The organism is Sunxiuqinia rutila, from assembly GCF_050589705.1.
GTDB classification, from domain to species: Bacteria; Bacteroidota; Bacteroidia; order Bacteroidales; family Prolixibacteraceae; genus Sunxiuqinia; species Sunxiuqinia rutila.
The window spans coordinates 57,672-173,014 of the sequence record NZ_JBNGOT010000008.1 but is presented as its reverse complement, the minus strand read 5'-3'; the positions used below and the strand labels follow the sequence as shown (position 1 = coordinate 173,014).

The 115,343-nt window shown below is 44.8% G+C and carries 92 protein-coding genes and 1 riboswitch (2 of these 93 cut by a window edge); of the genes, 42 read left to right on the top strand and 50 right to left on the bottom strand.

Annotated features, from left to right (window positions below; all coding sequences use genetic code 11):
* The 3 genes in view from ACRD6K_RS12065 to ACRD6K_RS12055 are tightly spaced (at most 58 nt apart) and all read right to left on the bottom strand, a layout consistent with a single transcriptional unit that may run on beyond the window.
* A protein-coding gene (locus ACRD6K_RS12065; protein WP_430973455.1) for a DUF4249 family protein crosses the window boundary here: on the bottom strand, positions 1-429 show its 5' portion. It extends 456 nt beyond the left edge of the window; 429 of the gene's 885 nt are visible here — the first part of the coding sequence; it begins with the start codon at positions 427-429; the stop codon falls past the left edge of the window.
* A gap of 31 nt (positions 430-460) precedes the next feature.
* Complete coding sequence (locus ACRD6K_RS12060) at positions 461-1,309, bottom strand: DUF4249 domain-containing protein (protein WP_430973454.1); 849 nt, start codon at positions 1,307-1,309, stop codon at positions 461-463.
* A gap of 58 nt (positions 1,310-1,367) precedes the next feature.
* Entirely contained in the window at positions 1,368-2,453 is a 1,086-nt protein-coding gene (locus tag ACRD6K_RS12055; protein WP_430973453.1) for a DUF4848 domain-containing protein, read from the bottom strand.
* Between the two features lie 841 nt (positions 2,454-3,294).
* On the opposite strand from ACRD6K_RS12055, the gene ACRD6K_RS12050 reads away from it, so the two are divergent.
* On the top strand, positions 3,295-3,714 hold the full coding sequence (locus ACRD6K_RS12050) for a hypothetical protein (protein ID WP_430973452.1): 420 nt from the start codon (positions 3,295-3,297) through the stop codon (positions 3,712-3,714).
* On the opposite strand, the gene ACRD6K_RS12045 is transcribed toward ACRD6K_RS12050, so the two are convergent.
* The 3 genes from ACRD6K_RS12045 to ACRD6K_RS12035 form a co-directional block, all read right to left on the bottom strand.
* Positions 3,666-4,307 (bottom strand): hypothetical protein, encoded by a 642-nt coding sequence (locus tag ACRD6K_RS12045; RefSeq protein WP_430973451.1) that lies wholly within the window; start codon positions 4,305-4,307, stop codon positions 3,666-3,668. The genes ACRD6K_RS12050 and ACRD6K_RS12045 overlap by 49 nt on opposite strands.
* Positions 4,308-4,590: 283 nt before the next feature.
* Entirely contained in the window at positions 4,591-5,529 is a 939-nt protein-coding gene (locus ACRD6K_RS12040) for a LamG-like jellyroll fold domain-containing protein (RefSeq protein ID WP_430973450.1), read from the bottom strand.
* Positions 5,469-5,978, bottom strand: a complete 510-nt coding sequence (locus ACRD6K_RS12035; RefSeq protein WP_430973449.1) for a hypothetical protein — start codon at positions 5,976-5,978, stop codon at positions 5,469-5,471. The genes ACRD6K_RS12040 and ACRD6K_RS12035 overlap by 61 nt, the downstream gene beginning before the upstream one ends.
* A 223-nt stretch (positions 5,979-6,201) precedes the next feature.
* Between ACRD6K_RS12035 and ACRD6K_RS12030 the strand changes: the two genes are divergently transcribed.
* The gene (locus ACRD6K_RS12030) at positions 6,202-6,519 is read left to right on the top strand and encodes a potassium channel family protein (protein ID WP_430973448.1); all 318 of its coding nucleotides are present in this window, start codon (positions 6,202-6,204) and stop codon (positions 6,517-6,519) included.
* Positions 6,520-6,644: 125 nt separating this feature from the next.
* On the opposite strand, the gene ACRD6K_RS12025 is transcribed toward ACRD6K_RS12030, so the two are convergent.
* The 3 genes from ACRD6K_RS12025 to argH form a co-directional block, all read right to left on the bottom strand.
* Positions 6,645-8,063 carry a glutamate synthase subunit beta gene (locus tag ACRD6K_RS12025; RefSeq protein WP_430973447.1) on the bottom strand — a complete coding sequence of 473 codons (1,419 nt, stop codon included), beginning with the start codon at positions 8,061-8,063 and terminating at the stop codon, positions 6,645-6,647.
* Between the two features lie 46 nt (positions 8,064-8,109).
* Positions 8,110-12,630, bottom strand: coding sequence for a glutamate synthase large subunit (gene gltB, locus ACRD6K_RS12020; RefSeq protein WP_430973446.1), 4,521 nt, complete (start codon positions 12,628-12,630; stop codon positions 8,110-8,112).
* A 329-nt stretch (positions 12,631-12,959) separates the two neighbouring features.
* The gene (gene argH / locus ACRD6K_RS12015; protein WP_430973445.1) at positions 12,960-14,291 is read right to left on the bottom strand and encodes an argininosuccinate lyase; all 1,332 of its coding nucleotides are present in this window, start codon (positions 14,289-14,291) and stop codon (positions 12,960-12,962) included.
* A 739-nt stretch (positions 14,292-15,030) separates the two neighbouring features.
* Here argH and ACRD6K_RS12010 point away from each other — a divergent pair.
* From ACRD6K_RS12010 to ACRD6K_RS11995, 4 genes are all read left to right on the top strand, one after another.
* Positions 15,031-15,681 carry a TorF family putative porin gene (locus ACRD6K_RS12010; RefSeq protein WP_430973444.1) on the top strand — a complete coding sequence of 217 codons (651 nt, stop codon included), beginning with the start codon at positions 15,031-15,033 and terminating at the stop codon, positions 15,679-15,681.
* A 17-nt stretch (positions 15,682-15,698) separates the two neighbouring features.
* Positions 15,699-16,055 carry a P-II family nitrogen regulator gene (locus ACRD6K_RS12005; protein ID WP_299579520.1) on the top strand — a complete coding sequence of 119 codons (357 nt, stop codon included), beginning with the start codon at positions 15,699-15,701 and terminating at the stop codon, positions 16,053-16,055.
* Between the two features lie 21 nt (positions 16,056-16,076).
* The gene (locus ACRD6K_RS12000; protein ID WP_430973443.1) at positions 16,077-17,309 is read left to right on the top strand and encodes an ammonium transporter; all 1,233 of its coding nucleotides are present in this window, start codon (positions 16,077-16,079) and stop codon (positions 17,307-17,309) included.
* Between the two features lie 136 nt (positions 17,310-17,445).
* Positions 17,446-17,889: a GNAT family N-acetyltransferase gene (locus ACRD6K_RS11995; protein ID WP_430973442.1), complete on the top strand. Its 444-nt coding sequence runs from the start codon at positions 17,446-17,448 to the stop codon at positions 17,887-17,889.
* Positions 17,890-18,133: 244 nt separating this feature from the next.
* Here ACRD6K_RS11995 and uvrB read toward each other — a convergent pair whose 3' ends face one another.
* The 5 genes from uvrB to rsgA all read right to left on the bottom strand — a co-directional run bounded on the left by uvrB (position 18,134) and on the right by rsgA (position 23,369).
* On the bottom strand, positions 18,134-20,152 hold the full coding sequence (gene uvrB, locus ACRD6K_RS11990) for an excinuclease ABC subunit UvrB (protein ID WP_299579511.1): 2,019 nt from the start codon (positions 20,150-20,152) through the stop codon (positions 18,134-18,136).
* Between the two features lie 97 nt (positions 20,153-20,249).
* Complete coding sequence (locus ACRD6K_RS11985) at positions 20,250-21,248, bottom strand: endonuclease/exonuclease/phosphatase family protein (RefSeq protein WP_430973441.1); 999 nt, start codon at positions 21,246-21,248, stop codon at positions 20,250-20,252.
* 24 nt (positions 21,249-21,272) lie between these two features.
* Entirely contained in the window at positions 21,273-21,488 is a 216-nt protein-coding gene (locus ACRD6K_RS11980; RefSeq protein WP_430973440.1) for a hypothetical protein, read from the bottom strand.
* Positions 21,489-21,523: 35 nt separating this feature from the next.
* On the bottom strand, positions 21,524-22,132 hold the full coding sequence (locus ACRD6K_RS11975; protein ID WP_430973439.1) for an HAD family hydrolase: 609 nt from the start codon (positions 22,130-22,132) through the stop codon (positions 21,524-21,526).
* A 133-nt stretch (positions 22,133-22,265) separates the two neighbouring features.
* Entirely contained in the window at positions 22,266-23,369 is a 1,104-nt protein-coding gene (gene rsgA / locus ACRD6K_RS11970; RefSeq protein WP_430973438.1) for a ribosome small subunit-dependent GTPase A, read from the bottom strand.
* 568 nt (positions 23,370-23,937) lie between these two features.
* On the opposite strand from rsgA, the gene ACRD6K_RS11965 reads away from it, so the two are divergent.
* On the top strand, positions 23,938-24,252 hold the full coding sequence (locus ACRD6K_RS11965; protein ID WP_299579496.1) for a DUF3303 domain-containing protein: 315 nt from the start codon (positions 23,938-23,940) through the stop codon (positions 24,250-24,252).
* A 200-nt stretch (positions 24,253-24,452) separates the two neighbouring features.
* On the opposite strand, the gene ACRD6K_RS11960 is transcribed toward ACRD6K_RS11965, so the two are convergent.
* The 7 genes from ACRD6K_RS11960 to ACRD6K_RS11930 all read right to left on the bottom strand — a co-directional run bounded on the left by ACRD6K_RS11960 (position 24,453) and on the right by ACRD6K_RS11930 (position 32,509).
* On the bottom strand, positions 24,453-25,604 hold the full coding sequence (locus ACRD6K_RS11960) for an iron-containing alcohol dehydrogenase (RefSeq protein ID WP_430973437.1): 1,152 nt from the start codon (positions 25,602-25,604) through the stop codon (positions 24,453-24,455).
* A gap of 110 nt (positions 25,605-25,714) precedes the next feature.
* Positions 25,715-26,590, bottom strand: a complete 876-nt coding sequence (locus ACRD6K_RS11955) for an AraC family transcriptional regulator (protein WP_430973436.1) — start codon at positions 26,588-26,590, stop codon at positions 25,715-25,717.
* 213 nt (positions 26,591-26,803) lie between these two features.
* On the bottom strand, positions 26,804-29,104 hold the full coding sequence (locus tag ACRD6K_RS11950) for a family 20 glycosylhydrolase (RefSeq protein ID WP_430973435.1): 2,301 nt from the start codon (positions 29,102-29,104) through the stop codon (positions 26,804-26,806).
* Positions 29,105-29,537: 433 nt separating this feature from the next.
* On the bottom strand, positions 29,538-30,101 hold the full coding sequence (locus ACRD6K_RS11945; protein WP_430973434.1) for an L-threonylcarbamoyladenylate synthase: 564 nt from the start codon (positions 30,099-30,101) through the stop codon (positions 29,538-29,540).
* The gene (locus ACRD6K_RS11940) at positions 30,094-31,218 is read right to left on the bottom strand and encodes a glycosyltransferase family 4 protein (RefSeq protein ID WP_430973433.1); all 1,125 of its coding nucleotides are present in this window, start codon (positions 31,216-31,218) and stop codon (positions 30,094-30,096) included. The genes ACRD6K_RS11945 and ACRD6K_RS11940 overlap by 8 nt, the downstream gene beginning before the upstream one ends.
* Positions 31,219-31,342: 124 nt before the next feature.
* Entirely contained in the window at positions 31,343-31,885 is a 543-nt protein-coding gene (locus tag ACRD6K_RS11935) for an isochorismatase family protein (protein ID WP_299579479.1), read from the bottom strand.
* Positions 31,886-31,888: 3 nt separating this feature from the next.
* On the bottom strand, positions 31,889-32,509 hold the full coding sequence (locus ACRD6K_RS11930) for an SIS domain-containing protein (protein ID WP_430973432.1): 621 nt from the start codon (positions 32,507-32,509) through the stop codon (positions 31,889-31,891).
* A gap of 449 nt (positions 32,510-32,958) precedes the next feature.
* On the opposite strand from ACRD6K_RS11930, the gene sucC reads away from it, so the two are divergent.
* The 6 genes from sucC to ACRD6K_RS11900 all read left to right on the top strand — a co-directional run bounded on the left by sucC (position 32,959) and on the right by ACRD6K_RS11900 (position 42,161).
* On the top strand, positions 32,959-34,101 hold the full coding sequence (sucC, locus tag ACRD6K_RS11925) for an ADP-forming succinate--CoA ligase subunit beta (protein ID WP_430973431.1): 1,143 nt from the start codon (positions 32,959-32,961) through the stop codon (positions 34,099-34,101).
* Positions 34,102-34,113: 12 nt separating this feature from the next.
* Positions 34,114-34,995, top strand: a complete 882-nt coding sequence (gene sucD, locus ACRD6K_RS11920) for a succinate--CoA ligase subunit alpha (protein ID WP_430973430.1) — start codon at positions 34,114-34,116, stop codon at positions 34,993-34,995.
* 293 nt (positions 34,996-35,288) lie between these two features.
* Entirely contained in the window at positions 35,289-39,065 is a 3,777-nt protein-coding gene (locus ACRD6K_RS11915) for a GAF domain-containing hybrid sensor histidine kinase/response regulator (RefSeq protein ID WP_430973429.1), read from the top strand.
* A gap of 73 nt (positions 39,066-39,138) precedes the next feature.
* A complete protein-coding gene (locus ACRD6K_RS11910) occupies positions 39,139-40,758 on the top strand; it encodes a response regulator (RefSeq protein WP_430973428.1) in 1,620 nt (539 codons plus the stop codon).
* Positions 40,745-41,590 (top strand): CheR family methyltransferase, encoded by an 846-nt coding sequence (locus tag ACRD6K_RS11905; protein ID WP_299579457.1) that lies wholly within the window; start codon positions 40,745-40,747, stop codon positions 41,588-41,590. Before ACRD6K_RS11910 ends, ACRD6K_RS11905 begins: the two co-directional genes overlap by 14 nt.
* Positions 41,583-42,161, top strand: coding sequence for a chemotaxis protein CheB (locus tag ACRD6K_RS11900; protein WP_430973427.1), 579 nt, complete (start codon positions 41,583-41,585; stop codon positions 42,159-42,161). The genes ACRD6K_RS11905 and ACRD6K_RS11900 overlap by 8 nt, the downstream gene beginning before the upstream one ends.
* 98 nt (positions 42,162-42,259) lie before the next feature.
* Here ACRD6K_RS11900 and ACRD6K_RS11895 read toward each other — a convergent pair whose 3' ends face one another.
* Entirely contained in the window at positions 42,260-42,508 is a 249-nt protein-coding gene (locus ACRD6K_RS11895; RefSeq protein WP_299579451.1) for a hypothetical protein, read from the bottom strand.
* Positions 42,509-42,960: 452 nt separating this feature from the next.
* On the opposite strand from ACRD6K_RS11895, the gene ACRD6K_RS11890 reads away from it, so the two are divergent.
* On the top strand, positions 42,961-44,685 hold the full coding sequence (locus ACRD6K_RS11890; protein ID WP_299579448.1) for a DEAD/DEAH box helicase: 1,725 nt from the start codon (positions 42,961-42,963) through the stop codon (positions 44,683-44,685).
* Positions 44,686-44,743: 58 nt separating this feature from the next.
* On the opposite strand, the gene thiD is transcribed toward ACRD6K_RS11890, so the two are convergent.
* The 7 genes from thiD to ACRD6K_RS11855 all read right to left on the bottom strand — a co-directional run bounded on the left by thiD (position 44,744) and on the right by ACRD6K_RS11855 (position 52,019).
* The gene (gene thiD / locus ACRD6K_RS11885) at positions 44,744-45,568 is read right to left on the bottom strand and encodes a bifunctional hydroxymethylpyrimidine kinase/phosphomethylpyrimidine kinase (RefSeq protein WP_430973426.1); all 825 of its coding nucleotides are present in this window, start codon (positions 45,566-45,568) and stop codon (positions 44,744-44,746) included.
* Positions 45,569-45,584: 16 nt separating this feature from the next.
* On the bottom strand, positions 45,585-46,586 hold the full coding sequence (gene thiL, locus ACRD6K_RS11880; RefSeq protein ID WP_430973425.1) for a thiamine-phosphate kinase: 1,002 nt from the start codon (positions 46,584-46,586) through the stop codon (positions 45,585-45,587).
* 53 nt (positions 46,587-46,639) lie between these two features.
* The gene (locus ACRD6K_RS11875; protein WP_430973424.1) at positions 46,640-47,287 is read right to left on the bottom strand and encodes a TenA family protein; all 648 of its coding nucleotides are present in this window, start codon (positions 47,285-47,287) and stop codon (positions 46,640-46,642) included.
* A gap of 4 nt (positions 47,288-47,291) precedes the next feature.
* Positions 47,292-47,921, bottom strand: coding sequence for a thiamine phosphate synthase (gene thiE, locus ACRD6K_RS11870; protein ID WP_430973423.1), 630 nt, complete (start codon positions 47,919-47,921; stop codon positions 47,292-47,294).
* Positions 47,922-47,923: 2 nt separating this feature from the next.
* On the bottom strand, positions 47,924-48,718 hold the full coding sequence (thiM, locus tag ACRD6K_RS11865) for a hydroxyethylthiazole kinase (protein WP_430973422.1): 795 nt from the start codon (positions 48,716-48,718) through the stop codon (positions 47,924-47,926).
* Positions 48,719-48,830: 112 nt separating this feature from the next.
* Positions 48,831-48,927, bottom strand: a riboswitch (TPP riboswitch).
* A gap of 73 nt (positions 48,928-49,000) precedes the next feature.
* Positions 49,001-50,674 carry a sensor histidine kinase gene (locus ACRD6K_RS11860; protein WP_430973421.1) on the bottom strand — a complete coding sequence of 558 codons (1,674 nt, stop codon included), beginning with the start codon at positions 50,672-50,674 and terminating at the stop codon, positions 49,001-49,003.
* Between the two features lie 91 nt (positions 50,675-50,765).
* Positions 50,766-52,019 carry a response regulator gene (locus tag ACRD6K_RS11855; RefSeq protein WP_430973420.1) on the bottom strand — a complete coding sequence of 418 codons (1,254 nt, stop codon included), beginning with the start codon at positions 52,017-52,019 and terminating at the stop codon, positions 50,766-50,768.
* 603 nt (positions 52,020-52,622) lie between these two features.
* On the opposite strand from ACRD6K_RS11855, the gene ACRD6K_RS11850 reads away from it, so the two are divergent.
* Both ACRD6K_RS11850 and ACRD6K_RS11845 read left to right on the top strand, forming a co-directional pair.
* On the top strand, positions 52,623-53,123 hold the full coding sequence (locus ACRD6K_RS11850) for a porin family protein (protein WP_299579423.1): 501 nt from the start codon (positions 52,623-52,625) through the stop codon (positions 53,121-53,123).
* An 87-nt stretch (positions 53,124-53,210) separates the two neighbouring features.
* A complete protein-coding gene (locus tag ACRD6K_RS11845; RefSeq protein WP_430973419.1) occupies positions 53,211-54,518 on the top strand; it encodes an OmpA family protein in 1,308 nt (435 codons plus the stop codon).
* A gap of 162 nt (positions 54,519-54,680) precedes the next feature.
* On the opposite strand, the gene ACRD6K_RS11840 is transcribed toward ACRD6K_RS11845, so the two are convergent.
* The 3 genes from ACRD6K_RS11840 to ACRD6K_RS11830 all read right to left on the bottom strand — a co-directional run bounded on the left by ACRD6K_RS11840 (position 54,681) and on the right by ACRD6K_RS11830 (position 59,073).
* On the bottom strand, positions 54,681-55,472 hold the full coding sequence (locus ACRD6K_RS11840; RefSeq protein ID WP_430973418.1) for a 3-keto-disaccharide hydrolase: 792 nt from the start codon (positions 55,470-55,472) through the stop codon (positions 54,681-54,683).
* A gap of 78 nt (positions 55,473-55,550) precedes the next feature.
* The gene (locus ACRD6K_RS11835; protein WP_053186667.1) at positions 55,551-55,805 is read right to left on the bottom strand and encodes a DNA-binding protein; all 255 of its coding nucleotides are present in this window, start codon (positions 55,803-55,805) and stop codon (positions 55,551-55,553) included.
* A 322-nt stretch (positions 55,806-56,127) separates the two neighbouring features.
* Positions 56,128-59,073, bottom strand: coding sequence for a serine hydrolase domain-containing protein (locus ACRD6K_RS11830; RefSeq protein ID WP_430973417.1), 2,946 nt, complete (start codon positions 59,071-59,073; stop codon positions 56,128-56,130).
* A gap of 110 nt (positions 59,074-59,183) precedes the next feature.
* Here ACRD6K_RS11830 and ACRD6K_RS11825 point away from each other — a divergent pair, with 110 nt between their 5' ends.
* The 4 genes from ACRD6K_RS11825 (at position 59,184) to ACRD6K_RS11810 (ending at position 64,361) form a co-directional block, all read left to right on the top strand.
* Positions 59,184-60,338 (top strand): exo-beta-N-acetylmuramidase NamZ family protein, encoded by a 1,155-nt coding sequence (locus ACRD6K_RS11825; RefSeq protein ID WP_430973416.1) that lies wholly within the window; start codon positions 59,184-59,186, stop codon positions 60,336-60,338.
* Positions 60,339-60,343: 5 nt separating this feature from the next.
* The gene (locus ACRD6K_RS11820; RefSeq protein WP_430973415.1) at positions 60,344-61,786 is read left to right on the top strand and encodes a sodium:solute symporter; all 1,443 of its coding nucleotides are present in this window, start codon (positions 60,344-60,346) and stop codon (positions 61,784-61,786) included.
* A gap of 97 nt (positions 61,787-61,883) precedes the next feature.
* Positions 61,884-63,329, top strand: a complete 1,446-nt coding sequence (locus ACRD6K_RS11815; protein WP_430973414.1) for a hypothetical protein — start codon at positions 61,884-61,886, stop codon at positions 63,327-63,329.
* Positions 63,330-63,338: 9 nt separating this feature from the next.
* Entirely contained in the window at positions 63,339-64,361 is a 1,023-nt protein-coding gene (locus ACRD6K_RS11810) for an endonuclease/exonuclease/phosphatase family protein (RefSeq protein ID WP_430973413.1), read from the top strand.
* A 142-nt stretch (positions 64,362-64,503) separates the two neighbouring features.
* Here ACRD6K_RS11810 and ACRD6K_RS11805 read toward each other — a convergent pair whose 3' ends face one another.
* On the bottom strand, positions 64,504-65,916 hold the full coding sequence (locus ACRD6K_RS11805) for a CCA tRNA nucleotidyltransferase (RefSeq protein ID WP_299579393.1): 1,413 nt from the start codon (positions 65,914-65,916) through the stop codon (positions 64,504-64,506).
* 186 nt (positions 65,917-66,102) lie between these two features.
* Between ACRD6K_RS11805 and trxA the strand changes: the two genes are divergently transcribed.
* Positions 66,103-66,471 carry a thioredoxin gene (gene trxA, locus ACRD6K_RS11800; RefSeq protein WP_299579389.1) on the top strand — a complete coding sequence of 123 codons (369 nt, stop codon included), beginning with the start codon at positions 66,103-66,105 and terminating at the stop codon, positions 66,469-66,471.
* A 29-nt stretch (positions 66,472-66,500) separates the two neighbouring features.
* On the opposite strand, the gene ACRD6K_RS11795 is transcribed toward trxA, so the two are convergent.
* Together ACRD6K_RS11795 and ACRD6K_RS11790 are read right to left on the bottom strand one after the other, a co-directional pair.
* Positions 66,501-67,799, bottom strand: coding sequence for a UDP-N-acetylmuramoyl-tripeptide--D-alanyl-D-alanine ligase (locus ACRD6K_RS11795; protein WP_430973412.1), 1,299 nt, complete (start codon positions 67,797-67,799; stop codon positions 66,501-66,503).
* A 64-nt stretch (positions 67,800-67,863) separates the two neighbouring features.
* Positions 67,864-69,315: an SUMF1/EgtB/PvdO family nonheme iron enzyme gene (locus ACRD6K_RS11790; protein WP_299579383.1), complete on the bottom strand. Its 1,452-nt coding sequence runs from the start codon at positions 69,313-69,315 to the stop codon at positions 67,864-67,866.
* Between the two features lie 220 nt (positions 69,316-69,535).
* Here ACRD6K_RS11790 and porU point away from each other — a divergent pair, with 220 nt between their 5' ends.
* From porU to ACRD6K_RS11760, 6 genes are all read left to right on the top strand, one after another.
* Positions 69,536-73,249, top strand: a complete 3,714-nt coding sequence (porU, locus tag ACRD6K_RS11785) for a type IX secretion system sortase PorU (protein WP_430973411.1) — start codon at positions 69,536-69,538, stop codon at positions 73,247-73,249.
* Between the two features lie 116 nt (positions 73,250-73,365).
* Positions 73,366-74,532, top strand: coding sequence for a type IX secretion system outer membrane channel protein PorV (porV, locus tag ACRD6K_RS11780; protein WP_430973410.1), 1,167 nt, complete (start codon positions 73,366-73,368; stop codon positions 74,530-74,532).
* On the top strand, positions 74,529-75,017 hold the full coding sequence (gene ispF, locus ACRD6K_RS11775; RefSeq protein WP_430973409.1) for a 2-C-methyl-D-erythritol 2,4-cyclodiphosphate synthase: 489 nt from the start codon (positions 74,529-74,531) through the stop codon (positions 75,015-75,017). Before porV ends, ispF begins: the two co-directional genes overlap by 4 nt.
* Complete coding sequence (locus ACRD6K_RS11770; protein ID WP_430973408.1) at positions 75,014-75,376, top strand: CoA-binding protein; 363 nt, start codon at positions 75,014-75,016, stop codon at positions 75,374-75,376. The genes ispF and ACRD6K_RS11770 overlap by 4 nt, the downstream gene beginning before the upstream one ends.
* 1 nt (position 75,377) lies before the next feature.
* The gene (locus tag ACRD6K_RS11765) at positions 75,378-75,710 is read left to right on the top strand and encodes a thioredoxin family protein (protein ID WP_430973407.1); all 333 of its coding nucleotides are present in this window, start codon (positions 75,378-75,380) and stop codon (positions 75,708-75,710) included.
* A 60-nt stretch (positions 75,711-75,770) separates the two neighbouring features.
* Entirely contained in the window at positions 75,771-77,945 is a 2,175-nt protein-coding gene (locus ACRD6K_RS11760; protein WP_430973406.1) for a sensor histidine kinase, read from the top strand.
* Here the strand turns inward: ACRD6K_RS11760 and hutU are convergent.
* Positions 77,942-79,942, bottom strand: coding sequence for a urocanate hydratase (gene hutU, locus ACRD6K_RS11755; protein ID WP_430973405.1), 2,001 nt, complete (start codon positions 79,940-79,942; stop codon positions 77,942-77,944). The genes ACRD6K_RS11760 and hutU overlap by 4 nt on opposite strands.
* Positions 79,943-80,311: 369 nt before the next feature.
* Here hutU and ACRD6K_RS11750 point away from each other — a divergent pair, with 369 nt between their 5' ends.
* The 7 genes from ACRD6K_RS11750 to ACRD6K_RS11720 all read left to right on the top strand — a co-directional run bounded on the left by ACRD6K_RS11750 (position 80,312) and on the right by ACRD6K_RS11720 (position 86,252).
* Positions 80,312-80,905 carry a LemA family protein gene (locus tag ACRD6K_RS11750; RefSeq protein WP_299579360.1) on the top strand — a complete coding sequence of 198 codons (594 nt, stop codon included), beginning with the start codon at positions 80,312-80,314 and terminating at the stop codon, positions 80,903-80,905.
* Positions 80,906-80,916: 11 nt separating this feature from the next.
* Positions 80,917-81,357 (top strand): TPM domain-containing protein, encoded by a 441-nt coding sequence (locus ACRD6K_RS11745; RefSeq protein ID WP_299579357.1) that lies wholly within the window; start codon positions 80,917-80,919, stop codon positions 81,355-81,357.
* A 6-nt stretch (positions 81,358-81,363) separates the two neighbouring features.
* The gene (locus ACRD6K_RS11740; protein WP_430973404.1) at positions 81,364-82,167 is read left to right on the top strand and encodes a TPM domain-containing protein; all 804 of its coding nucleotides are present in this window, start codon (positions 81,364-81,366) and stop codon (positions 82,165-82,167) included.
* Positions 82,168-82,326: 159 nt separating this feature from the next.
* Complete coding sequence (locus ACRD6K_RS11735) at positions 82,327-83,298, top strand: hypothetical protein (RefSeq protein ID WP_430973403.1); 972 nt, start codon at positions 82,327-82,329, stop codon at positions 83,296-83,298.
* Between the two features lie 457 nt (positions 83,299-83,755).
* Positions 83,756-84,187, top strand: a complete 432-nt coding sequence (locus ACRD6K_RS11730; protein WP_430973402.1) for a hypothetical protein — start codon at positions 83,756-83,758, stop codon at positions 84,185-84,187.
* Between the two features lie 121 nt (positions 84,188-84,308).
* Complete coding sequence (locus ACRD6K_RS11725) at positions 84,309-84,914, top strand: hypothetical protein (RefSeq protein WP_430973401.1); 606 nt, start codon at positions 84,309-84,311, stop codon at positions 84,912-84,914.
* Positions 84,915-85,535: 621 nt separating this feature from the next.
* On the top strand, positions 85,536-86,252 hold the full coding sequence (locus tag ACRD6K_RS11720) for a DUF6261 family protein (protein WP_430973400.1): 717 nt from the start codon (positions 85,536-85,538) through the stop codon (positions 86,250-86,252).
* A 98-nt stretch (positions 86,253-86,350) separates the two neighbouring features.
* Here ACRD6K_RS11720 and ACRD6K_RS11715 read toward each other — a convergent pair whose 3' ends face one another.
* Genes ACRD6K_RS11715 through ACRD6K_RS11700 form a run of 4 tightly spaced genes read right to left on the bottom strand, consistent with a single transcriptional unit; the run spans position 86,351 to position 89,601 of the window.
* Positions 86,351-87,121 carry a zinc ribbon domain-containing protein gene (locus ACRD6K_RS11715; protein WP_299579339.1) on the bottom strand — a complete coding sequence of 257 codons (771 nt, stop codon included), beginning with the start codon at positions 87,119-87,121 and terminating at the stop codon, positions 86,351-86,353.
* Between the two features lie 25 nt (positions 87,122-87,146).
* Positions 87,147-88,241 (bottom strand): Nif3-like dinuclear metal center hexameric protein, encoded by a 1,095-nt coding sequence (locus tag ACRD6K_RS11710; protein WP_430973399.1) that lies wholly within the window; start codon positions 88,239-88,241, stop codon positions 87,147-87,149.
* Between the two features lie 31 nt (positions 88,242-88,272).
* Complete coding sequence (locus tag ACRD6K_RS11705) at positions 88,273-88,617, bottom strand: MerR family transcriptional regulator (RefSeq protein ID WP_299579331.1); 345 nt, start codon at positions 88,615-88,617, stop codon at positions 88,273-88,275.
* 12 nt (positions 88,618-88,629) lie between these two features.
* Positions 88,630-89,601 (bottom strand): M23 family metallopeptidase, encoded by a 972-nt coding sequence (locus tag ACRD6K_RS11700; RefSeq protein ID WP_299579328.1) that lies wholly within the window; start codon positions 89,599-89,601, stop codon positions 88,630-88,632.
* Positions 89,602-89,902: 301 nt separating this feature from the next.
* On the opposite strand from ACRD6K_RS11700, the gene alaS reads away from it, so the two are divergent.
* Entirely contained in the window at positions 89,903-92,521 is a 2,619-nt protein-coding gene (gene alaS / locus ACRD6K_RS11695) for an alanine--tRNA ligase (protein ID WP_430973398.1), read from the top strand.
* Between the two features lie 214 nt (positions 92,522-92,735).
* On the opposite strand, the gene ACRD6K_RS11690 is transcribed toward alaS, so the two are convergent.
* Both ACRD6K_RS11690 and ACRD6K_RS11685 read right to left on the bottom strand, forming a co-directional pair.
* Positions 92,736-92,978, bottom strand: coding sequence for a putative signal transducing protein (locus ACRD6K_RS11690; RefSeq protein WP_299579322.1), 243 nt, complete (start codon positions 92,976-92,978; stop codon positions 92,736-92,738).
* A 22-nt stretch (positions 92,979-93,000) separates the two neighbouring features.
* Positions 93,001-93,213, bottom strand: a complete 213-nt coding sequence (locus ACRD6K_RS11685; protein ID WP_299579319.1) for a YgaP family membrane protein — start codon at positions 93,211-93,213, stop codon at positions 93,001-93,003.
* 225 nt (positions 93,214-93,438) lie between these two features.
* On the opposite strand from ACRD6K_RS11685, the gene ccsB reads away from it, so the two are divergent.
* Together ccsB and ACRD6K_RS11675 are read left to right on the top strand one after the other, a co-directional pair.
* Positions 93,439-96,489, top strand: a complete 3,051-nt coding sequence (gene ccsB / locus ACRD6K_RS11680; protein WP_430973397.1) for a c-type cytochrome biogenesis protein CcsB — start codon at positions 93,439-93,441, stop codon at positions 96,487-96,489.
* Between the two features lie 190 nt (positions 96,490-96,679).
* Positions 96,680-98,542 (top strand): AMP-dependent synthetase/ligase, encoded by a 1,863-nt coding sequence (locus ACRD6K_RS11675; protein ID WP_430973396.1) that lies wholly within the window; start codon positions 96,680-96,682, stop codon positions 98,540-98,542.
* A gap of 74 nt (positions 98,543-98,616) precedes the next feature.
* Here ACRD6K_RS11675 and ACRD6K_RS11670 read toward each other — a convergent pair whose 3' ends face one another.
* The 4 genes from ACRD6K_RS11670 to ACRD6K_RS11655 all read right to left on the bottom strand — a co-directional run bounded on the left by ACRD6K_RS11670 (position 98,617) and on the right by ACRD6K_RS11655 (position 104,106).
* Positions 98,617-99,057: a hypothetical protein gene (locus ACRD6K_RS11670; RefSeq protein WP_430973395.1), complete on the bottom strand. Its 441-nt coding sequence runs from the start codon at positions 99,055-99,057 to the stop codon at positions 98,617-98,619.
* A gap of 118 nt (positions 99,058-99,175) precedes the next feature.
* The gene (locus ACRD6K_RS11665; RefSeq protein ID WP_430973394.1) at positions 99,176-99,964 is read right to left on the bottom strand and encodes an FkbM family methyltransferase; all 789 of its coding nucleotides are present in this window, start codon (positions 99,962-99,964) and stop codon (positions 99,176-99,178) included.
* A gap of 137 nt (positions 99,965-100,101) precedes the next feature.
* Positions 100,102-102,015, bottom strand: a complete 1,914-nt coding sequence (locus tag ACRD6K_RS11660; protein WP_430973393.1) for a DUF3857 domain-containing protein — start codon at positions 102,013-102,015, stop codon at positions 100,102-100,104.
* Between the two features lie 51 nt (positions 102,016-102,066).
* Positions 102,067-104,106: a DUF3857 domain-containing protein gene (locus tag ACRD6K_RS11655; RefSeq protein WP_430973392.1), complete on the bottom strand. Its 2,040-nt coding sequence runs from the start codon at positions 104,104-104,106 to the stop codon at positions 102,067-102,069.
* A gap of 456 nt (positions 104,107-104,562) precedes the next feature.
* Here ACRD6K_RS11655 and ACRD6K_RS11650 point away from each other — a divergent pair, with 456 nt between their 5' ends.
* Genes ACRD6K_RS11650 through ACRD6K_RS11630 form a run of 5 tightly spaced genes read left to right on the top strand, consistent with a single transcriptional unit; the run spans position 104,563 to position 110,681 of the window.
* Positions 104,563-105,273, top strand: a complete 711-nt coding sequence (locus tag ACRD6K_RS11650; protein ID WP_430973391.1) for an ATP-binding protein — start codon at positions 104,563-104,565, stop codon at positions 105,271-105,273.
* Position 105,274: 1 nt separating this feature from the next.
* Positions 105,275-106,450, top strand: coding sequence for a radical SAM protein (locus tag ACRD6K_RS11645; protein WP_430973390.1), 1,176 nt, complete (start codon positions 105,275-105,277; stop codon positions 106,448-106,450).
* 5 nt (positions 106,451-106,455) lie between these two features.
* Entirely contained in the window at positions 106,456-108,024 is a 1,569-nt protein-coding gene (locus tag ACRD6K_RS11640) for a polyprenyl synthetase family protein (RefSeq protein ID WP_430973389.1), read from the top strand.
* 11 nt (positions 108,025-108,035) lie between these two features.
* Positions 108,036-108,866 carry a hypothetical protein gene (locus ACRD6K_RS11635; RefSeq protein WP_430973388.1) on the top strand — a complete coding sequence of 277 codons (831 nt, stop codon included), beginning with the start codon at positions 108,036-108,038 and terminating at the stop codon, positions 108,864-108,866.
* Between the two features lie 21 nt (positions 108,867-108,887).
* Positions 108,888-110,681, top strand: coding sequence for a prenyltransferase/squalene oxidase repeat-containing protein (locus tag ACRD6K_RS11630; RefSeq protein WP_430973387.1), 1,794 nt, complete (start codon positions 108,888-108,890; stop codon positions 110,679-110,681).
* On the opposite strand, the gene ACRD6K_RS11625 is transcribed toward ACRD6K_RS11630, so the two are convergent.
* The 4 genes from ACRD6K_RS11625 to ACRD6K_RS11610 all read right to left on the bottom strand — a co-directional run.
* Positions 110,678-111,781, bottom strand: coding sequence for an alanine racemase (locus ACRD6K_RS11625; protein ID WP_430973386.1), 1,104 nt, complete (start codon positions 111,779-111,781; stop codon positions 110,678-110,680). The two genes, ACRD6K_RS11630 and ACRD6K_RS11625, sit on opposite strands and share 4 nt — an antisense overlap.
* Positions 111,782-112,134: 353 nt before the next feature.
* Positions 112,135-113,412, bottom strand: coding sequence for an adenylosuccinate synthase (locus ACRD6K_RS11620; protein ID WP_430973385.1), 1,278 nt, complete (start codon positions 113,410-113,412; stop codon positions 112,135-112,137).
* A 186-nt stretch (positions 113,413-113,598) separates the two neighbouring features.
* Positions 113,599-114,039 carry a Fur family transcriptional regulator gene (locus ACRD6K_RS11615; protein WP_299579284.1) on the bottom strand — a complete coding sequence of 147 codons (441 nt, stop codon included), beginning with the start codon at positions 114,037-114,039 and terminating at the stop codon, positions 113,599-113,601.
* A 67-nt stretch (positions 114,040-114,106) separates the two neighbouring features.
* Positions 114,107-115,343, bottom strand: partial view of a RelA/SpoT family protein gene (locus tag ACRD6K_RS11610; protein ID WP_430973384.1) — the 3' portion only. The gene runs 1,016 nt beyond the window's last position; the window shows 1,237 of its 2,253 coding nt (coding positions 1,017-2,253); the start codon falls outside the window, past its right edge; its stop codon occupies positions 114,107-114,109.

The window sequence follows — 115,343 nt, the reverse complement described above, 5'->3', positions numbered from 1 at the left end:
GGTTGATTTATCCATTTCACGCCATCCTTCATATCTTTCTTTGGATTGAACAACGTAGCTCACGTTGGGCTTCTCCTGTACGGTTGTTCTGCCCGTTAGAGGTAGGTTTCCCGGCGTGTTGCATTTAACCGCATAAGTTTTTCCAGGCAGGGGTTTTTTATCGAGGATGTAGTTCCCTTTTGAAACGTGGTTAGCCGTGCCCCAAGGCTCGCCGTCTTCGAAAAACTCAATGGTTGCCTCGCTAACCGGCTCAAACTCGCCTGTTTCATCCAGCGTTCGGGTATAATACAAATCAAGGCTAACAGTAGAATCGGGATTGAGCACACAATTCAGGCAAATTTTCTGCTCCGTCTGGTAATCAAAGTCCACGACTTGTTCGCAGGAGAGGAAAACAGAACAACAACTTAGGATTGTAAAGCAAGTTTTCATATCGATCTATTTTTTGGAAGTAGTCAGAAGCTTATTCATTTCTAAAATTGAGGTAAGTAAATGAGGCCGAACCAAAGATGCCGGTTCCGTTTTCGATATTGGAATAAATTTGCACCGGTTCTTTAAACGGCAAGTCCTCCCATTCCTCAATCAGCCATGATTGAATAGATGATTTCATATACTTGTCGTAATGCTCATCGGTATTAAAAAAAACATCAATCATCCGGGTATTTAGGCGTTTTTTGAATCTCATCGTCTCCCCATCAACTCCGTCATCGGTTTGACGGACATAAAAATGGTAGTAAAAGCCAAATTGTGCTTCTGTGTCAATTTCCCGGTTAAAATTATCAGCATAAGGACTCATGCAGGATATTTGATGAAAAAATCCGTTCCAGTAGTAGTTTTTCCCAGGCTGGTCATCAATCCGGTATTCAACCTCCAGAAAATAAAATTGAGTGTTTGGATCATGATCATTCCAAAATCTGTATGGGGTTTTAGATACAATCGTTGTGTCGACATCCGGTCTTTCAGGGACTATTGTTATGGCGCTTAAAGACAGGTGCTCAGCAATGTCAGCTATAAGCCGGTATGTTTTCCCTATAGTGGGGTAGTTGTCCAACCGATAGGTTCCATTCTGTTCGTAAGTTGCTGTGCCCCATTCCTGCCCATCTTCATAAAACACCACTCGGGCATCTTCAACCGGAACAAAAGCAGTATTTTCATCCAGGGCGCGGGTATAATGCAGGCTTAGCTGCACCAATGAATCGGGGTTAAGCACACAAACTAAACTGATTTTCTGCTCCGGCTGGTAATCAAAGTCCACGACTTGTTCGCAGGAGAGTAGGATTATACAGGTAAATAGTAATAGGTAATGCTTCATGTTCCATTTTTTTGAGTGATAGCTCCTCCTGCAATCACGGAGGAGCTATTACTTTTAATCAATCATAGTCGTAGTTTGTCCATACTGTTGTGCCTGGAAAACCGCTGTAAACATTATGATCCAGCGGGTCCATGACACCATCAAAACCTCGGAAAGTCGTATTGCATTTCATACTCACTGTTGGTAAACTTAAGTATGGCGGTGTTGTATTAGGGGCAACCGTTACTTCATCACCATAGGAGACAAGCGTGACTTTAGCACTAGGCCTTACCTCGGCACTTGTATCTCCACTTCCGTATCGTGATTGTTCAGACCCAATTCTAAAATACATTTCTGAAAATTGATAAACGGTTCTATAGTCATTCCAACCAAAAGTTCCCTTTTTTTGTCCTCGCTGTTCAAAATAAACTTTCACTTGGCGATACCAGACGTAATCGTGATGCCAGGTATTTATCCGTTCAATTTTCAGTTCATTTAGCAGCCTCCTTTTCCCCTTAGTCCACCATCTATTGCCTGAACGGTCTGGATTATTATCACCAAAATCATCGAGAAGCGTTGTTTGTGAACCGGTCGACTTTAGATTGGTGGTAATATCGACCATATCATCATTGATGTACTGGTCGAGGTTGGCAAGCTTATTCAGGTCGCCATCATAAACGGATATCCGGTTGGTTTTGGTGTATTGATAAACACTTTTACCAATTTTCATCATTCCATCCTGGTTTAAAACCGGCGTGAAGGCCGTAGAGATAAACGGATAATCAATGGAATTATCCGTAGGGTCGGCATCGTTAAAAGTAAGCCGGTTTTGGTATTTTTTCTTAAAGGCCAAAAACTCCTCTTGAGAGCCTAGCTTTTCATACTCATCAAAGAGTCTCTCAAAATCAGCATAGGCTGATTTGAATCCCATCCGAGCATCCCATGCTTCCCGTTCATCTCGGGTCATTGCATTCAGAACTGTCATAACACTATCGACAGTATTCAGATTTTTAAATGCCAGATACCCATTTTCAACATATACATCGGGTTTTTCTTCGCCTAAGGCAACAGATTGCAGTTGCTCATCTATAAGCTCATCCTTTTGGCAAGCACTAAAAATTGTTACAACAATAGCCAGCATGGCTAACAAATAAAACTTTTTCATATTTTTACAATGTTTATGGGAAAGCAGCAGCAACTGCTTTCCCGGTTAACTAATAAATGAATGCAAGCCGGATAACAGAATCTTTTTTGTTGCCCGGCTTGATTTTTAGTAAATATAATAACTTTACTAGTACTTTATTCCTTTCTTAAGCAGAAGGTAACCCCTCAATGATTTTTGAAGTTCCAACTGAAATTGCTGAAAATGATCGTTCATAGGTTCGGGGGTGGGGTTTGCACCCCTAAAACGATGCGCTCATGAGTTTTATCGATTCGGGGAGTTTGTGTAAAATAGATTTGTTCTAAATAATAGCTAGCTGTTTAAAGAGAGTTATTTATGTCTAATTAATGTTTTTTGCTTAATAAATTACTCAGCGGGTGACTCGAAGTCACCCGCTGAGTAGCGGCTTGTCACCCAATTCTTTTGCTTGATTTTTTTTATCCGTTTTCCCTGGCTATACTGATCGGCAGCAAGAGTTACTTCGCTTTTATGGATTTTAAATCCATCGTTTACACGGATCGGATTTCAAATCCGATCCAGCTTGTGCTTAATTAAGTGAGGGCTTCACTCAAAGTGAAGCCCTCACTTAATGCCGGGGACAGATCAGCCCGGCTGGTCGGGATTTTCAATTCTGACCCTGCTAAATCCGGATTTTTAATCCGATTCCCCGTCTCTCTCTTGTTTGAACGAATTGGTAAGCAGGGGCTAGCTGTTTGGAGTTCGTAACTCATTTACCCCCGACCAAAGATTTTCTTTTTCCAGTCGACAGGGGAATGGCTCTTTTCTTGACTCCCTGCCCGGTATCCCAATTCGGGTCGTTTCCCCTGTTTCCCGCGTCCTGCAGATGTTCTGGCGCCTCGCCGAGTGCGTCTGGAGGGTTGGCGACACCGTCTGGCGCTCCACCAACATCGTCTGGAAGGGCGGCGACATCGTCTGGCTCCCGGCCGGCTTGTTCTGGCTGTTCGGCGACATCGTCTGGCGAGTCGCGGAGTTGGTCTGGCTAGTTGGCATCATCGTCTGGCGAGTCGCTGAGTTCGTCTGGCAGCCGGGCATCATCGTCTGGCAGGTAGCCGGGTTGGTCTGGCTAGTTGGCTTCATCGTCTGGCTATCGGGCATGCTGTTCTGGCTGTTTGGCGGCATGCTTAAAGCAACCGGCCACCAGGTTTCCCCGGCTGCCGGTTTAAGATTGCAAGAAGTAAACGTCAATACCCCGGTTCAGTCAACAATGACCCGGGCCCGGGTATATTCTTCGAAAAAAGGCTGATCGGTAAATTCGAAACGGATCATCAGCTTATCCATCTTTTGCTTTAGCAGGGCATCCACCTGGTCCAACATTTCTTCGAGCATGCTCATCGCCGAAAAGGCCTGGTTGCGGATGGTGCGCGGCTGCCCGATCAGGGCTTTAAAGCTGTCGAGGCTGGTTTCGGTTTCTACCAACATGGCTTCGGTGAGCATAAAATCGGCCAGCTCGGTAAGCAGGTTGCGGGCCAGGGTTAAAACCGGGCGAATTGCTGCTTCCACATCGGTTTCGCGGCAGGTTAACAAGTCCGATTTAATGAGCTTCGCCTGCCCGGCCAGCACCTTGTCGTTGTTAAATGCCGCGTAAGCCTGCAAAATGCCGGAGATACTTACCGCCTTTTCGGCCACCCCTCGGCGAACGGTCTCTTTCTGTTCGGTCGTGCCTTTGCTGTTGGCATCGGTCTCTTCATTTTTTTCTTGAATACGCTGGATCAGTTCATCCAGCTCGTTTTTTACGGTCACCATTACCGGAATGGTGTTCCAGCGCGGGGTGTGGTTGTCCAGCGCTGTCTGCGTTGCGAGGTACATACGCATGTGTTTGTTCTGATCTTGATTCATTTTTGTTCGTTTTTTAATGATTAATCCTGAACGTATTTTCTCTTACCACACCTTAAGCAGAATAAAATAAAGCAATTTATTATTTACATCAAATATGTTAATGAGCATATAGTGGCTGAAATTCAGCAAGAAATAGGGATTGCAGTTCTGGTAATTGCTTGTTTGGATTGAATACAAATAAGAGGCGAGGTTTAGTGAGGGCTTTTAGTAAGGGTTTCACTTTGAGTGAAACCCTTACTGGTGAAAGATCCAGAGTTTGGTGATGGAGGAAAGGGCGATGGAATTATTTTACCATGGCACTTTCAGCATACTCAAGCTGTTTGCACAAGGCATCAAAAGCCACTTTAGCACATTTAATTTTCAGAGGTTCTAAATTAGCCGGCTCAGCATTTACTGCCCACAAACTGTTGTAGGCCATGTAATCGTGGTGCACATTCAGTAAAAACGAAAAAGCATTCTCCGTATCCTTATCCAGAACGAGGATATGAATGCCAAAAACATTGACTGCCTCAGACTGCCGGGGAGGAAACAGGATTTCCAAAACCACGTAGTAGTCGGCATTTGTTCCTTCTTCCTGAATGGCACTGGCCAGCCGTTTCATGTCGTTATTGAAGAAGTTCAGCTGCCCCTGACCTTCCAGTTGTCCCGGGTTGAGTATTGTTTCGTTGAATTCGGCATTTAAATTCAGATCGTTTATCAGCAAGTCGGCAAAAGCTTTGGCCGAGCCTGGCGAAAAAGCGGTTGAATCAGGGGTGCGAATAACGGTGGGGTAAACCACAAACTTGCCGGGCTTATACGATTGCAGAAAGTCTGCGGACAAGTCGCTTTCGGGTTTAAATCCCGGATTGACCAGGACATTGGAGAGGAGTTCTTTGATTTCCGCAGGTAAGTCTTTTAGGCCAGCCTGGTATTTTTTAGCCGAAGCGGCAATGGTGGCTGCATCCAGAATGCCTTCGTAAATGTTGAAACGGTCGATGGTACCGAACCAGGTGGGGTCTTGCATATAGCCCGATTTGCACAGGTAGGCGAACTGGTTGCTGAGGTTGGCAATTGAATTGTTGGGAAATTCATCAATGGTGTTTTGTCCAACTAACACACCATCCACATAAAATTTCATTTCATGGTTGTCGAAGGTGCTCACCACATGGTGGTATTTGGCATCTACGAGTGGCGTGGCAAATACATTGGTGCAGGTAGCCAGGGGGTCTGGTCGTTCTTGCACGATATGGCGGTTGCGCTGTGTCCGCCGTTGGCCAGCGATTGAAACAGGTAGCTTGTTCCGAGAGGTCCCACTGAATTTCCAAAGTAGGAGAACATGGTGAAATAGGCATTCAGATGCCCGGCACCCAGGTAAGCTTCCAGGCTCAACGCGGGATAGCTGTTGAGCGCAATCTTATTGGCCGGCAGAACGATGAACTGCCCTTGCGAAAACGAAACATACTCCCCGTTGATGATTTTTCCGCCATTAATGGTGCCATGTGCCTCGCCAACTATGTCATTGGCCGTTCCATCATCAAAGGTATACGCGTGTTTCAACAGGGCATCCTGTGCCCGGATGGTAGTTGAAGAGAGTGCCAGTAAGCAAAAAACAACAAGCAAACAAGGGAGGTATTGTTTTAAGATCGACCGGGTAGCTTGAGGGGTGAATCGGGTTTGTGCTGATTCTTTCATAACGTACGATCTTTGGTTTGTAACTGATGTTACGGATTTTATGGCCTTTTGATGCTGTATCCGACTGGTAATTGGGTTTGTTTGTTAGTGAGGTCTTCACTCGAAGTGAAGACCTCACTGGCAAAGGGGGTGAGGTTGAGAGCCAGGATGATGGGGTGTTGCAGTTTTGAAATATGTCGTACTTTTGCGTTAGAAAATCAAGCACGTAGTAAAAATTTCATGCATGGGGATGTTTAAGACAATCATACTTTTTCTTAAGGAAAAAACGTATCGTAACCTGGTAATTTCAACTTTAGTAACACTGTTTAACGGAACGTTTGTCTACCATTTTGTAGAAGGGTGGAGATGGGTTGATGCTTTTTATTTTTCGGTTATTACTTTAACAACGGTTGGCTATGGTGATTTTAGCCCTCAAACTGATTTTGGGAAAATATTCACAACGATTTATATCCTGACAGGCATTGGTATTATGCTGGGATTCGTGAATGCGATTTATGCGACGGAAGAAAAGCACCGACGAAAGTTTGGGGCTACGAAATAAGGTGTTGACGGCGGATTGGAATTTGCGATTTCTGCTTTGAGTTTCTCCGGCTTGCAGAGGCTGCCAAAACAAAAGCCCCGCAAAATGTTGCGAGGCCTTTGGAGGGTATTACGAGTTAAGTAATTCTAGCTTAAAAATTCATCGATGGCTGCTGCAGCCTCTTTGCCGCACTGAATGGCGTGTACCACCAGGCTGGCGCCCCGCTCCACATCGCCGGCTGCAAAAACTTTGTCCACGGAGCTTTGCTTTTTCTGGTTGACTTTCACGTTGCCGCGGTTGTCGTATTCTACGCCCAGGTCTTCCAGCAAGCCCTTGTGAACCGGTTGGGTGAATCCCATGGAAAGCAAGACCAGGTCCGCTTTCAGGATTTGTTCCGTTCCCGGAATCTCTGACATCAGCCAGCGTCCGTCTTTATCTTTATCCCAGGCTACTTCAATTACCTCAGCTTCTTTTACCTGCTCGTTTTCGCCAATCAGCCGTTTGGTTGAAAGTGCCCATTTGCGGTCGCAGCCTTCCAGGTGCGAGCTGGAGGTACGCAGCGTGGTGGGCCAATAGGGCCAGGGGTTGTTTTCGGCTCTTGTTTCTGAGGGCTTGGGCATAATCTCAATCTGAGTTACGCTGGCCGCTTTTTGGCGGATAGATGTTCCTACGCAGTCGGAGCCGGTATCGCCACCACCAATCACAAGTACATGTTTGCCTTCGGCCGACAGGCGCGCTTTCGTGCTTACCTTTTTGCCGGCCACCACTTTGTTTTGCTGAGTCAGGAAATCCATGGCAAAATGAACGCCATTCAATTCCCGTCCTTCGGTAACCAGGTCGCGGGGTTGTTCGGCCCCCATCGCCAGCAAAACGGCATCGTAATCATTCAGCAGTTCTTTTTGCGAAATGTCTTTCCCCACGTAAACATTCGTTTTGAAGATGATTCCTTCTTCTTCGAAGATGGACAAACGGCGATCAATGATTCCTTTATTCAGTTTGAAGTCGGGAATACCATAGCGCAGCAGTCCGCCAATGGCATCGTTCTTTTCAAAAACGGTTACTTCATGTCCGGCCCGGTTCAACAGGTCGGCAGCCGATAAACCAGCCGGTCCGGAGCCAATAATGGCCACTTTCTTTCCGGTACGGGTTTGGGGCGGATTGGCTTTAATCAGGCCCAGGTCGAAGGCTTTCTCTACCGTTGAGGATTCGTTCTCGCGGATGGTCACCGACTCGTTGTGGATAGCCAGCACGCAGGATTTCTCGCAGGGTGCCGGGCATACCCGTCCGGTCATTTCCGGAAAACTATTGGTGGAGTGCAGAATATCATAAGCCGCTGCATAGTTCTTGTGGTAAATGGCATCCTGCCATTCCGGAATCTTGCTGCCAACCGGACATCCCCAGTGGCAAAACGGTACGCCACAGTCCATGCAACGCGATGCCTGTAATCTTCTGTCTTCTTCGTTCAGGGTTTGCTCCACTTCCCCGTAGTCGTATATTCTTTCGTTTAAAGGTCGGTAGCCGCTTTCTTTCCGCGCTACTTTCATAAAACCTCTTGGATCTCCCATAATGCTATAATCTTTTCTTTTTGTTTTACAATTCGTTCTTTACTTCTTATTCGTGACGGGATGGATCGTCTTCCGTCAGTTGTAATTTGCGTTCCAGTTCCTTCAACTTCAGTTCCTCAAGCACTTTCTTGTACTCGAACGGAATTACTTTTACGAATCGAGGCAGGTACTCTTCCCAGTTGGTCAGAATTTTTGCCGCTAAAGAACTTTGCGTGTATAAAAGATGTTTGCTGATCATTTCCTGTAATTCATCAATGTCGGTGCGGTCCTCCACTGCCGAAAGTTCAACCAGCCCTTTGTTGCAGTAGTAATCGAAATCACCGTCCACATCCAGCACGTAAGCAATACCGCCACTCATTCCGGCAGCGAAGTTACGTCCGGTTTTGCCCAGCACCACAACGCGGCCGCCGGTCATGTACTCGCAGCAGTGGTCGCCGGTACCTTCAACAACGGTTTTGGCGCCTGAGTTTCGTACGCAGAAACGCTCGCCGGCCACTCCGCGGATGTAACCTTCACCTTTGGTAGCTCCATAGAAGGTGGTGTTGCCGATGATGATGTTTTCTTCCGGCTTGAAGGTTGACCCGGCTGGTGGAACCACCACAATCTTACCGCCGGAAAGCCCTTTGCCGATGTAGTCGTTGGCGTCTCCTTCCAGTCGGAAGTTAATCCCTTTGACCAGGAAGGCACCAAAACTTTGGCCGGCAGTTCCGTGGAAGGTGCAGCTGATGGTATCCTCCGGCAATCCTTCTTCGCCATAGCGCTTGGATATTTCACCGGACAGCATGGCTCCGATGGTCCGGTCGGTGTTGATGATCGGATGTGAAATCCATACTTTCTCCTTGCCTTTAATTGCTTTGTTGGCATCCAGAATCAGTTTGTGATCCAGGTGATCCTCGATGGACTTCAGGTTCGGATGCGTGTTGCGGATGTCGTATTTTTTGGCTTCTTCCGGCATGTGCAATACCTGAGAGAAGTCGATGTTTTTCATTTTCCAGTTGGTGGCTTTTTCATCTACTTCCAGCAGGTCAGCGCGTCCAACAATGTCTTCGAACTTGGAGAAGCCCATTTCGGCCAGGTGTTCGCGTACTTCTTCGGCTATGAAACGGAAGAAATTAATCACAAACTCGGCTTTTCCGATGAAGCGTTTTCGCAGTTCTTTATCCTGAGTGGCAATACCCGCCGGACAAGTGTTCAAGTGGCATTTGCGCATCATGATGCATCCCATGGTAATCAGGGCTGAGGTGGAAAAACCAAACTCTTCGCCTCCCAGACAGGCCATGGAAACCACGTCTTTACCGGTTTTCAGCTGACCGTCTACTTGAAGCTTTACGCGTCCACGCAGGTTGTTCATCACCAGCGTTTGCTGTGCTTCAGCAATCCCCATTTCAGCAGGCAGTCCGGCATGTTTGATTGAGCTGGCCGGGCTGGCTCCGGTTCCACCTTCTCCACCAGAGATGATGATCAGGTCGGAGAAGGCTTTGGCTACCCCTGCGGCAACGGTTCCAACGCCATTTTCGGCTACCAGTTTCACGGAGACTTTGGCTTTGGGATTGGTCACTTTCAGGTCGTAGATTAACTGTGCCAGGTCCTCAATGGAGTAGATGTCATGGTGGGGTGGTGGCGAAATCAAAGTAATTCCGGGGGTTGAGTTCCGAAGTTTAGCAATGATCTTGTTCACCTTAAAGCCCGGAAGCTGACCTCCTTCACCCGGCTTTGCTCCTTGGCAAACTTTAATTTGAAGTTCATGGGCGTTGGTCAAATAGTTGTTGGTCACTCCAAAACGTCCGGAAGCAATTTGCTTGATCGAGCTTTGTTTGATGGTGCCAAAACGGTCTGAGCTTTCGCCCCCTTCACCAGTGTTGCTTCTTCCGCCAACGGTATTCATGGCAATGGCCAGCGCTTCGTGTGCTTCCTTGCTGATGGATCCGTACGACATGGCGCCTGTAACAAAGCGTTTCATGATGTTTTCAACAGGCTCCACCTGGTCCAATGGAATTGGGTTTTGCTTGAATTTGAAGCATCCTCGAATGAAGCCCGGCTTTTTGTTGTCCTGGTCAATCAGGGCGCTGTATTCTTTGTATTTGTTGTAGTCGTTGGTGCGGGTTGCCCACTGTAGCAGGCCAATGGCTTCCGGGTTCCAGGCATGGTGCTCGCCGTATTTCCGCCAGGCGTAAACCCCTGAATTTTCGAAACGGAACCTTTCGGAAGTTTTGGCAATTTTATAGGCTGCTTGATGGAAGCGGCTGTATTCTTCAGCGATTTCCTCCAGACCAATACCGCTTAAGCGTGAGGCTGTGCCGGTAAAGTACTGGTCGATCAACTCGCGACTGACGCCCATGGCTTCAAACATTTGAGCGCCGTGGTAGGAGCGGAGTGTGGAGATTCCCATTTTAGATAAAATCTTCAGCAAACCTTTATCGACTGCTTTGATGTAGTTTTTGCGGGCATCTTTGTATTCCAGTTCAACCTCCCCTTCTTTAACCAGGCGGTCGATTGCCGCAAAGGCCATGTAGGGGTTGATCACGCTGGCTCCGTAGCCCAGCAATAAGGCAAAGTGGTTGATTTCGCGTGCTTCGGCTGTCTCTACAATGATACCAACCTGCATCCGTTTCTTTTTGGAGATCAGATGGTGGTGAACAGCAGCAACGGCCAGTAGTGAAGGAATTGGTGCGTGTTCCGAGTCAACTTTACGGTCCGACAAAATGATGAAATTCTTTTTATCGTCAACGGCTTTTTCGGCCATCTCCAGCATGTTATCAAATGCGTCCTTGAATGCTTGGTAGCCACCTTTTACCGGGAAAACCATGGGGATCGTTTTGTGGGTAAACATTTCGTCCTTCAGGTCTTTAATTTTGCCAAGGTCGGTATTGGTAATCAGTGGTCCGTCAAATTTAATCAGCTTGCAGTGTTCCGGCGTTTCTCCCAAAATGTTGGAGCTTAGGGAGCCGATATAATTGGTTAGTGCCATCACCAGCCCTTCCCGAATGGGGTCGATGGCCGGGTTGGTAACCTGGGCAAACATTTGCTTAAAATAGGTAAAGAAAAGCTGGGGCTTGTCAGAGAAAATAGCCAGCGGGGTGTCATTTCCCATGGAGCTGGTTGGTTCGGCAGCGCCCACAGCCATCGGCTGAATGAGGTCGTGCAGGTCTTCTTTGGAGTAATTAAACACCTGTGCCAGGGTCTCAAAATCTGCTACTTCAGAAGGAACCCGTTTCTTGACTTTAATATCTTTCATACGCATGCGGTTTTGTTTTAACCACATCTCGTAAGGATTGCGTTTGCTTAACTGGTCTTTGACCTCCTTGTCGGGAATGATAATGCCGAGTTTGGTGTCCACCAATAGAATTTTTCCGGGGCGAAGACGACCTTTTTCAATGATTTCTTCGGGTTGGAAATGCTGAACACCAACTTCCGATCCCATCACAATGAGGTCGTTTTTAGTAATGACGTAGCGCGAAGGACGCAGGCCATTGCGGTCGAGTGTTCCTCCAATGTATCGTCCGTCAGAAAAAACCATGGAGGCTGGTCCGTCCCACGGTTCCATGATGGTGGAGTGGTATTCGTAAAACGCTTTGAGCGATTCCGGAATGGGGTTCTTTTCGTTGAACGATTCCGGGATCATCATACACAAGGCATGATGCAGCGAGCGTCCGGTGAGGTGCAAAAATTCCAGCACATTGTCGAAGGACGCGGAGTCGGATTTATTGTCTTCAATGACGGGCAGAAGCTTTTGCAGGTCTTCGCCAAAGATTTCCGATTTCAGCAAGGCTTCCCGGGCTTCCATCCATTTGCGGTTTCCTTTAACCGTATTGATTTCGCCGTTGTGGGCAATCATGCGGAAAGGCTGGGCCAAGTCCCAGGTTGGGAAGGTGTTGGTGCTAAAGCGCGAGTGCACCAAGGCAATGGCTGATTTAAAACGTTCGTGTTGCAGGTCTTTGTAATAATCTGACAGCTGGTGTGGGGTTAACATCCCTTTGTAAACAATGGTTCTGGCTGACAAACTGGGTTGATAAAATGCTTCCTTGTGTGTCAGGTTGGAGTTCGCAATGGCATGTTCCGTTAGCTTGCGGATGATGTAAAGTTTACGCTCCATCGCTTCGGGCTCCAGCTTTCCTTTAATAAATACCTGCTTGATGGCCGGCTCGGTTTGCTTGGCGATCTCTCCCGGTGCAGAAGTGTCAACAGGAACATCGCGATAGCAAATGAGTTCCAGGCCTTCCTCGTTGATGTGTTTTGTCAGAATGTCCAGACAAATATCTGCTTCGCTTTCTTTTTGCGGCAGAAATATTAATCCGGTGCCATATTGACCAGGCTCAGGAACAGCGATCTTCAGAACCGACTGAATGTATTCGTGAGGAATTTGCATGAGTATTCCTGCGCCATCTCCTGTGGCATTATCGGCACTGGTTGCTCCCCGGTGATCCAGGTTTTCTAATACCCGAAGGCCTCTGGTGATAATGTCATGAGAGGCCTGGCCCTTGATGTGCGCCACAAACCCGATCCCACAATTGTCATGTTCGTTGGCAGAGCTGTAAAGCCCTTGTTCTTTTGGAAATCTTAACTGCATTCTATATCCTTTTTTAAGTTTTTATCACACCTTGTCTTGCCTTTTCACAGCAGGACACAACACGAGTAGATTGAAGCCATTTACAGCTACTTAAAAACTCTAAGCAAAACCCACAAAATACTTATGAAGTGATAGCGAAAATAGCTATTAATTGAATGATATCCAATTGCTAGCTTTGTTTTGCATGTTTGATAACATGAACAAATTCCTTTGTTCTTTTAAAGTTTGTGATATAAAAACGTGGAATTCACCGTGTTTACGCGTGAAGGTCGAATGTCATTTTGTAATTAAAAGGATTTTAGAAATAACGTTTAGTTAACAGTTGACCCCTATTTTAATAGCTTTTTGATTGCCAAATCCATCTTTTTAAAGTTAAATGAATTTATGATCTGTTCCATTTTTTGTTGAATCTCGGGAAGGCACAGGTTTCCGATGCTTCCGGCATGGGTGTGAGCCACCTGTCTGGTGGGGGTGTATTCGCCCTGCTGAATCTGCTTGCCAATCTGAATGTAGGCATCGCGGAAGGGAGTTCCTTCCTGAACCAGTCGGTTAACATCTTCAACACTAAACAGGTATTGGTAGCGATCATCTTCCAGAATGTTTTCCTTGATCGTCATTTCACTAATGGCAAAGTTGGCAATTTTAATGCAGCTCATGAGTTCCTGAAAAGCGGGCAGGAAGACTTCCTTGATAATCTGCAGGTCGCGGAAATAGCCGCTGGGCAGGTTGTTGGTCATTAAGGTAATTTGGTTTGGAAGTGCTTGCAGCTTGTTGCAGTGCGAACGAATCAACTCAAAAACATCCGGGTTTTTCTTGTGAGGCATAATGCTTGAGCCGGTCGTCAGTTCATCGGGCAGACCGATAAAGCCAAAGTTTTGGCTCATGAACAGGCAGGTGTCAAAGGCCAGTTTCGAAAGTGTGGCCGCAATGGATGAAATGGCAAAGGCGACTGTTTTTTCCATTTTACCCCGTCCCATTTGGGCATAAACCACATTGTAGTTCATCGAGTCGAAGCCCAGTAGCTCTGTGGTGAGCTCGCGGTTGAGCGGGAATGAAGAACCATAACCGGCTGCTGAGCCCAGTGGGTTTTGGTTGGTAATTTTAAAGGCTGCCTGCAACAGGGTGAGGTCGTCAACCAGGCTTTCGGCATAAGCGCTGAACCAAAGACCAAACGACGAAGGCATGGCTACCTGAAGGTGGGTGTAGCCTGGCATTAGTTGCTCTTTGTGCTTGTCGGCCTTGGCGATCAGGGTGGAAAACAATTCCTGGCTGGCCTCTACCAGCTGGCGGATTTCGTCGCGCGCATAAAGTTTCAGGTCAAGTAACACCTGATCGTTCCGGGAACGGCCACTGTGTATTTTCTTTCCAACATCCCCCAGTTTTTGAGTCAGGAGGGCTTCTACCTGAGAGTGTACATCTTCAACTCCTTCTTCGATGGTGAACTCGCCATTTTCGGCTAATTGGTAAATCGCTTTCATTTCCTGAAGCAGCTGGTCCAGTTCATCCTGCTCTAGTAAGCCGATTGATTGCAGCATTTTGGTGTGGGCCATGGAGCCCAGGATGTCAAACTTAGCCAGGTAAAGATCCAGTTCGCGATCTTGGCCTACGGTGAATTCTTCGATGAGTTTATTTACAGATATACCTTTGTCCCAGAGTTTCATACAATAAAAAATTAGCGAGTTACTTGGTGCTGGTCATCACTGGACAAGCACGAATCAATTTATTCTGTGAAAGAAAGAAACTACAAATTAATTACTTTTTTCCCAATAGTCCTATTCTGGCTTCCTTGAAAAATAGTCTTTCCCCTCAGGCTTGGCCTGGCTTTAAGTTGAAGGATGACGAGCGCGAAGGGTATACATTAATATATAGTATACGAGTTTGCTTGTTAGGTTTCTGCCTGATGGGGTTTCTTCGGAATTGCTTTTAGTGCCATCATAAAGCGGGTGAATTGGAGTGGTTTTTAGCAAATGGGTGGTTTCTATTTGTCTTTTGTGTCATTTTGAATGCTCGAGCAAGGCATGGATGTCTTGGTGTTGTCATTGTGAGTTGAAAAGTGTTAAAATGTCATTTTTCTTGTTGCTTGTTGTCCATTGTGTCTAAAAAACGATATTTTTTCTGTCTACCCCTCCATAATCTGACATATTTCCATAAAAACAATGATTTTTCAAGATTAACCCCCTCCGAAATAGGGGGTTGTGATGTTAATTGAGCATTAAATATGAGGTCAACCCTGTCTGGATTTGGGGTGTGTTCTCGAAATAGGCATACTTTTGAATGAGAGACCACAAAAAATAGGGGGTCATGTTCAAAAAAAGAGACTTTTTCAGAATTACACGCCATAGCAAGTACACACCAAAGTAGATCAAATGAAAAATTGTAAAACCATTAAATTTTAGAATCATGAAAAAATTACGATTACTTCCCGTTTTTGTATTGGCAATAACACTGGCTGGAAATTTACAAGCTCAGGACTGGGATACCGGGGCAGACTTTGTTTCAAGCTATGTGTGGCGTGGAACGAAATTCGGAACAGGTCCGGCTATTCAACCTTGGGCGGAGTATAGTACCGGCGGTTTTGCGCTTGGGGCCTGGGGCTCATACGGGTTTACCGATGATGAAGCGGCGGAGGCTGACTTATATGTCAGTTACGGGTTTGATTTGAGTGAGGGAGCGGCTTTGTCTTTTACGGTTACGGACTATTACTTCCCGGGAACGGATTATTTCAATGGTGATTCCCACTTTTTTGAGACAATGGTTGGACTGGAATTGGGTGACTTCTCTTTCCTGGCGGCTTACATGATTGGCTCGGATGCCACAGATGTGAGCGATGTTTACCTGGAGGCCGGTCTGAACGTTGGAAAACTGGCTTTAACCTTGGGGGCAGGTGACGGGGCTTATACGACAAATGGCAATTTCAATGTTTGTAATATTGGTGTAGGCACTTCGAAAGAAATCAAAATTACAGACTCCTTCTCACTTCCTGTTACCGGAACAGCCATTTTGAATCCTTCTTCTGAGCAGTTTCACATTGTTGTAGGCATTTCATTATAAAACAAAATTCGATAGAGATGAAAAAGATTGAAGCAATTATTAGAAAAACCAAGTTTGATGAAGTGACTGAAGCGCTTCATGAAGCAGGCATTGAGTTCTTCTCTTTCTGGGATGTCCGTGGCGTTGGACAAACCCGGCAAGAGCGCGCTTATCGGGGTGTTGTTTACGATACCAGCACGATTGAGCGGACGATCCTCTCCATTATTGTACGCGATAAAAATGTGGAAAAAACGGTGTTGGCCATTATGCAAGCCGGACGAACCGGCGAGATTGGCGATGGTAAGATATTCATTTCAAACATTGAAGAGTCGTACCGCATACGCACCGGAGAGTTTGGTGATGAGTCCTTATTCATCAAAGGCAAAGAAGAGTAATAACCCTAAAACAAAACAATCATGGATGAAACTTTACAAGGCCTACAAATAGGCATCGACAATATGTGGTTACTGATTGCAGGGTTTATGGTGATGTTTATGCAGCCTGGTTTTGCAATGGTGGAGGCTGGTTTTACCCGCTCGAAGAATACTGCGAACATTTTGATGAAGAACTTGATGGACTTTTCCATTGGCTCCTTGCTCTATTGGTTTATTGGATTTACCCTGATGTATGGAGACTCGCTTGGAGGTTTGATTGGGACACCCGACTTATTCTTTATGAGTGAAGGATTTGGCGAGAACTATTCGGACTATACTGACCTGTTTTTTCAAACTGTTTTTGCCGCAACGGCCGCAACGATTGTGTCGGGGGCCGTGGCTGAACGGACTGAATTTAAGGCTTACCTGATTTTTAGCGTTGTGATTACGATTTTTGTTTACCCGATCTCAGGGCACTGGACTTGGGGTGGTGGCTGGTTGAGCCAGCTGGGGTTTCACGATTTTGCCGGCTCGTCTATTGTGCACTCGGTGGGGGCCTGGTTGGGATTGGCTGGTGCTGCCATCATTGGTCCGCGTATTGGCAAATACGGGAAAGATGGCAAGGCTAAAGCTATTCCGGGACATAACCTGGCCTTAGGCGCTTTAGGGGTTTTTATCCTGTGGTTTGGCTGGTTTGGCTTTAACCCGGGCTCGCAGCTGGCAGCCGCCGGAACCGAAAATGCCGTGGCACTTGGGCACATTGCTGTAACAACCAACCTGGCCGCAGCGGCGGGTGCAGTGGTGGCTATGTTGGTTTCCTGGTTTCGCTACAAGCGGCCGGCGCTTTCCATTTCGTTGAACGGCGCTCTTGCCGGTCTGGTAGCCATTACTGCCGGTTGTGATGCCGTTGATCCGGTGGGGGCCGTTTTGATTGGTACCATGGCTGGAGTGGTGTTGCCTTTTGCGGTTGAGTTTTTTGATAAAGTTCTGAAGATTGACGACCCGGTTGGAGCGATCTCGGTGCATGGTATTAGTGGTGCACTGGGAACCCTGGCCGTTGGCTTGTTTTCAACTTCAGAAGGCTTGTTTTACGGGCATGGCGCCGGCTTGCTGGGAATTCAGGCTATTGGCGTACTTGCCTTCTTTGTTTGGGCGTTCGGATGTGGTTTGGTTTTATTCTATATCCTGAAAAAAGCCAAAATCCTCCGGGTGTCTAAACGCATCGAGGAAGAAGGCCTTGATGTTTATGAACATGGAGAAAGTGCCTACAATTAATAGTTTCTTCAGCCTTCAAAGTCTGTAGCTTTCTCAAGGGTCTGCCTGTCTGGCAGGCCCTTTTCTTTGGCTGTCAATTTTATTCAACTTTTTGCTGAAGTAGCCGTTGGTGTAGTTGAATGATTAAAACCAAACCATGATTGAATTGAAATTTTTTACGGAAACCAATCAGCCAAGCCGGGAAGAAAAGAGCCGGGTGCTGGATTTTTTATACCATCATCTGGAGAATTTTGGAGATCCGAAGAACGACATTGAAAAAGCCATGGATTATGCTTTGAAGGTGTATCCATCGTTTGGCGGTTTTGTACTTGGGGCTTATGATGCCGGGCAGCTAGTTGGGGCAGTGGTGATTAATCAAACCGGGATGAAGGATTATATTCCGGAGAATATTCTGGTGTATATTGCCACGCATAACGAACACCGTGGGCAGGGTCTTGGCCGGCAGTTGATGGAGGCGGCCATTCAGCAGGCGGAAGGAAACATTGCTTTGCATGTGGAGCCGGATAATCCGGCACGTCGCCTGTATGAAAAGCTGGGCTTCAGCTCGAAATATCTCGAAATGCGCTTGCAGAAGAAGTAATTGCTGGTGGGCGGAGTACAGTATCTGGAGTTCAATATTCTGAAAATCCAGAAATCCGAATATCTGACAATCCTTCCTCCGGTTTCCTGTCTCCATTCTTCTCTTGGCCTAATGCGCTTCGCTCTTGGCTCTTTGTGTTTGGTTTTCAGAAATCTGAAAGTCTGAATATCCGACAATCCTTCCTCCGGCTTCCTGTTTCCATTCTCCTCTTCGCCCCATGCCCTTTGCTCTTGGCTCTCTGCCCTTACTTTTTCTTCTCTTTCAAAATTTCCTGCAGGCGATACATCTCATCGCGCAGGCGGGCAGCCTCAATAAAGTCAAGTTCTTTCGCAGCAGCCTGCATTTCTTTTTTCGTTTTTTCAATGGTTTTTTCCAGGGCCTCCGGGCTCATATACTGAACAACCGGGTCGGCTGCAACATCCGGATGACTTGCTCCGCCTGCATATTCTTTCTGCTTGCTGTTGCGGTACTCGTAGCCGATGATTTCGCGTGTGGGTTTAACGATGGCTTTGGGCGTAATGCCATGCTCCTCGTTGTAGCGTATTTGCTTGGTGCGTCGGTAATTGGTGGAGTCGATGGTTTTTTGCATCGAGTCGGTAATCTTGTCGGCATACATAATGACCATGCCGTTGAGGTTTCGGGCCGCACGCCCCGCTGTTTGGGTGAGTGAGCGTTCCGAACGCAGGAAGCCTTCCTTGTCGGCATCGATAATGGCGACAAGCGAAACCTCCGGCAGGTCGAGCCCTTCCCGAAGCAGGTTGATGCCGACCAGCACATGAAAGCCGCCATTGCGCAGTTCTTCCAGAATCTCAATGCGCTCCATCGTGTCGATGTCGGAGTGGATGTAGCGCGTTTTAATCCCCATGTTGATCAGGTATTTGCTGAGCTCTTCAGCCATACGTTTGGTAAGTGTGGTTACCAGTATGCGCTCGTTCTTTTCAATGCGCAGGTTGATTTCATGAATCAGGTCATCAATCTGGTTGGCCGAAGGACGTACGTCAATGATTGGGTCAAGCAGTCCGGTGGGGCGAATGATCTGCTCAACAACCACCCCTTCCGATTTTTCCAGTTCGTAGTCGGCTGGCGTGGCGCTAACATAAAGTGTTTGGTTGACCAGGTCCTCAAATTCTTCAAATTTCAGCGGGCGGTTGTCGATGGCTGCCGGAAGCCGGAACCCGTATTCCACCAGATTGATTTTGCGCGAATGGTCACCCCCATACATGGCGCGGATTTGGGGAATCGTCACATGGCTTTCATCCAGGATGGTCAGGAAATCGTCCGGGAAATAATCCAGCAGGCAGAAGGGGCGTGTGCCTGCCGCTCGTCCATCGAAATAGCGCGAGTAGTTTTCAACACCGGGGCAGTAGCCCAGTTCGCGCATCATTTCCATGTCGTATTCCACCCGTTCTAAAATACGTTTGGCTTCCAATGGCTTTCCGATTTCCTTGAAAAAATCGACTTGCTTAAGAAGATCATCCTGAATTTGGTGGATGGCCGACTTCATGCGTTCCTTGGTGGTGACAAAAATATTGGCCGGGTAGATGATGGCTGTTTCCAGCTCATCAATGGTGGTTCCGTCTGTTGGATCGAAGCTGTAGATTTCCTCAATTTCATCTCCCCAAAAAACCACGCGGATCGCTTTATCATCATAGGCCAGGAAAATATCAATAGTGTCGCCTTTCACCCGGAAGTTCCCCCGCTTGAAGTCGGCTTCATTGCGGGAGTAAAGCGCATCAACCAGCTTATGTAGAAACTGGTTGCGGTTGAGTGTTTCGCCAACGCTGACGCTGGTTACGTTAGCATGGAAATCTTCGGGGTTTCCAATACCGTAGAGGCAGGAAACCGATGAAACCACCACTACATCACGCCTTCCGGACAGCAGGGCAGAGGTGGTACTGAGTCGCAGCTTCTCAATATCCTCGTTGATGGAAAGGTCTTTTTCAATGTACGTATCGGTGGTGGGCAGGTAAGCTTCGGGCTGGTAATAGTCGTAATAAGATACAAAGTATTCCACCGCATTGTCGGGGAAAAACTGCTTCATCTCGCTGTACAGCTGGGCGGCCAGCGTTTTGTTGTGGCTCAGGATGAGGGTAGGGCGCTGCACCTCCTCAATCACTTTAGCCATGGTGAATGTTTTTCCTGATCCGGTTACCCCTAAAAGAGTCTGGTTGCGTTCTCCCTGACGGATGCCGGCTGCCAGTTGTTTAATTGCTTCGGGTTGATCCCCGGTTGGTTCATAGGGTGAAACTACTTTTAAATCCATCTTCTGTCTGTCCTAAATGCTACGTTTCTGAATTGCTGAAAAATGCTCAATTCCTGTTTTAATGCTTCCGTCCTCCGGTTTCCTTTCTCCGTTTTGGCTATTGCCAGTTCAGTTGAAGATAAACCGGAAAGTGGTCGGAAATGCCGCCGTAATAGTTGGGGCCACCGTAGGTCCGGTTGGGCGATACCTGTCCGTTCTTGTTCCGGTATTCCATCCATTCCTGCTGAAAAACTTGTCCCAGCTGGTCGGTAACAATAAATCCTTTTCCGCGAAGTACCGAAGCTGAAACAACCAGGTTGTCCAACATGTTCCAGTTGCCGCGGTAGAAATAACTCCCTTTTTGCTGTTCATCCAGTGGAATCATCAGGTTATAGAGTTCGGCCTGAGTGTTGGGCGCCCGGGCATTCAGCACTTCGGCCAGGCTTTTGTTGTCTGGCTCGTCATTCATATCGCCCATAATGATAATCTTGGCTTCGGGGTCAGCAGCCAACAGCTCGTCCACTTTGGTTTTGAGCGTTTGCGCAGCGACCAGCCGGTTGGGCTGCGATTTTTTTAGTCCACCCCAGCGCGAAGGCCAGTGATTGACAAACAGGTGTATTTTATCCTTTCCCAGCTTGCCATATACGTGAAGGATGTCCCGGGTTTCGAAGCCCGGATCAACGGGCAGGGCTTCGTGATGAATCAGTTTAAATGCACCTCTTCTGAAAAGCAGGGCCACATCAATGCCGCGCTTGTCGGGACTGTCGATATGAACTGTTTGGTATTTGCCCTCAGCCAGCGGAACTGTTGCCGCCAAATCTTCAACCACCTGACGATTTTCAACTTCGCACAGACCAATAATTTCAGGAAGTTCTTCGGGGTTAACCGCCCCAAGCACCCGGCTTAGGTCTTCCAGTTTTTTCGTGTATCGTTCGCTATTCCACTTTTTCTCCGCATCCGGCAAAAACTCTTCATCGTTAATGCCCGGATCATTGATGGTGTCAAACAGGTTTTCAACATTGTAGAAAACAAGGGTTGCCCTTTTGGTCAGCGGGTTAGGTTGACAGGCACTAATGACAAGGACGACAAGAGCAAGTAGAATAAGTTTTGATTTCATCGTTGGCGTTGTTTGAATGTCTGGTTATTGATAAACGGATTTGCCCCTAAAGTTAATCAATCTGCCTGGAGTTGAGTTCCTGTCTTCAAAAGTTCCTGAGTTGGCATCGTTCTCTGCTCCCTGCTCTTTGCACTCTTTACTGGTGATCGGTGAACGGTGAACGGTGATCAGTGAACAGTGGTTGGAACGTTCGTCTTCAATCTTAACGCTTTGCTCCATGCACTCTGCCCTCTGCTCCATGCTTTTTGCCCCACGCTCTTCTTCCTCCCAATCAACTACTCCTGTCCAATGGTTACCTGGTAGTATTGGGTGACGTCCACTACGTGCATGCCGGCGGTTTGGGCGGCTTGAATTCCCAGTACGCCATCTTCAAATACGAGGCAGTCTTTGGGATCAATACCAATCAGCTCGGCACATTTCAAAAAGGTTTCCGGGTGGGGTTTGTGGTGAGTAACATCGTCGGCCGAAACCAGTTTATTGATGTATTGATCGACACCCACCAGGCGCATGGCTTTTTGCGAAATTTGGCGGCCACCACCGGTTCCAACAGCCATGGGCAATTGGCCATGATAGCGACGGATTACTTCCATTACCGGTTCTACCGGACGCGCTTGGTGCATGTTGTCTTCGTATTCCTGTTCTTTGGCATCGCCCATTTCCCGGGGATCGATGTTTTTGTTGAAGAGCTCATTCAGCTTTTCAACAGTTGGGTAGAGCGGAATGCCGGCCAGCTGCTCAAACAGCTCGGTGGTAAAATCGATGCCGTAGCGGGCTGCCGCATTTCTCCAAGCGATGTAATGAATTGGCATGGTATCGGAGATGGTACCATCCAGGTCAAAAATCAGTCCTTTAATCTCCGGGCTTACTTCTATTTTTGCTGTCATGTTAATGTGCTTTCTAAAATGAGCAGCAAAAGTAGCCAAATTCTAATGAACGCCCTTAAGTCCAGCATTACCAAAAAATTAAGAGTTCGGGCCGGGAGGAATGCACGGATGTTGCCTGGGGTGAACGTGTGCGCTATTTTTTGGTGGGTTCGTGGTGTTTGGCGCTTAACTTTTGCATGTCGGTTTTAACGTTCTTAATCATTTTTCCAAAGGCTTTATCCTTTTTGCGTTTTTCGGAAACCGAAAGGTCAAAATGCGCTTGCTCCCGTTCCATCTTCAGGAAATTTTCATAGGCCTGTTCATCCAGTTTTCCTTGTTTGACGGCTTCGGTAACGGCGCAGCCTTTTTCTGAAGTGTGGGTGCAATCGCCGAATTTGCATTGCTGCGCAAGATGCACAATCTCGTCGAAGGTCGCTTCCAAAGCTTGGGCAGCGTCGGTGATTCCGATTTCCCGCATGCCTGGGTTGTCAATAAGGATTCCTCCGCCGGGGAGAATAATCAGTTCGCGGTGGGTAGTAACATGCCGCCCTTTATGGGTACTTGTGCTGATGGAGCTGGTCTTCATGAGGGGCCTGCCCGACAGCTTGTTCATCAGTGTGGACTTGCCAACGCCCGAAGAACCCAGCAAACAATAGGTTTTTCCTTTTTCCAAAATTCCCGTTAGTGAGTCATAACCCGCCATGGTTTCGTTGCTGATGGCCAGGATGGGGCTGTTTTTAATCCGGCGTTTTACGCTTCCCTCAATTTCCTGTAGCCTTGGCGGGGCGATTAAATCGGTTTTGGTCAGCACGATGATTGGGCTGACATTTGACGAGTGGCAGATGGTCAGGTAGCGCTCCAGCCGGTTGATGTTGAAATCGCGGTCGACGGCCTGCACCAAAAAAGCAAAGTCGATGTTGGTGGCAATGAGCTGTTTTTCGCCAAACTTCCCAACGGCTTGCCTGGCAAGTACCGATTGGCGGGGCAGGATGCTGTGAATAAAGGCCAGATTGGTATCGTAGTTGATTAAGGCCACCCAGTCGCCAACGGCAGGAAAGTCCTCCCGACCCTGGGCCGAAAACCGTAAGTTGCCGGTCACCTCGGCTTCGAAATCGCACGTTGCGGTTTTCACCAGGTAGCGTTCCTTGTGTTCGGCAATCACCCGTCCGATTTCAAAATCCTCCAACTGATTGGCTTTCCGTAATTCTTCGATGCTTGCCTTATAGCCCAAGTCTTCCAGGCTGATGTTCGTTGTCATGGGATCGTTGTTTCCCCTAAAAATAGTTGTTTTTGTGCAATAAAGCATAGGTCTGGCAGTCTATTTAGGATTCTGATTTATCATAATAGTCAATAAATCCAAGTAAGTTAGCAAAACAAAACGATAAGTTGGATTATGTTTTTTATGCTGTAGAGCGTGTTGGGGCCCTGTGGAATATTTAGCCGTCCTGTAGCTTTTCTGGTTGTCCTGTAGGTTTTTTTCTGATCCTGTGCCCTTTTTTGTTGTCCTGCACGCTTTTTATGCAATCCTGCAGGGTTTTTTCGGGCCCTGCAGTCAGATTTCGTAATCCTGCGTAGCAGGGAAGGGGGCAAGGGCGCAGGGAGGCATAAATGACAACAGGTCGCCCTGGATGCTTACAGGACGCCTCAAGGGCTTACAGGGAAGGGCTGTTGGGTGAAAGCAGCTTGCCGGCATGTAACTTTTTCGGAAAGGGAGGGTAAGCTTTCAAGAGGTGGTTCTACTTGCTTTTCCGAATCCTGTTCGTTGCAGAAGTGTGCTGCCTGAGTATTCAATACCAGTAATTTCCCAAAAAAGAAAGGAGCAATTTATGAAGTATGTCATGCGCGTGAAGTGGCCCACAGCCGCGAGTAGCAACGACCTGTTGAAAGACCCTAAGTTCGGCGAAAAGATGAAAGCGCTTTTGGCCGAAGTGAAAGCGGAAGCTGCTTATTTTACAACCCTTTGCGGAAGCCGGGGCTGTTTTGTGGTGGTGAATATGGATGATGCTTCGCAAATGCCTGCAGTGGCTGAGCCGTTTTTTATGTGGCTTCATGCGGAGATTGATTTTTACCCGGTAATGACTCCGGAAGACTTGGGCAAGGCCGGTGCGGCCATTGAAAATGCGATTAAAAAATGGGGATGATGCCGGGGGCTGCATAGCTAAATACCGGGTTTTGGATCGGGGCTAAGCAAGTTGCTGTGCTTCCCTTGGTGAAAAAGGACAACTGGATGAGAGGTTGCCCTTTTTTTTTGGCCGGATGTTTAGGATCACCAATGAAAAAGGCCGCCCGTGGGGGCAGCCTTTTCCGAAAAAACGGAAGAATCCGTTTTTTCTTTTAATGCTTAAAAGTTGATTGCTGTTCCTTCGAAACAAGCCTGGTAAATGGCTTTGATTTCTTCAGCCTTGGGTACCCGCGGATTAAACAAGGTACAGGGATCTTTCAGGGCATTTTCGGTTAGCTGATCCAAGTGTGCGGCCCACGCTTGTTCGTCAATGCCATACTCCTTGATGGATGAAATGGTACCTACCTTGCTGCGCAGGGCGGCAATTTCCTGAGCCAACTCTTCAGCATTTGTTTTGCCCAATACGGCAGCCAAGTCGTTGTACTTGTCGGTTACCTGGCTGTTGAAGCGAATAACGTTCGGCATCAGAATCGCATTGGCACACCCGTGAGGAATGCCAAAGGTGCCGCCCAGTTGGTGCGACATGGCGTGGACAATGCCCAGCCAAACGTTGGTGAAGGCCATGCCTGCCATACAGGATGCGTCGTGCATAGCTTGGCGGGCTTCCTCATTTTGGGGCTCGTTAACGGCCGTTGGCAGGTAGTTGAAGATCAGGTCGGTGGCGTTTTTAGCCAAGGCGTCGTTGTAGCGGTCAGCAATGTTCGACACATACGCTTCCACGGCATGGCTCAGCGCGTCCAAACCGGTGTTGGCGGTTACATGCGCTGGCATCGACTTGCAAAGCTCTCCGTCAACAATGGCAACATCAGGCGTCAACTCGTGCGATACAATGGGGTGTTTGGTGCCTTTTTCGGTGTTGGTAATCACTGCCAGCCCGGTAATTTCGGTACCGGTTCCACTGGTTGTTGGAATGGCGACAAAGATTGCTTTGTTGCGCAGGGGCTTTACGGCAAACGGCTGAGCCAGCTCTTCCAGTTTCGAGTCCGGGTACTCGTAATACACCCACATGGTCTTCGCGGCATCAATGGCCGAGCAACCTCCCAGCCCGATGATTACATCCGGTTGTTCCTGGCTGAAAAACTGAGCACCTTTCAATACGGTTTCAATGGAGGGGTCAGCTTCAACACCTTCAAACACAACCGAGCTGATGTTGGCTTCGGCTAAATAGGCCTGAGTGCGCTGCAGGGCCCCATTCTTTTTTACTGAGCTTCCGCCGATCACAATCACGGCTTTTTTACCTTTTAATTCTTTTACATTTTCGAGACTTCCAATTCCATGGTAAATCTCCTTGGGAACAATAAATTTTGCCATCTTACTTTCTACTTTAATCTATTCGTTTGGGGAATTTCCGATTGAGGAAGAGTTCCCTTGTTTTTTCGAATACAAAAGTAGTCTGACTGTCAGTGACTGGCGATATACATTTAGGGCTGTTTGATATAAATTTGGGTGAGGCGTTTCTGCAAGTCTGAGGGACTGCATCCGGCTTTCTTCTGAATAAACTTGTTCAGGGCCGAGGGGGAGTCAAACTTGAGCTGGTAGGCAATTTCCTTGTGGGTCAATCCGGAGAAGGCCAGCAGGTGTTTGGCTTCCTGAAAAATGCGTTCGTGAATGACCTGCAAGGCCGTGATTCCGCCATAGGTTTTGGATAGGGCGTTTAATTTTTTGGGGGTTACGTCCAGCAGGTCGGCAAATTCGCTCACCAACCTTTTCTCTTTAAAGTGAAGGTCGACCAGATTGGAGAAGGCATAATACAAGTCTGACTCGGAGGTTTCCTGTTGCGACAGTTCTTTGGTCTTGCTGTAGTCCATCAGTTTCAGCAAAATCACCTTGATTAAATGCCTGATTTGTTCTTTGCCCAGCACATTCAAATCGTTGAAAAGCGATTGGATGAGCTGGAAAAGGAGTTGGATTTCGGTAAACTGACTTTCGCTTAGCTTCAGGAAGTTGAGCCTGTTTTTTAAGTCCACACAATAGGCCCGTAGCTCTTTGCGAAGCATTTCGGAACAAAACAATTCTTCGTTAAACATGATGACATGCCCTTGTGCGTCGGCACTTCTGTTGAATTGGTGGGTCTGATGGGGAAACACGACCGACACACAGCCGGGATGGTAGTTGTAGCTTGTAAAGTCGATGGTGTGTGTGCCTTGCCCTTGTTGATACAGGTATATTTCGTAGTAGGCGTGCCGGTGAGCCGAGCGATTGTCGTAGGGAGGGGTGTGGTTGAGTTCCTCCATATTGAATAGTAAGCAAGGCATACCGTCTTTAAAATAAGTGTCGAGTGTGTAAGTTGTATCCATTGTCAGTTGTGTTAAGAGCCCGGTGCTTCGGTTAGTCATCCATTAAAACGAGTACGGTCAGGCAATTGTTGCACCCGGAAGAGGTTGGGAAGAGATGGTTTGTTGGGCAGTCCTCCTTCAGGACTTGAGAATGATGGGATGGCGAAGAGCTGCCCAAAATAAACGAGGGCTTAACCTTGCGGTAAGCCCTCGATGCTTGTAATTGAAAATGAGTTATTTGCTGGTTTCTTTTTCAGAAAGCTTGCAGTTGAAAACCTTTAGTTCATCAATCTGGAAGGTTTCTTTGTTCGTTTCAGAGCCTAAGTGTCGGAGTGGGAATACCAGCGTTTGGATGCAGGCCATTTTGTCTTTCCCTTCGTTGAATTCCTGCATTTTTCCTTCCAAGCGCTCCAGTTGTTGGTCATTCACAAAAAGAGAGGTCCCTTTGTGGTCGCCTTCAATGACTATGTTGGTCCATTCGTTTTCCGGAACCGTGTAGTCAAAGTTGAAGGTGTACCCATCGCGTGAGAAGGCCAGCTTGCCGGTTTCAGCATCACTCAACCAAAGTTTGGCGTTGGGTGATTCAAAAAGCACGGTTCCGGGCAGGGCCTGATCTCGTTTGATGGTCATGCTTACCGTGTAGTTGTAGCCAATTTCATCAATGGGCAGTTGAACCACCGATCCTTTGGACAGCTGCAGTGCCTGGCTGTTTGTGCTGGGAACCGTTTTGGATTGTTTGCCGGCACGGGCATGATAGGCATTGGCCGACCGGTCCTGAATTTTTTTGTTGTTGAAGGTATAGTGTAGCACCAGCTCGCTTTTCGAGGCTACTTGTCCTGCCAGGTTAACCCCGGGTGCTTCGCTCAGCTTGGTCGCTTTCGACTGGAACTGGTCGAAGCTTAGTGCGGTGCTGTTGCCCATCCACATTTTTTGCGACAAGACTTTCATGGAATTCAGTGCGCGATGATGCACATCTTTTTCCGAAATACCATTGCCAACATGGTCGTTCCAAACGGCAAACTTTCCACCTAAAATCTGCGGGTGTCCAAACGGAAATACTGCCTTCCCGATCTGAACCGGTTCCCAGTTCTCATAAAGGTATTGGTCGTTGAGGTAGTCGTAGTAATAGCCGGCAGCCGGAACAATGTAAACCAGTCCGTCCGGAATGCTTACCAGGTCGTAGCCCAGTTCAATCATGTCGGCCGGGTTGGCGTAACCGTTGTACCAGGCATCCATAATGACATTCTCCGATTTAACCGGCGTGCTTCCTTTGGCGTGTGTTAAAGCTCCCCAAACACGGGCTCTTTTCCCGAACGACTCCACATACCGAATGTACCGATCGGTAAAGGCACGGAACTTTTCAGCTACTTTATTGGAGTACTCATCGGTTCCGATATGGACCTCGTTTCCAATGAAAACCGGATTTGGTCCCTCCAGGTATTCCTTGAAAAGAGCATCCATGAACTCATAGGTTTTGGGATTGTCAAGATCAAGGTGGTCGCGGCCAAATTCCTCGCTTCCCAACTCCTGGTTGTAGTGGTAAAAGGCCAGGGTGTGTGCCGGAGCATCAATCTCAGGGACAATGTTCACGCCGTATTGCTGAGCCAGTAATTGCAGATCGATAAATTCTTTTTTACTGTAATGACCGTCTTTGGCGGTAAGGCCGGGGAATGTGGTGCTTTCAAGGCGGAAAGCCGAATAGGTGCTGTCCCAGTCGTGGTTGAAGAACTGTTTAAATCCGTTGTCGTTCAGGTGAATCTGAAACTCATTCATTTTATAATACGACATGAATTTGACGTAATCGCGAAGAAAATCGGTGGTGAAAAATTTGCGGGCTACATCGAGCATAAAGCCCCGGCGTTCGTATTTTGGGTAGTCGCGGGCAAGGCCTTTGGGAATACGGTCCGATTGTTCCAACAGCTGCAGCAGTGTTCTGGTTCCCCAGAAACAGCCTTGGCTGGTGTTGGCTTTTAGGCTTATCCAGTCCTTAATCTCCAGTACATAGCCTTCATCGCCTATGGTTTTTTCTTCGTTGTTGAGGGAAAGGAAGATGTTGCCTTTCTTAGGAAGCTTGTAGCGGATCTTCATTTTTTTACCGAAGAGTTCCGCGTAATCGCCGGCCAGTGTTTCGGCTACCTCCTGCAGTTCCGACTTGTATTGTGGATCTACGGCAAGCTCCATTTTGTCGGAAATAAGAAATTCTCCTTCGTGTCCCAGCCATTCGCGAAGTGCGGGAACCACAAAGGGTTTCGGATTTGATTGATCCGTGTTTTGGTAGCGTCCCGGAATAAGTACCGGAATGGAAGGCACATCGGTTTTATTGCCTTGTTGGTCGCTTAATACATAGTAAAGATGAACTTTGGTATCGACCAGTGGCGAAACAATTGAACCATCAGCTGCAACTACCGGAAGACAATCGGAACTAACCAGTTTTAGGTTTAGATCGGAAGGTACTTTCGGGTTGTTAATCGATTGGTCGCCTTTGGCAGGCGAGCTTAGCTGAATGGTTGAGGCGACTTCTTTTAGTCGGGCCATTGAAGTTGAATCAGCGCTTGACGCTGTGTTTGCATGGGCGGCTGAAAATAAAATACAACCAAGTGCAAAGAGTGTAATTTGTTTGAGCATGATTTGAAATAATTATTGGGGTAAAATTTCATAAGCGTGCAAAGATAATTATTCTGTTGAGCTCTCAAGATTCGGCCTGTTGGGGAGAGCAGAGGGCGGAGAGGAAAGAGGAGAAGGGAAACGGGAGAAAGGTTGCCGGATACAAGGATATTCAGACTCTGGATTTTTCAATGCTAGATACAAAATAGCAAATAGCAGAGAGCATAGCGGAAAGCGCAAAGAGGAGAGTGGAGGCAGGAGCCAGGAATCGGGAGAAAGGAATTTTGGATGTTCAGGTTTTCGGAAGTTGAAAGTCGACCAAGGCTTCCATCTTTTGTGAAGGGATGGAAGCCTTGGGGACAGCTTATTTCCTTAAAATATCTATTTCGCCACCAACTCCAAGTCTTATAATGCTTGACGGGCTTTTCGGAGTGGTGTCATCCTGTCGGTATTCTACCACATAGTCAACTGCATCGATAATCTCCGGGCTAATTTCATCAAAAAAGGCGGGCGAAACCTCGCCGCTGATATTGGCCGAAGTAGAAACCAGCGGTTTTTTGAAACGCTGAATCAGCTGGCGGGTAAAATCCTCGGAAGTCAAGCGTATGCCAATGCTTCCATCGGCGGCCACCAGGTTTTTAGCCAGGTTTTTGGCTCCCGGATAAATGATGGTCAGTGGCTTGTCGCTCACTTCAATCAGGTCATAAGCGATTTCAGGGACTTCTTCCACATAGCGGCTCAAAAAATTAATGTTCTCCATGAGCACCAGCATGCTTTTGGAGTCTTCCCGTTTTTTGAGCTGGTAAATACGCGACACCGCTTCTTCGTTGGTGGCATCGCAGCCAATTCCCCAAATGGTATCGGTAGGGTACAGAATAATTCCCCCGTTTTGCAGCACTTCCAGTGCTTTTTTAAGATCGTTATGCATGGTCTAATTCTTTATAAAGGGTCATCAATTGTTGGGCATAAGCCTTACCGGTAAAACGTTCGGCATTTAACTGGCCTTTAAAAATCAGCACATCACGATAGGCTTTATCCTTACTGATCTGCTGGATGGCCTCGCTGATTTCCTTGTATTTTTTCGGATGAATGTAGTGCGCGCCATCACCTCCTGCTTCGGGCATACTGCTGATGTTGGAGGTAATCACCGGGCAGCCACAGGCCTGTGCCTCGGCAATGGGGAGGCCAAATCCTTCAAAAACCGAAGGGTAAATCATTAGTTCAGCCAGCTGGTAAAGCCGGCTCAGGTCGGTATCATTGACTTCCTGCAAGAAAATAAGCTGATCGCCCAGCTTCTGAACCAAAGGTTTTAAGTGGTTCAGGTAATTGGTTTTTTTACCAATAACGACCAGTGGCGTTCGGGCGTTTAGCTTGTTGAGGGCTTTCAGAATGGAAGCCAGGTTTTTCCGGGCTTCAAGGGTGCCAACCGTAAGCATGAAATGCGGAGGAAGCGCCAGTTTCTTTTGAGTTTCCAGCAGTTCCTGTTTGCTGGACTTGGTGAAATAGATGGGCTTGATGGCCTGGTAAATCACCTTGATTTTGGCTGGATCAGCTCCGATAAACTGAATCAGGTCATTTTTGGTTTGCTGACTGATAGCGATGATTTTATCGGCTGCCTGGCAAGCGTGCTGCACCTTCCGAAGATAGATCTTTCGGTCAGCCATGTTGTAGAACTCCGGGAATCGCATAAAGATGAGATCGTGCATGGTGACCACACATTTGATTCCGGTTTGTTCAATCCCCCGGGGAAGCTCGTGGCTGAGGCCATGGTAAATGTCGAGTCCGGCAGCTTCTGCTAGTCCGGCAATTTTATAAGTGCGCCATAACGATTTGAGGATGGACCACCAGGCTTGTGGGTAAATGATGGTGGCTCTTTCCGGTGCCTGAAATCGTTCAATATCAACATCGGGTGTGAAAAGAAAATAGTTGTTTTTCGGGTAGAAATCCGATAGCGAAAGAATGGTGTTCCGGCTGAAATGGCCCAGTCCGGCATCATTCAGAAACGCCCTTTTCGCGTCAAACCCAATGTTTAGTTTATTATCCATGAGGCTAAAAATACAAATTCAGACTCGACCTGAAGGTTAATTAGCTATTAAAAAAAAGCCGGAAACAGGCATGCTTCCGGCTTATGTATTCGTGCTCTGTTATTTAGAGACCTTTTTTGTGAGCTTACTTAACCAGTTTTGAAATTGTCCGGAACTCAGCTGCAGCTGCAGAACGGGTCAATTCAAATAAAATGGATTCGTAAGAAGTCATCATAATACCCTCGTGGCGGAAGCGTTCCGCAGCAAGGTCAACGTTATCCAGCGAGCGGGATGAAACACAATCCATCACCACCACCGGGTTGTAACCCGACTCTTTCAGGTCAATGGCAGTTTGCAACACGCACACATGGCTTTCAATGCCACAGATGATAACATTTTTGGCTTCCAGTGTTTGGAGCTGTTCGCTCACCGCTGTTTCGTCACAGCAGCTGAAATCACGCTTTTCAATCGGTTTAAAGTCGGTAATGAGCGCGCTGATCTCCGGAATGGTTTCTCCCAGTCCTTTGGTGTACTGCTGGGTCACAAGCAAGGGAATCTGAAGGGTTTGTAACCCTTCAATCAAAATTTTACAATGGGCGGTCAGTGTTTCGTTTTCAGCCATGGCTGGCACCAGTCGTTCCTGAATGTCGATCACTAATCCTACGGTATTTTCTCTTGTAATGCGCATGGTCTATTTTTTATTTTGAAGAAGCCGTGCCTGTGTGCGGGATTTGTCCCCCAGGTAGCCACCGTGGTGACGCTTGGCGTAATCTTCGTTTGTAAATCCAATTTTTTTCATCAACAGCACCACCAAAATATCACCAATAACGGTCATGGTTGTGGTGGATGTGCTGGGCGTTAAACCCAAGGCACAAACTTCATCCGGGTTGCCGGTGAAAAGAACGGCATCGGCCAGTTGAGCCAGTTCGCTGTCAGGGTTTCCGGTAATTACCACAATCGGAATATTCTCATACAGGTTGTCGGCCAGGTTGACCAGTTCCACAATCTCCCGGGTTTTTCCGGAATTGGAAATTAACAACAACACATCGTTGGGCTGAACAACTCCCAAGTCGCCATGCTGCGCATCGCTCGGGTGCAGAAATACGGCCGGCGTACCGGTTGAGCTAAACGTAGTGGCAATGTTTAAAGCAATTTGTCCGGCTTTCCCCATTCCGCTGGCTACCAGCTTACCTTGTTTTTGGTGAACACATTTTTCAATAATCCGAATAGCTTCTTCATATTGGTCGGTAACAGGAATGTTGGCAATGGCATCGGCTTCCTGCTTAATCAGTTTGATAACTTCCTCTTTCATTTTTTCTATGTTGTGCTTTGGCGTTTTTTTATCATGAAGTGCTCATGAAACAGAACACTTGAAATTTGTGCGCCCAAAATTACAGTTATTTTTAGCTTTTGCCAATGAGCCTGACACTTTTAAGGAGCCTTACGGCATTTCAATAGGCATCTTTCTCTTGGAGGCAGCACTGCTGTTGGCTTAACACCCCTTTCTTTTATGGGCTGCCACTCCTTATTGACGGCTTATTGCCCTGCCTGGCAGATGGCTTCTGATGAAAAATACTACCGAAATAATGCTCCGGGTCGCGATGTTTTGTCTTGGAACTTTTGTACAAACAATTCAGTAATGCGGGTGTTTATATGTTTTAAAATAGCTAGTGACTATGAGTGATGTACTTCCATGCCACTGGATATTTTGATACATTTAAACCAAGCAAGAATTTTCTAACCTTTTTTAATAAATACTTTATGAAGATACACGAATATCAAGCCCGGGAAATCTTCAAGAAATACGGCCTTCCGGTACCGAACGATGTGCTTTGCCATTCGGTAGAGGAAGTAGAAAAAGCAATGGCAAAGAAAGACGACATGGTTGTTGTAAAAGCTCAGGTGCTTGTTGGCGGACGCGGAAAAGCCGGCGGAGTAAAACTGGCTAAAACCAAGCAGGAAGCCGTAGATGCAGCTCGCCAAATTCTGGGGATGGACATCAAAGGCTTTACGGTAGAGAAGGTTTTGCTGGCTGATGCTGTCGACATTAAAAAGGAATTTTATGTTGGTCTGATCAATGACCGGAATACCAAGTCGGTCACCCTGATGGCCAGTGCCGAAGGGGGAGTGGAAATTGAAGAAGTGGCTAAGAATACGCCGGAGCTGATCCATAAATTCCCCATTGATCCCTTGACGGGCTTACTCGATTTTCAGGCCCGTGCCATTGGAATGAAGCTGTTTGGCGACGTCAAACTGGCCCGCAAGGCAGCCGACATTATGCAAAAGCTATACACCCTGTTTGTAGAAACCGATGCGACTATTGCAGAAGTCAACCCTTTGGTGCTAACCCCCGATCAGAAGATTTGGGCCATTGATGGCAAGATGAATTTTGATGATAATGCCTTGTATCGTCAACCGGAAATTGAAGCCATGCGCGAAGCCGATGAAGATGAGCTGAAAGAGATTGATGCTCACGAAAAAGGCTTGTCTTATGTGAAGCTTGATGGCAACATTGGCTGTATGGTAAATGGGGCAGGACTGGCGATGGCTACCATGGATATGATTAAGCTTTATGGTGGCGAACCAGCCAACTTCCTGGATATTGGCGGAAGTTCCAACCCGCAAAAAGTGGTGGATGCCATGAATATCCTGACTTCGGACAAGAATGTGAAGGCAGTGATGATTAATATTTTTGGCGGAATTACCCGTTGCGATGACGTGGCGCGTGGCTTGATCGAAGCGCTGGACACCATTGGATCCAAGATGCCTATTGTGGTGCGTTTGTCGGGAACCAATGCCGAAGAAGGTTTGGCTTTGCTGAAAGAAAAAGGATTGCCGACTGTGCAAACCATGAGTGAAGCGGCCAAAAAAGCGATTGAGTTAAGTCGAATTCAGGAATCTTAAAAAATCGAAACCATGAGTATTCTCGTAAATAAAGATACAAAACTGCTGGTGCAGGGAATAACCGGCCGTGACGGACAATTTCACGCCGGCCGTATGAAAGCATATGGAACCAATATTGTAGCCGGAACATCGCCCGGGAAAGGCGGTCAGGTCGTTGATGGCATTCCGGTTTTTGATACAGTCGCTGAGGCTGTCCAGGCAACAGGTGCCAATACATCAATCATTTTTGTGCCGGCCCCCTTTGCTGCCGATGCCATTCTGGAAGCTTCTTACGCAGGCATTGAGTTGGTGGTGGCGATCTCCGAAGGAGTTCCTATTCAGGATATGATTCGGGTAACCTCAGTCATTGAGCGCAACGGAACCAAGTTAATTGGCCCCAACTGCCCCGGACTAATTACGCCCGATGAGGCGCTGATTGGGATTTTGCCGGGCATGATCTTCAAAAAAGGAAACATCGGGTTGATGTCGCGCAGTGGCACCTTGACCTATGAGGTGGTCAATATGTTGACAAAAAATGATATGGGGCAGAGCACGGTTGTTGGAATCGGGGGAGACCCGGTAGCCGGCTTGTACTATATTGATTTGCTGGAGATGTATGAAAATGATCCTGAAACCGAAGCCGTGGTGTTGATTGGCGAGATTGGTGGCGATGCCGAAGAGCAGGCTGCTGAGTACATTGCCAAACACATGACCAAGCCGGTGGTATCGTTTATTGCCGGACAAACCGCACCACCCGGAAAACGAATGGGACATGCCGGAGCTATTATTTCAAGTGGCTCAGGAACGGCCGAAGAAAAAATCAAGGCTTTTGCCAAGGCCAACGTGCCGGTAGCCAAAGAGCCTTCCGAGATTCCCGGATTGTTAAAAGAAAAGTTGGCTAAGGTCAACGCCTAAACAAAAATCCCGCTGGAAGGCGGGATTTTTTGTTTCTTAAAAGGAATCTTATTGAGGTCGCTTTTGATTTTCACGTTCAAAATCTCTATACCTGCATTTGTTTGGATAATCCTAAAAGGGGAATCAGTTATTCTGATGAAGAAGAATGATCTGCTTGAAATGGATTGTTCTTTTTTTATTTGTCTATATGATTGCGATTGGAGTTGACTGCGTGCGTAAAATTGTGCAAACAATTTCAAAAAGTATGGGTCCGCTAAGTAATCATTTTCTATTTTTGGCCAAAATAATCCAAAATGACCATGGCTAACTTCAATGGACTGAAGCTTCGGAATAAACTCCGGCTTCTGAGTCTTTTTTCTATTCTAAGTTTAATTGCTTTAGGCTTTGTATCCGACTATTTTTACAACACAGGGAAGGCTCTCAATTTGATTATTAACCTGGAGCGGGTTCATAACAATACCTTTCATGAAGGTATTGAGGATTTTTATCGCTACCAGCTTTCACAGGACGAGGAGTGGTTGGATGAGGCAGTTAGAAAAATGGAATTGGCGAACCAAATGTCCCATAACTTCAGTCGTATCGATGAATTGGCTCTTTTACCCAATAGCCAGTTTGTTGATAGTATCTATCAGAATTTTCAGGAAGCTTATATGGGCGACCGGGCAAATGCTGAACTAATGGCAAGCCGGGTTAAATTGCTATTGGCACTTGATTCAGATAAGTTGGATGAAGCTCAGCAAATCACTCGAAGAGGCTATGAACTGGGAGAGCAAATTCAAAAGGAAGTGTTGGCCTACCGATTTAACACGGACCAAGCAACGAAAGCTGAAATTACGGACGACTTGGCACAAATGAGGGGCTTTTATGGTGATTTTGCCCAAGCTATTTCTTCTTTAAATACCATGGCAAATAACTTGTTGTTGGCTGGTATTTTGCTGATCGTGCTAGTGCTGGTTGTTATCGTATTTGCGGCATCCGAGTGGATTAGTCGCTCTATAACCAAGCCAGTGCAAGAAATGGTTGAAAAATTTGGAGAGATTGCCAAGGGTGATCTCACAGCCGAGCTGGCGATCCAAGCCAATAATGAGATTGGTGAGCTGGCCAACTCATTCAGGGAGATTCAAAACGGATTTCGTGAGGTGATCAACTACACCAAAAACGTGGCGAATGGCAATTACAGCACTCAGATTGTTCCTCGGTCTTCCAAAGATGAATTAAGCCAAGCGCTGAATAAGATGGTGGACGAACTGCGGGAAGCGCAGGAAAGGACAGCCAAGGATTCGTGGTTTAATGCCGGAATTAATTCAATCAATGAAAAACTCCGGGGCAACCAGCAACCGGATGAAATTTCATCCAAAGCACTTACCTTTCTGATGGAGTTCCTGCATTCTCAGTTGGGGAGCATTCATATGTACGATCCGGATTACAAGTTTTTGACCTTGCTCAGCTCCTCAGGATTCGATCCGCAGAAACTGAAAAGCAAAATCAAACTGAACGAAGGAATTATTGGTCAGGTGGCTGCATCGGGAGAACGTGTTATTCTGAATGATATCCCGGATGAATCTTACCTCACTTACTCGTCTTCGGGACAGTTTAAGCCCAGCCAGGTGGTGGTGATTCCGCTGCTTTTCAACGAAATACTTATCGGAACACTGGAGTTGTCTTCGCTCACCGCTTATACGTCATTGGAACTGGATTTTCTGCAACAGGCATCTAAAATTCTGGCCATCTACCTCAATTTGTCTGAGAATGTGTTAAAAACCAACGAACTACTGCAGAAGACACAGGATCAGGCTAGTGAGCTGCAAGTACAGCAGGAAGAGTTGCGGGTGGCCAATGAGGAGCTGCTGGAACATACCAAGGTGTTGACCGATAATGAGAAAAAGCTGCAGGTACAGCAGGAAGAACTTCGGGTGGCCAACGAGGAATTGGAAGAGCGAACCCGCCAGTTGGAACTTCAGAAAGAAGATATTAGTTTAAAAAATAATGAGTTGATAGAAACTCATGATCAGCTGGAGGCCAAAGCCAAAGAGCTTCAGCTAGCCAGCCAGTATAAGTCCGAGTTTTTAGCCAACATGTCGCATGAGCTGCGGACACCGTTGAACAGCCTGCTGATTTTATCGAGTCTGTTGTCGGCCAATAAAAAAGGCAACCTGACGGAAGATCAGGTTCAGTCGGCCAAAATTATTCACAAAAGTGGAGCCGATTTGCTGCACTTGATCAACGAGGTTCTGGACTTGTCGAAAATTGAGGCTGGCAAGATGACTGTTGACATGGATTTCGTTCAAACGATTGATTTGAAGGAAGAAGTGTTGATGAGTTTCAAGGCCACAGCCGAAGATAAAAAACTGGCTTTTGAGGTGCTGATTGAGGCGGGCTTTCCCAACGAAATCAGGACTGACAGGCATCGCTTAATGCAAGTGTTGAAAAACCTGCTTTCCAATGCGTTCAAGTTTACCAGCCAGGGGCAAGTTGCGGTTTATTTTATGGGGAGTTGTCCGCAAACACAGTTCCGGTCAGCCGAACTTCAGCCAGAAAACACTTGCTGCATTCAGGTCTCAGACAGTGGGGTAGGGATTCCGGCAGAGAAGCTGGAGGCCATCTTCGAAGCGTTTCAGCAGGCTGACGGAAGTATTTCCCGCAAATTTGGAGGAACGGGGCTGGGCTTGTCCATTTCGCGCGAACTTATACGCATGCTTGGTGGCGAAATTCAGTTGGAAAGCCAGGTTGGCAAAGGCTCTGTGTTTTACGTCTATTTGCCTGTTCATGCCGGAATGGACGCCATTTCGGAGCCGGTGAAATTTGCTCAGCCGAAAGTGGCCAATATTCAGGAAGCATCAGAAACAATTCCGGTAAGTCACCCAATTTCGGATCCGATACTTACGCCTTTTATTGACGATGACCGAAATGATTCCCTGAACGGGCAGACCGTTCTGGTCATTCACCCATCCAAAGCGCAAGCCGAGAAGTTTTTACAGCAAGCCCGGGCAAAAGATTTTCGTGTGATTGCCGCAGCTAATATTCCGGATGGAATTATTCTGGCGGAGAAATTTCACCCCAAAGCCATTATGTTGGCGGTAGAGTTTGCCAACACCGCCGATGCTGATTATCAAAAACTGAAAAAACACCGGCTGTTAGGGAAACTGCCGGTTCATGTAATTACGCCTATTGACTACAACGAGTCGGAAGAACAAGGCGAGCTGAAAACCCTTGAGACCATAGAATTCGCTGACGCATTAAAGTCGCTTGACAGCCATTTTGCGTCTCCGCTAAAACGAATGCTGATTGTGGAAGATAATGCTGTGACGCGCAGTGTGATTAAAACCATGCTGTTTGATCTTGACCTGGAAATCAGTGAGGTGGAAATGGCGCACGAAGCATTCGATCTATTGAGCCGCGAGACCTTCGACTGTGTGATTCTGGACTTGGGCTTGCCCGATTACTCCGGCAAGGCGTTGCTCGAAAAACTGAAAGAGCACAAAATTGCCATACCGAAAGTGATTGTGTACACCGGCAAAGAAATGTCGCAGGAGGAAGTGCGTGAGTTGAATGCCTATACTGACACCATTATTTTGAAAGGTATTAAATCCGATGAACGGTTGATGGACGAAGTAACCTTGTTTTTGCATCAGGTTTCCAGACAGATTCCGGGAAAGAAAACGAAGCCGGCCATCACCAATGAGGAAGCCCTTTTTAAAGGGAAAAAGATTATGGTTGTTGACGATGATATTCGCAATGTGTTTGCGTTGGGGCAAATTCTTGAAGAGCGGGAAATTGAAGTGGTTGATGCCGAAAACGGGCAAGTGGCCATCGACTTGCTGCAAGAGGATCCTCAGGTCGACTTGATTTTGATGGATGTGATGATGCCTGTTATGGATGGGTATCAGGCCATGCACATTATTCGCAACACGCCCAAAATAAAAGATATTCCAATCATCTGTCTAACGGCTAAAGCCATGAAAGAAGATCATGAGAATGCCTTGAAAAACGGAGCCAATGATTATTTGTCTAAGCCATTGGATGAAGGAAAATTATTTTCCATGCTTAAAATTTGGCTTTACAGAAATTAAAGATTTTTAGACTGCTGGCGAGGCATGGCTTTCGAATAACTGGCGGGCTTATTGAAGATAAATTGTAAATTACATGAAACCAAAAATTCTGATTGTCGACGATCTGGTTGAGAATCTCATTAGCCTGGAGGCTGTTTTAGAGGATTTTGATAGTGATATTTTTCGGGCGTATTCAGGAGAAGAAGCACTGAAATTAAGTTTGAAAGAGGAATTTGCGCTTGTAATCCTGGATGTTCAGATGCCCGGGATGAATGGATATGAAACCCTGGAGATGATGCGCCAACGTAAGAAGACCAGGTACCTGCCTGTTATTTTTGTTTCTGCCATTCATCAAAGTGATTTGCACATTATCAAGGGCATCGAAACCGGTGCAGTCGATTTTATCCCCAAACCCATTATTCCTGATATTTTGAAGGGGAAAGTCCAAGTTTTTCTCGACCTGTACTTGCAGCGAGCCAAGCTGGATTACCTGCTCGGAGAAATGGAAAAGGCCAATCTGAATCTGAAAATAGCCAAAGACAAAGCTGAGGAGGCTACACGAACCAAGTCCATGTTTCTGGCCAATATGTCGCATGAAATACGTACGCCACTCAACGGTGTGCTTGGGGTTTCCAAGTTGTTGCAAAAAACGGATTTAAACGATGATCAGAAAGAACTGCTCAATATTGTGACCAATTCGGGTGAGAATTTGATGTTGATTATCAACGATATTTTGGACTTCTCAAAAATTGAATCCGGGCAGATTCAGCTTGAAATGATTGACTTCAATTTAAAAGAACTGGTTGAGAATGTCTTTCAGCTGATGAAGTTTAAAGCCATTGAAAAAGGCATTCAATTTAAGTACGCTATTGGCGATGATGTGCCGGAAAGGCTTTGCGGAGATCCTTTACGGATTAACCAGATTTTGATGAACTTGGTCAATAATGCCATTAAGTTTACCCACCAAGGGAAAGTCGAAATTTGTATTGAATTAGTGGATTGGCACGAATCCATGGCACGAATTTTATTCCGGGTTATTGATACGGGAATTGGTATTTCGGAGGAAGGCAAGCTGTTGTTGTTTAAAGAGTTTTCTCAATCGGAAACATCCATCACGCGAAAATATGGCGGCACAGGATTGGGGTTGGCCATTTCACAAAACTTGGTGTGCCTGATGAATGGCGAAATAAATGTGAACAGTGAACTGGGGCAGGGAGCTGAGTTCTGGTTTCGTCTTCCGTTAAAAAAAGCGGCTTGCCCGGGGTTAGAGTTGGAAAGGCAGGATGTACAGCATCAAGCTGATTTTCGCATTTTGCTGGCAGAAGACAACGCCATTAATCAGCGGGTTTGTGAGCTTAGTTTAAAACAACTGGGCTACAAATGCGACATTGCCAACAATGGGCAGGAGGCTGTCGATATGCACCAGCAGTTGCCCTACGACTTGATTTTGATGGATATGCAAATGCCGGTTCTGAATGGTATTCAGGCTACCAAAGCGATAAGGAAAATGGAACGGGAGGCCTTGGTAAAACATCCGGTTTATATTACTGCCGTAACGGCCAATTCTTTGGTTGAAGAGAAAAAAGATTGCATGCTGGCCGGAATGAATAACTTTTTAAGTAAACCTTTTTCTGAAAAAGAACTTTTATTGGTATTGCAGGAAGTTAGTCGAACGAAAACAACAAAGAATCAGACTGAACATGAGTGCCTATAGTGATGCCAATGCCGACTTGTTGACCATCGAATTGCAGCTGCTTTTGGAAGGGATTTTCCAGAAATACGGCTATGATTTCAGAAATTACAGCAAAGCCCATATTCGCAGGCGGGTTTTAAACCGGCTGAGTTTGTGCCGGCTGGAAACCGTGTCGGAATTACAAAATAAGGTTTTGCGTGACCCGGATTTTTTTCGGGACTTTCTGGAAGATCTTTCCATTAATGTCACCGAGATGTTTCGTGATCCGGATTTTTACCGCTCGTTTCGCGAGAACATTGTTCCCAAACTCAAAACTTACACCTATTTTAAGGTGTGGCATGCCGGCTGTGCCACGGGAGAGGAAGTATATTCGCTGGCTATTTTGCTGCAGGAAGAAGGCTTGCTGGAGCGTTGCCAGTTTTATGCCACCGACTTTAACCGAAAGGTGCTGGAAATTGCAAAAGAAGGGGTTTATCAGAAAGCCGACATGGAGCTGTATGAGCGCAATTACCAGCTATCAGGCGGAAAGGGAAAGTTATCGGATTATTACAATTCAATGTATGGATCGGTCATGTTTAAAAAGGAGCTTTCCAAACGGATTGTTTTTGCCGACCATAATTTGGTTACCGATGGTGTTTTTGCTGAAGTGAACCTGGTTATGTGCCGGAATGTGTTGATCTATTTTGATAAGATGCTTCAGGATAAAGTGCTGAATTTGTTGACAGAAAGTTTGGTGCCTGCCGGCTATTTGTGCCTGGGAAGTAAAGAAAGCCTGAAATTTTCGACGGTTGAAAATCGGTTTGTCGCTCTGGATGATAAGCAGAAAATTTTTAAAAAGAAGTTGAATGTATAAAGCAATAGTTGTTGGTACCTCCTATGGCGGCTTGGAAGCACTGAAGCTTATACTGCCTCAGCTGCCCGAAGATTTTCCGTTGCCCGTCATTGTCGTTTTGCACATTGGCGAGCATAAGAATGATACGTTTATACGGCTTTTAAATGAGCTTTGTACTTTGCAGGTAAAAGAAGCCGAAAGTAAGGAGCCTGTTTTACCCGGACACATTTATTTTGCACCGCCAAACTACCATTTGTTGGTTGAAGATGACCGGACCTTTTCCTTGTCGACGGATGAAAAACTGAATTATTCGCGCCCCTCTATCGACATCCTTTTTGAGTCGGCTGCCTGGGCCTATCAACACGAGCTTATTGGCCTGATACTTACCGGCGCCAATTCTGATGGTGCTGAAGGCCTGAAGACTATCAAAAGCTTTGGAGGGAAAACAATCGTTCAGGACCCTTGTCATGCTATTGCCCCGATTATGCCGCGCTTTGCCTTAAAAATAGCTCAGCCCGAAATCAGGCTCAGTCTTGAAGCTATTCCCGCCAAGCTTGTAGAATTGGCCAGTTCAAAAAAGACAGTTGAGTAAGATGAACCAGCCTTTTGGGGTTCGGGTAATTCGGGTTTGGTATGTCGAAAAATGACTGGCCTTGTGGGTAGCAACAGGCAATAAAACGTACTGCTAACTTAGTTTTTTGATCGTGGGGCAAAGCAGAGTCTTCCAGTCAGTTGGCCGGCAAAAAATGCACCGACAAGAATCGGATAGGTGTAAAAAGCAAAGCCAATATCGCTGTATATGCGGAGCAATATGACAAAGGGAACCGGAATGTGAATATAAAGCCACCACATCAGGCTGAACTTTTTGTGCTTGGAGCGAAGGTAGCCAAAAGGGATATTCAAAATAAAAACACAAAGGGCAACGAGTACAATGGTCATTTCAACTTCTTTAGATCAAAACTAAGGATATAAACTTAATTCCAAAGCATTTGGTTTGCTGAATTATTTCAGCATAGATTTTTGTCTGTCTTTTTTGTTGACGGTTGGTTCAAAGTTTTTCAATTTGAATCGGGTTACTGACTTTCTGAGGGCTTCCAAACCTTCCATAAAATGCAATAATTGATGATTTAGCAGTCTGGTCGTTGTTTGTTGGTTATTGTTTTGCTTGCTGTAATGTGTTCTGCTGTAGTTGTTTGGTGTGGTTTGTGTTTGTGTGCCTTAACAGGAAATTTACATGAGGAAGCCGCAGGAGTCAGGTCTGGAAAATTAACCTATCTTTGCAGCTCAATTTTTGGCATCGGTGGCATAGGGGTGTATTGAAAAGTAAATTTTATTGTCATCAGTGCTTATTGGGTTCGGAAAGCGTGTTGCTTTTCGGTTAAATAAATACAATGATGACATTTGAACAGACGGGTCTCAAACCCGAACTGCTTAGCGCCATTTCAGAAATGGGCTTTGAGCAACCTACTCCTATTCAGGAGAAAACAATTCCACATCTTATCAATAACAAAAACGACTTGATTGCTTTAGCGCAAACAGGTACGGGAAAAACAGCTGCTTTTGGGTTGCCTGTTCTTCACAATTGTGATGTGACTAAAAAAGATATTCAGGCTTTGATTTTGTGCCCAACGCGCGAGCTGTGTTTGCAGATTAGTCGCGATTTGGATGCTTTTTCCAAGAACCTACGTGGGTTTAAAAACATTGCCGTTTATGGTGGTGCCGATATCAGTAAGCAAATTCGTGAGTTGCGCAGTGGCGGCCAGGTGGTTGTAGGAACCCCCGGGCGTGTACATGACTTGATTCGCCGTAAGGTGTTAAACGTTAGTCAGATTCGATGGATGGTATTGGATGAGGCGGATGAAATGCTAAACATGGGTTTTAAGGAAGAGTTGGATGCAATCTTAGCAGAGACACCGGCCATCAAGCAAACCTTGCTTTTTTCGGCGACTATGCCTCGTGAGATTTCCAACATGACCAACAAATATTTACATTCTCCTGAGGAAATTTCAGTAGGACGTAAAAATGAAGGTGCAGCAAATGTGGAGCATCATTATTACGTGGTTCAGGCCAAAGATAAATATGCTACTTTGAAACGAGTGGCTGACAACTACCCCAACTGTTATGCTATTGTTTTCTGTCGTACTCGTATGGAAACACGTGATGTGGCAGAAAAGCTGATGGAAGATGGTTATAATGCGGATGCTTTGCATGGCGACTTGTCGCAGGCACAGCGCGATTATGTGATGAACCGTTTTCGTACGGGGCAATTGCAGATGTTGGTAGCAACCGACGTGGCAGCACGTGGGCTTGATGTGAATAGCCTGAGCCATGTTATTAACTACAGCTTGCCCGATGATCCGGAAGCATACATTCACCGTAGTGGACGTACCGGTAGAGCTGGGAAAAGTGGAATCTCAGTTTCTATTTTACACATGCGTGAAACCGGAAAACTGAGACATATTGAGAAAATCTTCAATAAGCGCTTCGAGCGGAAAGACGTTCCGGGAGGAGAAGAAATCTGTGAAGTTCAGTTGATGCACCTGGCAGAAAAAGTAGCGCAGGTTGAAGTGAATGACTCTAAAATTGATCCTTACATGCCGGCCATTATGGCGAAGTTTGAAGGATTGAACAGCGAGGAAATACTCAAGCGATTTGTTTCGGCTGAATTTAACCGCTTCTTAGCATACTATAAAAATGCACCGGACCTGAACGTTCGCGGACAGGAACGCAAGGGTGGAGATAAGCGTGGCCGGCGTGGTGATCGTGGAAATGACTACAACGACAATGGAATGAACTTTAGCCGCCTGTTTATCAATGCGGGTAAAAAGCAAAACCTGAATGCTTCACGCCTGTTAGGCTTGATTAATGAGCACTCGAAACGGAAAAATGTTGAAATTGGCAAAATCGATATTCAACGTAAATTCTCCTTCTTCGAGATCGATAGTCGTTTTGAAAAGGAATTGATTCAATCGATGAACCAGTCTTCATTGGATGGCCATTCTTTGGAGGTTGACCGAGTGACGGGCGAAGAGCGCGTGTCGGTTCCGAAAATTAAGAAGAAAAAGAAAACCGCCATGGACCAGCCAAGGGCCAAACGCAAGCGGACAAAAAGATAAAGCAAAAGCGGAGTGAATGGATTTTCACTCCGCTTTTTTTTTGCCTTTGGGCATGGTGTCAAACCAATTGTGGTTCTTCTTTCCAAAGGTTGTGGAAATGATGAACAGGCCCGTTGCCTTTGCCGATTTGGTAGGCAGCTCCTTTTTCAATGGCTTGATTGATGTACTGTTTTGCATGAGTCACTGCATCGTTCAGCGATTCTTGTTTAGCCAGGAAAGCGGCCAATGCCGAAGAAAAGGTGCAGCCTGTTCCGTGCGTGTTCCGGGTATTGATCCGTTTTGATGAAAGCTCCAGAAACTCATCCGTTTCAGCATTGTAAAACACGTCGATAAGCTCATTATCCGTTAAGTGTCCTGCTTTGAGCAAAACGGAAACGGTTTGCTGGCAGGATAAGGCCTTGGCAACTTTTTTCAAATCAGCTTGCTGGTTGATTTTTAGGCCGGACAAGATTTCTGCTTCCGGAATATTGGGGGTGATTACCCGCACCATTGGAATCAGCTCTTGTTGTAAGGTTGCAATGGCTTCGTCTTGTAGAAGTTTGTCGCCAGAGGTGGCTACCATAACCGGATCCAGAACAATATTGTTGACCTGATGTGGCAGGATGGCCTCTTTAACTGCACGGATGAGTTCCGAAGAGTGCAACATCCCAATTTTTATGGCATCAGTTCCAACATCTTCCAAAACTGATTTGATCTGTCCTTTTACAAAATCGATTGGGACAGGGTGGACGCCATAAACCCCAACCGTGTTTTCATCAACAATGGCGGTGATAGCCGTTGTTGCAAAACAGCCACAAGCTGAAATTGCCTTTAGGTCGGCCTGAATGCCGGCGCCACCACTGGGATCACTTCCGGCAATGCTTAAAACTCGTTTATAGTTCATTATTACGATTTAGAAATTATTGAAAATGATTAAAACCGGTTTTCCCAAATTGAGCTTCTTTTCCATCTTTGAACCAGTGAATCTCCGGTTTTCCTTCCTCAATGACCCCGATTGGGAAAACGGTTTGGCCAAACTGTTCTTGAAATAGCCTTTGTAATGGTTCAAGCTGACTGGATTCGAGGGTAAACAGCAATTCGTAGTCTTCGCCACCACCAACTGCCAATTCTTCCAGTTGCCAGTTTTGTTCCTGGCTCACCCGCTTCAGTTGTGGTGAGGTCGGCAGCTTGTTCAAATCAACTCTGGCTCTTTTCCTGGAAGCTTTCAGGATATGTTTTAGGTCGGAAGCAATTCCATCTGAAATGTCCATCATACTATGAACCCCGTTGAGATTGACCAGAGCTTCTCCTTGTTCAATCCTGGGTTCTGGCTGGTGGTGCTTTTTCAAAAGGTAATCCGTATCCTCGTTTGATTCCAGCTGGTTGAGCAGAACCTGCAGCCCACCTGCCGAATCCCCCAATGAGCCGGTAACACAAACCACATCGCCTGCTTGTGCGCCAGAACGTAATTTGGCCTGTCCTTTGGGGCACTTCCCAATGGCACAAACATTAATGGCCAAATGTTTAACGGATTTGGTGGTGTCACCTCCTAAAAGCGGAGTTTGGTAGCGATCCGAAATGGCGTGGTAGCCTTTCATCAGTTTATCCAGGTATTCAACATCGACTCCCGGAGGAATGGCGATGGACAGAAAAGTCCCAATTGGCGTTGCTCCCATAGCAGCTAAATCACTCAGGTTAACAGCAACCGATTTGTAGCCCAGTTGCCAAGGGGTGATTTTTTCACGCAAAAAGTGAATATCCTCAATCAGCATATCGGTGGTAACCAGCAGATCTTCGGTGTCATTCATTGGTAGAATGGCGCAATCATCACCAATGCCAAAGACGTTTTTGGTCAGCAGCGATTTAAACTCGGGTGAAAAACGTTCGATAAAACCGAACTCTCCTATTTCTTTTAATTCCATGGTTTTTCTTTTATCCTCAGTTTTGATGCCTCTAAAATTCATTAATTGTTCTGTCAGACAGGCCATTGCTCTTGCTGCCAAGCACTGTGCCAAAACATCCATTCCATTTTAAAGGACAGCTCAAAGGCCTTCGTCATCGCCTGGCGTTTTGCTGGTGTTGTGTTTTGCGCAGCTTCATCGCAAATGGCAACTGCCTTTTTTACGGCAAGAGCAAACTCTTCTCCACCATAAGTATTGATCCATTCCTGGTAAGGATTTGTTCCTTTTGTCTGGTTGGCCAAGATATAATCGCCCACTTCTTTGTAAACCCAGAAGCAAGGCAATATAGCAGCTAAGGCATTTTCAACCGATCCGCTGGCCAGCTGTTGGTGCATATGTCCGGTGTAAAGCGTGCAGGTTGGAGAAGGCGTTGCTTCTCCGCTTGCTCCTTTTAGGTACGATTCGTGCAAGGCTTGTTCTACGGTGACGGTATCTGAAGAGAATGAAAGAAAATCTTCGCGCCACTCTTTGCAGTCAAGTTTTGCGGCAATGCCTGCTAAAATTTTTCCATACTCGGCAAGGTAAAAAGCATCCTGCTGCAAGTAAAAAAAGAACTTTTCCTTTGGAAGTGTTCCTTCCATCAGTTCGTTCAAAAAAGGTAATTTTAATATTTGGTTATAGACAGGGTTACAGGTTTCCCAGGCTTCTTTACTCCATTTCATAGCTTTATTTTTTAACAATTAATTTTTTTAATGATGCTGCGGCTTTCATGGGACTATCCGCTGACGAGATGGCCGAAACAACAGCAACTCCGTCAGCTCCTTTGGCAATGATCTCCGCGGTGTTTTCAAGGTTTATTCCGCCAATGGCTACAGCAGGATGTTTGGATAATGCACAGCTGGCTTTTACGCCTTCGAGCCCAAATGGGGTGAACGTATCTGTTTTGGTCGGGGTGGCAAATACGGGCGAAATTCCGATGTAGTCGATATCTAAAGCATTGGCTTCTTCAACCTGTTGAATGGTTTCTACTGATAGCCCCAGAATTTTATTTTTCCCCAGAAATTGCCGGGCAATCTCGCAAGGCAAATCGCTTTGTCCAATGTGCAACCCATCTGCGTCAACGGCCAAGGCGATGTCTAGGCGGTCGTTAATGATGAGCGGAATATTCTGTGGTTTGAGTAACCTTTTTAACCGAATTCCAAGCTCATAAAAGTCGCGGGATGAACAGTCTTTTTCGCGGAGCTGAACCATGGTGACGCCTCCTTTCACTGCTTCGGAAACAATGTATTCCAATGGCCTTCCTTTCGACAAATCGCGATCGGTTACCAGGTAGAGGCTCAAATCAAAAGGAATCATAGTTAATTGATAAAGGTGTTGGTAATTTCTTCTTCGGAAAGTTGATACAAGGTGTCAATGAAGACGGTTTGTAAACTTCCCGGGCCGGCAACTTTAGCTGCTGATAACTCACCGGTAATTCCCATCACAGCCATGGCGTGTGCTGCAGCCTGAAGTGCGTCTTCGTTGATTGCGGCAAAGGCTCCGGTGATGGCAGATGCTGTACAGCCCATGCCGGTTACTCTGGGCATGAGTGTACTGCCATTTTTAATGGAAATGACCTGTTCTCCATTCGTGATGAAATCTTCCACACCGCTAATGACCACCACTGCTCCGGTTTGATTGGCCAAACGCTTGGCCGCTTCTAAAGCTGAATCGGCAGCGATGGTGCTATCGACTCCTTTTGTGGCTATATTTTCTTTTGCCAAAGCCATGATTTCGGAGGCATTTCCGCGGATAATGCTTGGTTGGCATGTGGCTATAATTTGGGTCGCTACTTGATTCCGATAAGGAGTAGCGCCTACACCAACCGGATCGAAAACTACCGGTATTCCTTTTTGCCTGGCTGCAGCTCCGGCCTGAAGCATGCCGTCAACCCATTGTGGGTTTAAGGTTCCCATATTGATAACTAATGAAGAGGCAATTCCGACCATATCGGCGACTTCTTCAATGGCGTGAGCCATCACCGGGGAGGCACCAACTGCAAGCAAGGCGTTGGCCGTATTATTCATAACCACAAAATTGGTGATGTTATGCACCAAGGGGACGTTTTTTCTTAAAGCTGTTAAATCAGCATAAATCGATTTTGAATTGATCATGACGTTTATTTTTGGGAACGAACGAATCTTGCCGCTAAAGGGATTATAAAGGAAAAGCCGCTCCGCAGAAATGCGAAACGGCTTGTATTTAGCGTTCAATTAATCGTCAATTGAAATACAATCCTCGTTTCCCTCCGCTGTTATTATACATTTCAGGTTCCGGGGTATAATCTCAGCCCGCCTATTGGCGGACACCCCCAACGAGATGCAGTAAAAGTATCAAATATTCTTGAAGAACGAAAGTCGCTTGCGTGACCAATTGATCATACTCAACTAAAATGATTAGCTAAGTGGAATCGAGAAGTAGAACTGACTTCCTTTTCCTAAAGTACTTTCTGCCCAAATTTTTCCCTGGTGAGCATCGATAAATTCTTTGGCAATAATCAGTCCAAGGCCCGTTCCTGTTTCATCGTTTGTCCCTCTCGAAGAGGCGTTTTTATCAATTCTGAAAAGGTTCGCTAATTGTTCCGAAGACATGCCTACCCCAGTGTCAGCAACAACGAAGTTTAAGTTGTTTGAATCAGCCGAGGCCGTAATTTTTACGCTTCCTCCCTTAGCGGTAAACTTGATGGCATTGGTAACTAAATTTCGCAAGGTTGAGCTAATCATGTTGGAGTCGAGCTTGGCTGTTGTTTCTTTTTCCACTTCCCACGTTAGTTTAATTCCTTTGTTTTGAGCAATTGGAGCTAGAACCAATAAAGTGTCAGAAACTAGTTCTTCAACTTTTTCAGTTTTGGGCGAATAGTTTACTTTTCCATTCTGCATTCGAGCCCAAATGAGTATGTTTTGCAAAAGGTTGAAGATGCGTTTGGACGATTGATGAACAATGGAGGCATACTCTGTCGTGTCTTCCCGGTTGTCTTCTTTTATCGACGCATTAAGCATTTCGCTAAACCCGAGCAGTGCATTGAACGGGTTCATCAAATCGTGGCTGATGATGGAGAAAAACTTGTCTTTTTGAAGGGAATCCTTGGTTACCTTTTTGTTTAGGGTCAGAATATTTTCCTGAAAACGATTGTTCTTCAATGCAAGCCAGAAAATGTATCCGGCAAGCAAGCAGGCCAATAACATTAGGGCAATCAGGATATTTTGCAGAAAGTTAGTCGAACTCTGGACTGAGTTTAGAAAGGAGTTGTTCTGCCTGACCTCCTGTGCTTTGATATGGCTTTTTACTTCATCAACAAGTTGGTGTATTTCGCTGATTAGATTGTTGTTGATAGCAATGAGTTTGAGTTCACTTTCTTTAAGTTTATAGGCTTTCTTCACCAGCTCTGTGATGTTCCCGGAACTTGGATTCAGGCTGGTTGTTTGTTGGTTTGGAGTTGTTCCAGGCTGGCTTTGCGGAGACTGCACCAGAAGTTTGGTATTGACACGCTCCTGGACTTTTTCACCAACGAGGGCCGTTTTTATTTTTCCCAGCAAGCCTTTTTTATGACTCTCCCGTGTTTCCGTGACGCTGATTGTGTCTACCCGTCCTTCAGCCGGGAGTGGGGAGTACTTTCCCAGATTGGTTTGCTGTGCTTCCAGATCGGCGACTGAAAAAATCAAGGAATCGGTAATTTGTCGTAGCCGGACATAAATGTCTGTTTCTTTGGTTTTTTCATCCAGGATACCCGTAATGTGGTCACTTTCTTCAGCAGACACATTCGCGAAAGCTTGCTGTAATAGCCGGATGTTTTCAGAGAGTGTCTGAACATGAAACTTGTAGGCTTCAAAAGCTTGTGGCTCAAAAGTAATGCAGTACTCTTGAAAGCGGGCTTCCAGCAACAAAAGCGATTCGGTAACGCTTTCTGTTTTCAGAAGCTGTTCCCGGTTTTGCTGAGATAGATTTAGTGCTAACTGAATTTGGGCTTTTTCATTAATTAGGCTAATGATTATTCCAACAATCAGAATCAGAGTTAATGCCATCAACAGGGTTACTGTGAGCAGGCGTTTGGGGAGTTTTAATTTTGACATTTCCGGAATCGTCCTTTAACTGTTTTCGAATTTTGCTTTGCAAAAATCGAAATATTCCAGCAGGAAAATCAATTGGTGAACTATACTTTATCTATACTTCAGTGGTAGTAGGTTGTTTGTCAGTTTGTTGTTTGTCAATCAAAAGAAGAAAGTCGGTCAGGTTTTCATCATTTACCAGGTTCAGTTTTTTTCGCAGGCGGTAGCGGGCTACATCAACACTTTGCGGGTTTTGAAAGGTAAGGACAGCAATGTCTTTGGATGAAAAACCAGAGCGTAACAAGGCGCATAATTTGCGCTCATTGGGTGTTAGGTTTGGAAAACGCTCCAGCAGGATGCGGTAAAAGGAATCGAAAGCACTCTCAAAACGGGCTTCAAAATCATTCCAGATCTGTTCGGCCATGTTCATTTTGAACTTGCCGGTCATCTTTCGAATTTGTTCCTGACCTTCTTTGGTGGCATGGGGCAGTACTTTTTCCAAATCGTTGATCAGGCTGGTGTTCATCTCGTTGAGGTGCATTAGTTTTAGCGTGCTCGAGATCAATTCAATTTTTTTGTTGTTGATATTCTCTTCGTTGGCCTTTTTCAGTTCTGAAATGTCGGTGAAAGCAGTGATAATTCCTAAAGGTTGGTTGTGGCTGTCAAGTACAACATTTTTTGAGATAATAAATGTTTTGTCTCCCGGGAAACCATTTTTTTCATAGGCTATGGCAACGCCACTCTGAATGAGTTCAATATCTTTTTGAACATGGTATCCAATTTCGTCGCTCAGGAAATGCCGGTAGACAGATTTTCCCAGCAATTCGGCCTTGTCTTTTTCAATGAGTTGCTCGAAAAAATGGTTGCACATGAGCAAGATTCCTTCCAGCGAACAATAAATCACCGGATGCGGAATGCTTTCGAGCAGGGAGGAAATGAAGATGCTTTTATCTTCCAGCGAATGGTTGTGGGCCTTTAGGATTTTTAGGGTGCTCGACAGCAAGATGATGTTTTTGACCCGGGCATTCAGCTCCAGTTTTTCAAAGGGTTTTTTCAGAAAATCGATTGCACCACTATCCATGGCCAAAGCCAAATCTTCCGATGAAGTCATCACGCCGGTAATCATCAAGACGGGAATGTCTTTGGTGTGCTCGTTCTGCTTCAAGCGTTTTAATGTTTCAAGCCCATCAAGTACGGGCATGTTCCAGTCCATCAAAATCAAATCAGGAGCAGCCACCTGAACCTGATCAAGGCATTCCTGCCCGTTGGATGCTGTGATGATCTGAAAATCATTCTCCTTCAGCATGTTTTGAAAGAGCTTTAGGTTTAAAGGCTCATCATCAACAAGCATTATTTTTTTATTGCTCATTCGTGCATGGTTTAGATTTTTTATTAGGGAACATAGCAATAGACTGATTGTTCCCATTATTTTCTAGTTGAGGATAGGTTGCTTTATAATAGTAATGGTTTTATTCATCCTATAAACTTATCATAAATATGTATAAAATCAAAAAAATTCTGAGAAGAACAGTGCTTTTTTAGTCTTCTATTTTCGGGCTAAAATAAAGTAGCCGATGTTATTTCATCTTTTATGTCAATTTCCATTTTTATTGACTTGTTTTATAGGTGGTTGTAGCGTGTGTATAGATGTTGTATGGATTGGCGTATAGATATTGTAAAGGGAGGTAGTGTGCGTGGTAGTTAAAATCTACGGATTTTTGTGCTCGAATTTTTTGTTCGAAAAGAATTGATGCGCAATAAATTAGTTATGAATATAGCGTGGTGTTTTTTCGGAACTTTTCTGGTGTTTATTGGTTACAGTAACTTCGGCTTTGTGCCCGTTTCCCGAACGCATTTAAATTCGGAACGAAGCCTTAGTTAAGGCATGTGGTCAGTACAGGGAGACTTGGAGGAGAAGGCAAATCCGAAACTTAAAACGCCAATGAAAATCATATTTTTAAAAATAATAGCCATGAAAAAACAAATACTCATTCTGTCTTTTGTGTTTTTTAGTCAATTACTATTTGGGCAGGCGCCAATTGCCAAGGGAGAATCGCAGTTGAATGTGGGAGTGGGATTATCTTCCTGGGGAGTTCCTTTGTATGTTGGGTTAGACTATGGGGTGCATGAAGATATCACCATTGGAGGAGAGCTTTCTTATCGTTCGTACAACGACAATTATGCCAATGTGAACTATGACCATTCGGTGCTTGGCATTTCCGGAAACGGGAATTATCATTTTAACCGGGTATTGGAACTTCCTTCGGAGTGGGACTTTTACGCTGGATTAAACTTGGGATTTTACATCTGGAATTCTCCGAAAGGGTATGGCGGTTCTCATTCTTCGGATTTGGGACTTGGTGCCCAGGTTGGAGGTCGATATTATTTCTCGGAGAAGGTTGGTGTCAACCTTGAATTTGGGGGAGGTAATGCTTTTTCCGGTGGAAAACTGGGAGTGACCTTCATACTATAAAAAATAATATTGCGTTATGGCCTTTTGTATGCATTGGTCCACGCAAAACGAGATAAACAAACAATTAAAAACAATGATCAATTTATTATGAGAAAATTACTTTTAATTTTAACAGTAGGAGTGCTTTTTCAAACAGCACAAGCACAAAACCGCGATAAAAAGTGGGGATTGGGCCTGGGAGCCGGAGCGTATTATGGAAACACGCTTGAAGGAACAGGACTGGCAACGGAGTTTTATCTGAGTCGGTGGTTAAGCCCTTCTTTCGATTTGATGCTTTTGAATAACCTGGGAATTGCTAACAGCGAAATTTCAAGTACCTTGGATTATTCTGCGTCTTTCCTGAACTTGCGATACAAGTTTAATAACGGTTATATCTTCAAAGAAAACAGCAGTGTTCAGCCTTACTTGTATGGTGGTCCTGGTATTATTATGGACAACAAAACAGAAGGATTGAACTGGGATGCTGGTTTAGGTTTTAAATTTCCATTGAGCCCTTCTGTTTCATTATTTGCTGAAGCCGGATTTATTGAAGGCTTAAGAGGTGAGAAAGCAAGAGATGAAGGAACGTTTACTGAAAGCTTCTGGAAAGGAGTTGGAGGTATTGAAATTAGCTTCGGAAAATCGAAGGATGCTGATGGTGATGGTGTTCCTGATCGCAAGGATGACTGTCCCAATACGCCACAAGGAGTTGCTGTTGACAAGAATGGATGTCCTATTGATACCGATGGTGATGGCGTCCCAGATTACAAAGATGACTGCCCTACTGAAGTCGGAGAGATTGCTTTGAACGGATGCCCGGATCGTGATGGCGATGGCGTTGCTGATAAAGATGACCTTTGCCCGGATGTTGCCGGAGTGAAAGAACTTGCCGGATGTCCTGACAGTGACGGTGACGGTGTTGCCGACAAAGATGACAAATGCCCGGATACTCCTCGTGGATATAAAGTAGACCGCAATGGTTGTCCTTATGATCGCGATGGCGACGGTGTAGTAGACGAAGAAGATGATTGTCCGACTGAAGCTGGCCCGGCAGATAATAATGGCTGTCCGGTTGTTGCTACCAATCCAGAGGCCATTCATTACGAATTTGATAAGAGTAGCCTGACTTCATCAGCTAAAGCTGGTTTGGATGAGGTGATTAAAACGATGAAAGACCACAGCGAATATTCTGTGGAATTGTATGGACACGCAGATGAAATTGGAACAGAAGCTTACAATATGAAGCTTTCAGAGCGTCGGGCGAATGCTGCAAGAACGTACCTGGTTGAAAAAGGTATTGCTGCCAGCCGGATTGTAAAAGTTGTTCCTTTAGGAAAATCTCAGCCGGTTGCTTCAAACAATACTGAAGAAGGACGTGCAAAGAATCGTAGAGTTGAATTCAAGCTTGTTAAATAAACCCATGCAGAGTTTGCGTGGAATTTGAGTTTTGAATTATATTCGGACTTGAAGAGGGATCAAATTTTGATCCCTCTTTTTATTTGCTTCAATCCTTGCCTTGAATACTGCAGGCTAATATTTGTCTGGTTTTAGCCCCAAAGGGGCGAGCAGTTTGTCGGACTATAGATTGTCCGGAAACGATTTGATGTTTCTGATTTCAGCTTTGCGGATAAACAATTCGCCGCCTTCTGACTGGATCTGAATTTTCCCTTTGCTGAGTGGCTGAACCTGGCCGTTTACCAACAAGCCGATATTGTCGCATTCCATCACTTTTACGCCATTTACCACATGAAGGGCTTTCTGTCCAATGCAATAAAGGTCAATAACATTCCATTCCCCAACTGCTTTTTCCTGGTTCGAATCTTTGCGGGCAATTTTGCCGCCATTCTGGTCATTTCCAAAGGCCAGCCGGTCTCCATTGGCCGCGTAAACCAGTTTGTCGCCTTCTTTTTCAACCGGAATTTCAGCATACGGATCGCCCATCATATAGGCATCACCAATATTGCCATGCATGAGTTGCAGCTCAATGGAACTCATCCAGGTGTCTAATCCAACGCCAAAGTCACCCACGCTGTGGTAAAGTAAGCCGCTGTTTCGAGTCGTGTATACGTCATCTCCCCATTTGAATTCCATGCGGAAATGGTAATTTTTATAGGCTTTTTTGGTGGCAATGGAGGCGTTTGCATCTCCGGAAATCCGAAGCAGCTTTTCGTTGTTTTGCTCTACCACGGAAAATGTGCTTTCGGGAGTGGCTTTTTCCTTCAGATCATCAAAGCCGGTAAGGGCAGTACCAATAAAAAATTCCCAGTTGGAGAGGTTTTTACCGTTGAATAGCGCTTTCATTTTTTGTGCATGAGCATTTAAACTCAGGCTTAATGCTAAGACAATTAGCAGGCTTAGGTTTCGAGTCATAATTTTTGAATTTAGAGGGTGAAAAAAAAGCTGCCTTATCGAAATAAGGCAGCCTAAATATAATGTTTTAAATGTTTTTTAATGAACCTGCTCTGCAATAAGTTGTTGTGCGCGTTCTAATATTTTTGTGTCGTCAATTAATACTACTCCCCCGTTGGGACCTGGTTCGATATGAAGCCCTACTGATTTTCCACGGTCATAATTTGCACCTCCAAAATAATTCCTGACGGTTTCCACTTCGATATCAAACTCCTGTGCTATTTGGCGAATTGAACCGTCAGGTAAACTGTCTTTAATTTTACGCAATTCGTTAAAAGTGATTTTTTTATCCATGGCAGTAAAATTTTATAGGTTATTAAATAAATTCGTTTAAACTCCCCTTAAAGTTAAAATTAATAATCTAATAATATAGGTTTACGGATTAAGTTATATATGCGTTTGAAATCTTTTGCAAATTTTTAAAGGACGGTAAACATTTTTATTTGAAGGAAAGCTTCAATTGGAGCGCATTGTGAGTATTCCAAATTGATTTATAAGGGCTTGGGTGTTAAAGAACATTTTAACATTTTTTAGCAATTGTTCCGATCGATTTAACAATTGAAAATCAACTTTAGAGTAGTAGTTTAATCGAAGTAACAGGCTTCTGACGAATGGGTTACTTCAGACTATCGTAGATGGCTTGATGCAGGGCCGGACGAATATTCAGCTGGAATAGTTTGGGATTGTTCCGCGTAGGGTAAACACGGTTGGAAAAGAAGATAAACAAGAGCTTGTTTTGGGGATCGGCCCAGGCAAAAGTGCCGGTAAAGCCGCTGTGCCCAAAACTATCGACACTGGCATCAACAGCAGGGTAGGCGTCTTTTAACTTATTTTTATGGTTGTCGATGTAGGGTTTGTCAAAGCCCAAACCACGCCGGTTGTCATTTTCCGGAAATTGAATGCGTGTGAATTCACGCACACTGGAGGAGTCAAGCAGTTGTTGGCCTCCATACCGCCCGTATTGCAGGTACATCTGCATGATTTTTGCAGCATCGGTCGCTGTGCCAAATAGCCCGGCATTACCCGAAACGCCCCCCATCATCGATGCACCTTCATCATGTACAAACCCCTGAAGCAGCTCCTTGCGAAAAGAATCATCCTGTTCGGTGGGCACAATCTGATTTACGGGGAAATGTTTATAGGCATTGTAGGTTACCGAATTGGCACCAAGAGGGGCGTAGAATTGGGTGCGGATATACTCTTCGTAATCTGTATGTGTGAGATCCTCAATGATACGGGGGAACAAGTAAAAAGCCAATTCCGAATAAGTATATTTTTTACGCGGAAGCAATTCTGAATCCCGGATTTCACTGTATATATTATTGATGTAATTCTGGTTCATATAGAGGTTTGAAGCCACCCGCAGGTTGAACATGGCTGTGGGATGATCTTTGAAAACAGAAGATTTCAGTTTCCCGTTTTTTCGAAGGGTGTTTCGGTAGTGCGGAAGCCAGGATTTCAGCCGTGCCTGGTGAGCCAAAATCTCACGGCTTGTCATTTTTGCTTTGTCGGTATTTCTAAAGTCGGGCCAATAAAACGAGAAGGGCAAGTCCAGGTTGAATTTTCTTTCACCATACAGTTTGATCAGTGCCGGCAATGGTGCCGTAATCTTGGTCAGGGAAGCCCAATCGTAGATATCCGTCTTTTGAACGGGCCTTTTTTGCTGGTAGGTAAAGTAGCCATAGCACTCATGAAAAATTATTTTGCCCTCTTTGGCTATCAAGACCTGGCATCCGGGAAAAGCTTCTTCTTCTAATCCAAGATGGATAATACTGTCAACCTTGGATTTTAAATGGGAAGAGGATATGCCTACCTCCTCGGGAATGGTGTACTTAAAACGGTCATTTTTTTTTAGCTCAATTCCCTGGTTCAACTGGAAGGTATCGTTGACGTTTACCGGGAGCTTTCCGTTAACATCGATGGCTCCAAAAATGGCCTGAGCAGCCAATTCCTGGGTTATCTGGTTTTCCTGGTAAGTGACTAAGATGCCCTGAGAATTTTTGGCTTTGCTGAGATGGTTTAGCGCATACGGATTTCCAAACAGAACGACGATTTGCGGCTTTTGTGAAAGGGCTTCCAAGGCTTCGTTAATGACGGGGGTTAAACCGTAGTTGCCGGAGACACTCAAACGCATATCGTGAATTCCGGTGATGATTAAGTTGTAGCCATTCAGGTTGGACTTCAGTTTAGCAACATCCTGAGAAGTCGCGTTCTTAGGCAGGTTGAAAAAGTCAACTTTCATGTAGTTGGCCAGCATGCGCAGGAAGTGCGTTTCTTTATCGGTTCCAATGGAGAAGGTCGCTATTTCCAAAGTGTCCAAACGTTGCAGAGGGAGAAGTTGTCCTTCATTTTTTAGCAGGGTTAACGACTGCTCATGCAGCAGTCGTTTGGTCAGCTGGTATTGCGGATTGGCGTAGTCGGTCTCCAGCTTATTGGGGCTGGCCTCTTGGAAATGGTCCAGCTGAAGCCATTTTTTCAGAGCCAGCACTTTTCGGCATTTTTGATTGATGGCTTCCTCTGTTAGCCGCCCTTCTGCGATGGCTTTCTTAACCGCCTCAATTCGAACCGGCAGGTTGGGAACAATTTCCAGCAGGTCGTTGCCTGCCAGCAGCGCTCGTACGGTAGCTTCACCATCCGAAAATTGTTTGCTTACGCCGTGCATATTCATGGCATCAGTAATCACCAGCCCCTTAAAGCCAAGATCATCAATGAGCTTGTTTTGGGTGACGTTTTGGGACAGTGAGGCCGGAATATCAGATTCGGGATCATAAGCTTCTACATGCAGGTGTGCAGTCATAATGCCACCAATGCCGTTTTGAATCAGTTGTTTGAACGGATACAACTCCACCCGTTCCAGCCGTTCAAAGCCATGTTTAATAACCGGCATACCCAAATGCGAATCGGTTTGTGTATCTCCATGTCCGGGAAAGTGCTTGGCTACTGCCAGTACGCCTGCATCCTGCATTCCTTTGGCGTAAAGCCAGGTTTTTCGGGCAACATTCTCCGGATTTTCACCAAACGACCGGTAGTTGATTACCGGGTTAGCCGGGTTGCTGTTAACATCAGCTACGGGAGCATAGTTGACATGAACGCCAATGCGTTTCATCTGGCTCCCGACTTCATAGCCCATGCGGTAAATCAGGCTGTCGTTTTGAATGGCGCCCAAAGCCATTTGTACTGGGTATTTGGGAGCTCCGGTCAGACGAAACCCCGGCCCCCATTCGCCATCCATGGTTACCAGCAACGGAATTTTGCTGTGCTTCTGCAGTTGATTGGTTATTTTCAGTTGGTTGGCCGGCGTTCCTTGCATGAAAATCAGGCCCCCAATATGGTATCTCGAGATTTTCTCATAAAGCGGACTTTGCTCGGAAAGCGCTTGTTTGGAATAAACCTGGGCAACGAAAAGCTGACCGATTTTTTCATCCAGAGTCATGTCCTTCAGGGTGTTGTTGACCCAGGGATCTTGCAGGTAATTTAAAAAAGCGGGATTATTTTGAGAATAACTTCCCAGGGCATAACAGCCCAATAGCATCGTAACGAGAAGCCGGTTTAGGATTTGCATATTTCTAGAATTTCAAGGAGCAAAATTAGCAAAGATTGATGAATGCTAAAATGCGGTTTGTTATATCTGATGTTTTCTTAACTTCGTGATGAATAGAACGATTATTTATTATGCGTATTGTTTGGATGTTATTATTTCTGATCGGTTGTCAGGCTTCAGCTCAGGAAATTCAGCCCGGTGCAGAACGAACGGATTTGTACTTATCTCAGTTGGAAGGCAAGACCATTGGCTTGATTTGTAACCACACTTCAACCGTTGGCGAGCTGCATTTACTCGATTTCTTACTGAATAATAAGCTTGCTGTAAAGCGGGTTTTTAGTCCTGAACACGGGTTTCGTGGAAATGCGGATGCCGGAGAAGTGGTCGCTGATCAGCGTGATCCTAAAACCGGTATTGAGGTGGTTTCGCTCTACGGGGAAAACAAAAAACCGCGAGCCGATCAGTTGGCCGATTTGGACGTTTTGATTTTTGACATTCAGGATGTGGGGGTGCGGTTTTACACCTACATCAGCACCATGCATTATGTAATGGAAGCTTGTGCCCAAAATAACAAACCGCTTTTTGTTTTTGACCGCCCCAACCCCAATGGCGATTACATTGCCGGCCCGGTTTTAAAGCCTGAATTCCGATCCTTTGTAGGGATGCACCCCATACCGGTTGTGCATGGCTGTACGGTTGGTGAGCTGGCTCAAATGATGAATGGCGAAGGTTGGCTGGAAAATGAGGTGGCCTGCGACCTGACGGTTGTTCCGGTGGCTAACTACACGCATGACATGCCTTACTCTTTGCCGGTAAAACCATCTCCTAATTTGCCCAATGACCAATCCATACGCTTATACCCTTCCTTGTGTTTTTTTGAAGCAACCAGTGCCAGCATTGGGCGCGGAACCTATTTCCCGTTTCAGGTTATTGGTTATCCGGATGAGCGAATGGGCGATTTTCAGTTTACCCCTGAAAGCATTGATGGGATGTCTAAAAATCCGAAGCAACTGGGCAAACTATGTTATGGCGTTGACCTTCGCACTGCCCCGCTTGATGAAACGTTTACGTTGAAATACTTTTTGGATTTCTACCATAAGTTTGAGGATAAGTCTGAGTTTTTAACCCGCGAGCGCTGGTTTAACCTGCTGGCCGGAACCGACGAACTGTTAAAAGAAATTCGGGCCGGGAAGAGCCTGGAGACTATTGAAAAAGGCTGGCAAAAAGAACTGGATGCCTACAACACCATCCGGAAGAACTATTTAATTTACCCCGACTTCAACTAATTGGCATGGATTCTTATTTGGCGCTGGCTATTGTTTTAGGCTATTTTATTTTGCTCATGCTTGTCTCATGGCTTACTTCGCGCCATGTCGACCAGTTCACTTTCTTCAATGCCAATCAATCTTCTCCCTGGTATTTGGTGGCCTACGGAATGCTGGGGGCTACCTTGTCGGGCGTAACCTTTATCTCCGTGCCGGCTGAAGTGGGAAACTCTGCCTTTTCGTATTTGCAGTTTGTTTTTGGAAATTTAGTTGGGTACTGGCTGGTGGCCTTTCTGTTGTTGCCTTTTTACTATCGTCTGAAACTGATTTCCATCTATTCCTTTTTAGAAGAGCGGATGGGGAGTTTAAGTCATCAAACAGCTTCGTTCTTTTTCCTGATTTCAAAATTGATTGGTGCTGCTTTTCGGCTTTACCTGGTGGCGGTGGTTTTGCAGTATGCGTTTTTTGGCGCTTTTGGAATACCATTTTGGGCAAACGTCTGCATTACGGTGTTTTTGATTTGGATTTACACTTACCGGGCAGGGATTAAAACTATTGTTTGGACCGATACCTTGCAGACGACCTTTTTGGTGCTGGCTGTTTTGTTGACGATTTTTACGATTAGTCGGCTAGACATACAGGACAGCACGGCCGGTATCTTCAGCCGGGTTTACCATAGCGATATGTCGCAGGTATTCTTTTGGGACTGGCGATCGCCAAATTATTTCTGGAAACAATTTGTAGCCGGCATTTTCATGACCCTGGCCATCAATGGGATGGATCAGGATTTGATGCAGAAAAACCTGACTTGCAAATCGAAGCGGGAAGCGCAGAAAAACATGCTGGTTTTCAGTGTGCTGTTTGTGTTTATTGTAATGCTTTTTATGAGCTTGGGGACCATGCTCTACCAATTTGCTTCGCATTCCGGAATTGATGTGTCCAATGCCGGAGATGATTTGTATCCGATGTTGGCATTGAATCATTTGGGAGGTGCGGTGGCTATTGCCTTTTTACTTGGAATTACTGCAGCTTCGTTCTCCAGTGCCGATTCCGCCCTGACTTCAATGACAACGGCCTTTTCAATTGATTTCCTTCAGATGGATCAACTGAAGAATAATGCTAAAATGAAGTATCGGAAATGGATTCATTTAGGATTCTCTGGATTATTGGTTCTGGTCATTCTTATTTTTCATATTATAAACGACGAAAACGTGGTTATTGCCCTTTTTAAAGCTGCAAGTTATACCTACGGCCCCATTCTGGGCTTATTTGTTTTTGCCATTTTATTTCAACGAAAAGTGCGTGATCGCCTGGTGCCATTCATTGCCGTTGGAGCGCCAGTGCTTACATTTTTAATAGCCCGTTTTTCGAAACAATTATTTAACGGATATGAGTTTGGTTTTGAGTTGCTGATATTGAATGGTTTACTTATGCTTTTGGGGCTAGTTTTTAGTTCAGAGAAGAAATGAACCCACTGATTGTTAAAAATGTTAAAATTTGTAAAAATCATTTCGTACTTTTGAAATACTATTAGCAATCTTTTTGGCGTTTAACCTAAAACAGCTTGTGAAAAAAATACTACACATAATCATTGGGCTTTTAATTCTTGTAGTGGTTATTTCATGCGAGGACGAGAAGTACGTTTCTATCAATGAGGTGCAGTTAGCGTTTTCTGCTGATACGGTCATGTTTGACACCATTTTTACATCAATCGGTTCAACCACCCAACATCTTAAAGTTTATAACCCCTACGATCAGAAATTATTAATTTCGTCGGTTCGTTTGGCAAAAGGCGATGAATCGAAGTTTCGCCTGAATGTTAACGGGATCGCCGAAAATGAAGTGTTTGATTTGGAGATTCCTCCCCAAGACAGTATTTACATTTTTGTTGAAGTAACCATTGATCCTACGGGAAATAACATGGCCATGGTTGTTCAGGACTCCATCGAGTTTACGACCAATGCTTCGTTTCAGGATATTGATTTGGTTGCTTGGGGGCAGGATTTTCACCTGGTACGGGATGCTCGGATAAAAACGACGACTTGGACGGCGGATAAGCCTTATTTGGTGTATAACTATGCCTATGTGGACAGCGGAGAAGTGTTGACCATAGATCCTGGAGCAAAGATTTACTTTCATGATAATGCCGGATTGTATGTTCGGGGCCGGATAAAAGCGCAGGGAGAGTTTGGGCAACCGATTGTTTTTCAGGGCGACCGTTTGGAGGATGTTTATCAGGATGTGCCCGACCAGTGGAATGGCTTGTTGCTGTTCTCCGGAAGCCATGGCAATGTGTTTAACTATGCTGAAATTAAAAATGCCAATATTGGCCTGCAGGTGGGTAACATTGAAGATGAAGGTTATGCCACGGTAGAGTTGGGCAACACAAAGATTTACAACCATGCTTATGCCGGCATTTTTTCCCTTAAATCGAAAATTAAAGCCTACAATTGTTTGATCACGAATTGTGGATTTTACGCAGCAGCTTTGCTTGTTGGAGGCGAATACGATTTTTACCATACCACCATTGCCAACTATTGGGGCGGATTTTCCGGAACTTCGCGTTCTTCAGCTTCTTTGGTGCTTTCCAATTTGCTGATCATTGATCAGTCTTCAGGCGAAAGTGTCAGCTATGTGGGTGATTTAGAAAAGGCCAATTTTGCAAACAGTATTATTACCGGGAATATTAGTTCGGGCAACGAGCTGGAACTAGGTATATCAGATGAGGCTGGTTTTAACTACAATTTTGATCACTGCTTACTGCAGGTGTCTGACACCTTTAATATTTCAGATCCGGACTATTTTTCTGGAATTCTCCGTGGTATCGATCCTAAGTTTAAAGATCCCTACGAAAAGCTAAACTTCGAACTGGATACTTTAAGCCCTGCTAAAGATGCTGGTTTGCGTCGTATTGGCCAGCAGTATCCTTTGGACTTGCTGAATCAGGGGAGAACCGATGATGCCGGTCCGGATTTAGGCGCTTATGAGCGGATTGAGAAGGTTGCCCGGTAAAACGTTGTCATGGTCAAACTTGGACTGTGTTTGTTGATTTATTTTATCTTTAGTTGGAACCTTTTCGGGCAGTCAGAATCTCCATCTACGATTCATATCCTTTTTTACAATGTTGAAAACCTTTTTGATACGGTGAATGATTCATTGACCAATGATGATGAATTTTTGCCGGAAGGTGATCGGCGGTGGACCAACAGACGGTTTTATGAGAAGCTTAACCGGCTAAGCAAAGTGATTTTGGCAAGTGCCGGTTTTGAGCCTCCGGAAATTATTGGTTTGTGTGAAGTTGAAAATAGCCAGGTCCTTGAGAAGTTGTTGGAAACAACGCCTTTGAAGAATTACAATTATTCGGTGATTCACAAAGACTCGCCCGATGAGCGAGGAATTGATGTTGCTCTCCTGTTTCGGTCGGATCACATAACCCCTGTTGATTATTACTATTGGCCTGTTTATGATGGTAAGCAGCGGCTAATGACCACCCGTGAGATTTTGTCAGCTACCTTTCAATTACCCGGACGGGATACGATTCATGTGTTTTTTAATCATTGGCCTTCGCGTTACGGAGGTCAAGCCGAAACAGAAAACGAGCGCATGTTGGCTGCAAAAACTTTGCGTGGGGCTATTGATGGTATTCAGCTTTTAAAGCCGAACCCCAAAGTGGTGGTGATGGGGGACTTTAACGACCAGCCTCAAAACAAAAGTTTGCTGGATGGTTTACAAGCGAAGCGGAAAGACAACTTAGCTATCGATGGCGAGCTGATAAATCTGGCTAGTAAGTGGAAGCAAGGAACGATAAAATACCGCCAGGCCTGGACGGTTTTTGATCAAATACTGGTTTCTGATCAGCTTTTGAAAGTTCAGGGGTGGCACACACGTCCTGAATTTGCTGCGCCGGTAACATTACCTTTCTTGCTTGAAGCTGACGCCAAATTCAAAGGTCAAAAACTAAATCGGACGTATGTTGGGTTCAAATACCATGGTGGGTTTAGCGATCATTTGCCTGTATTGTTAAAGCTGGAACAAGCGAATTAGACTTCGCCTAAGAAAAAGATTTCGCCTGATGTATCGGTGAATTGATGTGTAATTTCGACCCGAAGACTGTTGTTATGAACAGCAAAGGAGATCATTGCTAACAATGCTCTCCTTTGAGTATCTGGTGAATTCCTATAGATTTTTATTCTTTCACTGGCTTTAATCCCATTTTCTCCGCTACTTTAATCATGTATTCAAAGGCTTCGTCATGGTTGTTATGAATCTCTCCTTCAAGAATTGCTTCTTTGATGGCACTTTTTATATCACCCACCTCGCGGGAAGGGGAGAGATTGAAAACCTCCATAATCTCTTCGCCGGAAACCGGTGGTTGAAAGTTACGGATATGATCCCGCTCTTCCAGGTCTTTTAGCTTTTCGCGAACCAGTTGGAAGTTTTTGAGGTACCGTTTTACTTTGGTCTCATTCTTCGAAGTGATGTCTGCTTCACACAAGGTCATCAGATCGTCAATTTCATCACCGGCCTCAAACAGCAGACGGCGTATGGCCGAATCCGTGACTTCTTCTTCCGACAGAACGATTGGACGCATATGCAGGGAAACCATCTTTTGGATGTATTTCATTTTTTCGTTCATGGGCAGCTTCATGCGGCGGAAAATGCCGGGAATCATTTTCGCTCCGATAAAGTTGTGGGCATGAAATGTCCAGCCTTGACCGGGAATAAATTTCTTGGTGCGCGGTTTAGCAATGTCGTGGAGCAGGGCTGACCAGCGCAACCACAAGTTATCGGTATTTGGAACAATGCGGTCCAGTACCTCCAGGGTGTGGTAGAAGTTGTCTTTATGTCCAATGCCATTAACCTCTTCACGGCCTTTTAGCTGGTTTAGCTCGGGGAAAATGAGTTTCAATAAACCGGTTTTTTCCAGTAGCTTAAAGCCTTTGGAGGGCTTGTCGGCTAAAATAATCTTATTTAGCTCCTCAATGATTCGCTCGTTGGAAACAATTTTAATGCGGTCCTTATTTTGTGCAATTGCTTCGAGGGTTTTTTCTTCAATTATAAAATTCAATTGGGTTGAGAAACGGATGGCACGCATCATCCGAAGCGGATCATCGGAGAAGGTGATGGAGGGATCCAGCGGAGTGCGAATAATTTTTTTCTTCAAATCTTCAATTCCGCCAAAAGGATCAATCAACTCTCCAAATTGGTCCTTGTTCAGACAAATGGCCAGTGCATTAATAGTAAAGTCGCGCCTTTTCTGATCGTCTTCCAGAGAGCCGTCTTCGACAATGGGTTTGCGGGAGTCGTGCTGGTAAGATTCTTTTCGAGCTCCAACAAATTCAACTTCCAGTTCCTGATACTTTAGCATGGCTGTACCAAAGTTTTTGAAAACACTGACGGGTGTTTTGGGACCAATTCTGCGCGCTACTTTTTTGGCAAGTTCAATACCACTGCCTAAAGTGACCACATCAATGTCCGGTGAATTTCTTTTCAGTAATAAATCTCTGACAAAACCGCCTATAACGAAACAGGCTTGTCCTAGCTGATCGGCTTCTTCCGAAATGATAGAGAATATAGGGTGTTGCAAATGTTTTTTCATGAAATAAATAAGAGGTTTTAAACCTTAATAAAAGATGCAAGTGTGACAAATTGTTTAAAACTGTGCCAAAATTACAATTATTTCTCTACCTTAAAGTCTAATATGGGGTAGAAAATAAAAATGGCACGGCGATTGATATTTAGATATCTAAAAATTTATATATTTGCATAATAAAAATAGAAAGTCATGTTAGAACATTTAACCAAAGAGACATTTAAAGAGAAAGTTTTCAACTTTGAACAAAATAAAGATTGGAAATACGAAGGTGATGCACCTTGCTTAATTGATTTTTATGCCGACTGGTGTGGCCCATGTAAAATGATTGCGCCGGTTTTGGAGGAGTTACAAAAAGAGTATGGAGAGGCCATCAAAATTTACAAGGTCGATACAGAAGATCAACGTGAATTATCGTCGATGTTCGGTATTCAGAGTATTCCATCCTTGTTGTTTGTTCCAAAAGATAACCAACCCCAGATGGCGCAAGGGGCTTTACCCAAAGCGACACTGGAGCAGGCAATTTCAGAAGTGCTTAAAGTAGAGAAGCCAGTTGCTTAACGTTTACAAAAGCACTTTAGAGAATAAATTTATAGAAACAAGGAAAGGACGCGTTCGAGTTTTATGCCGCGTGAGCCTTTAATCAGAATCAATTTATTCACAAATGGTTTTAGTTGATATAGGTAGTCAGAGAGAAGTTCGACATGGTCGAACTTCTCTGCTTTTAGAGCGTTCGTTTCCGTTTTTTCGAATTCAGGGCCAACCAGGAGGATCTTCTCCAGTTCTTGCGTTTGTAAGAAATCGACAATCTTTTGGTGCTCCATAGCCGATTGTCCGCCCAGTTCAAGCATATCACCTAAAATGACAATTTTGCCAGCATGATTCATTGCTGTGAAGTTTTTCAGTGCAGCCATCATGCTGGTTGGGTTGGCGTTGTAGGCATCCATGATAAGCTTGTTGCTGCCTTGGGTAATGAGTTGCGAGCGGTTGTTACTGGGCAAGTAGCTTTCAATAGCTTTCTGGATGGCCAGCGGATCAACCTGGAAGTGCAGACCAATGCGGGCTGCTGCCAGTATGTTTTCAAAATTGTAGTTTCCAATCAGTTTCGATTTCAGGTAAAGCCAGCCTTTTGGAAAAAGGGCTTTTACGGTGAGGTAGTACGGTGACTCCTGTACTTCGCCACGAAGTTGTGCCTGTTCTGACTGTCCGTAGCTTAACTGCTCAAGCCCTTGGGCTTGTCGGATTAGCAGCTCATTATCCTGGTTGATAAAGCAGGCAGCCTGCTTATTGCGCAGATAGTCATAAAGCTCTGATTTGGTTTGAATAACTCCTTCAAAGGAGCCGAACCCTTCTAAGTGTGCTTTCCCGATGTTGGTGATTATGCCCAGATCCGGATCGGCAATTTGGCAAAGGGCGGCAATCTCTCCCGGATGGTTAGCACCCATCTCCACAACGCCAATCTCTGTTTGGCTGGTCATGGATAGCAAGGTGAGAGGAACGCCAATATGGTTGTTTAAATTGCCTTGGGTAGAACTTACCTTATACTTTTGTTGCAGAACGGATACGATCAGTTCTTTGGTGGTTGTTTTGCCATTGGTTCCGGTAATCCCCAGTACGGGTATTGCCAGTTGCTGGCGATGATGGGCAGCTAGTTGCTGTAGGGTAGTAAGCACATCGCGAACGACAAAGAATCGGTCGTTTTCTGGCAGGTTCATACTGTCAACTACCGCGTAGGCTGCTCCTTTCTCCAAGGCATCGGCAGCGTACTTGTTTCCGTCAAAATTGGGCCCTTTCAGGGCAAAGAAAATACATCCGGGAGTAATTTGTCGACTGTCAGTCGATAAGGTGGGATGCTTTAGAAACTGTTCGTAAAGTTGTTCTATATTCATGTGTTCAGAAAAAATAAAACCCCATTTTTTCAAATGAGGTTTAAATGGAATTTGCTTATTTTTTTTAGAACCCCTGAGGGCTTCCTACTCTTGTCATTGCACAACGGAAACCAATATCATTGCTTGCCTGATCTTGTTCCAGATAACGTCGTGTCCCAGGAATGAGCCAGTAAGCACGATCTTTCCATGATCCACCTTTGTAAACCCGCACGTTGTCTGAAATTAACGAGGTGAATTGTCCGGCTTCGTCTGATTTCAGATACATATCTTCAGTGGACAGCTGATCCTGTAAGGCTTGCCAGTCCGGTCCTTCAATGATCTGAGAACTGTAGTCTCCATCTTTAAAGTTGCGGTAATCAGCAATGGTGTCCTGAATTAACTCGCCATATTCGTTGCGAACCAGATTTCCATCTCCATCCCGGCGATATTGCGTGAACACATTTCCGCGGAAAGGTTGAAATTCGTCAACATCCTGTTGGTTCATCGGACGGTATACGTCAGCAACCCATTCGTTTACATTTCCGGCCATACAATACAGACCATAATCATTGGGATGGTATGAATTAACTGGAGCTGTAATGTCGGCGTTGTCATTAAGAGCACCAGCCATACCCATCATATCTCCACGACCACGAACAAAGTTTGCCATCATCTGTCCGCGGTCTTTTTTGGAGTCATCGCGCAGGTAACTTCCATTCCAAGGGTAAAGTTTGCGCTCAGTCAATAATTCGCCATCGGCATTTCCAATCAAACCGTAGGCTGCATATTCCCACTCTGCTTCGGTTGGAAGCCGGTAATTGGGGAGCAGAACTCCATCTTCCCACTTAAGCTTGCGCGCATTTCCGGCAGCATCTTCAATGGGATTATCGCCTTCTGTACCTTCATAAAGTCCGGCCAAATAGCTGTTTGTCGTGTAGACATTCTGACCTGTTTGGGTGTTGTCGTGTTGCAGTACGCCACGATCAACCAGAATTTGCTCGTTGACACGATCTGTCCGCCATTTGCAATAAGCGTCGGCTTGCAACCAGCTAACTCCAACTACAGGATAGTCGCTGTAAGCAGGATGTCTGAAATAGTTTTGGATATAAGGTTCGTTATAGCCCAACTCTTTGCGCCATACCAAGGTGTCAGGCAGGGCCGCTTTGGCTTTTCCCGGGTGCTCCGGGTAAACCCGTTGAAGCCAGAAAATGAATTCACGGTAGTCAAGATTCGAAACTTCGGTTTCATCCATATAAAACGAAGCGACAGTTACCCGTCGGGGCATGTTGTTCCAATCATACATAACGTCTTGCTCCACACGTCCCATTGTGAATGTTCCCCCTTCGATGAAGGTGAGTCCGGGGCCTGTAATTTGGTTGTAATCGCCATCGGCTTGAAAACCTCCGTTGTCAGGATTGTTGTATTCCCATCCGGTTGTACTTGATGCTTTTTTTGCTTTGCCACCTTTCCCTAAAAGCCCACAACCTGCCATCAAGACAGCCAAACTTAAGAATAATACGGCCTTAAATTTCATCATCTGTATTTTCAGTTTGATTTTATTATGCACAAATATAACTAAATTGTTCTATTCTTATTGTTTGGTTTGTACAACTTTTTAATAAGAAATTGTTGAATAGTCTTTGTATTTTTGCCTATTTGCAAGAGAAAACGACATTATTCTCTTTGATTAATGATCCTTAATTGTTAGGGATTTATGGTTGAAGGTGTTTCATTTTTAAATCAAGAGTCTTGTTTTGATGAGATTATATTTGTTTATTTTAATTATTTTCTTGTACTCAGAAGCTGTGTCTGCCCTTCCTGATCAACGTCAGATTTTGTGGACGGATGCAGCAACAATGAGCGGTCTTCAACCATTCGGAGCATTCGAACAGGCTTACATCTCCGACGATGGTTTGCCCATTTATCAGGAGATAATTGAACTGGAGGGACCCAATAAACGGATTGAACTGGTCAACTTTGTGTTTGAGACGATTGATGGCCAAGGAACGGAGTTGAAAGCGTTAGGTGACTCGCTTGTAGTTAAGCCCCGCTATGGCTCCTCGGATGGGAAGTTTTTCGCCATGCTTCATTTTATGCCAGTTATTCAGAAAGGTAATTCGTTAAAGCGCTTGGTTTCATTTGATATCGAGACATATACTGTGTCGGCGAAGTCCGTACGCCTGAAGAATGAGGTTCAGACGCGATCGTCGGTTTTGGCTTCCGGAAGATGGGTGAAAATAAAAACTACTGCAGAGGGAGTACATCAAATTACATACGCTCAGCTTCAGGAGTGGGGCTTTAGCCAGCCTGAAACTGTTTGTTTGTATGGCAACGGAGGTTATATGCTGCCAAAAATGAACGACGAATTCTACTGGGATGACTTACAACAAAACGCAATTTTTCATGGGCAGAATGGTCAGGGAGAAAAGTGCCTGTTCTTTTATGCTACCGGAACAGTGCGCTGGGAGTTGGATGAAACCACCAGACAGTTTGTTCATGCGCGAAACGATTATTCGGATCATGCCTATTACTTTTTAACGGATCAGGGCAGTCAAATGACGATTGTCACGGCCCCTGAAATTATAGCCCTTGCCAATTACCAGACTTCCACTTTTGATGAGCGATTGGTTCATGAACTGGAACAGGAAAACCTGATCCGTTCTGGGCGAAGGTGGTTTGGCGAAAAGTTTTCGAACGGGCAAAGCCGGTCTGTGGTTTTACCACTTTCAAACCTGGCCGACGCGCGAACTGTTCATGTTGATTTGACCGGGGCCGGACGTTCGGGAAGTAGTTCTGCCTTTCAGGTGAGTCTTAATAAATCGAATGTTGATGCCTTAAATTTCACCCCAGTGAATATGGGCGATGCTGTTGCCACCTATGCCGACCTGGAAAGTACCTCGTACGAAATTACCTCTTCCGAAGAGCGCCTGAATGTTGGCTTGCGCTACAGCGCTTCGAACAACACTTCCTTTGCCTGGCTCGACTTTATAAGATTGAACTATCGGCGCAAGCTCGAGGTGAAGGATCAATTGGTGTTTCGTGATTTAGCCAGTGTTGGAAGCGGTATGCTGACTCAATTTGACTTAACCGTTTCCAGCGGCGATTGGCAGATTTGGGATGTAACTGATTTTACTCAGCCTGTATCCATGCCTTTTTCCATTGAAAATAGCCGGGCGAGTTTTAAAGCAGCTACCGATGAGTTGTGTGAGTTTGTGGCTTTCAATACGAGGGCTGAATTGCCCCGGCCGGAGTTGGTTGGACCGATTGATGCACAAAACCTGCATGGCCTGACCGGGATGGATATGGTAATTATTACACATCCTGACTTTTTGAATGAAGCTAATGCCTTGGCTCAATTTCATGGGCAAAATGGAGCCTTGGCCGTTGAAGTGGTGACTCCTGACAAAATTTACAATGAATTCTCCGGAGGAGCGCCCGATGTGGCTGGTATCCGCAATTTTTTGAAAATGCTTTACCAGCAGCCGAATTCATCGCTGAAATATGTGCTTTTGTTTGGTGATGGCAGCTATGACAATAAAAACATTCGCGGGGAAGCAACCAATCTTATTTTGACTTACCAGTCGCCCAACTCCCTGTTGCCAACTTCGTCTTTTGTTACCGACGACTTTTTTGTGCTTTTGGATGAAGGCGAAGGTGAATATCAGGGGATGATTGATTTGGGAATCGGACGTATTCCGGCCAATACCGTTGCTGAAGCAAAAATTGCCGTTGATAAAATCAGGAATTATGCCAGCAACAGCTCACTGGGCAACTGGCGGAATGTTATTGCCTTTATTGGCGACGATGAGGACTCCAATGTGCATATGACTCAAGCGGAGGGATTAGCCACGATTGTCAATGAAACCAGTTCGGCATTTTATACCGATAAAATCTATTTTGATGCTTATCAGGAACAGTCAACAACCAGTGGCAACCGGTATCCGGAAGTGAACGAGGCCATTAACAATCGGGTAAAAGAAGGGGTGCTGATCCTGAATTATACCGGACATGCCAGCGAAACGACGCTGGCTGCCGAAAAGGTGTTAACCCCCAGTGAAATTGATAACTGGTCGAACTATAATAAGCTTCCGGTTTTTGTTACGGCAACTTGTGAGATCAGTCGGTTTGATGCCGATGAGAAGAGTGGGGGTGAGCACATTCTTTTCAATCCCAATGGTGGAGGCATCGGCCTTTTCAGTACCACCCGGGTTGTTTATTCCAATCCGAATTATGTGCTGAACAAAGAATTTTATGCCCATGTGTTTAGTCAGGATGAGCACGGTAATAACCTGCGCATGGGCGATGTGCTGAAGCGCTCCAAAAACGGGGTCAATACCGGAATTAATAAACGAAGTTTTACACTCCTGGCCGATCCTGCACTGCGCTTGGCTTTCCCGAAATTTCATGTTCAAACAGAAACGATCAATGGTCAGCCAGTCAGTGAACTGACCGAAGAGTTAGGAGCCTTGTCGGTGGTGACCATTGCTGGGAAGGTCGCAGATCATACCGGGAAGGTGTTGACCGATTTCAATGGCGAGTTGATGCCGGTGGTGTATGACAAGAAATATCCGGTGGAAACGCTGGGAAATAATGGTGAAGAGCCTTTCAGTTTTGAAATGCAGGATCATGTTATTTACAAGGGAGTTACTTCGGTGACTGATGGCCGGTTTGAATTCTCATTTATCATCCCCAAAGACATTTCTTATGCTGTGGGAAGCGGTAAAATCAGCTACTATGCCAACAATGGCGAGCTTGATGCACATGGCGTTTTTGATGAGTTTGAGATTGGAGGTGCGGTTGATGGTTCCGTTAATGATACGGAAGGGCCTGCCGTTGATCTTTACCTGAATAGTCCGGAGTTTAAATCGGGCGACCGGGTTGGAAAAAATGCTGTTTTAATTGTTAATATTGAAGATGAGCATGGAATCAATACCATCGGGGTAGGAATCGGGCATGATATTACGCTGGTTCTGGATGATGATTATTCGAATGTGATGGTGCTGAATGATTATTTTTTGAGTGAAAAGGACAGCTATAAAAAAGGACAGGTTATTTTTCCCCTGAACAACCTGAGTGTGGGGGAGCACACGCTCAAGTTTAAAGTGTGGGATGTGCTGAATAACTCCACAGAGGTTGAAATTCGGTTTGTGGTTGATTCCAAGCTCGAAATTCTAAGTTTGGAAACTTATCCCAATCCGGCCAGTGATTTTGCTAACTTTGTATTTACGCACAATCGTCCGGATGAATCGTTCGATACCCAGCTGGAAATCTACAACCTGTCCGGCAGTTTGGTCGAGGTGTTAAAACAGCGTCTGGGTTCAAACGGAACGGAAAGTTTACCGTTGGTGTGGCCAATCAATGAAAGCCAGATGTTGGTGCGCAACGGCGCTTACCTTTATCGGGTTATCATTACAGCCGACGATGGTTATTCGGCCAACAAAGCCGGTAAAATTATTATTTCGCGCTATTAGTTTGTTCTGTGATATACTTTTTACGCCTTACGCTACGTTCTCCATTTTGGGTTTCCTGCTTGGGAACTCTTTTACGATGATCTATATTTGCAATTCAATACCTTGAAATAGTGATAATGAAAAAACGATTTACAGTTCTTGCTTTTTTGATTGGACTTATGCTCTTCTCCAACGAGACTTTTGCACAGGCCACTTCATCAACAACAGGAGCTAACACAATTTTAACCGGTGTGCCTTTTCTGACAATTGCGCCTGACTCACGGGCCGGAGCAATGGGAGACGCCGGAGTTGCCTCTACGCCAGACATGAATTCTCAGCATTGGAATCCTGCGAAATATGCTTTTATCGATAGCGAGATGGGGGTTGCTCTTTCTTATACCCCTTGGCTGCGCAACCTGGTTGATGACATTAATTTGGCCTACCTGGTGGGGTATAAACGCCTGGATGACTTACAGACCATCAGTGCTTCACTCCGTTACTTTTCACTGGGCGACATATCGTTTATGAGTGATTATGGTGATTTTCAAGGTCAGCAAAGTCCCAATGAGTTTGCGATTGATGTGGCTTACACCCGTTTGTTAAGCGACCATTTTTCCGGATCGGTGGCCATGCGTTACATCCGGTCGGATTTAACCGGCGGACAGTTGGTTAATGGAGTGCCATCAACAGCAGGTAACTCTTACGCGGCTGACATTGCGTTTTATTACCAGAATGAAATGCGGGTGAACCGGAAGGAGTCCGTTTTTTCGGCCGGTATTAATATTTCCAACATCGGAAGTAAAATTTCCTATACCGACGGGCAAACTAAAGACTTTATTCCTACCAACCTGAAGTTGGGAGTCGGTTATCAAACCGAGATGGATCAATACAACACCATCGGTTTTTATTTTGATATCAATAAATTATTGGTTCCTACACCAAGTACAGATTCAGTTGATATTGTGGAAGGTGGTTTTAGCGAGGATAAATCGGTAATCTCCGGTATCTTCAGTTCATTTGGCGATGCGCCCGGCGGGCTGAAAGAAGAATTGCAGGAGATTAGCTATGCCGTGGGGGCTGAATATTGGTACAACAAGCAGTTTGCCTTGCGCGTTGGTTATTTTTATGAGAATGAAAATAAAGGAAACCGAAAATTTATGACAGCAGGTGCGGGCTTGAAATTGAATGTTTTTGCCCTTGATTTTTCTTACCTGATACCAACGGTGCGGAATCATCCGCTTGAAAACACCTTACGTTTTACACTCTCATTTGATTTCGAATCTTTTAACAACCAACGCCGATGATGCCATTTCGTATTGGGTACGGCTACGATGTTCATCGTTTAGCTGTCGGAGAAAGCCTGTGGTTGGGAGGTATCCTTATTGAACATGATAAAGGAACCGTTGCCCATTCTGATGGCGATGTGATTATTCATGCCTTATGTGATGCGATGCTCGGAGCCGTGAAGCTTCGCGACATTGGTTATCACTTTCCGGATAATTCAGCCGATTTTAAAAATGTGGATAGTAAAATATTGCTGGCCAAAGTAAAAGACTTGGTCGAAAGTAAAGGCTACGTATTGGGGAATGCAGATATTACCATTGCAGCCCAAAAGCCTAAGTTGAAAAATCATATTCCTTTGATGGAGCAAAAGCTGACGGAAGTGCTGCAGGCTGATGATCTAGCCATTTCAATAAAAGCAACGACCACCGAGCAACTTGGTTTTGAAGGAAGAGAAGAAGGCATGTCGGCGCATGCTGTTGTCTTATTAGTGAAAAAAGAATCATGAAAAAAAATACCTTGGTCATTGGGGCCAGCGAAAACCCCGATCGCTATTCTCATAAGGCGATCAAAGCTTTACGCAACAACGGACACCCAGTTGTGGCCATTGCTCCTCGTGCAGGAAAAGTGGAAGATGTTGAGTTTGACACGTCTAAAAAGCCTTACTCCGAAATTGATACAGTAACGCTTTATGTGGGGCCGCGCCATCAGCCCGATTATTACGATTACCTTTTTGAGTTAAATCCCCGACGGGTTATTTTCAATCCGGGAACGGAAAATCAGGAATTGGTTCGAAAACTGGAGAACAAAGGGATAGAGGCTGAAGAAGCCTGTACATTGGTTTTATTAAGCATTGGGGCCTACTGATATGTATCAAACCATTCAAAATCTGGAAGAATATCAAGCGCTGGTTGCCAATGAACCTGCGCTTTTGGTATACTATTCAACGGTTGAGTGCCAGGTATGCAAAGTGCTGAAACCGAAAGTGGGAGAAATGATCCGGCAGCACTTTCCAAAGGTTAAGCTGGCCTATGTCAATCTCAATGAGTCGCCGGAGTTGGCGGCCCAAAACCGTATTTTTGTGGTGCCAACCCTTCAGGTGATTTTAGACGGGCATGAGTATATTCGGAAGAGCAGAAGTTTCAGTATTCATGAACTCCAGGAGCAGTTAGCCAGACCTTATCAGTTAATGTTCTCCTAAAAAATTTGGAAAAACAGATAAATTAAGGTTATTTTTACTAGTAATATTAAAGTTTTTGCTTTGAGGAAACTAGTATTAAGTTTTTTTCTTCTTTTGTTTAGCTCCATGACTTCCATTCATGGGCAGGTCCAAACTTCAAAAATAGATAGTCTGCTTGAGGTTTTACCCCGTTTGCATGGTGCTGATCTGGCTGATGCCAGCCTTGAATTGGCAGACGCTTACCTGTATCTTACTCCGGAAAAAACGATTGAGTATGGAGAAAAAGCACTTGCTTTGTTAGCTGACTCCGACAGACCAAATGAACTCTGTTATGCTAAGCTGTTAATTGGAACTGGCTATATTGCAATCGGTGAATTTAACAAAGGGGAAAAGTTTATTACCCCCGCATTGTCCCTTGCCCGCAAAATAAAAAATGCCAAGTATATCAGCATTGGGTTAAGTGCTTTGGCTGCTTTTCATATGAATACCGGAAATTATGCCAAAGCCATGGAGTTGTTTAAGGAAACCCTGGAAAAGGCAACGCAGGCAGGTTTACCCGACTGGGAGGCGCGGGCCAAGTTAAACATCGGTTCTCTTTTAACCAACCAAGGCGACCGAGCCGGCGGATTGCGCTATATGACAGAAGCTTTGGCTTATTTTGAGTATTCGGGCAATGCGCCTGTTGTAGCGCGAATCATGAATAATATTGCAGTCAACTATCATGCCTGGCGTGACTATGATCTGGCCTTAAAGTATTATCGTAAAACGCTTCGTGCCTATGAAGTCTCGGGCGATTTGCTTGGAAAGGTGGTTGTCTTGAATAACATTGGCGAAATATACAAAGATAAAGGGCAGTACGACATGGCCCTGCAGTACTACGATCAGATTTTTGACCTGGCAGAGAATAACTCAATCAGCGACTTTTACCTGGCTATTGGAAAGGTAGGATTGGCTGAGACCTATTTGCTAAAAGGCGATAATGCGTTGGCGCGCGATTATGCCAATCAATCCCTGCATGTTTTTGATTCACTTGGTATGAAGGAGGGAGAGATTAATGCCAAGCTGATTCTTTCTCAGGTTAATATGCATGAAGACAAGCTGGTTCGGGCCAATGAAATAGTAGATGACTGTTTGATTGAGGCGAAGGCTATTGGTTTGAAAGAGTTAATTCAAAAAGCCTATCTCTTGAAATCAGAAATTCTTCAGAAACAAAAAGACGATAGCGGGGCTTTGGAGAATTACAAAAAATATGTGGCAATTGCTGACTCCCTGAAACTGGAGAAGCAAACCCATCAATTGGCTCTTCACCGGGCGGAGTTGGATCTTTCAGAAAAAGAAAATGAAATTGAGTTGCTGCAGAAGGATAATGAAATCAAAGATTTGCAGCTGATCAAACAAAAGTCTCAATCACGAACATTTATTGTTGCCATTGCATTGCTGCTGGCTTTGGTGGGCCTTTCGTTAAGCTACAATAAAGCCCGGAAAAGAGCGAATGACTTGTTGCAACAGAAGAATAAGCAAATTATTGAACAGCATGAAGAGTTGCTGCGGGTTAATCAGACCAAGGATAAGTTTCTGTCGATTATCGGGCATGATTTGCGGAACCCGATAGGAGCCTTTAAAGACATGGTGAGCCAGTTGGCCGAATTTCCGGAAATGTTTGATGAAGCACTGCGCAGTCAGATTCTTGAGGAACTTCGCGATGAAGCAGAGAGTACTTATTTTTTGCTGGATAACTTGCTTTTATGGGCTAAAGCGCAGAAAAACAGCATTCAATTTAAACCGGAGAAGCTGAAGCTAAATCTGGTGATTAAGAATAACATCATTTTAAATTCGCGAACTGCCACCCGTAAAAAGATTGACTTGAAGGCAAACATTCCTGATGAAGTGCTGGTTTATGCGGACCACAACATGGTTGATCTGGTTGTTCGTAACCTACTCTCGAATGCCCTGAAATTTACACCGGAAAATGGGAAAGTTGACATCCTTGTAAAACCGGTGGATGCCAATTTCATCGAAGTAAGTATCAAGGACACCGGTGTTGGCATTGCAGAGAACGACCTCCCGAGGCTTTTAGATCCCAACGACCATTTGTCAACTTATGGTACGAGCAACGAAAAAGGCTCGGGCCTTGGCCTGGTGCTGTGCCGCGAATTCATCGAAATGAATGGCGGTAAACTCGCGATTCACTCTCAGGTAGGGCAGGGCAGCACCTTTAGCTTTACCCTAAAAAAGTACAGGGTCAAACAAGCCTAAAACAGACCTTTTAAAGTCTCATCAGAGCTCTCGTGAGGCAAGGTTACTTTTAGGTTTGGATTGGCCTCCATGGCTCGCTTAATGGCAAAAACAGCCGATGGGTTTCCAGCCCAGTTGCGACGGGCAATTCCATTATTCACATCCCAATGAAGCATCATCTCCAAACGTTGGTCTGATTCGGCACTGCCATCTATGGTGAGTCCAAAGCCGCCGTTGATTGACTCGCCCCAGCCAACACCACCGCCATTGTGAATGGAAACCCAGCTTGCTCCCCGGAATGAATCCCCAATGACGTTTTGGATAGCCATATCAGCTGTAAAGGCCGAGCCATCATAGATGTTTGATGTTTCGCGGTAAGGTGAATCCGTTCCGGAAACATCGTGGTGGTCACGGCCCAGAACAATCGGAGCAGAAATCTTTCCATCCCGAATTGCTTGGTTAAAGGCTTGTGCCAGTTTGATCCGTCCTTCTGCGTCAGCATAAAGGATACGGGCTTGAGAACCAACTACCAATTGATTTTTTCCAGCTTCTTCAATCCAATGAATGTTGTCTTGCATTTGCGATTGAATTTCAGCGGGAGAATGTTGGTAGATTTCTCGTAGTACTTGGGCTGCAATCTCATCTGTTTGAGCCAAGTCAATGGGATCTCCCGAGGTACATACCCAGCGGAAAGGCCCAAAGCCATAATCAAAAAATAGCGGGCCCATAATATCTTGTACATAGGATGGGTAACGGAATTGCTGATCTGCTTTAAACACATCCGCTCCGGCACGGCCAGCTTCCAAGAGGAAGGCATTGCCATAGTCCCAGAAATACATGCCTTGGGAAGTCAGTTTATTGATTGCTGCAACATGCCGGCGCAGGGTTTTATAAACTTCTTCTTTAAATTGTTCAGGTTGTTCGGCAAGCATTTGTTTGGCAGTTTCAAAATCGATTCCTGCAGGATAGTAGCCACCACCAAATGGGTTGTGCAGCGATGTTTGATCAGAACCGAGATCAACCACGATATTTTCGTCTGCAAATTTCTCCCACAAATCAACAATGTTACCTTGGTAAGCAATTGAAACCGCTTCTTTGTTTTGTTTGGCTTCCTGCATCCGAACGATTAGCTCATCCAGATTTTCATAAACCTCGTCAACCCAGCCTTGCTCATGACGAACCTGTGTGGCTTTGGGGTTAATCTCGGCAACAACTCCAACCATACCGGCAATCTTAGCTGCTTTGGGCTGAGCGCCTGACATACCGCCTAAGCCGGAAGAAACGAAGATTTTTCCAGCCATGTCGGTGGCTCCTTGCAGGCGAGCGGCGTTCATCACGGTAATGGTGGTTCCGTGCACAATTCCCTGTGGTCCGATATACATGAATGAACCTGCAGTCATTTGTCCGTATTGAGTGACTCCAAGCGCATTCATACGTTCGTAGTCATCACGTCCCGAATAATTCGGGATCACCATCCCATTGGTGACCACCACCCGTGGCGCATTGGGATGTGATGGGAAAAGTCCCATCGGATGGCCTGAGTATAAAACAAGGGTTTGCTCATCCGTCATTTCTGACAAGTATTTCATGCAAAGGCGATACTGTGCCCAGTTTTGGAAAACAGCCCCATTGCCTCCGTAGGTAATGAGCTCGTGTGGGTGTTGAGCTACGGCATAATCCAGGTTGTTTTGAATCATTAGCATGATACTGGCTGCTTGGACAGAATTGGCTGGATAGTCGCTAATTGGCCGGGCTTTCATTTCGTAATCCGGACGAAGTCGAAGCATGTAGATTCGCCCGAAAGTGTTGAGCTCTTCAGCAAATTCAGGTGCCAAAATGGCATGTTGCTCTTCCGGGAAATAACGGAGTGAATTTTTTAATGCTTGAATTTTTTCAGCTTTTGATAGAATGTCTTTTCGCTTGGGAGCGTGATTGATAGCCGGTTCATAGGCTTTTTTAGGGGGAAGTGGATTGGGAATGCCTTCCCGGATGGCTGCTTGAAATTCGAATTTTGTCATAACCGGATTTTTTGGTTCATCTTTTGAATAATTAGCTCTGACGACAAATTTGGGACTTTCCCCGAAAAGAAACATTGATTTTCATTCGGTTTTGTAATATTTGTACACCGGATATTCGGTTTTAGAAGTTCAGATATTCGAAAGCTTACGATTAAGTTGAAGGATTGAGGAGGGAGGAACGCGCAGACCAATTGTTGTAGTGATAGAATGTTGAATTAAACTATGAATAAATAATTTTGGAATATAAAACACCCATGACAAAAGAATTTGGAGATAAAGGGTAGCGATTTTAAAAACCGGGACTGCCGTCCGAAAATCAGAATATCTGACAATCTTAATTCTTGAGTTTTGGCTTTAATAAAAAAAAATATGAAGAAGACTTGGATCATTTTAGCTGCTATTGCAGTTGTTGTGTTGTTGATGTACTCCTCGGTTAAGGGGACTTATAATACGATGGTTACTCAGGATGAAGCCGTCAATGCCAGCTGGGCACAGGTAGAAAACGTGTATCAGCGGCGGGCTGATTTGATTCCGAACCTGGTGAATACCGTAAAGGGTTACGCCTCACACGAGCAGGAAACCTTGGAAGGTGTGATTGAAGCGCGTTCGAAAGCCACTTCGGTTAATGTGAATCCCGAAAATCTGAATGAGCAGTCTTTGCAACAGTTTCAGCAAGCGCAGGCCGGTTTGAGTTCAGCGTTGAGCCGACTGATGGTGGTTGTAGAGCGGTATCCTGACCTGAAAGCGAACCAGAGTTTCCTGGATTTACAGGCTCAGCTGGAAGGCACCGAAAACCGGATTACGGTAGAGCGTCGGAAGTTTAACGAGAGTGCCCGTGCATTCAATACCTACATTCGCTCTTTCCCTAAAAATATTTATGCCAATCTTTTCGGCTTTGAAAAGAAAGCCTACTTTGAAGCAGATCAAGGCGCTGAGAAAGCCCCTGAAGTAAGTTTCGACTAAAACAATAAACCATGTCAGTACAAGATTTTTTTACAGACAAAGAGAAAAAACAAATTACCGATGCCGTAAAAGCAGCCGAGTTGAACACTTCGGGCGAGGTTCGGGTGCATGTGGAGGGCAAATGCCCGGAAGATGTGCTTGACCGTGCGGCCTATTGGTTTGAAAAGTTAGCGATGCACAAAACAGCGCTTCGAAACGGGGTGTTGTTTTACCTGGCCGTAAGCGACCGGAAGTTTGCCATTTTGGGCGATGCCGGCATTAACGCCAAAGTTCCGGCCGATTTCTGGGATGAAATTAAAGAGCATATGCTTTCGAAGTTTAAAGAAGGCCGGTTTGCAGAAGGTTTGGCTGAGGGAATAGAAAAGGCCGGCGAGCAGCTGAAGGCCCATTTCCCTTATCAAACGGATGATGTCAATGAATTGTCGGATGAAATATCATTCGGAAAAAAATAGCGTAGCATGTTAAAAAGACTTTCATTTTTACTATTACTTTTTTTGAGTCTGGCCGTGTCGGCCCAGGATTTGCCCGAACGGCCTAATCCGCCGCGATTGGTGAATGACCTGGCCGATGTGCTTTCCAATGCCGAGGAACAGCGCATGGAGATGGAGCTGGCGCAGTTTGCCCGCGAAACCTCCAACCAGATTGCCATCGTAACAGTTCCTAGCCTGAATGGCTACGATGCGTCGAGCTTTGCTTTTCGCCTGGGCGAAGAGTGGGGCATTGGACAAAAGGACAAGGATAACGGCGTGGTGGTGCTGTTCAAACCAAAAACAGCCAACGAGCGGGGGCAGATTTTTGTTGCTGTGGGCTATGGACTGGAAGGGGTTATTCCGGACGCTGTGGCCAATCGCGACATTATCGACTACGAGATGATTCCCCGTTTTAAGCAAGGCGACACCTTTGGCGGTTTATATGCCGGAACACAGGTGATCATGGGATTGGCCCGGGGCGAATTCACGGCGCAGGAATACCATGAAAAAGCCTCGGAAGGAAGTGGCGGATTTCCGTTTATCTTCTTGCTGTTCATCATTTTCTTTTTCATTATTCCCATTTTCCGCGGACGACGACGCTATTACAGCACCGGAACGCGTGGAAGCAGTTTGCCATTTTGGTTGCTGATGGGCGGCATGATGGGATCAGGACGCAGCCATGGTGGTTCGTTTGGTAACTTCTCCAGTGGAGGCGGAAGCTTCGGCGGTGGCGGTTTCGGCGGCTTCGGTGGTGGCGGTTTTGGCGGTGGTGGTGCCGGCGGAAGCTGGTAATGCCAGACACGATAAAATATGACATTCAAATCCGGTTTTTCGAAGCCGGATTTTTTTATTGGCCGGTTCTCATCAAAAAAATGACGGGGAACAAAACATTCGATTAAAACAGGAGTTGTTTTAGAAACATTGGGTAAAAGAAGCCGAAAACAGAAAAATATGAAACGATCAAAAAGAATATTGCTAAGCGGCTTGGTGGGAACCATGCTGTTTGCCTGCGGAACGCAGACGAAAAAAACAGAAGCCGAAAAAGAGTCGGTGGTTGTAGAGCAAGCGGTTGAAAAAACGGTGTCAGGAAATTACGTGACGCCGGATTATTTTAAGCGCAGTGAAGGCTACGACTGGGTAGGCATAAAGGTGAGCCAACAGGATGAGAAGCAGTTGGCCATTTCCGTTCGGTCGCGGGCGGATAAAAAGCGGCCAACCTGTACATGGGATGTCACGGCCCGGGAAATTTCAGAAGGTGTTTTTCGTGCCGTGGTGGATGGAAAACCGGTTTTGTTTGCTTTTGAAGGCGATCAGTTAACCATTAAACCCGAAAAGGCGGAAGATGAAGGCGTGTTGTATTTCTATTGCTCAGGAGGAGCCACGGTGGCTGGCAACTATCAAAAGATTGCCGGGGAGCTGGATCCGGAGCAGGTTGACCAAACCCTTTTTAGCCAGGTACTGGAATTGCAGGGAATTGGCTTTCATGTTTCGAGTAAGATGAAGGAGGGCAAAAGCTGGTTAACCATTGTACCCTTTGGTTTGGAGATCTCAAACCGTTCGGTTGAGCACGAAATGGATGGGCAGGTGGTTTGGGCCGAAGTGGAGGATCTGAACAGTGATGGCTCGCCCGAAGTGGTGGTTTTCATTCGCAACGAAGAAACTACCAAAGGAACGGTGATTGCCTATTCGGTCAACAATCGCAAGTCGATGAGCGATGTTTACTTTCAGGATATCAAATTCGATTCCTCCATCAACCAAGGCTACGAGGGAGGCGATGAGTTTGCCATTGTGGAAACGACCCTGAGCCAGCGCTTCCCCATTGCCGGAACCAACAAGCTGCGTCAGGTGAACTACGAAATGGTCAACGGGGAATCTTCGCGCGTGTTTAAAGTAAAAAGTGTGAACGAATTTGAGCGTCCGTAAGCTTTACTGAAGATATATGTAACAAGGGCTCCGATCTTTCTCCCCAAAAGATCGGAGCCTTTTTTTTGCACGTACTTTGAAGTAGGGGAGTCCCCCGGTTTTTACGCAACAATTCGCCCAACGACCCCTTGTTGGAGCAATCAGCTAGTTAGAACGGAAATAAAAAGACACTTACGGATGCGTACATTTTGTAAAGTTTTGTAACTTCATCAGCGAAACCTGAAATGACCTAAACGTAAGAATATGAACCCGAACAAGGACGCTCCTTCCCTTTTCCACCCGGAATCGCCAAACGATCATTGAACGTGCAAAAACAAGTCGAATAATAACGGGATATATTTACCAGGTAAATATGCACAGACGTTGGCAGTAATTTAAAAGACTGCAAACTTATCTTAATTTCTATAGGATTTTAAACCTCAGAATATAGTGTAGAATAAAAAATATTTAAAAAATTATGGACACCAATTATTACCATAATCAGCTTGAACAGTTGAATGAAATTGTCAAAGAATCTGCAGATAAAAAAATATCTTTTTATAAACACGTGATCCTTGTTTCCTCAAGCATTCTAGGTATAATAATTTCTCTTCACACAACAACTTCTCAATGCTTGTATGTTCGCTTGACATTTGTCTTTTCAGTCATTTCCCTTTTAATTGGGATATTGTCTATGGTTGTTGTTATATATGACTTTTCACATCTACCTGAGCGAATCCTTCCTGTACTTCAGAGTGAAATAGAAAATGCATTAAAAAAAGATGAAAAAGTAAAACCAGTTTTTGTAAAACATAAAAAAAGAACTTTGATTCTTGAAAAAATGTCATACTTATTCCTGCTTCTCGGAATGGCATTACTTGTAACATACAATGTATTTATTTCTTTATAACAAAAATGTTTAGATTAAAATAAAAACCAAATATCTGAGTGCATACAACATGTCTACTATAGCAAATAAGCCAGGCGTACTCCATTTTCAAATAATACAATCAAACATAGACTTATTATTTATGAGATTGGGACTAAGTTTGAATAACATTTTAAAAATGATAGAAAATGAAAATGATTTTAAGGGATTCTATAATCCCAAGAAAGATAAAATAATTGACTGCGATAATATTGGAGAGTTTACAAGATTTCAGTCCACAATAAAAGGGTTAAACAATTACATTTATTATAACAGTTTGATTTTATCTAGTTATTCCGTTTTTGAACACTCCTTAAAACTAATCTGCTACTTTATTGACAAACATTTTCTATTGCCCGAAAAATATATTGACAAGCAAATAAACATATTGGGTAATTGCATTGAGTACATAAAAAAAACAAGATTAGTGGATTTCAATGACAAGGAAATGGACAGAATTTATATGCAAATAAAAAAAGTTAACAAACTGCGAAATCTAATTGCTCACTACAATGGTAATTTAATCAAGGATAAAAGTAAACCTTTAGAAAAACAATCTAACTATAATTTATTCATATCTGATAAACGATTGATAATTATTGAAAATGGGCAAATTTACATTGACGATGAAAAATATATTAGTTCATTCGTAGAGGACTCCGAGAGATTTTTGAATTTGATTATTATGCAAATAAAAAACAACTGCTAACATTTACACCATCTCCCTGCTCTTCCAGATGTATCTATAGCCAACCGTGGCTGGATCGGATTTGGAATCCATAAGCCCCAACTCCCCCTTGTTTGAGCGAAGCGGTAACAAGGGGTTCGTTTTGTGTCGTTTTTAACGACCATTAAAAAATCGGGAGCCAACTTTTGCTTCTCGCGCTGTAGAAATGAAAATCAACAGCCAACTTTTACTTCTCGTTGCGTAGAGATGAAAACTGACAGCTAACTTTTACTTTTCGTTGCGTAGAGATGAAAACTGACAGCTAACTTTTACTTCTCGCGCTGTAGAGATGAAAACTGACAGCCAGCTTTTGCTTCTCGCGTTGTAGAGATGAAAACTGACAGCCAGCTTTTGCTTCTCGCGTTGTAGACATGAAAACTGACAGCCAGCTTTTACTTCTCGCGCCGTAGAAATGAAAACTGACAGCTAACTTTTACTTCTCGCGCTGTAGAAATGAAAATCGGCAGCTAATTTTTACTTCGCGCTCCGTAGAAATGAAAATCGGCAGCCAGTGACTACTGTTCTTTAATTTTTGCATTCCTATTGTTAAATTGATCATTTTGTTGTAATTTATGGTTCTTAATCATTTAAAAATCAATAGTTATGATCTTAAAAATTTTATACTCTTATTTCAGCCTTGCCCATTTAATCAGTCTTTCACAGCGGATGATACAGTTGGTGACCGACCGGTTTCCCGATCATCCAATGATTTCATCCTTGCTGGGCACCATTCGCCTTAAGCAGGAAATCGCTGTTCAGGCGGTTGGCAGCAGTAGCTGGCAAGCATTAACCAGTTTGATCCGGAAGGCCGATCAGCGGCGCGATAACAGTTACCGCTCCTTGCGCGATCATGTAGCAGCGGGTTTACTGCGCGAAAACGAGGAGTACCGGCTGGCTTGCGAATCGCTGTGGCCTCTTTTTGAAAAAAACGGCTTGCGTTTATACCATGCTTCTTATGCTGAAGAAACAGCAGCAATTACGAGTTTGTTAAAGGACCTGAATGACCAGGCGATGCAAGCGCACCTGGTAACCATTCATGCGGTGGAATGGATCACCGAGCTGCATCGCGACAACCAGTCGTTTGTCAATCTTTCGCAGGAGCGGACTGCTGCCCGTTCGACCGACGACACGGTGACTGATAAAGAGGCTTTCGAGCAGTTAAAAACATCCTTGGATTTGCTGTGCAACATGCTTAATGCCCTTAATGCGCTCAACGAACCGGAAGGAATTCGTGAAACGGTTGAAGAACTTGATCAAGCGATTCGTGAGGCTACGGCAGCGGCCCGGCAAAGTGGCAGCCGTCCGGTGGTCAATCAGTAGGAGCGCCGGAGCAGATCCAGCGGCTTTGCAATAGGACCCAAAAAAAGCCTTTAGAGCATGCTCTAAAGGCTTTTGTATATCAATTGGTCAACGAGTGCTTACTCGCTCACTTGGTCTGGTTCCAGAATATCTTTGTCAACCAGAATTCGTCCGCAATATTCGCAAACGATAATTTTTTTGCGGTTGGCAATGTCCATTTGGCGTTGTGGTGGAATTTTCGCAAAGCAACCGCCACAAGCATCACGCTGAACGGTAACTACGGATAGTCCGTTGCGGGCATTTTTGCGAATCCGTTTGAAAGCAGTTAATAAACGGGGTTCAATTGCGTTTTCAATTTTCTCCGCTTTTCCTTTCAGCTTTTCCTCTTCAATTTTCGTTTCAGCGGTAATTTCTTCCAACTCTGATTTTTTGCGATCCAGGTCTTCCTGACGTTCCGAAAGCAGTGTTTTAGATGATTCGATGGCTTCTTTTTTAGAGGCCAGTTCCGCTGTAAACTCTTTAATGCGCTTTTCAGAAAGTTCGATTTCCAGCTTTTGGAATTCAATTTCCTTGTTCAGCGAATCGTATTCGCGGTTGTTGCGCACGTTGTTTTGCTGCTCGGTATACTTGGCAATCAGGGCCTCAGATTCTTTGATCGCAGCTTTCCGGTTTGTGATAGACGTTTCAAGGGTTTTGATGTCATCACTGTAATTGTTAACACGGGTAGTTAAGCCAGCAATGTCGTCTTCCAGGTCTTGTACCTCAAGCGGAAGCTCTCCGCGAAGCGTTTTAATCTTGTCGATTTCAGAAACAACTGTTTGCAACTCGAAAAGGGCTTTTAGCTTTTCGCTAATTGGAACTGATTTGTCTTCTTGGTACTGTGTATTCATATTTGGAATGCTCTAATTTTCTATGTTAAAGGTAGTTTACCGGGTTGGTGTTCACCTCAGATAAACGGACTGCAAATTTAGGGAATTTTTTTGTAAGTAATTCATAAAAAACTTCTTTAGTGAATTGCTCGCTTTCAAAATGCCCAATGTCGGCCAATACCATTTTGTTTTCAGCTTCAAAAAACTGGTGGTATTTCAAGTCGCCGGTCACAAACACATCGGCTTGTTCCCGAATGGCTTGTTTGATTAAAAAGCTTCCGGAACCCCCGCAAACCGCAATCCTTTTCACCTTTTTATCCAGCAAAGGACTGTGCTTGATCAGGCCTGTTCCAAATATTTTTTTGAGTGAACGCAGAAAGCGTTTTTCATCCATTTCGCGCGGAAGTTCGCCCACCATGCCAATGCCTACCTGCGGGTGTTGGTTGTCGATGGAATAAATGTCGTAAGCCACTTCTTCGTAAGGGTGCGCCTGAGTTAAGGCCTGCACAACGGCTGCCTGCAAGTGAGCCGGGAAAATGGTTTCGATGCGAAGTTCATTTTCGTAGTGAATTTCGCCGGGTTTCCCCACAAATGGGCTGGTGGTGCTATTGCCTCTGAAACTGCCTTTTCCGGCAATGGAGTAGGCACAGGAATCGTAATTCCCAATTTGTCCGGCTCCTGCGGCAAACAAAGCTTCCTGTACCTTTTCGGCATGATCGAATGGTACAAAGGTGACCAGCTTTTTCAGCTGCCCGCTAACGGGCGATAAGATGCGGCAGTTCTCCAGTCCAATTTTTTCACAAATTTTGCCATTCACTCCCTCGGGCACACTGTCGAGGTTGGTGTGCGAGGCATAAATGGCAATGTTATGCTGAATGGCTTTGATGACGCAACGTTCCACTTCGTTTTTGCCGTTCAGTTTTTTCAGCCCGCCAAAAATCAGTGGATGATGCGCAATGATCAGGTCACATTTGCGGGCAATGGCTTCGTCCAGCACCGTCTCAGTCACGTCGAGGGTGATGAGGGCCTGTTTGACTTCCTTGCCCGGTTCTCCAACCAGCAGGCCTGCATTATCGTAGGATTCCTGGTAGGCCAGGGGAGCAACTGATTCGAGGTAGCTTGTAATTTCGCTTAATCTCATAGTGTATGTTTTCAGATTCAGGCCGATTGGTTTAGGACTCGTCCATTTTTGCCTGAATTTCAAGCAGCATGTGTTTGATGGATTTCAACCGATCGACTAATTCATGTTTGTTGAGCGTGTCTTCCTTGTTGTCTTTCAACTTTTGCTTGGCTCCTTTCAGGGTCAGGCCACGCTCTTTTACCAGGTGGTATATCAGTTTAATGTTTTCAATATCTTCCTTTGTAAACAGGCGGTTACCTTTCTTGTTCTTTTGGGGTTTCAGAATGTCGAATTCCTTCTCCCAAAAGCGAATGTGAGAGGTGTTGACCTGAAACATGTCAGCGACTTCTCCAATCGTGTAAAAGACTTTTTCTATCTTGGGTTTTTTGTAAGGCACGGTCACCTGGTTTTAATCATAGGATTGTCCCATGTTGGACGAAATGGCAATCATCCGTTCGTATTCCTGAGGCGTTAAGTCCTTGAAATAGTAATATTGCGGATTTACGGCTCTTCCGTTTTTGTGCACTTCGTAGTGTAAGTGCGGGCCTGTTGATTTTCCGGCATTGCCCACGTAAGCAATTACGCTACCCCGTTTTACCTTTTGGCCTTTTTTTACATTGAATTCGTTGAGGTGTCCGTAAAGGGTTTCGTAGCCAAATCCATGGTCAATAACCACCCATCTTCCGTAACCTCCGCGCGAGGTTTTTACCTCTTTCACCACGCCATCGCCGGTAGCATAAACCTCGGTGCCAATAGGGGCGGTAAAGTCCATACCATAGTGAAACTTCCGGATTTTATACACCGGGTCAATGCGAAAACCCCAGCCGGAAGCAGTTCGTTTCAGGTCTTTATTGGAGATGGGCATTACTGCCGGAATGCTCGAAAGCATTTGTTCTTTGTCTAAAGCCAGCTTGAGTACCTCGTCGTAAGATTTGGATTGAATGTAGGCTTCTTTGGCAATGATGTCCAGCTTACGCGCCGTATTGATTACCAGTTCCGAATTGTCCAGATTTTCCAGGTGGGCGTATTTGTTAACACCACCAAAACCGGCTTTACGCAAAGAGTTGGGGATCGGATCTGCTTCAAAAATAATCCGGTACAGGTTGTCATCCCGGTGCTGAATATCGGTCAAAACCTCTTCAATGCTTTCCAGGTTCTGATACATCAATTCATACTGTGACATCAACCGCTGGTTCTCAAGTTTTAAGCCGCGCATCTTTGGCGTTTCGTAAAACTGAAGGAAGATAATAGCCAACACGGTTCCAACGACGATACTGGATGAGAAGAAGACTAAAAAACGGTGGATTTTCGATTTTAAGTTGCGTTCAACCTTTTCGTAACTGAGGGTTTCGGGGTTGAATTTATACTTAACTTTTGCCATAAAAAACCAATTTCTTTTTTACAGGATGTAACAAATTTAAGTAATTAATCTAACTTTGCAAGACTTAAAAAATCAGGCAGATTAACTACGAAAACGCAAAAGTAATTGAAATATTGAGTTAATAAGTTTGATTGCAGTGCTGAGAGGTGCTTTTTAACAAAAATTAAAGGTATTCAATCCTGTAATCCAGAAGGGGAGGATTCAGTCGGTTTTGGTAGGGCTTTCTTGCGAACAGCCTGGCTGGGGCATGACTCCTGATTCGAAAATTACAGCATCATATAAATTTGAAAAAGACAGACACATGAATTCCAAAGCGATCAGGAAGGCTTTCCTGGATTTTTTTATTTCAAAGCAACATGCCATAGTCGATTCGGCTCCCATGGTGGTAAAAAATGATCCAACGCTGATGTTTACCAATGCGGGAATGAATCAATTCAAAGATATTTTTCTGGGGAACCAACCGGCCCAATCGGCACGGGTAGCCGATACTCAGAAATGTTTACGCGTTTCGGGTAAGCACAACGACCTGGAAGAAGTAGGACACGATACCTACCACCACACCATGTTTGAAATGTTGGGTAACTGGTCCTTTGGTGACTATTTCAAAGAAGAAGCCATCAACTGGGCGTGGGAATTTCTGCATGATAAAATGGGAATTCACGCGGACCGCATGTACGCGACTGTTTTTGAAGGAAGTGAAGACGATAAACTGGCTTTGGATGAAGAAGCCAAGCATTTTTGGTTACAGCACTTGCCGGCACACCATGTGTTGAACGGAAGCAAAAAAGATAATTTCTGGGAAATGGGCGAAACGGGTCCTTGTGGTCCTTGTTCCGAAATTCACGTGGATTTGCGTGATGATGATGAGCGAGCCAAAATTCCCGGAGCAGAACTAGTGAACCAGGATCATCCGCTGGTGATTGAAATCTGGAACCTGGTGTTTATTCAGTTTAACCGCAAAGCAGACGGACGTTTGGAAGAACTTCCGGCCATGCATGTGGACACCGGAATGGGCTTTGAACGCCTGTGCATGGTGTTGCAGAATAAAAAATCAAATTACGATACCGATGTTTTTCAAACCATCATTGGGAAACTGGCCGGACTGTGTGGTAAGAAGTATGGCGAAAATGAGAAAGATGACATTGCCATGCGCGTTATTGCCGACCACTTGCGGGCCATTGCCTTTGCCATTGCCGATGGACAGTTGCCGTCAAACAACAAAGCGGGTTACGTTATCCGTCGTATTTTGCGGCGCGCGGTGCGTTATGGCTATACCTTCCTGAATTTCCGCGAGGCATTCATTTACCGCCTGGTGGAAACGCTGAAGGAAAACATGGGCGATGCTTTCCCCGAATTGCAGGCTCAGCAAGAACTGATTGAAAAGGTAATCAAGGAAGAGGAAGAAAGTTTCCTGCGTACGCTGGAAACTGGAATTCGCTTGCTGGATGAAGTGATGGTTAAAGCGAAAAAAGAAAATGTGTCGGAAGTTGCTGGCAAAAGCGCTTTCGAATTGTACGATACATTTGGGTTCCCGCTGGATTTAACGGAGCTGATTCTGCGTGAAAATGGCTTAACGGTGAACCGTGCCGAGTTTGATTCAGAAATGAAGAAACAAAAAGACCGTTCGCGGAATGCGGCAGCGCAGGAAACCAGCGACTGGGTAGAGCTGAAGAAAATTGATGAGGTTAAATTTTTGGGTTACACGACCCTGGAAGCCGATATTCAAATTGCACGTTACCGCCAAGTGAAGCAAAAGGATAAGCAGTTTTTCCACCTGGTTTTTGATCAAACACCTTTCTACGGAGAGTCGGGTGGTCAGGTTGGTGACACAGGCTACATCGAATTCAATGGGGTGAAAACAAGTATTGTTGACACGCAAAAAGAAAATAACCTGATTGTGCATATTGCCAAGGAATTGCCGGCTGATCCATCAGCAACTTTCCGGGCTGTGGTTAGCAATCAGAAACGAAAATTGACGGCCAATAACCACACGGCAACACACTTGCTCGACCAGGCTTTGCGCGAAGTGCTGGGAACGCATGTGGAACAAAAGGGGTCGTTGGTGAATGCCGATTACCTGCGGTTTGACTTTGCCCACTTCCAGAAAGTGTCGAAGGAAGAGCTGGATCAGATTCAGGCTCGTGTTAATGAGTTGATTCGTCAGAACTTTCAACAGGAAGAAAAGCACGATGTTCCCTTTGCAGAAGCACAGGAAATGGGAGCGATTGCCTTGTTTGGCGAAAAGTACAGCGACAAAGTGCGGGTGATTAAGTTTGGCGACTCGGTGGAATTGTGTGGTGGAACGCACGTTCCTGCAACCGGACAAATCGGGTATTTTGTCATTACTTCAGAGAGCGCTATTTCGGCAGGTGTTCGGCGTATTGAGGCCATTACGGCTGATAAGGCGGAAGCATTCATCACTAAAAACATGGATGAATTGCACGAAGTGCGTGGTTTGTTCAGCAATACTAAAAACCTGAAAAAATCGGTTGAAGATTTGCAGGATGAAAATGCCAAGTTGAAAAAGCAACTGGAGGCCTTTGAAAAGCAAGCTGCAGCTGGGGTGAAGGATGAACTGAAAAAGAAAATTACCGAGATTGATGGCGTGAATGTGATTGCCGAAAAAGTGGCGTTGGATTCTCCACAAGCCATCAAGGATTTGGCTTTCCAGTTAAAAGGCGAGGTGGATAACTTGTTTTTGGTGCTGGGCGCTGAAATCGGTGGAAAACCAAGCCTAAGCATTATGATTGCCGATAACCTGGTGAAAGAAAAAGGACTGAACGCCGGACAGATTGTACGTGAAGCAGCCAAAGAAATGAAAGGTGGCGGTGGCGGCCAGCCATTTTATGCTACGGCTGGTGGAAAAGACGTGGCCGGTATTGAAGCGGCTATTGCCAAGGCAAAATCATTTGTCGGATAAAACCGGCTCTGTTCAAAAAGATATAAGATTGAAAGGTTTCACTTGCATGGTCAGGTGGAACCTTTTTTGTTGCGCTGAAGTCTTGTTCATGCAACGAAGAACATACCTTCCCTAAATCACTTATTCGTTTAGACAATAAGCGGGGGAGCCTTCGGGGGCATTGGATTCTCCTTTCGAACTACTTGCTGAAACGATTCTCTTTTGAATGGAAGGTTTAATCGATGTAATGAAACTCTTTAAGCAGTTGACGTGCCAAGGCTTCATCGTCACGGTTAATAATAATTTCTACCGGCTCAAAGCCGCCCGCTGAAACTTGCCAGGGGGCAATTTGTCCCATCAGATGATTGCTCATGAGGGTGACAATGCCCCGGTCATTCAGCAATTGGTTGACCATTTCGGCCTCTAAAGGCTTACCGCTGTATATAACCAGGGTTTCGTGCTGCGTTTCTTTGGTCATCGTTTTGGTTTTTATGGCCCGGTCAAAGTTTGTCCGACTTTCCACAGGTGTTTATTCCCAAGGGAAGATACAGCGGACAAAAACTCACCACGCTGGTTAATAAAAATACACAAGCCAGAATTAGCAGAATAAGTCCCCAAATTCCGGTAAGTATGCCGGCAAAGTAAAGAATTGCGATAACAACTGCAATTACAGAGCGAATCACGCGATCAGCCATTCCCATGTTCTTTTTCATTGTATCTGAATTTTAGTGTTAAAGTTGCTCTCTTTTACCTACGGAATCCGGTTTGGGTTTCGAATGGCGCTTTGTTTTTTTGAACTGTGTTCTTGCTCTTTCGAGCCGAATTTTAAACCAAAAATCCCAATAAATGTTAATGTGATAGCTATTTAAATAAAAGCATTTTTTTACTCAGTTTTAAAAATTTACTTTACACTTCTTTTTAACAAAAGCCACTATCTAATGAATAAAATCTATCAATTCCTGGTTTCCACTTCTTTTATGGGGTTCTTATTGCTGATTATGGCCTTTTCAATGGCGATTGCTACATTTATTGAGAGTAGTTACGGTACTCCGGCAGCTAAGGCCCTGGTTTATAATACCCATTGGTTTGAACTTGTTTTTTTACTACTGGGCATCAGTTTGATTCATAATTTCTTCAAGTACCGCCAATTTACGGCCAAGAAACTGACCATTGGCATTTTTCACTTATCATTTATTGTTATTTTGATTGGTGCAGGCATTACACGGTACATTAGCTTTGAGGGAATGATGCATATCCGTGAGGGAGCTTCAGCCGATTATATTGTTTCAACCGATTCGTACTTCACGGTAGAAACTGACCAGCAAAAGTTATCCGATAAGGTTTTGTTTTCAGAATTGAGCGCAAAAGAATTCAGTGGAAAACTGACGATTGAAGGAGAGCATGTACGTGTAAAATCGGTTGGCTTTGTAAAAGATGCCGTGCGAACGCCGGTAGAGACTGAATCAGGAGATCCGGTTGTTGATTTTGTAATTTCAGCCGGACAAGGTATGGAGAGCTTTACTTTTGGTAAGGGGCAATTGGTTAACCTGGGGCCTGCTACGGTGGGATTTGAAGGGCAGGCCGATGTTCGTTTTGAACAAGAAGGTGCGAAACTGTTTGTTGTAGCAGATCGCGACATGGAAATACGCTCCATGGCAGGAGGGGAGCCGGAGCACGTGCCGGCAGGAACCCGTTCCGAAGTCAAGTTGATGCATTTGTATGCGTTTGATGGTTATTTGGTGTTGGTGAAAAAGTTTTATGAACATGCCAGTTTGCGGGTGAGTAAATCCGGTTCCGGCGATACGGGTGAAGATGCTGTTATTGTCGAAATATCCAATGGAGAACGGCAGGCGATTGTTAATGTTTTTGGGCGTGCTGGACAAATTGGTGCCCCGGTAACTTACATGGTAGGTCAAACCCCGGTTAAGTTAACCTATGGTTCGCAACCGGTTAAGCTGCCCTTCCGGTTACGATTGAAAGACTTTCAATTGGAGCGTTACATTGGGTCGGAAAGCCCTTCTTCGTTTGCCAGTGAAATTGAATTGATTGATGACGAACGGAATGTGCAGCGCGATGTTCGTATCTTTATGAATAATACCCTGAAGTACCGGGGATTTCGCTTTTATCAGTCGTCGTATGACCAGGATGAATTGGGAACAATTTTATCGGTTAATAAAGACTTTTGGGGAACTTTGGTAACTTATATCGGCTATTTCCTGCTGACAGTGGGAATGATTTTATCGCTGGGAAATAAGAATTCCTATTTCCAGGTTTTGGTGCGTCACCTGAAGCAGTCAAGCAAAACCAAATTTGCAGGTCTGTTTTTGGGGCTTATGCTCATCGGAGGAGCCGGACAGGCCCAAAGCACTGCGGGTATTCCCCGGTTGGATGAAGAACTGGTGAGTGATTTTTCGGAGTTGTGGGTGCACGGGCATGATGGCCGTATTGAGCCGATGTCCACTTTGTCAAGCGAAATTCTGCGGAAATTGAGCCGGAAGTCATCGCTCAATGGCATGTCTCCTGATGAAGTTGTGTTGAGTATGAATTTGTATCCCGAGCTGTGGCGTTCGATCCCCTTCATTAAAATTGACAAAGAGATTGCGGCTTCCATAGGGGTACGTGAAAAATATGCACGAATTACCGATTTGTTTGATCTGGAAGGAAACTACCGGATTACCGAGGAAGTGCGGGCTGCTTTTGCCAAAGCGCCGGCTTTGCGAAATAAACTGGATAAGGAATACATCTTTCTGGACGAACGGATCAACATCAGTTTTATGATTTTTAAAGGTGATTTGCTGACCTTCTTTCCACCCGTAAACCAGACAGATGCCTGGTGGGCTGTAGGAAGCACGCCAACAGGGTATCCTGCCAACGATTCCCTTTTTGTCAATCGCAGCTTCAACCTGCTGGCTGGAGGAATCGAGTCGGAAGGCGGCGAGATTCAACCCCGACAGATTATAGCAACGATCGCGGCTTTTCAACAAAAATTCGGTGCGGAAATTTTACCGTCAGCACAAAAGAAATCGGCTGAAATGGTTTACAACAAATATCAGCCTTTTAAGCGGGTTTTCCCGTGGTACCTGTTAACCGGTTTTATTTTACTGACCATTTTATTTGTCAATATCTTCCGGCAAAAGCCCATTCACCGGGTCACCCGAATCACCTTTAGCGGGCTGATCTATTTGGGCTTTGCAGTGCATACGATAGGCCTGATCGTTCGCTGGTATATTTCGGGACGTGCCCCTTGGAGTAATGGCTACGAATCGATGATTTATGTTGCCTGGGCTGCCATGTTAGCCGGAATTATCTTTGGACGAAAGTATCCGATGGTTTTGGGTACTGCGGCCGTTTTAACCGGTATTACTTTGTTTGTGGCTCATCTCAACTGGATGAACCCCGAAATTACGCCGCTGGTTCCGGTACTGAAATCCTATTGGTTGATGATTCATGTGTCCATCATTACAGCAAGCTATGGTTTTCTGGGGCTAAGTGCTTTCCTGGGCATCCTGGTGCTCGTGTTGTATGCTTTAATGAATCGAAGGAATCAAAAGAATATCGACTACTTTATCGATCAGTTAACGACCATTAGCGAACTTTCGGCTACCATCGGTTTATACATGCTTACCATCGGAACCTTTCTGGGAGGGGTTTGGGCTAACGAAAGCTGGGGGCGCTACTGGGGCTGGGACCCTAAAGAAACCTGGGCCTTGATTACTGCCGTCATCTATGCTTTCATTGTGCATATGCGATTGATCCCTTCGCTACGAGGCCGCTACAACTACAATTTGGCTACGGTTATCGCCTTTACATCGGTACTGATGACTTACTTTGGTGTGAACTATTTCTTGTCAGGACTGCACTCCTATGGAAAAGGTTCGGCCGATGGTGTTCACTGGGCCGTGTATGTTTCGTTCGGTTTGATTACCGTTTTGGCACTTTGGTCATACTCTAAATACAAGAAGTATGAAGGGATAGGAATGGAAGAATAGAATATGGCGTTTGGAGAGTTTGTTTTGTGCTTATAGCTGCGTGTTAATATAGCTCTGTGTCGTTGTTTTAATTTATTCTAAATAGATTTTATCCATCTCGGAGTAGATTTATATCAATTTTCTAAAATTCCTGAAATGTTAACTTTGTCGGGTTAACTTGAGTGTAACTAAACAGTGAAATATGGAAAACATGGTTAGGAGGACCTTTGACATCCTTGACTGGTGTGAAACAAATTATCCTCGCGAAGATGCGTTAGGCGGAAAAGCCAATGGCAAGTGGTACACCTATTCAACTTCGGAGTATAAAGCAAAGTCCCACCTATTTGCAATGGGCATGTTGGCAATGGGACTTCAGAAAGGGGATAAAGTAGCAACAGTTACAACTAACCGTCCCGAGTGGAATTTTGTGGATATGGGACTGGCCTTGGCCGGTTTGATTCATGTGCCCATTTATCCAACCATTGGCGATGATGAATATCGCTTTATTCTGGAACATGCAGATGTTCGCTATGTGGTGGTAGGCGACAATAAATTGTATGAAAAAATAAGTGCAATAGCAGCCGAGATTCCGGCAATCGAAGGAATTTATGCTTTTGAAGATTTTGAGGGCTGTCCGCATTTCAGAGAGATTATGGAGCTGGGGGAAAGCAAGCGAGCAGAGTGGTCTCCCATCCTGGAGCAAATTAAATCCGCTGTTTCTCCGGATGATCTGGCAACAATCATTTATACATCAGGAACAACAGGTGTGCCTAAAGGAGTGATGCTTACCCAAGAGAACTTGGTAGCCAACTTTACAAGTCACTCCCGGATGCATAACCTGGGGAAAGACCATCGGGTGATCAGTTTTCTGCCGCTTTGCCATGTGTACGAACGAAGTGTTAATTATCACTTTCAGTACAAAGGAATGGGGGTTTATTATGTTGGAAACCTGGGTCAAATTGTGCCGGCAATCAAAGAAATCAAACCTCACATGTTTAACTCGGTTCCCCGTTTGCTTGAGCGGGTTTATGACGGATTTATATCGAAAGGGAAAGAACTTACCGGCCTTAAAAAAGTGATTTACTTTTGGAGCGTCAGTTTAACGCGTCATTTTGAATACAACAAGAAATACAACTTTTTTCTACGGATGAGAATTCGGGTGGCCGACAAGCTGGTTTACTCCAAATGGCGCGAAGCTTTAGGAAACAACATCGTTTATGTGGTTTCGGGTGGAGCCGCTTTGCAACCCCGGATTGCGCGCGTAATGGGCATGGCTGGTATGTATACGCTGGAAGGCTACGGCCTGACAGAAACTTCACCGGTAATTGCCGTAAATAATCCGGCATTGCGCGAAATGAAAGTCGGAACAGTTGGGCCGGTTCTCGATAATGTGGAAGTTCGGATTGCTGATGATGGTGAAATTTTGTGCAAAGGCCCATCAGTCATGAAAGGGTATTACAAAGCACCGGAGCTGACAGCCGAAGTGATTGATGAAGAAGGTTGGTTTCATACCGGCGACATTGGTGTTTTGGAAGAAGGGAAATACCTGAAGATTACCGACCGTAAAAAAGAGATGTTCAAGATGTCGGGCGGAAAGTATATTGCGCCTCAAATGATTGAAAATAAGCTGAAAGAATCATTTTTTATTGAGCAGGCCATGGTGATTGGTGAGAATGAGAAATTTGCCAGCGCCCTTATTTCGCCGAATTTTGAATATTTGCACGACTGGTGTTCGCAGCATAAGATTCACTTCCGCGACAACGAAGATCTGGTTCAGAAGAAAGAGGTCAATTCTCAGTTTTTTAAAGAAGTTGCTGCCATAAACAAGACACTGGGACAGCACGAAGAAATTAAACGTTTCCGCCTGGTTTGCGAGGAATGGACCCCTCAAACGGGCGAGCTTTCACCAACCTTGAAGTTGAAGCGTAATTTCGTTACCAAGAAATACAAGCACATTATTGACGCCATTTATGCCACCAAGGTAACCAATGGGGGCAATGGTTTAAAGCTACCCAAAGTAAAGGTGAACCTTCGCTTTGATATGAATGAGCTACTGAAAAGAATTAAGCTGTAATAGCAAAAGAGGCTGTTTCGAAAGGAAACAGCCTCTTTGTTTATGTTTTTTTGCCAATCTTCTGAGACCAACAATTAAGCAATAACTCTGCTCCATGGAATGGCTGCCAGCATAATGATATAGGCAATTCCGAAGAAGACCAGTGAAAATCCAAACTTTTTTCGCGAATGGGAGGCTTTTTTCGACTTGCTGCGGCCGATATGAACCAAGACAACAGCAATAAGCATCATTAAGAAATGTTCGACGGCGTAAAAGCGTAAATCTGCGTTTTTCATGGCAGCACCAAAGTTTTGGAAAGCCGCACTGGTAATGGGGCTTAAGAAAAAGTACAGCACCAGCCCGGTTAGCAGTTGAAGGTCCATGGCGGCCGTGAAAATGATTCCCAGAATGTTATCCGATTTTCCCCATTTTTTTTGACTAAACCAGCCCATGAAATATTTGAGCAGGGAGACTAAGGCAATCAATAAAATTAACCACCGTAAGGTGTTATGCAGATGTAAGAATCCTGTATACATAGTTTCAATTTTAAATTATTCTCTTTAAACGTTTTGCCCGTCTTTTGGTTGAAAATATTTTGTTGAATCGAAGGGATTCCATCCGTAAATTCCTGGCACAATAAGCCAGGGTGCTCGTTTACAGTTGAATGTATTGGCTTGCCAGTTTGTCGAGCTTGTCGGCATGAAAGAAAAAGATATCACGCGATTCATGCTCAGTAGCCGGTCTTAACTTTCCGTTCAGTAGGATAAAGGCTTTATAGTTTCGGGCATTGAAAAAATCAAGCATCTCCCGGCGTTTTTCGCCAGCACTTTCAACCAGTAATGTTGGTTGAAAACGATTAATCAGAGGCTCCATCTCGGGCAGGACCACCGTTTCAAATCCTTCAATGTCGCACTTGATAAAGTCGATGCGATTCAATTCAGCGAATAACTCACTGCCGCGTCTCATTTCAGCTTCTGAAACAATGTCGGTTTCGTCAGCGGCCTGGCTGGGTTTGTCAATGACAAAGTGGGAGCCCGAACCCACATATCCTTTTTTGATTCGGGTGTTGTTTCCCAGCTGAATTTGTTTGTTTTCGTTGCCTAGTGCAAAAGGATATATCCGGACATTTTTAAGGCGTTTGGTATTTTTTTGAAGTACTTGCCTTACTGGCGCCACAGGCTCTACGGAGTGCACCTGACCTTGTTTGCCCACCAATTTCGAAAACCAAACGGTGAGGTACCCCAGGTTGGCACCAATGTCAATCACAAGCTCTCCCGGACGAATGAGCTGTTTAAGAAAATAGGGGTATTCAAACGATTTGCTAAGTTTTAGCAAACCAGTGTTGAACGTAAAGAAATACGCTTTGCTTAATACGTAAAGGTAATTTTCAAACGAGAGCGAACGGTAGAGTATTGTCCGGATAATAGTTCCAATCTTTTTCATTGGTTGAATCGATTCTGATTTTTGGAATTAGCAGCAGGAGTATTGAGTTCAATACTGCCTAAACTGCAAATATAGTATTTCCTTTTTCTTTGAGCTGAAGTAGTGGCTAAACATACCAAGAAAGCAGCACTTAATTTTTAGCTCTGATTTTTCTTCAAAATAATTTTCTCTTTTTCCTTGGTTGAGGAATTTTTTAAAAAATGATTGATTTCATCGAACAATGATTTTCCATAGGTTCCAGCCTTGATTTGAACTGTTCGAGTAATGCTTATTTTATCGTCCTCGGGGGTTGCGTAAACGAGTTTGTAGATTCCGTATATTGATTTTAGCTCCAGATTTTCTGGCAAAAATTCAACGTCGTAATTTGTCGGAACTGTTATGTTTAGGGTGTCATGAAAGGTGTAGCCGATAGGTTCTTCAATAGGGTAGCTGCGGTCGCTTTTAATACCTGAGACAAAGGTATTCTCATAAAGAAAAGTTGGCTCAATAAAAATGCGATTCCCTGTTCTGATGGCAAAGCTGCTTAATGCACCTTTGGTGTAGAGTTGCGCTGTGGGTTTTTCTTTGGTAGTGTTGGTTATACTGAAATCGCCTATTTTCAGTCCATTGACAGATAAAGATTTAAGTAGCGCCCTTTTCTGTTCTTCTTTCGACATGTTTAGCAAAGGGAAGGCCGATTCGTATAGGAAAATATTAAAGGTTGAATGTGCTTCAAAATCAGCTTCTCGGGTTTCCTGAAGTCGCATGTTTATGACTGAGCTTCTGTAGTTACTGTTCAGATCGTAAGTTGGTGTCTTGGTCAAAATGCCGCCTGTTTCAGTGATGAGTAGCCCATACCTGTCTGCGTTGCTTGATCCGATGTAGTTAAAAGGAAATTTTTGATTGGTGCATTCGAGCCAGATCGTATCTTTTTCTGTTGGGACGCAGAGGATGATATGATTGGTCTGATTTAGGCTTGTGAAATCCGGATGTTTTATTTTTTGGTGTCGACCGTTTCCTATCACTGTGTAGTAAGAGTCAATGCCAACTCCTTTTAAAAGTGCTCTCATGTAATTGCTTAATGCTTTGCAATCACCATAACCTTTACTGTCTACTTCAGTGGCAGGAATTGGTTGAAAACCACCAATTCCTAAAGCAATATTGACATACCTGGTTCGGTTTTGCATGTATGTATAAAGTGCTTTTATTTTTTCTCTTTTAGAGGGAATTGTATCGGTAAGCTGGTTGATCTTTACAAGTGTTTCAGGAGACAGTTCGTCTCTGTTTTGCATGAGGGTGTGAACCCATTTTCCCAGATTTTCCCAGTTGCTAATATTACCGGTGTAACCTTCGTAAGCAATTTGAGTAGGAGCAAGCATGATGGTTGGTAATAAGTCGAGGTAAGACGGAGCATATGGAGCATATTTTGATGCTTTGAGGTTTGTTAGTTCCCACCGGTAGCTGGTTGTTGTTTCTGTCTTTTCGGAGGCAAAAGTAAAGTTGCCATTTAATTCCCTGTAATTCAATTCAAATTCGTTGGGTGTCTGGAAGCTCAATTGAGCTTTCTCAACAGCAATGTCAAACCAGTTTGATGGGTGCCAGTTTGGATAAGCTACTACGCTCCTGTGATTTGTTGTGTAAGAATACTCTACCGTGTAGGGATAGTAGTTGTAAGATGGCGAGTAGTGTTTGATTCGGCTGTCACTAAACAAGGTATGGCTTCCCGGGTATGCATAGTCGTTAACTTCCTTTCTCTTGATGGTCTTTACGCATTGACCATCTTTATCAAAAATACTTAGCTCAATTGAATTGACCTCTGAGTTTCGGTCGTAATAGACTTGTAGGTCTGCGGCTGATTTACCATTCTCGTTTAATACGGTTACTGCGTAGTGCACCGTTTTTGTATAACGCTCAAGCGCGGTGCGCTCATAGTCTGTTGAAAAGAAGCGAATCACCGCATTCGCTTCTTTCTTTAATGAGTCTGCTATTAATGATACGTTCCACTGTTTTTGGCCTTTTGAATAAAAAGAAGTGAGTAGCAAAAAAAACATTATTAGCGTCTGTTTTTTCATTGGATGTTGTATTATACTTTAAAAAAAGTAGGGGGTGGAATGAAGCGGACTTTAAATTGTTTTTAGAATAACCAATTCATTCTGTTTGTCAACAACATATTGAAAGAATGATTTTAATACGTCATATTCATTGGGCAAGAAAACACTTTTATTGAGTTGAATTTTAGAAATCACGCTCAATGTTTTTCCCGTTGACTGGACTTGAAAATAAAAGCTACCATTGTTGTCCGGAAGTTTGAAGACTATCGACTGCGGGAGTTCTGTAACTTCCAGGTTGGCAGGAATAAGATAAGTATAAGTGTTCTGGAAAATATAAGGATAATCAAATTCTACCGGGAATTCCCTCTTTTCCAGTTTGAACGGATTTTCTTTGAAGAAAGGGTCCAGAACCGGGGAAAAATAAATCATTGATCCACTTCCGCTTAAAACATTATTATGAGACATCTTATATCTGAAGTTCAGATGCTCATTGGCGTCTTCATGTCCCTTGATACTCATATTTTCAATTTCAAATCCAGTAGTTGTTTCTTCCAGTTCTGTCAGAAAATTCGAAACGTCATTTGCCTCATTCAATTTCGATTTGTAATCAAAAGCGCCGTATTCGGATAACTTTTTATTTACTGATCCTGAGATGGACAAGGCGCTGTCGATAGAAACGAGGTAGTTTGCGGTTAGTGTGTAAGGTTTATAATCCATCAGACTAATCCATTTTTCCGGATGTTCTCCAATGACACGGCCTTTATCATTCAAACACCTAATGGGAATTAGGTTTAACCTGGAGTTGGGATCAGTAGCATCCAGTAAGTAGGTGTTTTCATTTAATTGAACAGAGGCAATAACGTAATTGAATCGGCTAAGTGATGGATGGGCAGGATGGATGATGCCATTATCCTGAGTGCTCAAAACAACTGGATTGCTTTTTAATCCAAGCTCACGTAACAAGGCTACCAGATTTAAGTTTACATCGGCGCTATTGCCTTCTCCATCTTTATAAGCACTATTGAGAGTGGAATTAAGGTACTTGTCTCTATAGCCGTTCCAGTGAATTGTTTTCTGAATTTGATGCAGTGCTGCATTCAACAAATCTTCATTCTGAAGCCCCAGACTTGTTAGGTAGGCAATATCATCTTTCAGGTGGTTCGTTTTGGTTAACGCTTTTCCGAATCGTTCACTGGTAAGCAAAGTTTTGTCAACCTCTTCCCAGCTGGTTGTGTAATAGTCCATGGCTTGATTCGGAAACTTGGTGTACTGTAGTTCAAAATCAATTTTTGTCAGGTAGTTTTCTTTTGTTCTTAAAAATTGTTCATCAGGAATTGGGAGAACATTGCTGGCATGATAATGATAAATTTGTTCGTCGTACTCAACTTCACTGGTATGTCGCACTGTTTTAGCAACATAAGTATTGGTTCGTTCAGTGCTAGTGAATGTAATTTTGTTCCGTTTGCTGTTGGTTTCTAATTGAATGGGAGTATAGCCGAATTGCGTCTGATTGTATTGAAAATATTCCGGAATGCTTACCCGGTATTCGCTGTATAAAACAGGTATGTTTTTTTGAAACTGCCATTCCTGAAGGTTGAATAGAAAATCCGATATAATAGTGTATTTAACCTCGATGACTGATCCTTCCTTAACATTAGGCATGGCAAATTTCATCGTTTGCCAATTTTCCCCGGTTTCTTCGGTAAGAATGTCATTCTGGTCGAGTTTCGTTTTTTCTACTTTTCCGTCGTTGAGGTTATAGGTGAACGCTTTGATAGATGATACTTCTTCTTTGTTTGAACCACTTTGGTACAGCGGAATTTGAATATTACTCCAAGAGAAACCTTGGTTATCAATAATCTTAATTCTCAAATGCCGCTCGAAGTGTAACTGGAATCCTTTGCCTTCAACGGCTGTATTGTATTCAAAATTTGTTACTCCACAGTCAAATATGAAAAAGGCATGTGCGTTGGAGTCAATTGGACAAACGGTTGTTTCAAGATCAGTAGGGTCAATTTTGCCAAACTTATCAGGTGATTTTTGCGCATAGATGGTTGTTTGGCTAAGTAGCAGCACGAGAAGAATGCGAGATGCGATAGCTTTGGTTTTCATAAGTCGAAAGATAAATTAGGTGATTAATTTCGCATGGCAAGTTATGTCAGTTTTTATGTTTGTTTTTGGTTGTGAATAGGTTTTGATGGTAAGTTATCAAAATTGTTTTGTATTATAGTATGAAGAAGATCATGAATCTTACTATTTGTTTTAAGTCTAAATAAGAGCTGTTTGCCTGGAGCTGCTTGTGACGAATTTGCTTTGTCAGTGTATTTCCCGTTAGAGGTTTGTGGAATTCTTGGTTTTCTGAAATACCTGCAATTCCGGAAGCAATCTAATTGGCAGGAATAGTCAGTTTTTTTTGTAAAAACTTGTTAATGCTGTTGTATAAGTTTGGGAATGATTTCCCAATTGAGTGGATTTTAATTTATTTAGCTAACTAAATGTACCGAAAGCATGATTCAAACTACATGTATTCTTTTTTGTCGATGTGGAGCAGGTGTAATTTCGAAGGAAATGACAGACCAACTGGCTGAGAGCTTTCATCAGCTGGATGTGGATGTTTATGAGTTGAATGATTTATGTGCGTTTTCGGTGAACGAAAAAGATGTTCTGGAGCGGATTGCTGAAAAGTACATGCGCAAAATTGTGGTGGCCTGCTATCCGCGTGCGGTGAAGAACATGTTTAAGCAGGCTTCGATTAAACTGGAAAATTTTGAGGTGCTCAACTTCAGGGAATTTACCGTAGATCAACTTCTGGATAAGTTGAAAATGGATTACCAGTTGAAGGACGGGAAAGCGCGCTATCAAATTCAAATGAATGAACTGACAGTACCTGCCTGGTTTCCGGTGATTGACGAGTCGCGTTGCACGCTTTGTGGACAATGTGCCCGTTTTTGTCTGTTTGGAGTTTATGCCTATGACAAAAAAAGCCTGACGGTGATTAATCCGTTGGCATGTAAAAATAATTGTCCGGCTTGTGGCAGAACTTGTCCAGCCTCGGCCATTATGTTTCCGCGACTGGTTGAGAATACGGCATTGGCCGGAGCCGAGCCGGGAGAAAAATCTCCGCGGTCATCTGCAACGAAAGAAGGATTGTTTGTTTTGCTGAATGAGCGTAACCAAACGCGGAAATCAATATTTAAACAGGACGTGGTTCAGCTGGCTGAGGAAGAACGACGGAAAGCCTTGGAAGAGTTTAAAAAAGGGATTGGAAAAGAAAAATAGCATGCTGAAACAACTACTGTTTAAGACGGATAAAAAGTGTCTCTATAAATTTGTGTACAACCTTGGAATAAAAGGAACACTGAGCTTTAATCGTTTTCAGAAGCGACTAAAGAAAGGCACGTTCTTTCCAGCCTTTCACTTTATTTCAGTAACCGATGACTGCAACCTGAATTGCCAGGGATGTTGGGTGACTGGGAAAAAGAAAAATAGCCGTCTGACAGCTGAGCAAGTCGATCAGATTATAACCGAAACTAAAGCTCAGGGCTCTTATTTCTTTGGAATTTTGGGAGGAGAGCCTTTAATGTACAAGCCACTTTTTGACGTTTTCAACAAACATTCGGACTGCTATTTTCAGCTGTTTACCAATGGCACTTTATTGTCGCCGGAGGTGGCAGAAAAGTTGAGGCAATGCGGCAACGTTTCGCCCTTGATCAGTTTTGAAGGAGATGAGGACGTGGCGGACGTGCGTCGTGGCGGAAAAGCAGTTTATCAGCGAACCCGGCAGGCAATTGACCATGCAACAGATGCCGGCCTGGTTACCGGAGTGGCCATGAGTGTTTGCAAGTCAAATTTAGACCTGGCGCTTTCGCCTGATTTTATTCAGTCATTGATCAATCAGGGAGTCACTTACCTGTGGTATTATATTTTCAGGCCGGTGGGCGAAAACGCTTCGGCCAATTTGAGCCTGAGTCAAGAGGAAATACAACAACTTCGGCAGCATATGGTCGACGCACGCACCAAATACAAACTGGTCATTATTGATGCTTATTGGGACGGCGAAGGACGTGGATTATGTCCGGCAGCTTCGGGACTGAGCCATCATATCAATGCCTCCGGATACATCGAGCCATGTCCGGTTATTCAGTTTGCCACCGACAGGATTGGCGATAAGCCCTTGGCGGAGATTTATCGTTCATCTGCCTTTTTGAAGGAGTTGAAGCATGAAATTCCAAGACAGACATCGGGTTGCATCATTATGGAAGACCCTCAGTGGCTGGTAGACTTTGTGGAGAAACATGGTGCCGAAGATACTTCAGGAAGAGGCAATGAAGCGGAACGCTTGCGTGCCATGGAGCGAGTATGTAGTCATGGCTCAGGGAAGCCTGTTCCGGAGAAAAACTGGGTGTATAAATTTGCTAAAAAACGAGCCTTTTTTGGCTTGGGCGCTTACGGATAAAAAGCATGATCAAGACGCAACGACGACTCATAGTACCAACGGATGTAAAAATGCGGAGTGCCCTTCGAAAGGAAGCGGCCCGGCTGATTGTAGAAAAAAACATCTTACCACCGGTTGATTTTGACCGCCTGGAAAAACTGGCCGGGGAGCTTATTCAGCGCTTGGGTGCAGACCAGGTGTTTCTTGAGTTTGCGATTGTGCTTTGTGGAAATGAAATTTGGCGTGAAGTGGTTGCTGCTACTCCTTTTAATCGCCGCTTGCTGTTGCTCCCGCAATGCCTGAAAAATACTTCAAGTTGTCAGGCCGAAATGGATTCGCTGGGACTGATTTGTGCCGGGTGTAAAGGATGCCAGATTGATTCGGTGCTGAATAAAGCCGAAGCTTTGGGGTATACCACCTTGGTTGCCGAAGGCACAACAGTTGCTGTTGGTCTGGTTGAAGAGGGAGCCATTGATGCTGTTATTGGTGTGAGTTGTATGCCGGTGTTGCAACGCTCATTCGAGCCCGTTTCGCGGGCAGCAGTTCCTGTTATGGGCTTGCCTTTGTTGTATGATGGCTGTGAAAATACCAATGTTGATTATGGTTGGTTGTTTGAAGAAATGCACAGCTTGAAACCCAATTCAAGCAAGCAGCCCTTGTCGGTTTCTTTGCTGAAAGATCAGGTGTTGGATTATTTTACGGAATTCAACCTGCAGGAATTTTTTCAAAAGCATGATTCGACTGAAAAGCTGGCAAAACGCATGTTGTTAATGGGGGGACAACGCATTCGCCCCCTGTTGACCGTATTGGCTTATCGATCATATGCCTCTGAAATTTCTGAAGAAATACAAGCCGCTTTGGCACTTATTATCGAATGTTTTCATAAGGCCTCACTGATTCACGATGATATTGAAGATGACGATGATTTTCGTTACGATCAGGAAACGTTGCATAAAACGCATGGCATTCCTCAAGCCATTAATGTGGGAGATTACCTGATTGGGAAGGGCTATCAATTGTTGGCTGATTTGCCAATCGAGCCAGCGGTTTTAGCTGAGTCGTTGCGCGTGGTGGCTTCTTCTCACCTTAATTTGGCAACAGGGCAGGGAGCCGACCTGATGCTGGATCAGAACCGGGAAAAACTCACGGTTGACCAAATTTTAAAAATCTTTACCCAGAAAACCGGAGAAGCGGTAAAAGTAGCTTTGCTGCTTGGAGCCATTCATGGTGGTGCATCTGCCAGTGAGCTTAGCCGGCTGACGGTTTTTTCAGACTGGTTTGGCATTGCCTATCAAATTCGGGATGACTTAAATGAATTTCAGGATGGACATCATCAGGAGCAAATGCATCATTTTCCGTTTCTGTTGGCTTTGTTGAATGAACGATTTATTGAAAAAGGGAAGTCGGAATGTTTAGCCGATTTGGGAAAAATGAAATTTCAGCAAATTCGTCAGCTGATTGTTGATGAGCGAATAGATGAGTATGCAGAAGCTTTTTTGAAGTTGTATGTGGAGAAGTGTTATCACGAATTGGATCAACTTCAAAACCTGAAACTAAAACTGAGTCTGTATGGAGTGATGGGGAAAATTTTCTGACGGGCTGAAATATGAAACCTTCCTTCAATCATCAACCAATCTATCAACAATTTATTGAGCGGGTCCAAATCGGCCTGGATTTGTTAGATGCTGAAAGTCAGCTCGAAGTTAAAGTGTTTATTGCTGAGCAGCAACATGTGGATGGAGCTTTTACAGATCGTGGTGGCCGGCCGGATTTGTACTATTCATTATTCGGATACTGGTTGGCTTTAGCGATGAATCAAAACGATGTGTTGACAGGTCTGAAGGCGTTTGCTCAAAACACGAGGAATGAAGAAAGTGTTGTTGATCGTTTTGCTTTGATGTTGATTCAGCAAAGCCTTTTGAAGAAACGAATCAGTGGTTGGGCGCTCATTCGGGCTTTTCTGCGTGATGATCATCCCATTAATTTTTCCTACCAGTTGTTTCTGTCGCTTTTGCTTTTGGATGCCGGCTATGGTAGGAAGCGCTGGATGTATGCTGTTCTTCGCTTGTTATTACGATTTTATAACGTGCCGGAAGGGGCACCATGCAGCTTGGTTGCTGCGCTGACAGTAGCTCGTTATGAGGTGGGGTTGCCAACAGCAAAAATGCAACAGCAACTACTCACGTACTTTGAAGACGGAATAGGTTTTCGGGCGTTTGAGCAGGTGCAATCAGGCGATCTGCTGTCGATGGGAGTGGCCTTATTTGCTTTGCAAAAATCGGGTTTTGACACGCGCCTGATTGCCCCGACTTGCTTTGATTTTGTCCAGCAGTGTTACGATAAGGGGGCTTTCTTGTCGGGAGACGGTGATGCAAATCGGGATGTGGAATATACTTTTTATGGGCTGTTGGCTTTGGGCTGTTTAAAAGAAAACTAACGAACTAAACTGAACCTGATTATGACTGAAGAAAACTGGCAAAAACGTTTTGATGAGCTGTCCGGTATTTTGCTGGATGAGATGAATGCGGAGGGATTCTGGACCGGCGAGTTGTCGTCCAGTGCGTTGGGCGTGGCGGTGGCTGTTGCGGCGCTTCACGTTCACGATAAGGAAGCCCATCAGTCAGCTATAAAAGGAGGCCTGAATTGGTTGAAAAAGCATATAAATGCTGATGGAAGTTTTGGTGATACGCCCCAAAGTCGGGGCAATGTGAGCACGAGTTTACTGGTTTATGCCGCCACCAATTTATATGCCGGAGAAGATGAGGCGATTGCGGGGCTCCAGGCCAAACTATCCAAATACCTGGCTGAGCAGGGCATTGATTTGCAGTCGTCTCAAGTTGCGGAAACGATTCTTAGTCATTACCAAAAAGATTATACGTTTTCTGTTCCCATTCTGACCATGTGCGGTTTGTGCGGCATTCCGGAGAAAGAGGCTTTCCGGCCGATTCCGCAACTGCCTTTCGAACTTGCTTTATTACCCCGCAATTTTTACCGATTGCTCAATCTTAGTGTGGTTAGTTACGCTATTCCGGCGTTGATTGCCGTGGGAATCGTAGTTTTTAAAAAGAAAAGGACCAATGCCTTGGCACGAGCCGTAAGAGGCAGAGCAATCCGGCCTGCTTTGGAGCTGTTACGAAGCTTGATGCCGGAGAGCGGTGGCTTTTTAGAGGCCATGCCTTTGACAGCTTTTGTTTGCTTAAGTTTGGTTGAAGCGGGCTATAAGGATTTGGAAGTGGTTGAAAAGGGCATTGGTTTTTTGAAGCGTACCCAGCGCGAAGATGGCAGCTGGCCAATCGATATAAATTTGTCCACCTGGGTTACTTCTCTGTCGGTGAAAGCACTCCGCTCAAAGATGGATACTGTCTTAACACCGGATGTAAAAGAGAAGTTGGTCACTCATTTGAAAGAAGTCCAGAACAAGGAAATTCATCCGTTTAACGGGACTGGTCCGGGAGGATGGGGCTGGACGAATCACAGTGGCTCAGTACCGGACGGCGATGATACCCCAGGAGCCATTTTAGCACTTCTTCAGCTTCAGCCCAAAAGCGAAGTGAAAAAGCAGGTACTGGCTGGTTGCAACTGGCTTTTGCAGCTTCAAAATAAAGATGGCGGCTTGCCCACTTTCTCTAAAGGCTGGGGGCGCTTGCCATTTGATCAGAGTTGTGCCGACTTGACCGGGCATGGCTTGCTGGCTTTGTCTGCCTGTATGGAAGCTTTCCAGGACGAGATGGATCGGTCCAGTCTGAAAGGGTATCAGCGTGCCTTTTTTCGAGCGTTAGCATATTTGCAGAAGAAGCAGCGGGCAGATGGAAGCTGGCTGCCTTTGTGGTTTGGAAATCAACAAACAGATGATCATTCCAATCCTGTTTATGGAACGGCCCGGGTGCTGACTTATTTGAAGGATGTCTCGGCTTGTAGTTGGATTGATGTCACTACGAGGCAGCAATTGCAACAGTTGATTTTGGCTGGTCAGCAGTTTCTGGTTAGTGTTCAAAATCAGGATGGAAGTTGGGGAGGAGCCAAAGAGGTTCCCGGCTCCATGGAGGAAACTGCGTTGGCAGTTTCAGCACTGTCAGGCGGGCGCGCGAACGCAGCCTGTGTTGCCGGATTGCAGTGGTTGGATGACTGCTATCAGCAACATGGTTTAAAAGCGTCGCCCATCGGGCTTTATTTTGCTTCGTTGTGGTATGATGAAAGACTGTACCCGCTAACGGCTTACCTGGAAGCCTTGGGTAGAATGCAAACGACTTAGTTGGTTGATTTTGGGATTAACGAAATTAGTTCGCCATCTGTTGTGTAATAATTTCCCATCAGGTTAACGGTCAAACAGCTGTGTACCGGAATAATTTCAACCAGATCGCCCACATTGATCAGGTTAAAATCCTTGTAGGTTAGCTTCAGAATACCTGTTTCCTGCGACATTTCGCAAAGGTAGTTTTTCTCATCCAGCAAGATCTTTTCATCGTCTTTACGAATAACGATCTGTCCGTACAGGCTCTTCCCATCCGTATTTATAATGGAATCCTTGGAAATATGGATGGCTCCGCCGTAAATGGTAATCTCGTTGCGCGAGCCGTGTTTGGCAATTACCGGGCATACGAGCCGGATGGCAATGTCTTCAAAATTACAGCTTCCCAGTTTGAGTTGCATAAGGTCGTAGAAGACAAAGTTCCCGGGGCGAATTTCATCTACCCCATCAAAGTTTTCGCAAATGCTTTCCGAAGGCGTGTCGCCCATGGAAACAAGCAGGTTGGGCCAATCTTTTTTGTATCGGTTTCTGAGTGAACGCATTTTCAGCAGGGCATCAAAATGAAAATTGAAGATCTCATGCCTGCTTTTGGCTTTGTAAGTATGACCTGCGTGGGTCAGAAATCCCTTGAATTGAATGGCTGAGGTTTGCTTAATAATTTCCAGCAGACTGTCTATCTGATTGGTTTTACTGGCCATAATTCCAGTTCGGTTGTGCCCCGTGTCGATTTCGATAAACAGTCCTATTGGGGATTTTATAAATTTAGCGAGTTGTGTCAGGATGTCTTTATTCTCAACAATCAGGTTGAGGTTTATTTTTTTTGCCAGCGAATTGATTTGGTTTATTTCCAGTATATTGACTGGTACGGCGATGGTAATGTCGTTCCATCCATGCTGGGCAAAATAGGTGGCCATTTGAACAGAGGACACCGTGATGGCGGTTACTCCATGCTCACGAAACCATTCCCCCACAACAGCTGATTGATGGGTTTTAAAATGTGGTCTGAAAAGCAGCTTTTTAGCTTTAGCTTTTTCAGCCATTCGGGCAATATTCCTTAAACATACTTCTTTGTCAAGGATTAAGGTCGGGTGCACAATGTTCATAAACGTTCATTCATTTTTGGTTTCAAAAAACTACTATTTTGAGACTTTTCTGTTAAGAAAACTCGTTGAACGTCCCTGCTGTAAAACGGTTAAGGTTTTACTTTTCTCTATGTAAATCGCAAATACCTATTCCGGGTAGTATCTTTTTAAAAGTCCCATCTTCTGTAAAATAATTATCCTCCTAAGCACCAAAAACAGATGAAAATGTATTTATAGAAGAAAATAAAAAGCCTTCTGGAATAAGCATGCTAAAAATAGTATTTTAAGTGAACTTTAAAAAGAAAATGAAATGATTTAAACGAAAAAGAGCCCTTATTTAGGGCTCTTTTGAGGTATTTTATGAATTTGGCTTGTTATTCTTTAACCGTGTGGATGGTTTGTGCCCGGTTAGGCCCAACCGAAGTGATCGTAATTGGAACGCCGGTTTCATCTTCAATGAAGCTGATGTAGTTATTCAATTCTTCCGGAAACTCATTGGAGTGAGTGAGTTTCGTTAAATCTGTTTTCCAGCCAGGAAGCTCGACATAAATTGGTTTTACCTGATCGTCCAACTCAAACGGGAACTTATCAACAACTTCACCGTCAATTTCGTAGCCCACACAAACTTTAATGGTGTCAAAGTCGTCAAGAACGTCTCCTTTCATCATGAAAAGTTCGGTTACACCATTAATCATGATGGAATATTTCAGAGCAACCAAGTCAAGCCAGCCACAACGCCGTGGGCGTCCGGTTGTTGATCCGTACTCATTGCCTGCATCGCGCAGTTTTTGGCCGGTTTCACAGTGAAGCTCGGTTGGGAAAGGTCCCATACCTACGCGTGTGCAATAGGCTTTGAAGATTCCGAATACTTTGCCAATTTTTTGTGGCGCAATTCCCAGTCCGGTACATGCTCCTGCACAAATGGTGTTGGACGAAGTAACAAAAGGGTATGATCCAAAATCGATGTCCAGTAGAGTTCCTTGTGCACCTTCAGCCAAGACCGATTTTTCTTCCTGCAACAGGTCGTTAACCATGTGCTCGCTGTCAACAAAGGTAAATTCTTTTAAAATCTCAATGGCTTCGAACCACTCTTTCTCAACCTGCTCAAGAAGCTCTTTGTAGTCGAACTGGAAGAATTTCTCAAGCATTTCTTTGTGAGCGTTCGTGCGCTGAGCGTATTTTTCTTCAAAATTTTCGCCCAAATCACCAACACGCAAGCCATCCCGTCCAATTTTATCTTTGTAGGTTGGTCCAATCCCTTTTAGGGTTGATCCGATTTTTGTATCCCCTTTGGCTGCTTCCGAAGCTGCGTCAAGCAATTTGTGAGTTGGTAAAATCAGGTGGGCTTTTTTAGAGATGTACAGGTTTTTGTGCAAGTCCAGACCGTGCTTTTTCAACGAGTCAATTTCTTTCTTAAAAACCAAAGGATCCAGCACAACACCGTTTCCAATGAGGTTGACTTTATTTTCGTGGAAGATTCCTGACGGAATAGAGTGTAATACTTGCTTGAAATCGTTGATTTCTAGTGTGTGCCCAGCGTTTGGTCCACCTTGAAACCGAGAAATGGCATCGTATTTTGGGGTTAAGACGTCTACAATCTTTCCTTTTCCTTCATCTCCCCATTGGAGACCTAAAATAACATCTACTTTCATTCTATTTGGGTTACAATTTTAAAGCATAATTAAACCGCAGAGTTTAATGCTTTCATCCTGAAAGTGTTCTGCGGTGCCAAATTGTGTATTATTTGGCGAATAAAATTACAAATTATTTTTTCATTCGGGCATAAAAAAGCCTCTGTTTCATCAGAGGCCGTTTATTTATAATGAGTTTAATAGAAGTTAAGGTTCAATGCTTTCTCCGTAAATGTACAGGGTGTGGTGCGAAAGCTTGAAATTATACTTCAAACAGGCTTCTTCAATAATTTCACGAATGCGTGGATCGTAAAATTCCTTGACAATGCCGTTGTTGGTGTCAATCAGGTGGTCGTGTTGCAGGGTGGCAAATGCTTTTTCAAACTGAGCAATGTTTTTGCCAAACTGGTGCTTAACGACGAGTTTGCATTCCAGTAATAAGTCGATGGTGTTGTATAGCGTTGCCCTGCTGACCCGGTAATTTTTATTTTTCATCGAAATATAGAGCGATTCAATATCAAAGTGCCCTTCACGAGAATAAATCTCGTCAAGAATGGCAAAGCGCTCAGGGGTTTTTCGGTGCCCATTCTTCTCCAGGTATTCTGTGAACATGTTTTTCACAGTATCTTTCGTTTTATGGTTATTCATATTTAAACCAATTTTAAATAAAGCACAAAAATAGTAAAAAATGGGGATTGTTTAGACTAAATATAAACTAATTCTCAACTTTTTCAATTCGCTCAATGGTGTCTATTCCTTTGATTTTCATTAATCGTGAAATTAATTTATTTAAGTCATCCAGGTTGTGGATATAAATAAACAGGTCTCCTTCGAAAATACCATCGTGGGTGTCAAACATTACCGTGCGCATATTGATGTTGTTCTGCTTGGAGATGATGTTGGTTACCTCGCTGACAATTCCTACCCGGTCGAAGCCGTTTATCTTTATGCGGGTCAGGTAGGAGCGTTTTTTGAAGTTCGTCCATTCTGCTGTAATAATTCGGTCGCCTTGTTGCGACATGAGTTTGTTTGCTTCAGGACAATTCCGCTTATGAATAATGACGTGGTTATTCGAGCTCATGTAGCCCAGCACATTGTCGCCCGGAATGGGTTGGCAGCATTTGGCCAGGGTATAGGTGCTTTCGTCCGGATCTTCTTTCAGCAAAAAGGTGTTTTTCTTGTTGATCTGTGTTTTGGGCAACTCAAGTTCCAATTCGCTTTCTTCTTTTTTGTTTTTTCCGAAAGAAAGTTTCCAATACTTGGCAAGTTTGTTTTCACGGCGAGTTTTTAAGATGCTTTCCAGGTCGTCAATCTGAATGAATCCCATACCTACATTGGCGTATAGCTGGTCTTTGTTGGACAGGTTGTAGTGGGATGCCAGTTTTTTCAGGGTGTCGGACGAAGGTTTTATTTTGTGTTCTTTCAGCTTTTCTACAATAATTTCACGGCCTTTCTCCAAGTGCATCTTCTTGTCCATTTTGAACGCTTGCTTCACCTTGGTTTTTGCTTTGGCCGTGGTCATAAACTGCAGCCATGAAAGATCGGGTGTCTGGGTTTTGGAGGTAAGTAATTCAACCTGATCGCCACTTTGCAGGACATGACTAACAGGTACCAATTTGTGATTGACTTTGGCTCCAATACAATGATTGCCCAGGTCGGTGTGAATTTCATAGGCGAAATCGATGACTGTGGCACTTTTGGGCAAGTTGATCATGTCACCTTTCGGAGTGAAAACAACGATTTCGGATGAAAATAAATTCATCTTAAATTGATCCAGAAACTCCATGGCATCCGATTCGGGGTTCTGGAGCATTTCCCGGATTTTTTCCAGCCATTTGTCCAGCTCTGTTTCCGGAGAATGAACGCCTTTGTACTTGTAGTTGTAGTGTGCGGCAAATCCACGCTCGGCCACTTCGTCCATGCGTTCGGTTCGAATTTGGACTTCAACCCAC

Bases quoted from the DNA above. Each gene is read 5' to 3' on its own strand.
- ACRD6K_RS11890 (WP_299579448.1), top strand. From the start codon at position 42,961: ATGATGACATTTGAACAGACGGGTCTCAAACCCGAACTGCTTAGCGCC.
- argH (WP_430973445.1), bottom strand. From the start codon at position 14,291: ATGAAACTCTGGGACAAAGGTATATCTGTAAATAAACTCATCGAAGAA.
- ACRD6K_RS11860 (WP_430973421.1), bottom strand. From the start codon at position 50,674: ATGTCAAAATTAAAACTCCCCAAACGCCTGCTCACAGTAACCCTGTTG.
- ACRD6K_RS11635 (WP_430973388.1), top strand. From the start codon at position 108,036: ATGAAACCTTCCTTCAATCATCAACCAATCTATCAACAATTTATTGAG.
- ACRD6K_RS11730 (WP_430973402.1), top strand. From the start codon at position 83,756: ATGGACACCAATTATTACCATAATCAGCTTGAACAGTTGAATGAAATT.
- ACRD6K_RS11795 (WP_430973412.1), bottom strand. From the start codon at position 67,799: ATGAATATAGAACAACTTTACGAACAGTTTCTAAAGCATCCCACCTTA.
- ACRD6K_RS11720 (WP_430973400.1), top strand. From the start codon at position 85,536: ATGATCTTAAAAATTTTATACTCTTATTTCAGCCTTGCCCATTTAATC.
- ACRD6K_RS11660 (WP_430973393.1), bottom strand. From the start codon at position 102,015: ATGAAAAAACAGACGCTAATAATGTTTTTTTTGCTACTCACTTCTTTT.
- rsgA (WP_430973438.1), bottom strand. From the start codon at position 23,369: ATGACAACGAACATCAGCCTGGAAGACTTGGGCTATAAGGCAAGCATC.
- ACRD6K_RS11765 (WP_430973407.1), top strand. From the start codon at position 75,378: ATGTATCAAACCATTCAAAATCTGGAAGAATATCAAGCGCTGGTTGCC.
- ACRD6K_RS11750 (WP_299579360.1), top strand. From the start codon at position 80,312: ATGAAGAAGACTTGGATCATTTTAGCTGCTATTGCAGTTGTTGTGTTG.
- ACRD6K_RS11985 (WP_430973441.1), bottom strand. From the start codon at position 21,248: ATGAAATCAAAACTTATTCTACTTGCTCTTGTCGTCCTTGTCATTAGT.
- ACRD6K_RS11700 (WP_299579328.1), bottom strand. From the start codon at position 89,601: ATGGCAAAAGTTAAGTATAAATTCAACCCCGAAACCCTCAGTTACGAA.
- ACRD6K_RS12050 (WP_430973452.1), top strand. From the start codon at position 3,295: ATGTTCTGGCGCCTCGCCGAGTGCGTCTGGAGGGTTGGCGACACCGTC.
- ACRD6K_RS11735 (WP_430973403.1), top strand. From the start codon at position 82,327: ATGAAACGATCAAAAAGAATATTGCTAAGCGGCTTGGTGGGAACCATG.
- ACRD6K_RS12010 (WP_430973444.1), top strand. From the start codon at position 15,031: ATGAAAAAATTACGATTACTTCCCGTTTTTGTATTGGCAATAACACTG.
- thiD (WP_430973426.1), bottom strand. From the start codon at position 45,568: ATGAACTATAAACGAGTTTTAAGCATTGCCGGAAGTGATCCCAGTGGT.
- thiM (WP_430973422.1), bottom strand. From the start codon at position 48,718: ATGATCAATTCAAAATCGATTTATGCTGATTTAACAGCTTTAAGAAAA.
- ispF (WP_430973409.1), top strand. From the start codon at position 74,529: ATGATGCCATTTCGTATTGGGTACGGCTACGATGTTCATCGTTTAGCT.
- ACRD6K_RS11935 (WP_299579479.1), bottom strand. From the start codon at position 31,885: ATGCGCATTACAAGAGAAAATACCGTAGGATTAGTGATCGACATTCAG.
- ACRD6K_RS11670 (WP_430973395.1), bottom strand. From the start codon at position 99,057: ATGTATACAGGATTCTTACATCTGCATAACACCTTACGGTGGTTAATT.
- ACRD6K_RS11715 (WP_299579339.1), bottom strand. From the start codon at position 87,121: ATGAATACACAGTACCAAGAAGACAAATCAGTTCCAATTAGCGAAAAG.
- thiL (WP_430973425.1), bottom strand. From the start codon at position 46,586: ATGGAATTAAAAGAAATAGGAGAGTTCGGTTTTATCGAACGTTTTTCA.
- ACRD6K_RS11710 (WP_430973399.1), bottom strand. From the start codon at position 88,241: ATGAGATTAAGCGAAATTACAAGCTACCTCGAATCAGTTGCTCCCCTG.
- ACRD6K_RS12000 (WP_430973443.1), top strand. From the start codon at position 16,077: ATGGATGAAACTTTACAAGGCCTACAAATAGGCATCGACAATATGTGG.
- ACRD6K_RS11790 (WP_299579383.1), bottom strand. From the start codon at position 69,315: ATGATGAAATTTAAGGCCGTATTATTCTTAAGTTTGGCTGTCTTGATG.
- sucC (WP_430973431.1), top strand. From the start codon at position 32,959: ATGAAGATACACGAATATCAAGCCCGGGAAATCTTCAAGAAATACGGC.
- ACRD6K_RS11810 (WP_430973413.1), top strand. From the start codon at position 63,339: ATGGTCAAACTTGGACTGTGTTTGTTGATTTATTTTATCTTTAGTTGG.
- ACRD6K_RS11940 (WP_430973433.1), bottom strand. From the start codon at position 31,218: ATGGATAATAAACTAAACATTGGGTTTGACGCGAAAAGGGCGTTTCTG.
- ACRD6K_RS11675 (WP_430973396.1), top strand. From the start codon at position 96,680: ATGGTTAGGAGGACCTTTGACATCCTTGACTGGTGTGAAACAAATTAT.
- porU (WP_430973411.1), top strand. From the start codon at position 69,536: ATGAGATTATATTTGTTTATTTTAATTATTTTCTTGTACTCAGAAGCT.
- ACRD6K_RS12055 (WP_430973453.1), bottom strand. From the start codon at position 2,453: ATGAAAAAGTTTTATTTGTTAGCCATGCTGGCTATTGTTGTAACAATT.
- ACRD6K_RS11725 (WP_430973401.1), top strand. From the start codon at position 84,309: ATGAGATTGGGACTAAGTTTGAATAACATTTTAAAAATGATAGAAAAT.
- ACRD6K_RS11930 (WP_430973432.1), bottom strand. From the start codon at position 32,509: ATGAAAGAGGAAGTTATCAAACTGATTAAGCAGGAAGCCGATGCCATT.
- ACRD6K_RS11825 (WP_430973416.1), top strand. From the start codon at position 59,184: ATGCGTATTGTTTGGATGTTATTATTTCTGATCGGTTGTCAGGCTTCA.
- ACRD6K_RS11945 (WP_430973434.1), bottom strand. From the start codon at position 30,101: ATGCATAACGATCTTAAAAAAGCACTGGAAGTGCTGCAAAACGGGGGA.
- ACRD6K_RS12045 (WP_430973451.1), bottom strand. From the start codon at position 4,307: ATGAATCAAGATCAGAACAAACACATGCGTATGTACCTCGCAACGCAG.
- ACRD6K_RS11995 (WP_430973442.1), top strand. From the start codon at position 17,446: ATGATTGAATTGAAATTTTTTACGGAAACCAATCAGCCAAGCCGGGAA.
- ACRD6K_RS11830 (WP_430973417.1), bottom strand. From the start codon at position 59,073: ATGCAAATCCTAAACCGGCTTCTCGTTACGATGCTATTGGGCTGTTAT.
- gltB (WP_430973446.1), bottom strand. From the start codon at position 12,630: ATGCAGTTAAGATTTCCAAAAGAACAAGGGCTTTACAGCTCTGCCAAC.
- ACRD6K_RS11685 (WP_299579319.1), bottom strand. From the start codon at position 93,213: ATGAAAAAGAACATGGGAATGGCTGATCGCGTGATTCGCTCTGTAATT.
- ACRD6K_RS11965 (WP_299579496.1), top strand. From the start codon at position 23,938: ATGAAGTATGTCATGCGCGTGAAGTGGCCCACAGCCGCGAGTAGCAAC.
- ACRD6K_RS11900 (WP_430973427.1), top strand. From the start codon at position 41,583: ATGTATAAAGCAATAGTTGTTGGTACCTCCTATGGCGGCTTGGAAGCA.
- sucD (WP_430973430.1), top strand. From the start codon at position 34,114: ATGAGTATTCTCGTAAATAAAGATACAAAACTGCTGGTGCAGGGAATA.
- ACRD6K_RS11645 (WP_430973390.1), top strand. From the start codon at position 105,275: ATGCTGAAACAACTACTGTTTAAGACGGATAAAAAGTGTCTCTATAAA.
- ACRD6K_RS12060 (WP_430973454.1), bottom strand. From the start codon at position 1,309: ATGAAGCATTACCTATTACTATTTACCTGTATAATCCTACTCTCCTGC.
- ACRD6K_RS11855 (WP_430973420.1), bottom strand. From the start codon at position 52,019: ATGAGCAATAAAAAAATAATGCTTGTTGATGATGAGCCTTTAAACCTA.
- ACRD6K_RS11980 (WP_430973440.1), bottom strand. From the start codon at position 21,488: ATGGAGCAGAGGGCAGAGTGCATGGAGCAAAGCGTTAAGATTGAAGAC.
- hutU (WP_430973405.1), bottom strand. From the start codon at position 79,942: ATGACAAAATTCGAATTTCAAGCAGCCATCCGGGAAGGCATTCCCAAT.
- ACRD6K_RS11820 (WP_430973415.1), top strand. From the start codon at position 60,344: ATGGATTCTTATTTGGCGCTGGCTATTGTTTTAGGCTATTTTATTTTG.
- ACRD6K_RS11835 (WP_053186667.1), bottom strand. From the start codon at position 55,805: ATGGATAAAAAAATCACTTTTAACGAATTGCGTAAAATTAAAGACAGT.
- ACRD6K_RS11620 (WP_430973385.1), bottom strand. From the start codon at position 113,412: ATGAAAGTAGATGTTATTTTAGGTCTCCAATGGGGAGATGAAGGAAAA.
- ACRD6K_RS11850 (WP_299579423.1), top strand. From the start codon at position 52,623: ATGAAAAAACAAATACTCATTCTGTCTTTTGTGTTTTTTAGTCAATTA.
- ACRD6K_RS11960 (WP_430973437.1), bottom strand. From the start codon at position 25,604: ATGGCAAAATTTATTGTTCCCAAGGAGATTTACCATGGAATTGGAAGT.
- ACRD6K_RS11845 (WP_430973419.1), top strand. From the start codon at position 53,211: ATGAGAAAATTACTTTTAATTTTAACAGTAGGAGTGCTTTTTCAAACA.
- ACRD6K_RS11740 (WP_430973404.1), top strand. From the start codon at position 81,364: ATGTTAAAAAGACTTTCATTTTTACTATTACTTTTTTTGAGTCTGGCC.
- ACRD6K_RS11955 (WP_430973436.1), bottom strand. From the start codon at position 26,590: ATGGATACAACTTACACACTCGACACTTATTTTAAAGACGGTATGCCT.
- ACRD6K_RS11655 (WP_430973392.1), bottom strand. From the start codon at position 104,106: ATGAAAACCAAAGCTATCGCATCTCGCATTCTTCTCGTGCTGCTACTT.
- alaS (WP_430973398.1), top strand. From the start codon at position 89,903: ATGAATTCCAAAGCGATCAGGAAGGCTTTCCTGGATTTTTTTATTTCA.
- ccsB (WP_430973397.1), top strand. From the start codon at position 93,439: ATGAATAAAATCTATCAATTCCTGGTTTCCACTTCTTTTATGGGGTTC.
- ACRD6K_RS11630 (WP_430973387.1), top strand. From the start codon at position 108,888: ATGACTGAAGAAAACTGGCAAAAACGTTTTGATGAGCTGTCCGGTATT.
- ACRD6K_RS11895 (WP_299579451.1), bottom strand. From the start codon at position 42,508: ATGACCATTGTACTCGTTGCCCTTTGTGTTTTTATTTTGAATATCCCT.
- ACRD6K_RS11615 (WP_299579284.1), bottom strand. From the start codon at position 114,039: ATGAATAACCATAAAACGAAAGATACTGTGAAAAACATGTTCACAGAA.
- ACRD6K_RS11950 (WP_430973435.1), bottom strand. From the start codon at position 29,104: ATGGCCCGACTAAAAGAAGTCGCCTCAACCATTCAGCTAAGCTCGCCT.
- thiE (WP_430973423.1), bottom strand. From the start codon at position 47,921: ATGATTCCTTTTGATTTGAGCCTCTACCTGGTAACCGATCGCGATTTG.
- ACRD6K_RS11805 (WP_299579393.1), bottom strand. From the start codon at position 65,916: ATGAAAAAACATTTGCAACACCCTATATTCTCTATCATTTCGGAAGAA.
- ACRD6K_RS12025 (WP_430973447.1), bottom strand. From the start codon at position 8,063: ATGGGAGATCCAAGAGGTTTTATGAAAGTAGCGCGGAAAGAAAGCGGC.
- ACRD6K_RS11840 (WP_430973418.1), bottom strand. From the start codon at position 55,472: ATGACTCGAAACCTAAGCCTGCTAATTGTCTTAGCATTAAGCCTGAGT.
- ACRD6K_RS11875 (WP_430973424.1), bottom strand. From the start codon at position 47,287: ATGAAATGGAGTAAAGAAGCCTGGGAAACCTGTAACCCTGTCTATAAC.
- ACRD6K_RS11975 (WP_430973439.1), bottom strand. From the start codon at position 22,132: ATGACAGCAAAAATAGAAGTAAGCCCGGAGATTAAAGGACTGATTTTT.
- ACRD6K_RS12035 (WP_430973449.1), bottom strand. From the start codon at position 5,978: ATGAAAGAATCAGCACAAACCCGATTCACCCCTCAAGCTACCCGGTCG.
- ACRD6K_RS11910 (WP_430973428.1), top strand. From the start codon at position 39,139: ATGAAACCAAAAATTCTGATTGTCGACGATCTGGTTGAGAATCTCATT.
- ACRD6K_RS11665 (WP_430973394.1), bottom strand. From the start codon at position 99,964: ATGAAAAAGATTGGAACTATTATCCGGACAATACTCTACCGTTCGCTC.
- ACRD6K_RS11905 (WP_299579457.1), top strand. From the start codon at position 40,745: ATGAGTGCCTATAGTGATGCCAATGCCGACTTGTTGACCATCGAATTG.
- ACRD6K_RS11690 (WP_299579322.1), bottom strand. From the start codon at position 92,978: ATGACCAAAGAAACGCAGCACGAAACCCTGGTTATATACAGCGGTAAG.
- ACRD6K_RS11745 (WP_299579357.1), top strand. From the start codon at position 80,917: ATGTCAGTACAAGATTTTTTTACAGACAAAGAGAAAAAACAAATTACC.
- porV (WP_430973410.1), top strand. From the start codon at position 73,366: ATGAAAAAACGATTTACAGTTCTTGCTTTTTTGATTGGACTTATGCTC.
- trxA (WP_299579389.1), top strand. From the start codon at position 66,103: ATGTTAGAACATTTAACCAAAGAGACATTTAAAGAGAAAGTTTTCAAC.
- uvrB (WP_299579511.1), bottom strand. From the start codon at position 20,152: ATGGATTTAAAAGTAGTTTCACCCTATGAACCAACCGGGGATCAACCC.
- ACRD6K_RS11650 (WP_430973391.1), top strand. From the start codon at position 104,563: ATGACAGACCAACTGGCTGAGAGCTTTCATCAGCTGGATGTGGATGTT.
- ACRD6K_RS12005 (WP_299579520.1), top strand. From the start codon at position 15,699: ATGAAAAAGATTGAAGCAATTATTAGAAAAACCAAGTTTGATGAAGTG.
- ACRD6K_RS11625 (WP_430973386.1), bottom strand. From the start codon at position 111,781: ATGAACATTGTGCACCCGACCTTAATCCTTGACAAAGAAGTATGTTTA.
- ACRD6K_RS11640 (WP_430973389.1), top strand. From the start codon at position 106,456: ATGATCAAGACGCAACGACGACTCATAGTACCAACGGATGTAAAAATG.
- ACRD6K_RS11915 (WP_430973429.1), top strand. From the start codon at position 35,289: ATGACCATGGCTAACTTCAATGGACTGAAGCTTCGGAATAAACTCCGG.
- ACRD6K_RS11770 (WP_430973408.1), top strand. From the start codon at position 75,014: ATGAAAAAAAATACCTTGGTCATTGGGGCCAGCGAAAACCCCGATCGC.
- ACRD6K_RS12030 (WP_430973448.1), top strand. From the start codon at position 6,202: ATGGGGATGTTTAAGACAATCATACTTTTTCTTAAGGAAAAAACGTAT.